General features: G+C 39.2%; 98 protein-coding genes and 1 pseudogene (1 of these 99 only partly in view). 59 read left to right on the top strand and 40 right to left on the bottom strand.

Annotated features, from left to right (window positions below; translation table 11 throughout):
- Together LS74_RS02965 and LS74_RS02970 are read left to right on the top strand one after the other, a co-directional pair.
- A protein-coding gene (locus LS74_RS02965; protein WP_138128790.1) for an NADP-dependent isocitrate dehydrogenase crosses the window boundary here: on the top strand, nucleotides 1-132 show its end. The gene continues 2,073 nt to the left of window position 1, outside the view; the window shows 132 of its 2,205 coding nt (coding positions 2,074-2,205); its start codon lies off the left edge, out of view; it ends in the stop codon at nucleotides 130-132.
- A gap of 12 nt (nucleotides 133-144) precedes the next feature.
- On the top strand, nucleotides 145-870 hold the full coding sequence (locus LS74_RS02970; protein ID WP_034587598.1) for a LysE family translocator: 726 nt from the start codon (nucleotides 145-147) through the stop codon (nucleotides 868-870).
- 24 nt (nucleotides 871-894) lie between these two features.
- Here LS74_RS02970 and LS74_RS02975 read toward each other — a convergent pair whose 3' ends face one another.
- A complete protein-coding gene (locus tag LS74_RS02975; protein WP_034587599.1) occupies nucleotides 895-1,233 on the bottom strand; it encodes a hypothetical protein in 339 nt (112 codons plus the stop codon).
- A 196-nt stretch (nucleotides 1,234-1,429) separates the two neighbouring features.
- Here LS74_RS02975 and LS74_RS02980 point away from each other — a divergent pair, with 196 nt between their 5' ends.
- Nucleotides 1,430-1,639 (top strand): alkylphosphonate utilization protein, encoded by a 210-nt coding sequence (locus tag LS74_RS02980; RefSeq protein ID WP_034587602.1) that lies wholly within the window; start codon nucleotides 1,430-1,432, stop codon nucleotides 1,637-1,639.
- Nucleotides 1,640-1,655: 16 nt separating this feature from the next.
- Nucleotides 1,656-2,183 (top strand): hypothetical protein, encoded by a 528-nt coding sequence (locus LS74_RS02985; protein WP_236096782.1) that lies wholly within the window; start codon nucleotides 1,656-1,658, stop codon nucleotides 2,181-2,183.
- Nucleotides 2,184-2,278: 95 nt separating this feature from the next.
- Here LS74_RS02985 and LS74_RS02990 read toward each other — a convergent pair whose 3' ends face one another.
- Nucleotides 2,279-4,489: a TonB-dependent receptor gene (locus LS74_RS02990; protein WP_034587604.1), complete on the bottom strand. Its 2,211-nt coding sequence runs from the start codon at nucleotides 4,487-4,489 to the stop codon at nucleotides 2,279-2,281.
- Between the two features lie 404 nt (nucleotides 4,490-4,893).
- Here LS74_RS02990 and groES point away from each other — a divergent pair.
- Together groES and groL are read left to right on the top strand one after the other, a co-directional pair.
- Nucleotides 4,894-5,157, top strand: a pseudogene (groES, locus tag LS74_RS02995) (co-chaperone GroES); the annotation flags it as partial.
- Between the two features lie 30 nt (nucleotides 5,158-5,187).
- On the top strand, nucleotides 5,188-6,822 hold the full coding sequence (gene groL, locus LS74_RS03000; protein WP_034587607.1) for a chaperonin GroEL: 1,635 nt from the start codon (nucleotides 5,188-5,190) through the stop codon (nucleotides 6,820-6,822).
- Between the two features lie 112 nt (nucleotides 6,823-6,934).
- On the opposite strand, the gene LS74_RS03005 is transcribed toward groL, so the two are convergent.
- The gene (locus LS74_RS03005) at nucleotides 6,935-9,652 is read right to left on the bottom strand and encodes a phosphoenolpyruvate carboxylase (RefSeq protein ID WP_138128792.1); all 2,718 of its coding nucleotides are present in this window, start codon (nucleotides 9,650-9,652) and stop codon (nucleotides 6,935-6,937) included.
- 121 nt (nucleotides 9,653-9,773) lie between these two features.
- Here LS74_RS03005 and ilvC point away from each other — a divergent pair, with 121 nt between their 5' ends.
- Complete coding sequence (gene ilvC / locus LS74_RS03010) at nucleotides 9,774-10,799, top strand: ketol-acid reductoisomerase (protein WP_034587830.1); 1,026 nt, start codon at nucleotides 9,774-9,776, stop codon at nucleotides 10,797-10,799.
- Between the two features lie 74 nt (nucleotides 10,800-10,873).
- On the opposite strand, the gene LS74_RS03015 is transcribed toward ilvC, so the two are convergent.
- The 7 genes from LS74_RS03015 to LS74_RS03045 form a co-directional block, all read right to left on the bottom strand.
- Nucleotides 10,874-11,893 (bottom strand): LLM class flavin-dependent oxidoreductase, encoded by a 1,020-nt coding sequence (locus LS74_RS03015; protein WP_034587832.1) that lies wholly within the window; start codon nucleotides 11,891-11,893, stop codon nucleotides 10,874-10,876.
- An 11-nt stretch (nucleotides 11,894-11,904) separates the two neighbouring features.
- Nucleotides 11,905-12,969, bottom strand: coding sequence for an ATP-grasp domain-containing protein (locus LS74_RS03020; protein ID WP_034587834.1), 1,065 nt, complete (start codon nucleotides 12,967-12,969; stop codon nucleotides 11,905-11,907).
- Nucleotides 12,959-14,407, bottom strand: a complete 1,449-nt coding sequence (locus LS74_RS03025) for an LLM class flavin-dependent oxidoreductase (RefSeq protein WP_034587836.1) — start codon at nucleotides 14,405-14,407, stop codon at nucleotides 12,959-12,961. The genes LS74_RS03020 and LS74_RS03025 overlap by 11 nt, the downstream gene beginning before the upstream one ends.
- 280 nt (nucleotides 14,408-14,687) lie before the next feature.
- On the bottom strand, nucleotides 14,688-15,005 hold the full coding sequence (cutA, locus tag LS74_RS03030; protein ID WP_034587837.1) for a divalent-cation tolerance protein CutA: 318 nt from the start codon (nucleotides 15,003-15,005) through the stop codon (nucleotides 14,688-14,690).
- 36 nt (nucleotides 15,006-15,041) lie between these two features.
- A complete protein-coding gene (locus LS74_RS03035; protein WP_084584286.1) occupies nucleotides 15,042-16,238 on the bottom strand; it encodes an SLAC1 family transporter in 1,197 nt (398 codons plus the stop codon).
- A gap of 10 nt (nucleotides 16,239-16,248) precedes the next feature.
- Nucleotides 16,249-17,004, bottom strand: coding sequence for a cytochrome b/b6 domain-containing protein (locus LS74_RS03040; protein WP_138128794.1), 756 nt, complete (start codon nucleotides 17,002-17,004; stop codon nucleotides 16,249-16,251).
- Nucleotides 17,005-17,007: 3 nt separating this feature from the next.
- Nucleotides 17,008-18,045, bottom strand: coding sequence for a 4Fe-4S dicluster domain-containing protein (locus tag LS74_RS03045; RefSeq protein ID WP_034587156.1), 1,038 nt, complete (start codon nucleotides 18,043-18,045; stop codon nucleotides 17,008-17,010).
- Between the two features lie 137 nt (nucleotides 18,046-18,182).
- Here LS74_RS03045 and LS74_RS03050 point away from each other — a divergent pair, with 137 nt between their 5' ends.
- From LS74_RS03050 to LS74_RS03065, 4 genes are all read left to right on the top strand, one after another.
- Complete coding sequence (locus tag LS74_RS03050; RefSeq protein WP_236096783.1) at nucleotides 18,183-20,657, top strand: hypothetical protein; 2,475 nt, start codon at nucleotides 18,183-18,185, stop codon at nucleotides 20,655-20,657.
- 271 nt (nucleotides 20,658-20,928) lie between these two features.
- Nucleotides 20,929-21,597, top strand: coding sequence for a Crp/Fnr family transcriptional regulator (locus LS74_RS03055; protein WP_201274698.1), 669 nt, complete (start codon nucleotides 20,929-20,931; stop codon nucleotides 21,595-21,597).
- Between the two features lie 155 nt (nucleotides 21,598-21,752).
- Complete coding sequence (locus LS74_RS03060; protein ID WP_034587161.1) at nucleotides 21,753-23,258, top strand: type I restriction-modification system subunit M; 1,506 nt, start codon at nucleotides 21,753-21,755, stop codon at nucleotides 23,256-23,258.
- Complete coding sequence (locus LS74_RS03065) at nucleotides 23,255-24,460, top strand: restriction endonuclease subunit S (protein WP_034587163.1); 1,206 nt, start codon at nucleotides 23,255-23,257, stop codon at nucleotides 24,458-24,460. The genes LS74_RS03060 and LS74_RS03065 overlap by 4 nt, the downstream gene beginning before the upstream one ends.
- Before the next feature lie 44 nt (nucleotides 24,461-24,504).
- Here LS74_RS03065 and LS74_RS03070 read toward each other — a convergent pair whose 3' ends face one another.
- On the bottom strand, nucleotides 24,505-25,002 hold the full coding sequence (locus LS74_RS03070) for a DUF4411 family protein (RefSeq protein WP_034587165.1): 498 nt from the start codon (nucleotides 25,000-25,002) through the stop codon (nucleotides 24,505-24,507).
- Nucleotides 24,999-26,120 carry an ImmA/IrrE family metallo-endopeptidase gene (locus LS74_RS03075; RefSeq protein ID WP_034587167.1) on the bottom strand — a complete coding sequence of 374 codons (1,122 nt, stop codon included), beginning with the start codon at nucleotides 26,118-26,120 and terminating at the stop codon, nucleotides 24,999-25,001. The genes LS74_RS03070 and LS74_RS03075 overlap by 4 nt, the downstream gene beginning before the upstream one ends.
- Before the next feature lie 165 nt (nucleotides 26,121-26,285).
- Between LS74_RS03075 and LS74_RS03080 the strand changes: the two genes are divergently transcribed.
- Nucleotides 26,286-29,363 (top strand): type I restriction endonuclease subunit R, encoded by a 3,078-nt coding sequence (locus LS74_RS03080; protein WP_138128796.1) that lies wholly within the window; start codon nucleotides 26,286-26,288, stop codon nucleotides 29,361-29,363.
- Between the two features lie 136 nt (nucleotides 29,364-29,499).
- Here LS74_RS03080 and LS74_RS03085 read toward each other — a convergent pair whose 3' ends face one another.
- A complete protein-coding gene (locus LS74_RS03085; RefSeq protein WP_034585079.1) occupies nucleotides 29,500-30,723 on the bottom strand; it encodes a cation diffusion facilitator family transporter in 1,224 nt (407 codons plus the stop codon).
- A 105-nt stretch (nucleotides 30,724-30,828) separates the two neighbouring features.
- Here LS74_RS03085 and LS74_RS03090 point away from each other — a divergent pair, with 105 nt between their 5' ends.
- The 10 genes from LS74_RS03090 (at nucleotide 30,829) to LS74_RS03135 (ending at nucleotide 38,597) form a co-directional block, all read left to right on the top strand.
- Nucleotides 30,829-31,329 (top strand): DMT family transporter, encoded by a 501-nt coding sequence (locus tag LS74_RS03090; RefSeq protein ID WP_034585077.1) that lies wholly within the window; start codon nucleotides 30,829-30,831, stop codon nucleotides 31,327-31,329.
- On the top strand, nucleotides 31,329-31,646 hold the full coding sequence (locus LS74_RS03095) for a DMT family transporter (RefSeq protein WP_034585073.1): 318 nt from the start codon (nucleotides 31,329-31,331) through the stop codon (nucleotides 31,644-31,646). The genes LS74_RS03090 and LS74_RS03095 overlap by 1 nt, the downstream gene beginning before the upstream one ends.
- Nucleotides 31,647-31,722: 76 nt before the next feature.
- A complete protein-coding gene (locus LS74_RS03100; RefSeq protein WP_034585072.1) occupies nucleotides 31,723-32,934 on the top strand; it encodes an argininosuccinate synthase in 1,212 nt (403 codons plus the stop codon).
- Nucleotides 32,935-32,937: 3 nt separating this feature from the next.
- Entirely contained in the window at nucleotides 32,938-34,452 is a 1,515-nt protein-coding gene (locus LS74_RS03105; protein WP_138128798.1) for an SEL1-like repeat protein, read from the top strand.
- A 58-nt stretch (nucleotides 34,453-34,510) separates the two neighbouring features.
- Complete coding sequence (minD, locus tag LS74_RS03110) at nucleotides 34,511-35,326, top strand: septum site-determining protein MinD (protein ID WP_034585066.1); 816 nt, start codon at nucleotides 34,511-34,513, stop codon at nucleotides 35,324-35,326.
- Complete coding sequence (gene minE / locus LS74_RS03115; RefSeq protein WP_034585064.1) at nucleotides 35,323-35,559, top strand: cell division topological specificity factor MinE; 237 nt, start codon at nucleotides 35,323-35,325, stop codon at nucleotides 35,557-35,559. Before minD ends, minE begins: the two co-directional genes overlap by 4 nt.
- Before the next feature lie 16 nt (nucleotides 35,560-35,575).
- A complete protein-coding gene (locus LS74_RS03120; protein WP_236096784.1) occupies nucleotides 35,576-36,610 on the top strand; it encodes a divergent polysaccharide deacetylase family protein in 1,035 nt (344 codons plus the stop codon).
- A gap of 33 nt (nucleotides 36,611-36,643) precedes the next feature.
- Complete coding sequence (gene dprA / locus LS74_RS03125; protein WP_034585059.1) at nucleotides 36,644-37,432, top strand: DNA-processing protein DprA; 789 nt, start codon at nucleotides 36,644-36,646, stop codon at nucleotides 37,430-37,432.
- A 2-nt stretch (nucleotides 37,433-37,434) separates the two neighbouring features.
- Complete coding sequence (gene ruvX / locus LS74_RS03130; protein WP_034585056.1) at nucleotides 37,435-37,869, top strand: Holliday junction resolvase RuvX; 435 nt, start codon at nucleotides 37,435-37,437, stop codon at nucleotides 37,867-37,869.
- Nucleotides 37,870-37,955: 86 nt separating this feature from the next.
- Nucleotides 37,956-38,597, top strand: coding sequence for a TetR/AcrR family transcriptional regulator (locus tag LS74_RS03135; protein WP_034585053.1), 642 nt, complete (start codon nucleotides 37,956-37,958; stop codon nucleotides 38,595-38,597).
- Nucleotides 38,598-38,718: 121 nt separating this feature from the next.
- Here LS74_RS03135 and LS74_RS11620 read toward each other — a convergent pair whose 3' ends face one another.
- Together LS74_RS11620 and ybeY are read right to left on the bottom strand one after the other, a co-directional pair.
- Nucleotides 38,719-38,841, bottom strand: a complete 123-nt coding sequence (locus LS74_RS11620) for a hypothetical protein (protein WP_268903679.1) — start codon at nucleotides 38,839-38,841, stop codon at nucleotides 38,719-38,721.
- A 19-nt stretch (nucleotides 38,842-38,860) separates the two neighbouring features.
- The gene (gene ybeY, locus LS74_RS03140) at nucleotides 38,861-39,403 is read right to left on the bottom strand and encodes an rRNA maturation RNase YbeY (protein ID WP_052086346.1); all 543 of its coding nucleotides are present in this window, start codon (nucleotides 39,401-39,403) and stop codon (nucleotides 38,861-38,863) included.
- Nucleotides 39,404-39,587: 184 nt separating this feature from the next.
- On the opposite strand from ybeY, the gene speA reads away from it, so the two are divergent.
- Nucleotides 39,588-41,438, top strand: a complete 1,851-nt coding sequence (gene speA / locus LS74_RS03145) for a biosynthetic arginine decarboxylase (protein WP_034585051.1) — start codon at nucleotides 39,588-39,590, stop codon at nucleotides 41,436-41,438.
- A 12-nt stretch (nucleotides 41,439-41,450) separates the two neighbouring features.
- Nucleotides 41,451-42,212 carry a serine O-acetyltransferase gene (gene cysE / locus LS74_RS03150; protein WP_034585048.1) on the top strand — a complete coding sequence of 254 codons (762 nt, stop codon included), beginning with the start codon at nucleotides 41,451-41,453 and terminating at the stop codon, nucleotides 42,210-42,212.
- A 115-nt stretch (nucleotides 42,213-42,327) separates the two neighbouring features.
- On the opposite strand, the gene LS74_RS03155 is transcribed toward cysE, so the two are convergent.
- The 5 genes from LS74_RS03155 to LS74_RS03175 are packed head-to-tail and all read right to left on the bottom strand — an operon-like array spanning nucleotide 42,328 to nucleotide 45,780.
- Complete coding sequence (locus tag LS74_RS03155; RefSeq protein WP_034585046.1) at nucleotides 42,328-43,350, bottom strand: hypothetical protein; 1,023 nt, start codon at nucleotides 43,348-43,350, stop codon at nucleotides 42,328-42,330.
- Complete coding sequence (dksA, locus tag LS74_RS03160) at nucleotides 43,351-43,707, bottom strand: RNA polymerase-binding protein DksA (protein WP_034585044.1); 357 nt, start codon at nucleotides 43,705-43,707, stop codon at nucleotides 43,351-43,353.
- Nucleotides 43,708-43,725: 18 nt separating this feature from the next.
- Nucleotides 43,726-44,184, bottom strand: coding sequence for a 23S rRNA (pseudouridine(1915)-N(3))-methyltransferase RlmH (rlmH, locus tag LS74_RS03165; RefSeq protein WP_034585041.1), 459 nt, complete (start codon nucleotides 44,182-44,184; stop codon nucleotides 43,726-43,728).
- The gene (gene accD / locus LS74_RS03170) at nucleotides 44,156-45,031 is read right to left on the bottom strand and encodes an acetyl-CoA carboxylase, carboxyltransferase subunit beta (protein WP_034585039.1); all 876 of its coding nucleotides are present in this window, start codon (nucleotides 45,029-45,031) and stop codon (nucleotides 44,156-44,158) included. Before accD ends, rlmH begins: the two co-directional genes overlap by 29 nt.
- 2 nt (nucleotides 45,032-45,033) lie before the next feature.
- Nucleotides 45,034-45,780: an inositol monophosphatase family protein gene (locus LS74_RS03175; RefSeq protein WP_034585038.1), complete on the bottom strand. Its 747-nt coding sequence runs from the start codon at nucleotides 45,778-45,780 to the stop codon at nucleotides 45,034-45,036.
- A 69-nt stretch (nucleotides 45,781-45,849) separates the two neighbouring features.
- On the opposite strand from LS74_RS03175, the gene recO reads away from it, so the two are divergent.
- The 3 genes from recO (at nucleotide 45,850) to LS74_RS03190 (ending at nucleotide 48,654) form a co-directional block, all read left to right on the top strand.
- Nucleotides 45,850-46,476: a recombination protein RecO gene (gene recO, locus LS74_RS03180; RefSeq protein ID WP_034585037.1), complete on the top strand. Its 627-nt coding sequence runs from the start codon at nucleotides 45,850-45,852 to the stop codon at nucleotides 46,474-46,476.
- Between the two features lie 97 nt (nucleotides 46,477-46,573).
- On the top strand, nucleotides 46,574-47,926 hold the full coding sequence (gdhA, locus tag LS74_RS03185; RefSeq protein WP_034585036.1) for an NADP-specific glutamate dehydrogenase: 1,353 nt from the start codon (nucleotides 46,574-46,576) through the stop codon (nucleotides 47,924-47,926).
- 65 nt (nucleotides 47,927-47,991) lie between these two features.
- Nucleotides 47,992-48,654: a GyrI-like domain-containing protein gene (locus LS74_RS03190; protein ID WP_034585035.1), complete on the top strand. Its 663-nt coding sequence runs from the start codon at nucleotides 47,992-47,994 to the stop codon at nucleotides 48,652-48,654.
- A 30-nt stretch (nucleotides 48,655-48,684) separates the two neighbouring features.
- Here LS74_RS03190 and mutY read toward each other — a convergent pair whose 3' ends face one another.
- A complete protein-coding gene (gene mutY, locus LS74_RS03195) occupies nucleotides 48,685-49,764 on the bottom strand; it encodes an A/G-specific adenine glycosylase (protein WP_034585034.1) in 1,080 nt (359 codons plus the stop codon).
- 196 nt (nucleotides 49,765-49,960) lie between these two features.
- Here mutY and LS74_RS03200 point away from each other — a divergent pair, with 196 nt between their 5' ends.
- Nucleotides 49,961-51,190 carry an NAD(P)/FAD-dependent oxidoreductase gene (locus tag LS74_RS03200; RefSeq protein ID WP_034585032.1) on the top strand — a complete coding sequence of 410 codons (1,230 nt, stop codon included), beginning with the start codon at nucleotides 49,961-49,963 and terminating at the stop codon, nucleotides 51,188-51,190.
- Nucleotides 51,191-51,351: 161 nt separating this feature from the next.
- Here the strand turns inward: LS74_RS03200 and LS74_RS03205 are convergent, their stop codons facing one another.
- Nucleotides 51,352-51,588 carry a hypothetical protein gene (locus LS74_RS03205; protein WP_034585029.1) on the bottom strand — a complete coding sequence of 79 codons (237 nt, stop codon included), beginning with the start codon at nucleotides 51,586-51,588 and terminating at the stop codon, nucleotides 51,352-51,354.
- A 185-nt stretch (nucleotides 51,589-51,773) separates the two neighbouring features.
- Here LS74_RS03205 and purM point away from each other — a divergent pair, with 185 nt between their 5' ends.
- The 5 genes from purM to ung are packed head-to-tail and all read left to right on the top strand — an operon-like array spanning nucleotide 51,774 to nucleotide 55,444.
- Entirely contained in the window at nucleotides 51,774-52,781 is a 1,008-nt protein-coding gene (gene purM / locus LS74_RS03210; RefSeq protein WP_034585026.1) for a phosphoribosylformylglycinamidine cyclo-ligase, read from the top strand.
- Nucleotides 52,782-52,796: 15 nt separating this feature from the next.
- Nucleotides 52,797-53,618 carry an SH3 domain-containing protein gene (locus LS74_RS03215; protein WP_034585024.1) on the top strand — a complete coding sequence of 274 codons (822 nt, stop codon included), beginning with the start codon at nucleotides 52,797-52,799 and terminating at the stop codon, nucleotides 53,616-53,618.
- Complete coding sequence (locus tag LS74_RS03220; protein WP_034585021.1) at nucleotides 53,618-54,409, top strand: shikimate dehydrogenase; 792 nt, start codon at nucleotides 53,618-53,620, stop codon at nucleotides 54,407-54,409. The genes LS74_RS03215 and LS74_RS03220 overlap by 1 nt, the downstream gene beginning before the upstream one ends.
- 49 nt (nucleotides 54,410-54,458) lie before the next feature.
- Complete coding sequence (gene gatC, locus LS74_RS03225) at nucleotides 54,459-54,737, top strand: Asp-tRNA(Asn)/Glu-tRNA(Gln) amidotransferase subunit GatC (RefSeq protein WP_034585019.1); 279 nt, start codon at nucleotides 54,459-54,461, stop codon at nucleotides 54,735-54,737.
- Nucleotides 54,734-55,444 (top strand): uracil-DNA glycosylase, encoded by a 711-nt coding sequence (gene ung, locus LS74_RS03230; RefSeq protein ID WP_034585017.1) that lies wholly within the window; start codon nucleotides 54,734-54,736, stop codon nucleotides 55,442-55,444. Before gatC ends, ung begins: the two co-directional genes overlap by 4 nt.
- A gap of 55 nt (nucleotides 55,445-55,499) precedes the next feature.
- On the opposite strand, the gene LS74_RS03235 is transcribed toward ung, so the two are convergent.
- Nucleotides 55,500-57,206, bottom strand: coding sequence for a cation:proton antiporter (locus LS74_RS03235; RefSeq protein ID WP_138128800.1), 1,707 nt, complete (start codon nucleotides 57,204-57,206; stop codon nucleotides 55,500-55,502).
- A 184-nt stretch (nucleotides 57,207-57,390) separates the two neighbouring features.
- Here LS74_RS03235 and LS74_RS03240 point away from each other — a divergent pair, with 184 nt between their 5' ends.
- The 19 genes from LS74_RS03240 to polA all read left to right on the top strand — a co-directional run bounded on the left by LS74_RS03240 (nucleotide 57,391) and on the right by polA (nucleotide 74,305).
- Nucleotides 57,391-58,623 (top strand): metallophosphoesterase, encoded by a 1,233-nt coding sequence (locus LS74_RS03240; protein ID WP_034585189.1) that lies wholly within the window; start codon nucleotides 57,391-57,393, stop codon nucleotides 58,621-58,623.
- A 35-nt stretch (nucleotides 58,624-58,658) separates the two neighbouring features.
- Nucleotides 58,659-59,441, top strand: coding sequence for a sulfite exporter TauE/SafE family protein (locus LS74_RS03245; protein ID WP_034585188.1), 783 nt, complete (start codon nucleotides 58,659-58,661; stop codon nucleotides 59,439-59,441).
- A 452-nt stretch (nucleotides 59,442-59,893) separates the two neighbouring features.
- Nucleotides 59,894-60,673 carry a HugZ family heme oxygenase gene (locus LS74_RS03250; RefSeq protein WP_034585186.1) on the top strand — a complete coding sequence of 260 codons (780 nt, stop codon included), beginning with the start codon at nucleotides 59,894-59,896 and terminating at the stop codon, nucleotides 60,671-60,673.
- Nucleotides 60,674-60,904: 231 nt separating this feature from the next.
- Nucleotides 60,905-61,162, top strand: a complete 258-nt coding sequence (locus tag LS74_RS03255; RefSeq protein WP_052086357.1) for an NINE protein — start codon at nucleotides 60,905-60,907, stop codon at nucleotides 61,160-61,162.
- A 124-nt stretch (nucleotides 61,163-61,286) separates the two neighbouring features.
- Nucleotides 61,287-61,700 carry a hypothetical protein gene (locus tag LS74_RS03260; RefSeq protein ID WP_034585184.1) on the top strand — a complete coding sequence of 138 codons (414 nt, stop codon included), beginning with the start codon at nucleotides 61,287-61,289 and terminating at the stop codon, nucleotides 61,698-61,700.
- A gap of 8 nt (nucleotides 61,701-61,708) precedes the next feature.
- Nucleotides 61,709-62,938, top strand: coding sequence for a hypothetical protein (locus LS74_RS03265; protein WP_167480465.1), 1,230 nt, complete (start codon nucleotides 61,709-61,711; stop codon nucleotides 62,936-62,938).
- A 51-nt stretch (nucleotides 62,939-62,989) separates the two neighbouring features.
- Complete coding sequence (locus LS74_RS03270; RefSeq protein WP_236096785.1) at nucleotides 62,990-63,517, top strand: HNH endonuclease; 528 nt, start codon at nucleotides 62,990-62,992, stop codon at nucleotides 63,515-63,517.
- Nucleotides 63,518-63,591: 74 nt separating this feature from the next.
- Nucleotides 63,592-64,875, top strand: coding sequence for a tRNA lysidine(34) synthetase TilS (gene tilS, locus LS74_RS03275; protein ID WP_034585180.1), 1,284 nt, complete (start codon nucleotides 63,592-63,594; stop codon nucleotides 64,873-64,875).
- 100 nt (nucleotides 64,876-64,975) lie between these two features.
- A complete protein-coding gene (gene ccoN, locus LS74_RS03280) occupies nucleotides 64,976-66,439 on the top strand; it encodes a cytochrome-c oxidase, cbb3-type subunit I (RefSeq protein WP_034585178.1) in 1,464 nt (487 codons plus the stop codon).
- Nucleotides 66,440-66,450: 11 nt separating this feature from the next.
- Nucleotides 66,451-67,191, top strand: a complete 741-nt coding sequence (gene ccoO, locus LS74_RS03285; protein ID WP_034585176.1) for a cytochrome-c oxidase, cbb3-type subunit II — start codon at nucleotides 66,451-66,453, stop codon at nucleotides 67,189-67,191.
- Entirely contained in the window at nucleotides 67,191-67,421 is a 231-nt protein-coding gene (locus tag LS74_RS03290) for a cytochrome c oxidase, cbb3-type, CcoQ subunit (RefSeq protein ID WP_084584195.1), read from the top strand. Before ccoO ends, LS74_RS03290 begins: the two co-directional genes overlap by 1 nt.
- Before the next feature lie 12 nt (nucleotides 67,422-67,433).
- The gene (gene ccoP / locus LS74_RS03295) at nucleotides 67,434-68,303 is read left to right on the top strand and encodes a cytochrome-c oxidase, cbb3-type subunit III (protein ID WP_034585174.1); all 870 of its coding nucleotides are present in this window, start codon (nucleotides 67,434-67,436) and stop codon (nucleotides 68,301-68,303) included.
- 10 nt (nucleotides 68,304-68,313) lie between these two features.
- Entirely contained in the window at nucleotides 68,314-68,514 is a 201-nt protein-coding gene (locus LS74_RS03300) for a DUF4006 family protein (RefSeq protein ID WP_034585172.1), read from the top strand.
- Nucleotides 68,515-68,633: 119 nt separating this feature from the next.
- Nucleotides 68,634-69,305, top strand: coding sequence for a hypothetical protein (locus tag LS74_RS03305; RefSeq protein ID WP_236096786.1), 672 nt, complete (start codon nucleotides 68,634-68,636; stop codon nucleotides 69,303-69,305).
- Between the two features lie 20 nt (nucleotides 69,306-69,325).
- Entirely contained in the window at nucleotides 69,326-69,943 is a 618-nt protein-coding gene (locus LS74_RS03310) for a hypothetical protein (protein WP_034585170.1), read from the top strand.
- A gap of 8 nt (nucleotides 69,944-69,951) precedes the next feature.
- Nucleotides 69,952-70,239, top strand: a complete 288-nt coding sequence (locus LS74_RS03315; RefSeq protein ID WP_034585168.1) for a hypothetical protein — start codon at nucleotides 69,952-69,954, stop codon at nucleotides 70,237-70,239.
- Nucleotides 70,239-71,003 (top strand): hypothetical protein, encoded by a 765-nt coding sequence (locus LS74_RS03320; protein WP_034585166.1) that lies wholly within the window; start codon nucleotides 70,239-70,241, stop codon nucleotides 71,001-71,003. The genes LS74_RS03315 and LS74_RS03320 overlap by 1 nt, the downstream gene beginning before the upstream one ends.
- Before the next feature lie 10 nt (nucleotides 71,004-71,013).
- On the top strand, nucleotides 71,014-71,391 hold the full coding sequence (locus LS74_RS03325) for a hypothetical protein (protein ID WP_034585164.1): 378 nt from the start codon (nucleotides 71,014-71,016) through the stop codon (nucleotides 71,389-71,391).
- 175 nt (nucleotides 71,392-71,566) lie between these two features.
- Nucleotides 71,567-74,305 (top strand): DNA polymerase I, encoded by a 2,739-nt coding sequence (polA, locus tag LS74_RS03330; RefSeq protein ID WP_034585162.1) that lies wholly within the window; start codon nucleotides 71,567-71,569, stop codon nucleotides 74,303-74,305.
- A 151-nt stretch (nucleotides 74,306-74,456) separates the two neighbouring features.
- Here the strand turns inward: polA and LS74_RS03335 are convergent, their stop codons facing one another.
- The 17 genes from LS74_RS03335 to LS74_RS03415 all read right to left on the bottom strand — a co-directional run bounded on the left by LS74_RS03335 (nucleotide 74,457) and on the right by LS74_RS03415 (nucleotide 91,340).
- Nucleotides 74,457-77,639, bottom strand: a complete 3,183-nt coding sequence (locus LS74_RS03335) for an FAD-binding and (Fe-S)-binding domain-containing protein (protein WP_034585160.1) — start codon at nucleotides 77,637-77,639, stop codon at nucleotides 74,457-74,459.
- A 15-nt stretch (nucleotides 77,640-77,654) separates the two neighbouring features.
- Nucleotides 77,655-79,403, bottom strand: a complete 1,749-nt coding sequence (locus LS74_RS03340; protein ID WP_084584193.1) for a BspA family leucine-rich repeat surface protein — start codon at nucleotides 79,401-79,403, stop codon at nucleotides 77,655-77,657.
- Between the two features lie 24 nt (nucleotides 79,404-79,427).
- Nucleotides 79,428-80,153, bottom strand: coding sequence for a hypothetical protein (locus LS74_RS03345; RefSeq protein ID WP_034585155.1), 726 nt, complete (start codon nucleotides 80,151-80,153; stop codon nucleotides 79,428-79,430).
- Between the two features lie 2 nt (nucleotides 80,154-80,155).
- Nucleotides 80,156-81,385 (bottom strand): bifunctional phosphopantothenoylcysteine decarboxylase/phosphopantothenate--cysteine ligase CoaBC, encoded by a 1,230-nt coding sequence (coaBC, locus tag LS74_RS03350; protein WP_138128802.1) that lies wholly within the window; start codon nucleotides 81,383-81,385, stop codon nucleotides 80,156-80,158.
- Between the two features lie 52 nt (nucleotides 81,386-81,437).
- Nucleotides 81,438-81,929 (bottom strand): non-heme ferritin, encoded by a 492-nt coding sequence (ftnA, locus tag LS74_RS03355; RefSeq protein ID WP_034585152.1) that lies wholly within the window; start codon nucleotides 81,927-81,929, stop codon nucleotides 81,438-81,440.
- A 74-nt stretch (nucleotides 81,930-82,003) separates the two neighbouring features.
- The gene (pseB, locus tag LS74_RS03360; protein ID WP_138128804.1) at nucleotides 82,004-82,993 is read right to left on the bottom strand and encodes a UDP-N-acetylglucosamine 4,6-dehydratase (inverting); all 990 of its coding nucleotides are present in this window, start codon (nucleotides 82,991-82,993) and stop codon (nucleotides 82,004-82,006) included.
- 30 nt (nucleotides 82,994-83,023) lie between these two features.
- Nucleotides 83,024-84,811 carry a penicillin-binding protein 2 gene (gene mrdA / locus LS74_RS03365; RefSeq protein ID WP_034587476.1) on the bottom strand — a complete coding sequence of 596 codons (1,788 nt, stop codon included), beginning with the start codon at nucleotides 84,809-84,811 and terminating at the stop codon, nucleotides 83,024-83,026.
- Complete coding sequence (locus LS74_RS03370; RefSeq protein WP_236096787.1) at nucleotides 84,808-85,278, bottom strand: Ycf66 family protein; 471 nt, start codon at nucleotides 85,276-85,278, stop codon at nucleotides 84,808-84,810. The genes mrdA and LS74_RS03370 overlap by 4 nt, the downstream gene beginning before the upstream one ends.
- Nucleotides 85,224-85,694 (bottom strand): N-acetyltransferase, encoded by a 471-nt coding sequence (locus LS74_RS03375; protein WP_034587472.1) that lies wholly within the window; start codon nucleotides 85,692-85,694, stop codon nucleotides 85,224-85,226. The genes LS74_RS03370 and LS74_RS03375 overlap by 55 nt, the downstream gene beginning before the upstream one ends.
- Complete coding sequence (yihA, locus tag LS74_RS03380; RefSeq protein WP_034587471.1) at nucleotides 85,684-86,388, bottom strand: ribosome biogenesis GTP-binding protein YihA/YsxC; 705 nt, start codon at nucleotides 86,386-86,388, stop codon at nucleotides 85,684-85,686. The genes LS74_RS03375 and yihA overlap by 11 nt, the downstream gene beginning before the upstream one ends.
- Nucleotides 86,388-86,870 (bottom strand): lipopolysaccharide transport periplasmic protein LptA, encoded by a 483-nt coding sequence (lptA, locus tag LS74_RS03385; RefSeq protein ID WP_034587470.1) that lies wholly within the window; start codon nucleotides 86,868-86,870, stop codon nucleotides 86,388-86,390. The genes yihA and lptA overlap by 1 nt, the downstream gene beginning before the upstream one ends.
- Nucleotides 86,867-87,403: a hypothetical protein gene (locus LS74_RS03390; RefSeq protein ID WP_034587467.1), complete on the bottom strand. Its 537-nt coding sequence runs from the start codon at nucleotides 87,401-87,403 to the stop codon at nucleotides 86,867-86,869. The genes lptA and LS74_RS03390 overlap by 4 nt, the downstream gene beginning before the upstream one ends.
- Entirely contained in the window at nucleotides 87,384-87,878 is a 495-nt protein-coding gene (locus LS74_RS03395; protein ID WP_034587465.1) for a KdsC family phosphatase, read from the bottom strand. Before LS74_RS03395 ends, LS74_RS03390 begins: the two co-directional genes overlap by 20 nt.
- Nucleotides 87,875-88,486, bottom strand: a complete 612-nt coding sequence (gene hisB, locus LS74_RS03400) for an imidazoleglycerol-phosphate dehydratase HisB (RefSeq protein WP_034587464.1) — start codon at nucleotides 88,484-88,486, stop codon at nucleotides 87,875-87,877. Before hisB ends, LS74_RS03395 begins: the two co-directional genes overlap by 4 nt.
- 36 nt (nucleotides 88,487-88,522) lie before the next feature.
- Entirely contained in the window at nucleotides 88,523-89,416 is an 894-nt protein-coding gene (locus LS74_RS03405; protein ID WP_034587462.1) for a septal ring lytic transglycosylase RlpA family protein, read from the bottom strand.
- Nucleotides 89,417-89,442: 26 nt separating this feature from the next.
- Nucleotides 89,443-90,549, bottom strand: a complete 1,107-nt coding sequence (locus tag LS74_RS03410; protein ID WP_034587460.1) for a lytic transglycosylase domain-containing protein — start codon at nucleotides 90,547-90,549, stop codon at nucleotides 89,443-89,445.
- Nucleotides 90,537-91,340 (bottom strand): TatD family hydrolase, encoded by an 804-nt coding sequence (locus LS74_RS03415; protein ID WP_034587478.1) that lies wholly within the window; start codon nucleotides 91,338-91,340, stop codon nucleotides 90,537-90,539. Before LS74_RS03415 ends, LS74_RS03410 begins: the two co-directional genes overlap by 13 nt.
- Before the next feature lie 111 nt (nucleotides 91,341-91,451).
- Here LS74_RS03415 and ribE point away from each other — a divergent pair, with 111 nt between their 5' ends.
- From ribE to LS74_RS03450, 7 genes are all read left to right on the top strand, one after another.
- Complete coding sequence (ribE, locus tag LS74_RS03420) at nucleotides 91,452-92,081, top strand: riboflavin synthase (RefSeq protein ID WP_034587459.1); 630 nt, start codon at nucleotides 91,452-91,454, stop codon at nucleotides 92,079-92,081.
- Between the two features lie 10 nt (nucleotides 92,082-92,091).
- Complete coding sequence (locus LS74_RS03425) at nucleotides 92,092-92,367, top strand: EscU/YscU/HrcU family type III secretion system export apparatus switch protein (RefSeq protein WP_034587457.1); 276 nt, start codon at nucleotides 92,092-92,094, stop codon at nucleotides 92,365-92,367.
- Nucleotides 92,367-93,542 carry an ABC transporter permease gene (locus LS74_RS03430; RefSeq protein WP_138128806.1) on the top strand — a complete coding sequence of 392 codons (1,176 nt, stop codon included), beginning with the start codon at nucleotides 92,367-92,369 and terminating at the stop codon, nucleotides 93,540-93,542. The genes LS74_RS03425 and LS74_RS03430 overlap by 1 nt, the downstream gene beginning before the upstream one ends.
- 75 nt (nucleotides 93,543-93,617) lie before the next feature.
- The gene (locus tag LS74_RS03435) at nucleotides 93,618-93,992 is read left to right on the top strand and encodes a fluoride efflux transporter FluC (protein WP_034589081.1); all 375 of its coding nucleotides are present in this window, start codon (nucleotides 93,618-93,620) and stop codon (nucleotides 93,990-93,992) included.
- Nucleotides 93,993-94,206: 214 nt separating this feature from the next.
- Nucleotides 94,207-96,132 carry an HsdM family class I SAM-dependent methyltransferase gene (locus LS74_RS03440; RefSeq protein WP_034589083.1) on the top strand — a complete coding sequence of 642 codons (1,926 nt, stop codon included), beginning with the start codon at nucleotides 94,207-94,209 and terminating at the stop codon, nucleotides 96,130-96,132.
- Nucleotides 96,122-96,778, top strand: a complete 657-nt coding sequence (locus LS74_RS03445; RefSeq protein WP_004086099.1) for a hypothetical protein — start codon at nucleotides 96,122-96,124, stop codon at nucleotides 96,776-96,778. Before LS74_RS03440 ends, LS74_RS03445 begins: the two co-directional genes overlap by 11 nt.
- 9 nt (nucleotides 96,779-96,787) lie before the next feature.
- Nucleotides 96,788-97,312 (top strand): restriction endonuclease subunit S (locus LS74_RS03450; RefSeq protein ID WP_201274700.1); only part of this gene is annotated, 525 nt, incomplete at its 3' end.

Genomic DNA, 97,312 nt, shown 5'->3' on the forward strand with positions numbered 1-97,312 from the left:
GAATTTAACTCCGCTCAAGGCGTGAAAGTAGATCTAGGCGGATATTATAAATTTGATGACAATAAGGCTGAAAGCGTTATGCGACCGAGTAAAAGCTTTAATGCGGTGATTGAACGAATTGCTAAGAAATAGTTTGCAGCTAAAATGCTAGATTTTACTTTGTTTAGTGCGTATTTGGGTGCTGTTATTACGCTTATCATTACACCCGGACCGGTTGTTGCCCTTGTGCTAAAAAATACGCTAAAAGGGCAAGATTCTAAAACCAAAAGCACACAAGCCTTAAAGACAATCTGCGGGACAAATCTAGGCTCACTCCTGCTTATCGCTGTAAGCATTGCGGTGATTTTAGGTGTAGCTAAAGTCTCAGAAACTATGCTTGGGATTATGAGTATTGTAGGCTGTGGCTTTATACTCTATCTTGGCTCTAGCTCACTTTTGGGATTTTTTAAGCAAAGGAAATGTGGAGATTCAGCACAGCCTTGCCATATTGAGCGTAGCGAAATATCTTATAAAGATTCTAAATTTGAAAGCAATCAAAGTGAAGATTCTTTAGAAAAGACAACGCAAAACAAATATAGCCCTTTCTTACAAGGCTTACTTCTAAGCCTATCAAACCCCAAAGACATTTTATTTTTCATCGCCTTTTTTCCGCAGTTTTTAGGTATAACGCACTCTCTGTATCTTAGCATTGCAGTCCTTACGCTATCGTGGATAGCCCTTGATTTTAGTTTGCTTCTTCTTATAAGCTACATTTCCCAAAAGATACAACTAAAGCGATTTGAAACGCTCATAGCCCCACTTAGCGACATTGTGCTTATAATGGTTGGAATCTTTGGCATTGTATATGGAGTAATATCTTTGCAAAACTAGCATAAGCCCTAGTCCATATTTGTTTTACGCCAAAATATCAAGCAAATGCACCTCATCGCCCACACACGCAATATCATCAGCCACATCATCTTCTACCACTGCCAAGCTCTCACTCTCTTTAGCGGATTCAGAATCTTTATGCGATTCTTGCTCGTTTTTTTTCTCCTGTTTATCATCAGGATCAATGGCTTTTGTCTCTTGTGCGGGGGCGACTTCTTGCACGGCTTTAAGTTTATCTACAAACTCTTGCATATTTGCATTGAGTGCAAAATCCACCTTTTGCATCGCATTTGCGTGTTGCATAGAGCCAACTTGGGAGTTTTGATTGATATAAGTAACATTTCCAATGGGACTAAGTGCCATATCCTCCTCCTTTGGTTAAGATATACTCATACAAGTATCGTCCCTATGTTTAAACACATTAGCTCCTATCATACGCCACTATCGTTATTTAAGCAAGGGTTATGCTAAGCATTCTTATTTTTCCTTGCAAATATGCACAAAAACACTTATAATACCACTTCAAATTGAGTGTATTTCAAGATTCTAAGGGGATAAAATGGCAAAAGATTCTAATGGCATAGAACTCAACGCTGGAGATAATGTAAGCGTTATCAAGGATTTAAAAGTCAAAGGGGCTTCAAGCACCATTAAACGCGGCACGACAATCAAAAACATCAGGCTTACAAACAAAGATGATGAGATTGAAGCTAAGGTTGATAAATGCGGTGTGGTCGTGCTAAAAACCTGCTTTCTTAAAAAGATATGATTGAAAATCCCACACTATGACTCCCATCTCTCACCGCACTAAAAAAGCCGTAGTAAAAGCTCTGCGTCTTTTATGTATAGGCTTATTATGTTTTGCTTTTCTTGGCTGTGATTTACACAAATCCCCGCGAGAAAAGGCTCAACAAGAGGCGATAGAAGGCTATATGCAGGGGCTGTTTGGCGGGGATTTAGACAAATATCTCCGCTATTCTAGCTATGGCTTTGCCCTTCAATCTATGGGAAATGCCAACCTTGCCAATCTCTTTGTCGCCGCAGAATCCGCACAAGCAGCAATGCTTAAAGGATATAAGAAAGTAGAGATTCTAAGCATTAAACAAGATGACCTTACACAAGCAGCTCCCCACACACAAAGCACACAAGATTCTAGCCCGACTATGCCTACTGCAACCGCCCTTGTGAGAATCCACTTTGGCACAGCGATTGTGGAGACAGAGCTTCATCTTGTAAATTATGAGCAAGATAATTGGATTATCAACTCCGAGCTTAGTCTCGCAGATACCATAAGATCACAGCTCCAACATTAAGTTTGCTTCCCAACCTCCCACTTTAAACCCCTACTTTCTCATCAATTTGAGATTTTCTAAGAAACTTCGCCTTGCTTGTTAAAATTCAAAATCCCCTAAAATCTCCCAGCAAGCGAGACAAAAAACGCCCTGCCACTCGCACGATAGTAGCTATAATAAGCGTGGTTAAAAAGATTTGTGATATTTGAGCTTATATCAAGATTCTTATTTATCCGCCACCCCAAACGCAAATCCGCAATAATGTAGCTATCTGTCGCTCCATACACACCACTAGGCGTTAGCGTATTCATCGCATTTTTATAGGGCTTACTTGCATATTCCACGCCAAAAGAGCCATAAAACGCCTCCTTATCATAGTTCAATGCCCCATATGCCATATGTGCTGGAATCCCAGCAACCTTATTGCCTTGCGTATTAGATTCTATACTTTTTAGAATCTTAGAATCCATAAAAGTATAAGTGAGATGCACACTCAAGCCATAGCCTAAGGGCAGCATAAGAGAGCTTTCAATCCCTTGTATGCGATTTTTGCCAAGATTATCATACATTCCACGCAAATTGACATCAGCATAATATTGCATAATCGCATTTGTTATTGTGTTGTTAAAATAATACATTTTAAATGCTCCATAATCTTCACCCAAAACAATATCCCATTCAAAGCCCACATCAAAGCTTATAACATTCTCTGGCTTTAAGTGTGGATTCCCCTTTATAAATGTGCCATCGCTCAATGCCCTGTTGCTAAACATTTGAGAGAGCGTAGGGGCTTTAAAGGCTTGTCCAAAAGATGACTTCAAGCGTGTTGTGTCGCTTAAAGCATAATTGAGCGATATTTTAGGACTAAGATTATGCTTGGTATTTTTCGCATAAACATCAGTATCTTTATACACATCATAGCCCTGCCAAAAGTCATACCTTACACCAATATTTGTGCTTAAAGATTCAAAAAAATTCCCCTGCCACTCGCTAAATACTCCCACATTTGCACTTTTTCCGCCTTGAGCGTAGCCTGAAGTCGCCCTGCCTTGAGATGTGGAGTTAAAATCTTTCCAATTTGCTATGTAATCTAATGTCTGTGTGTAGTTGTTATGCCGATACTGCACGCCACTTAAGATTCTATGATTTTCACTCACATTTGCAAGGTAGAGCAAATCAAGGTTATTTGTCTGATATCGGTGATTTGTTTGTGAGCCTACACCGCCATTTATGCTTGTATTCGCATTTTGTGGGTTCGCACCACCATCGGGGTTATTAAACTTATCCCAGCCATCAATGCGTGAAAACTTCACTTCTATATGACTATCATTTGGTAGATAATGCTTATAGCCCACCGCACTGACTAGCTGATGATACATTTCTTTGCCGATATGTCGTCCATAGAGAATGGGGGCTGGTCTGCCATCATTAATATCCACTTCTTGATTATCACCATAGCTTGGATTGCCATTTTGGGTTAGGAATGTGCGTTGATTTTTATGATCATAGCTATACATATTCCACCGCAAATAACCACTCAATGTCCCCACATCGCCAATGTCATACTCTGCTTTCAAAGCACTATCATAGATTTGATATGCCTGATTTCCCATATCGCCAATGTTATACCTTAGCTTCCCGGTGTCAGAATTTAGCGTGGGTTTCCCGCCTTCATAGCCATTTACATCACTGACTACAACAGAATCTGCCGCATAGCCTTGTGAATTTGTCGTGCCAAAAGAGAGTTTCACTCGCAGTTTTTTCTCTAAAAACGCATCACCCACACTCACATATCCACGAAATGTATTCTTTGGGGCAAACTCCGTGCCTAGTGCGCTACCATAGCCAAAACTCGCCCTTGTCTCAAAACTTGTTGGCATAGTTGTGATGAAGTTAATCGCTCCAGCAACCGCACCACTGCCATAAATATTTGAAAACGCCCCTCGCACCACCTCCACCTGCTCTATATCATCAGCACTCATCGCTGTTAGCATTTTTGTATTGTTATTTATGTCATTTAGCATAATGCCATCAATCATAACCGCCGCACCGCTTAGCCCACGAATCTTCACACCATCAAAGGTATCCATACCGCGTGATTTACTCTGCTGCAAACCCTCAAAGCCACGCAATGTGTCGCTAAATTTGTAATTTGGACGGAGATTAATCTCTTTTTGTGTTACCACACTGACATTGCCCGGAGCCTCGTTGATAGGCGTATCCACACGCGAAGCACTCACTATGCTTTTGCCAAGATTCACAGAGATTTCATCGTGAGCTAAAGACATACCTATCACGCTCATTATCATAAACACTTTTAACTTCATCGTAATATTTCTTATGTAAAAACTAATAAAGATATTACTATAATCATACTTTATTTAAAATAATAATACTAAAACAAGCAAGTTTGTTCTTATTTGCCAAAATTTTACTTAATCCATAGTTTGTAAGGCAAAGATTTTGGAAACTAAAAAAATGTAAAAAATAATACAAAATCTATATTTTAGGCTTTTTTGTGTGATTAAAATATTAGGCGTTGAGATGGATAGTTTGCAAGTCAAGCACAGTTTATAGAATTTATTATATATTACTTTAGTTTAATAGACTAAAGTTTTTTTATAAAAATGATATAAAGTATTGACTTGTTTAACAAGTTAATATAAAATTCTCGCACTTCAAAAATTGAGTGCTAAATTTTTGATAATTTTATAATGACAAGGAGTTTGATATGAAGTTTAAACCTCTAGGTGAAAGGGTGCTTGTAGAGCGTCTCGAGGAAGATACAAAGACAAGTTCAGGTATTATCATTCCTGATAATGCTAAGGAAAAGCCGCTTATGGGTATTGTAAAGGCTGTAAGTGCGAAGCTCAAAGATGACAAGGCATTGAAGGAGAATGACACAATCGTGTTTGGCAAGTATAAAGGCACTGAAATCAAGCTAGATTCTAAAGAATATATCGTTTTAGAGCTAGAAGACATTTTGGGCGTTATTGAAAAATAAATCACATATAAGGAGTAGCAAATGGCAAAAGAAATTCACTTTTCAGATTCAGCGAGAAACAAATTGTATGAAGGCATCAAGCAGTTAAGTGATGCGGTTAAGGTAACAATGGGACCAAAGGGACGCAATGTCCTTATTCAAAAAAGTTATGGTGCGCCCACGATTACAAAAGATGGCGTGTCTGTGGCAAAAGAAGTAGAGTTAGCTGATCCTATTGCAAATATGGGCGCACAGCTTGTAAAAGAAGTAGCAAGTAAAACCGCTGATGCGGCAGGTGATGGGACGACTACGGCAACCGTTCTTGCATATAGCATTTACAAAGAGGGCTTAAGAAATATTACAGCTGGGGCTAATCCCATTGCGGTAAAACGCGGTATGGATAAAGCGGTAGCAGCGATTATTGATGAGCTTAAAAAAATTAGCAAAAAAGTTGGCGGGAAAAGCGACATCGCACAAGTAGCGACAATCTCTGCAAACTCTGATGAAAATATCGGCTCACTTATCGCAGAGGCAATGGAAAAAGTCGGCAAAGATGGTGTTATCACTGTTGAAGAGGCTAAGGGGATTAATGATGAGTTAAGTGTTGTTGAGGGTATGCAGTTTGATAGAGGCTATCTCTCGGCATATTTTGTAACAAATACGGATAAGATGACAGCACAGCTTGAAAATGCCTATGTGCTTTTGACAGATAAAAAAATCTCAAATATGAAAGAGATTCTACCTTTGCTTGAAGCGACTATGCAAAGTGGCAAACCACTTCTTATCATTGCTGAAGATATTGAGGGCGAAGCACTTACAACTTTAGTGGTGAATAAACTCCGCGGTGTGCTGAATGTATCAGCAGTTAAGGCTCCGGGCTTTGGCGATAGGAGAAAGGCAATGCTCCAAGATATTGCTATCCTTACAGGTGGGCAAGTCATTAGCGAAGAGCTTGGTAAGACACTAGAAGCGGCGACTATTGCTGATTTAGGAAGTGCGGCAAGAATCGTGATTGATAAAGATAACACAACAATCGTTGATGGCAAAGGCAAGGCAAAAGATGTCAAAGACAGAATCGCACAAATTAAAATGGAGATTGAAAACACAACAAGTGATTATGACAGAGAAAAACTCCAAGAGCGTTTAGCAAAGCTTAGCGGTGGCGTGGCTGTTATCAAGGTAGGTGCGCCAAGCGAAGTAGAGATGAAAGAGAAAAAAGACCGCGTAGATGATGCGCTCTCTGCGACAAAAGCCGCAGTTGATGAAGGCATTGTTATCGGTGGTGGCTCTGCACTTATCCGTGCTTCACAAAAGGTAAAACTAAAGCTTGAAGGCGATGAGGCGATTGGCTATGATATTATTAAACGCGCGATTAAAGCTCCATTGGCACAAATCGCTACAAACGCAGGATATGATGCGGGTGTTGTGGTGAATGAAGTAGAGAAAAACCCAAAAGATGGCTTTGGATTTAATGCTGCAAGTGGTGAGTATGTAGATATGTTTAAAGATGGGATTATTGATCCATTGAAAGTTACTCGCATAGCGTTGCAAAATGCGGTTTCTGTCTCAAGTCTGCTTTTGACAACAGAGGCGACAATCAATGAGATTAAAGAAGATAAACCAGCCCCAGCAATGCCTGATATGGGTGGAATGGGAGGTATGGGCGGAATGATGTAATCCCCCAAGCCTTTGTTTAGCTACAAGATTCTGTTTCCCTTGCGGAGCAGAATCTATTTTTACGCTCCACTTTTTGCTTTTCTAGAATCTTGAGATTAATTATTTTTTTGTTTCACCCCGTGTTGCGTAAGCCTTGGGCTATGCCTACAATGGTGGCGTGAATCTGCTCCATTAATCGCTCTTGTGCTTGTGGATAATGGCAGGTTTGGTATTTTTTAATCAGCTCAATCTGCGTGAGATTAAGCACACTTAAATATGGTTTGCGTAGCAGGATAGATTCCCTAATCTCACTTTCAGAATCAAGCAGGGCATTCTCCCCTCTAAGATAGAGCAAATGCTCTAGTGTCAGCTGATACTGCGTATAGATAAGCTCCCAGATTCTATCCCCTATCGTTTTATCTGGCACAAACTCATTATACAGCTTAGCAATATCCACATCTACTTTCAAAAAAGCTTGAGAGATATTATCAATCGTGGTTTTGAAAAATAGCGAGTTGGCATAGCAGTCTTTGAGTGCGTTTTTATCCCCACTGGCTAATGCACTGCCTAGTCCATACCACGCCGGGAGAATGGAGCGATTTTGCGTCCAAGCAAACACCCAAGGAATAGCACGTAAATCCTCCACGCTCTGCGTATCCTTGCGTTTGCTAGGGCGAGAGCCGAGATTAAGATTCTGTATAAACTCAATAGGCGTGGCGTGTTTAAAATATGTCATAAAGCCCTTGTCCTCATACACAAGCTTACGATACGCCACACAAGAGGCTTGTGAGATAGGCTCAAGGAGCTTCATCATCTGCGGGTCTATCTCACAAGCTCCGCCTATGCAAAATGTATCATTCACATTTTTTTTGAGTAACGCACTTATCGTGCTTGAAAGGTTTTTTGTAGCGATGTTTTTATTTAGATATTTAGCACTTATCATCTCACCCTGCTCCGTTGTTTTAAGCACCCCACACACACTTTGTGGAGCAGCAGAAAGCAAGGCTTCTTCAAGGCTTCCTCCTCCGCGGCTCACACTCCCACCGCGTCCGTGGAAAAAGGCGATAGTAAGTGGCAGCTCATTTTGGAGTTTGATTAAATCCGCAATTGCAAAGTAGAGATTGTAATTACTTGCAAAAATCCCGCCATCTTTACTTGAATCCGAATAGCCCACCATAATTTCTTGTGTATTGTCATTATCAAGTAAATATTGCTGATAATGCGTGTTGGCATAAAGTGTTTTGATAGTGTGTTTAGCGTGTTGTAAATCATCAATCGTTTCAAAAAGCGGAGCAATGGAGATTTTCGCCCTGCCTTTTTTAGATTCCTTTTTCTTACCCGGCTTCCACAAACCACTTTGTTTAGCAAACCACAGCACACAGAGCAAGTCGCTAGGCTCACTACTCATAGAGATAATAAAGCTTTGCAGGATAGATTCCGAAATATGCTTTTTTGCCCACGCGATTCTTAGAAACGCTCCCACAAACCGCCTTGTAGAATCTGAAAGCTCTTCTAATATCGTGTTTAAATCAAGCTTTTTGGCACTCAAAGCAAGGTTTAAAATCTCGCACTTTTTCTGCTCACTCATATCCTTAAAATCGCTATCACATAGCCCAATCAGGCAAAAAATCTCACTCGTAGCACTCAAAATCACATCGCGATGCTCTCTAAAATCAAGCCTTAAAAGATGAAATCCACCTAAAAGCACGAGATTATAAAACTCCACCAAGCCACTTGCTGAAAGAGAATCTAAAGAGCGTATCAGCATATCAATATCACTTAAAAGCTCTTTGGAATTATTGTAGGTAAAGTCAATAGAATCGGTGGTGTTAATGGCGATAAGGCGGTTTTGGAGCTTCTTTTTGATAAGGTAGAGTTTCGCACGGAAAGGCTCCTTGGCATAGAGTGTGGATTCTGTGCTTGGGAGTTGCTCTTTTTCTAATTGCAATGACTGCAAAAGCTCGGCACTAGGCTCTTTCAAATCACTTGAAAGCGATAACTCACGGATAAGTTTTTCACATTTTTTGATATACATCTCTATAATCGCTCTATGCGCGGTTTTCATCACCTTTGTCATAATCTCATTGCTGACATAAGGATTCCCATCTCTATCGCCCCCTACCCAGCTGCCTAGAATAATAGGAGAGTGCTTCAAGCTTGTGCCTATAAGGGCTTGAATATTACTAAGCACTTGCGTGGCAGATTCTACAATGGAGCTTTCAATAATATAAAGTAGGTTATCAAGCTCAAAAAGAATCTCCATTTTTTCGCTTCTTACCAAATGCGTGTGCCACAATAGATTCAGGCGATAGAGAAGCTCAAATCGTGCTTGAGAATCATTAGAGCTAAAAATATCTCTAATGTTTTTACTCATTTTGTGATGGGCTTCAAGGAATGTGCGGCGGCGAGATTCGGTGGGGTGAGCGGTGAAAACTGGGTAAAAGGCGATATTTTGTAAAACTTTTAGAATATCTTGCTTATCATAGCCCTCATTTTTTAAATCTAGCAAAGTTTGGGGCAGGGCATTAAGTGTGGCAGAATCGCTTAAATTTAGCTCTTCAATGATATTTAAAAGCATATGATAAAGCGTAAAAGCCTTGATAATGGAAAGCGTTTTATCTTGGCTAGAAATGTGAGAAAGCGTCTGTGTGAGTGTAGCAGAATCGGCATTTTCAAGGCTGTGCTTGATAGTGATAAATGCGTCTTTTAGCTCTTTATCCACGCTTTCAAGGAGCTGTAAAATCATACTTGATACAAAGTCCATTTGGCTAGATTGCAAGATAGCAGAATCTGTGTGATGAGCTATTATAGAATCTTGTGATCTTATGTGCGATGTGTTAGAGTGTTGCATATTTACCCCCTTGTGAGTTTTGGCTTTGCTTACTTGCTGCGGTATTAATTATAACTAAGTTTGTTTTAATTACAATTGAGCCTTAAACTTTAAAAGTGGTTTGCCACGAAAGGAATATGAAATGGCATTACAAGTATATTACGACAAAGATTGTGATTTAGGGCTTATACAAAAGAAAAAGGTAGCTATCATTGGCTTTGGGAGCCAAGGACACGCACACGCGGAAAACTTGCGAGATTCAGGCGTAGAAGTCATCATCGGGCTGTATAAAGGCGGCTCTAGCTGGGCTAAGGCTGAAGCAAAGGGCTTTAAGGTGCTAGAAGTAGCTGCGGCGACAAAAGAAGCTGATGTGATTATGATCCTAATCCCAGATGAGCTGCAAGCTGATGTATTCACACAGGATATTAAGCCAAATTTGAGTGAGGATAAAATCATCGCTTTTGGACACGGCTTTAATATTCATTTCGGTCAGATTCAAGCTCCAAAAGGTGTAGGCGTGATAATGGTAGCACCCAAAGCTCCGGGACACACCGTTAGAAGTGAGTTTGTAAAAGGTGGTGGAATCCCAGATCTAATCGCTGTGGAGCAAGATACTAGCAGGGGCGATGCAAAGGCTATTGCATTGAGTTATGCAAGTGCGATTGGCGGGGGCAGAAGTGGCATTATAGAGACAACTTTTAAGGACGAGACAGAAACAGATCTCTTTGGCGAACAAGCCGTGCTTTGCGGTGGGGTAACTAGCCTTGTAAAAGCAGGGTTTGAAACGCTCGTAGAAGCGGGATACCCTGAAGAGATGGCGTATTTTGAGTGTTTGCACGAGCTAAAGCTGATTGTGGATTTAATCTATGAAGGCGGCTTAGCAAATATGCGATACTCTATCTCAAATACCGCAGAATATGGCGATATGGTAAGCGGTCCTAGAGTGATAAATGCTGAATCTAAAAAGGCGATGAAAGAGATTCTAGCAGATATACAAGAGGGACGCTTTGCTAAGGACTTTATCTTAGAGCGAAAAGCTGGGTATGCCAGAATGAATGCAGAGAGAAAGAATCTAAACGCTCACAAAATTGAAAAAGTCGGCGGTAGGCTAAGGGCGATGATGCCTTGGATTGGCGCAAATAAACTTGTGGATAAGGATAAGAACTAAGAAATTACAAATTTAGCACATAAGTTTTGACAGAAACTTATGTGCTACCATAACTTAATATGAAAAGAATACTCTCACACTAATGGCATAACCTTTTTAGCGATATATTCTAGCTCCTTTTGCATATTAGCACACTGAATGATAAGCAAATCTAGCCCTGCTTCTTTATACGCCCTAATCTTTTGTGCCACATTTTCTGGTGTGCCAACTAGATTTGGTCGCAGTCCGCGATTAGACACGCTGTATTCCTGCTTACTAATCTCTACATCAAGCTGTGAATTGCCTGTGAAATTCTTATAGGAGTTCTCATAATCAGCGTAATTTTTAATGGTAGTAATCCGCTTTAGCTCTTGTTGTGCTTCTTCTTCACTATCTCGCACAATCATATACACCGCCATACCAAAGCCCTTAAATGGCGGCAATCCTGCCCTTTTCTTTCGCTCTTTCATATCAGTAATTTTTGCTCTCACCTCTTCAAGTGTGCCGCCGTGCAGGAGATAAAAGTCTGCAAATTGTGTGATAGCATTCCTGCCTATCTCGCTCTCTCCCCCGGCATATACAAGCGGAATTTTAGGCGGTTTAGGCTCATTATAGGAATTTTCAAAGCTAAAATACTTACCGCTATGATGAAAAGGACTTTTACTCCAAAATCCCCGCAAAACATCGGTGTATTCGTGTGTGAGTGTATATCTATCATCGTGTGCGTCAAAATTTATGCCATATTGCCTAGCCTCCTCTTCCCACCACGCTGATACCATATTGATAGAAAATCGCCCATTACAAATCTGTGCAATCGTAGCAATCTGCTTTGCCGTGAGTGCTACTTGATGATACTGCGGACGCAAAGCCGCTAGAATCTCAATGCTTTGTGTAACCGCTGCCAAGCCATTAGCAATAGCCCACGCATCAAGGGCAGGGGCTTTTTCACCCTTAATGTCATTTAAATACAGCTCTGGCACAAGAGTGAGCGTATAGCCTAGATTCTCCGCGCTTACCGCTAAATCGCGGATATACTCCCAAGAACACTCCGTGCTATCATCATCTACATTCCTAAGCCAACTGCCAAATACCGGACTCCAATATCCAAACTTCATCTTACGCTCCTTTATTGTTTGTCAAACTGCTCTTTTAAAAAACTTACAAGCCTATCAGCTGCCGCCACGCCGCCACTCTCTCTAATCTTAGATTCTAGTGTGGAGTTATAATTTGTGTTTGTGTTTATATCATAGACCACAATATCCCCACTCACACTCTCAATAAACTCAATCCCTGCCACAGCGATATTATGCGCTGCTAAAAACTGCTCTAAACATCGCACAATAGCACTTTTAGAATCTATCTCTTTCCGCAAACTAAACTTATCCCCAACGCCCACTTCACATGCCGCCCCAGCAAGAGCAGGTCGCTTTGTAGATTCTGCTTTAGAATCTCCGCTAGAATCCACCAACTTAGAATCTAGAGAATCTATTTGACACGCATCAGCAGGGCATAGCTCAAACGCCCCATTACTCGTATCCACTCGCACCGCATAATGAAACTTCCCGCCGATAAACTCACATCGCGTGATAAACGCTTCCCTAGATTCTACATACTCTTGCAAAAGCGTAATGCCATCAATGGGTAGCTCAAATTCGCTAGATTCTACATAGCCCCTAAACTCATCTATATTTTCAAAAAACCGCACACCCAAGCCCTTGCCACCTTGATTATGCTTTGTGATAAAGGGCTTGTTGCCTAGCTTTTTAGTAAAGCTACTCGCTACATCTAGCAAACTTTTTTCCCCAAATACCGCAAGTGTTTTTGGTGTTTTAAAATCCACGCCTTGAGACTTAAAAAAAGATTCTAAAAGCAAAGCCTGTTTAACCTTGCTGACTTCAAGCTCTAGCACAGAGCTGCCATTTATCACGCAACGCCCATAGCTTTCTAGCCACGCTAACAACGCACGACCATATTCCTTAGAAAAGGCATTATCACGCGTATGACTTGAGGCACTAAGCCTACTCCAAAACACCCCATTTGGTGGGATAGAATCTAGATTGATTCCTCCTTGAGTCAAAAAAATCTCACGAAATTCTACCCCAGCCCTATCAAATGCTTCTTTAAAAGGTGGTATCCACTCGGGATTCTCGTGGATTATGTAAATGCCTTGCGGCAGTGAATTATATAACATAGTCTTGCTCCTTATTGTGTTTAAATCGCCCTGTGTTCGCATAATCATTTATCGTGCTTTTTGCCCCACCCACACGATAGCGTGAAGCGATATGACTAGAATCTAGCCTATCGCCCTTGCCAAAAAGTTTATGCCGCAGTGAGCCTTGTGCGTATTCTCTTTTATACACACCGCGATTTTGAAGCTCTGGCACGATAAATCGCACCACATCTTCAAAGCTCCCGGGCGTTGTCGCGTAGGCTAGATTAAAGCCATCAGCATCGCTATATGCGATCACTTCTTGCAAAATATCACAAACTTGCGATGGAGAGCCTACAAACTTTGGTCCTTGACAGCCTAGCCCTGTGAGTTTTAGCAAATCTTTTAGTCGCCACTCTTTGCCAGATTCTGTCGTGGAGTTACTCAAGGCTTCTACTTGTGCGACTATGGCGTTTGATTTAATGTTGCTTAATGGATCTTCTAAGTCATAGCGGCTTAAATCCACGCCCAGCCAACCAGAATTGATAACCAAAGAGCCTTCCCTGCTAGAGTAAGATAACAAATCGTTATATTTAGCCTGTGCTAGATTCTCATTCTCATCAGTGATTATGGTGGCTAGAATGTAGATTTTGGCACTATATGGGTCGCGTCCGGCTTGTATCAAAGCATCTCGCACTTGTTTGACGGCGATTTTAGCGTATTCCTTTGTGGGCGGGGCGATGAAAATAGCCTCTGCGTGAGTAGCGGCAAACTGCCTACCACGCGTAGAATTCCCCGCTTGAAATAGCACCGGTGTGCGTTGGATACTTGGCTCACACAGATGAATGCCCGGGACATCAAAATATTTGCCGTGATGCCCTATGTGATGGATTTTATTTGGATCGGCAAAGTCCCCACTTTTCTCATCTAAAATCACCGCAGAATCTTCCCAGCTGCCTTCTAAGAGCTTATAAATGACTTCCATATACTCATCAGCAAGTGCATATCTTTCATCGTGAGGCAATTCACTCTCGCCCATATTTTTATTGGCACTTGGCAGATAGCCCGTAACGATATTCCAGCCGATTCGCCCCTTTGTAAGATGATCTAGCGTGCTAAGGCGTCTAGCAAAGGGATAGGGATGTTCAAAAGGCACACCAGCGGTTACCCCAAAGCCTATGTGTTTAGTAACCGCCGCACCAATCACGGCAAGTTGAGTAGGATCATTTACCGGCACTTGCAGGGCAGTCTTTAACGCCCCACAATCATTGCCCCCATAAATATCATACACGCCCAAAACATCAGCGATAAACACCGCGTCAAACAGCCCCTTTTCAGCGATTTGTGCGATATTCTGCCAATATTCAATGTCTTTATATTTTAGGGCTTGGTCGTTTGGATACCGCCATAATCCCGGACTTAAATGCGAAATACAATTCATCTCAAAAGCATTAAAGCTAATTTGTTTTGCTAATCCCATATTGTTCTCCGTTTTAGAATTTTGTGTTGCAACAGCCGTTATCATACACACATATTTTTAAAAATACAATATGTAATCACAAAAATATGTAATTTAGAGTTACTTTTTTACTCAAAATTGTAATAATGGAGCAAGATTTAGGTTCAAAGAATGAAAAGAGTGGGAAAAGCGTGTTTGTAAAATAAAAAGCAAGAGACAATATAAAAAGTGGGGGCAAGAAAGACTTTAGAGTGAGATAAGATGAAATGGGCGAGATTGAGTAAGTTGGGCTAGATAAGAGCTAGGCTAGATTCTCAACAAGCCACGCATTATACGCATTTTCAGCCTTTGCTTCAAAAGATAGTATCTCTGGGACTTCATAGCTATGATGAGAGCAGATTAAAGATTGTATTTTTTCATAGCATTCTGGCAAGGTTTTTAAAATCAGCAAATATTCCTTGTCTTTGCATAGATTTCTTTTACCTTTTGAATCTTTCCAAACATAATGACTTTTTATCTTAAAATACTGCCCACAGGCAATAAGGCGAGATTCTAAAAGAATCTTAATAAGATTTTTTGCTTCCTTTTTTGTGGGCGTTGTGGTGTGGATAATGAGCATAAACTTCCTTTACTAAAAATATTAAAGTATTATAACCTACTCTTTAAAAATCGCTCCACTTGCAACAGCCCTTAAAGTCTTGTATGAGATAAGCACCACCGCAAAAAATGCCATCACAAGCCCCAAAATCCCCAAAAGTCCATAAAAGCACTTAAAATCAATCATATATAAATCAAAACTCGCTATCCCAAAGGCACACAGCGGAAAGGTAAAAGCCCACCACGATGGTGTAAAGCTAAGCTTAGTAAAGATATTACCCAGACTTAAAAGCAATAGCACGAAAAACAACGCTACATTAAAACCCACAAAACTCAACGCATTATGGAATCCAAAAAGGCTATGAAAATCCACCACAAAAATGCTAGGTGGAGCGATAAAAATAAAAAGTGTGGGGATAAATTTAGATTCCAAACTCTGCTCAAAGATTAACCGCTGCATAATCATCGCACTGAGTAGAATCCAAAAAAAGCAACCGATAGAAAAGAAAAAGAGTAATAATTCCTTTGGTGCGTTGATTAAACCACCACTCAAAGGCACGATTAGATTCCCTACAATTGGTATAAACCACGCAGGGGATAGCAAAGCACTCTTCATACTCTCTTTAAACCAAAAAGACATTACATATAAACTAAGCAGGAGTTGCAAAGCACTTGCCACATAAAAAAGCCCCAAAATCCCTTGCCATAGCAAATCTACTCCACTACTTAAATCACTCCAAAATGCCACGATGATAAGCATACTGATAGGAATGCTTGATAGGAAGTTAATCTTTACTTGATGCTTTAAATCCGCTTTAAACGCATTGAAATGATAAAGCATTTTTGCACCATAGCACACAAGCAAAAGGGCGAAAATAGCCACTGCCAACACCGCAAAGCCATACGCCCCCCACCATAGAAATGGTGCGACTGCCCCTTGCCAGCTAGAATCTAGGCTAGATTCTAGTGCGTTTGCTCCGCTATGAAGTGTTGTGCTATTAAAGGACGCATTTGCAAGTGCCACGCTACCAAAAACCACACTTGCTTTTTTCAATACAAGGCTAAGTCCGCCTATCCCCATAACTGAAGCAAATAGGGCAATCGGTAAATTTGCAATGGGCGAGATAGCAACAGGAGAGTCGGCAAGTTTAGATTCTGCCGATATGGCGTTGTGTGGCTCTTTCATATTAGATTCTACTTCGTCTTGTGTTTGGCTTGTAGAATCTGGGCTAGATTCTGTATTTACATTTTGCATAGCTTAGTCCTTATTTTTGTGTGGATTCTGTGTTAGATACTTCGCCTAAAGGCTCAGTATGACAAGCGGTTGTTTTAGAATTTATATTGTTTTCTGCTACTTTATCCCTAGCCATTTTCACCCCCTCTTGCCACAAGCTATGTCGCTCCACAATGTAAGCTGAATCTACCCTGCCACTAAACATTGCCCTTAAAAGTGGGCGATTTGCCTTGAAAATGAATGCTGCTAAATGCCCGATGATTCCAAGTATGATGAGAAACATTCCAAGATTATGCAGTTGCGCACTCCATAGATACAAACTATCGCTTATATTCCACCCAGCAAGGTTTTTAAGCGTTTTAATTAAGCCGGTAATGATTAAAAGCAGCAGCACAAGCCCGATGAAAAAATATGCTAGTCTTTGCTCAGGTAGATATTTTTCACTCTTTGGTTCTTGCCCACCAAAAAGCATAGCCTTAATAATCTTTAGGCTTTTTACTCCATCGCCTTTTTTGGGGAAAATATCAAACTCCGCCCTTGCGATATGAAAATACAAGTGAAACGCCACAAAAAATATCAGCCCAAACGCCCCTACATAATGTAGCATTAAGCTTATATGATAGTCCCCACTCCACGCCATTAAAGGCAGCTTATTTATCATATACCGCTTTGACACAGGCATTTGGAAAATCCCGCTTGCAATCAAAATAAATGTGCTAAATGCCACGCCCCAATGCACGATACGATTTTGCAGACTTTGACGCAATATCATAGATTCTGTTTTCATAATTTATCCTTTCTTTATATTCTTTTTAGATTTTGCCACAGCGATTGCCCCAGCGACTACACCAATAAGTGGTGCGGCTAACACACCTTTAATAAGGGCAGAATCTTCACTCACAAAGTTTTTTACCACGACATTCATATGCGGTCGCCCCATCTTTTGACTCTTAGAATCTAGCACACCATCTTCCTTGCCATACTTTCTAGCAATCGCTTCATCAATCTTTGTAAAATCAATTGAAGAGATATAAAAGGTGCTTGTGCCACCATTTTGTGTGTCTCCATAAATGAATTTACTCTCCTTTTTCGCCTCTTCCACAAGGGCTAGAATCTTAGCCTTATCATCAAAAATGATCGCTTCTTTAGGGCATTGTGTCTCACACGCAGGTTTTTTACCCTGTGCGAGTAAATCCGCACACATATCGCATTTAAACATCGCTCCACCACCAGCAAGTTTTGGGGCGATTTTAAGATAGATTCCAACTCCAGCTTGTCTTTGCGGTATCCCCCACGGGCAGACATCACGGCATTTTGCCCCGCCAAAGCAGTAATGCTCATCAATATTTACAGCATTATTATCATCTTTACCGATAATCCCAAAAGGGCAGATTTTTTGACAAGTAGGATCATCGCAGTGCATACAACGGCGTGGGACAAACACCTTTTTAGAATCTATCTCTAGCTCTTCTACAAAAGTCCAGTTATATGGACTTAGGCGTGATATATCATCTCTATTTTTAGAATAATCTTCATAGATTTTACGCGGGAAATATTGCGGAATGTCTTTTATCGGCTCGGGGAATCTAGCGGCATTTTTCTCTTTACACGCATTCACGCATTGTGGCATTTCATAGCCTTTGCAACCATCGCATTTATCAAGGTTTATAATACTTGCCTTCCCTTTAGTCTTGCTAAACTCACTTGAATCTATAAGCGATCTTGTTTCTTCTTTGCCCTCTTTTGTAGAATCGCTAGGTTCAGCATTTGCTCCAGCGACTAGCACAGGGGTGAGTGCTAGGGATTTTAAAAAGTTGCGTCTTTGCATTGAACTAACCTTTTTGAGATATAATTTTCTAGCATTGTATGCAAGTTTGAACGCTTTGTGTGTAACTTTATCACAAAAGGGAAATGGCTTTTACAGGTAGGATTGGCTAAAATGCAAAAAAAGAAAAAGGATTTATAATGGCAAGTGCAAAACAACCACAAGATGAGATTGATTACAAAGTCAAATTTAGCCAAGAGTATTTTAACCCCAAGCTTTGCAAATATGATAATGAGCGAAGAGATATCACACTTTTTGATAAAAAAGGCAGTCCGCTTTTATATATTGAAGCAAAGCTTACCCTAAACCCACAAGAAAGAGCAAAAGCCCTAGCCCAAGTCGTGCTAACAAATAAAAAGCAAAAGCATATCCTAAACCATCTAGCCCTAATTTATAAAGAAAATGGCAATGATGTTTTAGAGTTTATCGAGCTTTTAGATGATTCTGTAATGTTTAATAACGACTTCCATTGGGAGAGTGAGACCCCAAGCACCCCAACACGCGATGCGATAGATAGAATCAACGATAGATTAAGACAAAGTGCAAAAATCATAAAATATGTCAATAATGAGATTAAAGAATTTTATGCCAATCTACTCAAAAGAGGCGATTTAGAAATCTCTATCACGCTTAAAAATATGATAACCATTTTTCACGCGTGGAAAAAAGCCTTAACTTTTAAAAATGAGATAAAAAACGAACAAACCTTAATCAATCTCTTTTTAGTAGATATGCTAAACAACACCAAATACAAAGACAGCCTTATAATCTTAGGCACAGACTTAGGCTCACAAAAGCCCCTAATACGAGAAGGCACAGACCTAAACGCCTTTAGCATAGAAATAAATGAAAATAAACAAGAAGTAAAATTTATAGATGATAAAAATGAAAAATTCTACACTATCCCAAATCTACAAGCCTACAAAGCCTTTTGGGATAAATACAAACGCCCACCTGCAAAAGATGAATTTCTAAAAATCTTAGAAGAATCGCACCTGCTTTATACCGATAAATACAGAAAAGACACAGGCGGAGAATACACGCCCTTTTTCTTTGTGAGTGAGCAAAACAAGATTTTAGAGCAGTATTGCCAAGATTCTAAAACAGACTTAAAAGACTATATCATTTACGACCCTTGCTGTGGCGTGGGGAATTTAGAAAATCAATTCTCAAAAGAGATAAAAAAGCAATGCTACTTAAGCACACTAGATTCTAAAGATGTGGATATTTGCACGATTAAAGAGTTTGAAAATGTGAAGCGATTTGATTATTTAGAAAATGATAAAGAGCCAGAATTTACACACGGAGGCACAGACCTTACCATAAGTGAAATCGTCAAAAGAGAAAACAAAAAGCTAATGATAATTATGAACCCGCCATATCAAAGACAAAAAGGAATAAAGGAAAATAAGGCAATAAGCTTTTTTAACAAAGTCTTAAAGCTAGAGCCTGAAGTGATTGTGTTTTACTATATGACAGAATCTTTTATGCGTGATGAGCTAGAGCATTACATAAATTCTAAGCTTAAAATGTATAGCCATATTTTTAGCACAGCTAAAACCTTTAATCTAAGTGATTGGAGCATCTCTCAAATGATTTTTAGCAAAAACTTAGGCGATAAAGTGAGCGATAAATCCTTTACCGCCAAGCGTTATGAGGACAATAAAGGCTTTAAATTTATCGAAAGCTACACCTATGATTTAGAGCGACCAAGCTTAGTAAAAGAGATAGATACAGCGATAAAGCAGAATCAAAAGGGAATGATTTTGGGGAATTATAGTTATTTAAGAAATATCATTAATCTCACAAATAAACCGAGCAAAAATTATAATCCTATCACAACAGAAAATTTAAAATATTGCTTAATGTGTTATGGTATAAATTTTAATACGCACGATAAATATTTTGAAAGAAGCCCTTATGTTTTAAAAGGTAAAATAAGCGAAATTCCACAAGAATTATTTAGCGATGGTATAGCCTTTGCATTATTTTTTAAGGCTTTAGCTTTCACAAATAAAGCCGTTGCTTCTAGCGGGGGGGGGGGGGTAATTCTTAAAAACTACATTATGCCCTTTTGTGCTGAAGACTTAGGCGGAGCGTGTAGGCATAATGATTTAAATGTGCTTTATCCTGAACACGCTGAAATTATAGGCTATGATATGAGTGTTTTAGACACGCCTGAAGTGCAAGAGAAAAAGCGAAATTTAGAACTTCCACCCTTTGACTTTAGAGAGTTTTTAAAGCAATTTAGTTTTAGCAAAGAAGCCAAAAGCCTTTTTAACGCCGCACTAGAAATCTTTAAATACTATCACGCAAATCCTTACTATCAAAACAAAGATTATAACGACAGCTTTTATGATATAACAAATGCTATAATGGGAAAAGATACAAATACCTTTAAAGATTTAGAGGGCAAAGATAGCAGAATCACACGCACCAAAACCACCAAAGGCACAAAAGGCTTTGCCAAAAACAACCTTAAAGGCGTCATACCAAGCAAAGATTTAGAGCTTTTCTACCACTTTTTTGAAGTGCGAAATAATCTAGCGATAAAAATCAATGAAGAACTACTAGATTCCAACCTTTTACTATGGAAAAGGGAAAATATCTTTTAATACATAGAATCTAAAATTATTAATTACTTTAACATTGTATTGTGCTTTTATATGGCATTCTTATCCGTGTTATATTGAGTGTGTAAGCAAAATATCTTTTTAAATTCCATATTAGATACTTTGTCTAAAGACTTAGCCACCACAAATCCTTTTATTGAAATACAAACACAAAAGCCTTTTTAGTAAAATCACCAAATTCTACATTTATGCGAAACTCTAACACTAACCTTTTTAAGTTATAATTCAAGCGATTTTATCACAAAAGGAAAATATGCAACCACTATCTAAAGATACCTTGATACAAATCAATACCACAATATGTGGCGATGAGAGAAGCCTTGAAGTATTGCAAAATAAGGGCATTGTAAAAGCCTACACAAAGGGATATAGAATCTATCTTGATAGCGATGAGTTGCTAGGCTTTTTGTATGTTTTAAGCGGGAAAGTCCGCTTTTTTAGCGTATCAAGCAATGCTAAGGAAATCACCATTTTTACCATAAGCGATAAGGAAAGCTGTATCATTTCAACAAGCTGTATTTTATCAAACATTAAGGCTGATGTGGTGCTTGAGTTTATGGAAGATTCTAGCGTGTTTATCCTGCCAAATAAGGTGTTTGAGACACTCACGCATAGTAATGAATCTATTATGCGTTTCAATCTCTCTTTAGTTTCTAAACGACTAAAACAAGCCTTTGACACCATTAATGATGTAACTTTTAAAAGTCTTAAAAATCGCGTAGTAAAGTTTCTACTAAGCAATGCCAAAAATAACCGCGTAGAAGCAAGTCAAGAAAGCATAGCAAACAATATCGGCAGTGCCAGAGAGGCAGTTACAAGAGTGATAAAAGAGCTAAAAACACAAGGGCTAATTGAGACAAATCGCAATGAGATTGTGCTTAAAAGCGGACTTTATGAGCTAAGTGAAGATATAGAATCTTAGCTTTCTTAAAGCAGGGCTAAAGAGTAGATTCTATTGCTATATTGAAGCCCGATTCACATTCAAACCCCATTCAAAACAACCTATTCATAGAATCTACAATGATATGCTACTATTCCACTACAAGAACATAAAGGACAAAAACACAAAGGATAATAATGGCAAAGATAAAACAAACCCAAAAGCTAGAAGCCGCCCTTTTTAGTGCCGCTGATAAACTTAGAAAAAACATAGACGCCGCAGAGTATAAACATATCGTGCTTGGACTTGTATTTTTAAAATACATTAGCGATAGTTTTGAATCTTTACACAAAGAGTTGCTTTCACAGAATGAAGATGCAGAAGACAAGGACGAATACATCGCAAAAAATATCTTTTTTGTGCCACAAGATTCTAGATGGAGTGCTCTTTTAAGCAAGGCAAAAAGCCCACAAATAGGCAAAGATTTAGACTATGCCCTAGACTTGATAGAAAAGGATAATCCGCAGTTAAAAGGTGTACTGCCTAAAGTCTATGCTAAAGATAACCTAGATAGTGCGACTTTGGGCGATTTGATAAACCTAATAGATTCTATCTCACTTAATCAAGAGAATACAAGCGATATTTTAGGGCATATTTTTGAATATTTTCTCGGTGAGTTTGCCTTGAGTGAAGGCAAAAAAGGCGGGCAGTTCTACACGCCAAAAAGCGTTGTGGAGCTATTAGTAGCTATGCTAGAGCCCTATAGTGGCAGAGTGTTTGACCCCTGCTGTGGAAGTGGGGGAATGTTTGTCCAAAGTGAGCAGTTTGTAAAAGAGCATCAGGGTAAAATCAGCGATATTTCAATCTATGGGCAAGAGAGTAATCAAACCACTTGGCGACTAGCAAAGATGAATCTTGCCTTGCGAAAAATAGATTCTAGCTCACTCAAATGGAATAGTGAAGGAAGCTTTCTCAATGACGCACACAAGGATTTAAAGGCAGATTTCATCATCGCAAACCCACCTTTTAACGCCACAGATTGGGGCAGCCAAGCACTAGAAAATGATGTGCGTTGGCAGTATGGCACACCCCCTAGCACAAATGCCAATTATGCGTGGATAAGCCACTTTATCCACCACCTAGCTCCAAAAGGTCGGGCGGGATTTGTCCTTGCGAAAGGCTCTCTTACAAGCAACACAAGCACAGAGGGGCAAATCCGCAAAAACTTAATAGAATCTAACTTAATAGAATGTATTGTCAATCTCCCTGCAAAACTCTTTTTAAACACGCAGATTCCAGCGTGTCTGTGGTTTATCAAACGCAATAAATCCCATAACAACACGCTTTTTATTGACGCGCGAAGTCTAGGCGAACTCATCAATCGCAAAAATAGGATTCTAACTCAAAGTGATATTGCTAAAATCACAGAGACTTACCACAAATGGCAAAAGGCACAAGAGCAGCAAAGTGGGGAATATGGCGATATTCTAGGCTTTTGTAAAAGTGTAAGCAAAGAAGAGATAGCAAATCTAGGCTATGTCCTTACACCCGGTCGCTATGTGGGCTTGGCAGAAGATGATGAAGACTTTGACTTTGAGAGAGAATTTACACGCTTAAAAGCCGAGCTAGAATCTCAAATCAAAGAAGAGAGAATCTTAAGTGAAAAGATTCTAAATAATTTAGAGATTATAGGTGGGAAATGATTGTGAATCTAAAAGAACAGCATTGTGAGAATTTTCTACAATCTCTCCATAAAGAGCAATGGCAGGAAGTCCGGCTTGGGGAAGTTGCGGAGATAATTAGTGGCGGAACACCAAAAACATCAATACCAGAATATTGGAATGGAGAAATCCCTTGGCTATCAGTTGCGGATTTTAATAATGGTAAAAAATATGTTGTTGCAAGTGAAAAATTTATTACACAATTAGGATTGCAAGAAAGTAGCACAAAGTTACTGCAACGAGATGATATTATTATTTCCGCTAGAGGCACGGTAGGTGTAATTGCAATGATACCCTATCCTATGGCTTTTAATCAATCCTGCTATGGTTTAAGGATATGCAGTAATGCACACTCTCACTTTATTTATTATTGTCTTAAAGTTTTTACAAAATATTTTATTCATCAATCGTATGGAGCTGTTTTTGACACTATTACTACAAAAATTCTTAGTGATTTTACCTTTTTACTCCCACCACTTACAATACAACAAAAAATAGCAGAGATTCTAAGTAGCTTTGATGATAAGATAGATTTACTCCATAGACAAAACAAAACTTTAGAATCTCTAGCCCTTACCCTTTTTCGCCATTATTTTATAGACAATCCAAAGCGTGATGAATGGGAAGAAAAGCCTTTAAGTGAAGTGTGTCAAATAAAAAATGGATTTGCTTTTAAGAGTGAAGAGTATAAAAAGATTGGGATACCAGTTGTTAGAACAACAAATTTTAAAAATGGTTTTGTAGAAAATCACAATTTAGTTTATCTCGATGAGAATGACAAAAACAAATATTCAAAATACTTATTGCAAGTAAATGATTTTTTGCTTGTAATGGTTGGAGCAAGTTTGGGAAAGTATGCTATTGTAACCAGCGAAATTTTGCCCGCCCTTCAAAATCAAAATATGTGGAATTTTAGAGTATTAGGAAGTGTTTCCCAGTATTATTTAAACTATGCAATGCAAGAAATTATTGCTAACAATATAAATACTGCTTCTGGGAGTGCGAGAGAATTTTTTCAAAAGTCTTATTTTTATAAAATCCCAATTTTAATACCACCAAAAAATATTATGATGAAATTTCATACGCAAATGGATAATTTTTACCATAAAACAACAAACAATCGTAAGCAGATTCAGAATCTCCAAGCAATGCGGGATATGCTATTAAAAGCAATATTTGCTTAGAGAGAAATAAATCTCTCATAATAAGCCACAAGTCTTTATCTTAGTTATTCTAATACAAATTTTGCTTGTTCTTGTCTTAGAAATTCTGCTACATCAATGCAACAAATACCAAGCTTTTCGCAAACATTGGGGATTTTTATCTTATTTTTAGCATTGCTGCCACCTTTAGCTTCGTGAGTTACAATAGTGTAGGAATCCTGATAGGCAAGTGCTATGAGAAAATAATCCGCTCCATTAGAAAAATCTTGTATAGCTTTTTGCGTATATTGCATTGTGAGTAATGTCTGAGAAATCTCTGCATAAGATTTAGAAGTAATGTTTTCTATTGGTAGGAAAAATCCCCTGCTTTTTAATCGCTCTTTAAAATTTTGTAAATCATTGTTGGCAGAAGTGATTTCATCATACACCTTATTAATAGATTTCACAGAATCTAGCCGAGAGCATTTATCCAAAAAATCCCAAAATCCCGGGCAAATATCAAAGGCGTAAAACCTATAAGCAGATTCTATAAAAATATTTGTATCAATCAAATATCGCTTCATTCGATTACCTTTACTTTTTTGGCAAGTTTATCAAATTTATCAAGCTTGATATTGAGTAAATTAAGTGCTTCTTTATAAGTTTCATAGCCATTAAGCGTGTCAATAATAACGCTTTTGGTGAAATTTTCACTATTGGAGACGATGATGTTGGTATAATAATTACCCCACCTTTTTGAAGATTTTGTGTTTGCAAGGCGTTCTAGCTCTGTATTTTTAAAGCCCTGATATGTTTCACCATTTATTAGTTTAAGCAAAAGTGCTTTTGTGGCAAGTGCCAAAGGGCTTGCTAACTTAAAACTACTTTGCAAATTTTGGATATTTGCTTGAATGGAATTTTGCCGATTCCACATTGATTGAAAAATTTTACTTGGCATTAGAATTTCCCCTGCAATATTGTTGCAACGATATTCTTCTTGTGAATCAAAATCATAGGAGCTAACACCGCTGTGTTTAAGCACAATATGTGCTAATTCGTGCAAAAGGGTAAAGATTTTACCGTTTTCACTCGTATCTTTGGAGTTTATGAATACAAGAGGTGCATACTCATCGTAAATAGCATAACCTCTACATTCGTTAAAGCTGATGGCTTTTTTTGTATTATTCTGAGATATTCCACTTTGTTGCACAATAATATTATATTGCTCAACATTATCCCTAAGGAAATTAAATCTCTGTCCTTTTGGTCGGTGCTTTGCACTATCAAATTGTGTAATTTCTTTAATTGTTTGGATAATTTCCCCATCTAAAGTAGGATTTTGATTTACTAAAAATTTGTTGTGTCCATTTCTTATGAGATAATTTCTAAACCATTCTTGCTTTTTTTTGCTTGAAGCAATGCAAGATTCAAGATTTTGACTAAACTCAGTAGCGTTTCTTCTAAAATCTGGTAGTATTTCTTCTGTTCTTGGAAGTTCATTTAAAAAAAGATAGGCAAATGGGATATTGAAATGATTCGCAAATTTTATGAGTTTTTCTGTTTTGATTTCAAAAGTTGTTGAAATATGATTGATAAATTTTTGAAATTCTTGAGCCTTTCTTTTGCCAAAGAATTTGATAATATCATTTTCTTGGTATGGAATGTTTCTCATCATTTCGCTATTCCCACTATGCAAAATCACAACTTTCCTTTTTTCTTTCAAACTTTTAAACAACTTAAACAATCGGTTGGCTATTATACTTAATTTCACATTATTTTTGATTAATGTAAAGAATGCCTATTCTGAATAATGTTTGTTATAATATTTCATACAAATGGATTTTTATACATAAGAAAGGACCAAACAATGTCAAAATTTAACGAAGAGAGCATAGAAGAGCTATTATTAGAGACTTTGGGGAGTTTTGGCTATGAATGCAAAAATGCAAAAGAAGTCGCAAGGAAAAAAGATGAATGGATTGTAAAAGAGATATTTTTAGATTCTATTATGCGTATAAACTTTGAATCTAAAAGCAATTATGACTTTCTAAGCTTGGAGCAAAAAGAGTATTTAGCCCTTGAAGCGTATAAAAAGATTCTAGCTTTGAGTGATGAAGAAGACTTAATGAGTGCTAATGCGAAAATGCACGCATACTTGACTTATGGCATTACACTAGAAGCAATGGTAAATAATGAGCAAAGGGGGATTAACCTAGAGTTACTAGACTTTGAGAATGTAGAAAATAACGCCTTTTTAGCACTCAATCAGTTTGTATTTAGCACAAAAGATTCTGTGCGATGTGATGTTTTGGTATTTGTCAATGGAGTGCCTTTGGTGCTATGTGAGCTAAAACACCCCCTTGATATAAACGCAGATTTACACAAAGCATACTTGCAGATAGAAACCTATAAAGAAAAGGCAAAAGAGCTGTTTATCCCAAATGCGTTGTGTATCATAAGCGATGGGGTAGATTCTAAACTTGGCAGTTTGAATGCGGACTTTACACGCTTTCTAAAATGGCAGGGGCAAGGGGATATGCTAAGTGAAAATACGCGTGTTGTGGATATTTGCGAAGTATTAAAGCCCTGCGTTTTGCTTGATTTCTTACGCTATTTTATCACTTATGAGCAAAGCTACACACAAGATACACAAGGCTATAAAGAATCTAAACTCAATAAAAAGATCGCCGCATATCATCAATACTACGCTGTAAATAAGGCAATAGAGAGTGCCAGAAAGGCTATGCAAAGCAGTGAAACAAACAAAAAGGGCGGTGTAGTATGGCACACTCAAGGTAGCGGCAAAAGTCTATCAATGGTGTTTTTCTGTGCTAAAGCCCTAAAAGAGCTTAATAACCCCACGCTTTTACTACTCACAGATAGGACAGATTTAGATAATCAACTCTTTAATACCTTTGCAAAGTCAAGCGCACTTTTACAAACAACGCCTTTGCGATGTGAAAGCACAAAGGATTTAAAAGAGAAATTCACGCAAAGAAAAGGCGGGATAATCTTTAGCACAATGCAAAAGTTTAGAGATGAAAACGAACGCTTTGAGCTTTTAAGCCAAAGGGGAGATATTATCGTCATTGCCGATGAAGCCCACCGCACACAATATGGCTTTAGTGCAAGACTGCGTAGTGAATCCCTTGCCTATGGTTACGCACAAAATGTCCGCGATGCCCTGCCAAATGCTACTTATATAGGCTTTAGTGGCACACCCATAGAAAAAGATAATGCAAATACGCGAAATGTGTTTGGAGACTATATAGACATTTATGATTTTCAAAAAGCCGTAGATGATGGTGCAACCCTGCCTTTATTTTATGAAAGTCGTTTAGCAAAGCTTCATCTAAGCGAAGAGGGCAAAAAGCTTATAGAATCTTTTGATACAGATAACACGCAAGGTAGTCTCCTAAAGCTACAAGATATTATCGGGGCAAAAGAGCGATTAAAAAACATTGCCAAAGATATTTTAGAGCATTTCAACGCGAGAAAAGAAAAGCTTAAAGGCAGGGCAATGATAGCGTGTTCTAGCAGAGAAATTGCCGTGGATTTGTATAATGAGCTAGTAGAGCTTGAGCCAAGTTTGCATAGTGATGACTACACAACAGGCAGGGCAAAGGTTATCATCACTTCAAGTGCAAGTGATGGTGCAAAGCTTACTAGATTCCATACAAGCAAGGAAGAACAAAGGCATATCGCAAATAGGGCAAATGATATAAATGACTGCCTAGAGTTTATCATCGTTTGTGATATGTGGCTAACAGGCTTTGACGCACCACCCCTGCATACACTCTATATTGACAAACCTATGAAAGGACACACCCTTATGCAAGCAATCGCAAGGGTAAATCGCGTATATAAAGATAAGCCCTCCGGGTTAATTGTAGATTATATAGGCATTATGGCAGAGCTTCAAAAAGCCTTGCAGTTTTACACACAAGGTAAATCGCAAAACTTCCTTGTAGATAAGCAAAAGCTAGTAGAAGTCGTCTATGAAAAGCACGAAGTATTAAAGCAAATGTTACACGGCTTTGAGTATATGGGGTATTTTCAAGCAGACACAAGGGGCAAGCTTGACTTACTCTCACAAATCACAGATAAGATTCTAAGTGATGAAGAGTTAAAAAAGCGATTTTTAGATGAAGTAGTTAAGCTTGTGAAAGCCTATATTATGGTGCTACCAAATGATGAGATACAAAAGCTTTCAAAAGAAATTGCCTTTTTTGAGTTGCTGAAAAATCGCATTAAAAAGAGTGAATACTCCAAAGCCCAAGCTGACAATGCACTCAAACAAAGCCTTATTAAGCAAGTCATTGACAAAGAGCTAGTAAGTGAGGGTATGATAGATATTTTAGATAAAAGTCAAATCAAAACAGAAAATATCTCTATCCTTTCAAATGAGTTTTTAGAGGGTATGAGACATTATAAATATCCACATATCGCACTAGAGACTTTACGCAAACTCTTAAATGATGAGTTACAAGCACGACTCCCAAAAGAGCTAAAAAGCAAAGGTTTGTATGAAAAACTTCATCAGATTCTAATGCAATATCAAAATAAACTCATAGACGCTGCAAAAGTCATTGAAGAGCTAATAGAGCTAAGCCAAGAACTCATAGCAAGTGATAAGAAAAAGCAAGATTCAGGCTTAAGCGATTATGAATACGCCTTTTATGAAGCATTGAGTGAGTTTAAAGAAGTAGAAGAGATTATGGGCGTAGAAAAACTGCGTGAGCTAAGCAAAGCGGTATTTTTTACGATTAAAGAGAATGCTACGCTTGATTGGACTTTGCGTGAGAGTGTGAGAGCAGAGCTTAGACTTGCGGTGAAAAAGGTGCTAAAGAAATACGGCTATCCGCCAAATAGCATACAGCTAGGTGTAGATAATGCCATCAAACAAGCCGAGCTTATCGCACAAGAGCTTATGGGGGAGAAATAATCACATATAAGCAAAGGTTGGCTAACGAATATAGAGCAAGTAGAGCTAAGGGGCAGATTCTATTGCTTGATTTAGATTGTATTCCAAAGCTTTGCATTTAGAATCTTTGCTATCAAATAAGCTAAATTTTTGCACCCTACAACCACTTAGCATTCCCTGTAAAACTTACAGATAGCCAAATCTTATAGCTTGGAATATCAAGGGATTTTTCAATCCTATCTCGCACACAATCAAACTCCGCTACCGAACTAATCTTGCAATTTTTATCTATTAAGATATTCACTTCCACCATATAGAATCGCCCCGATTTCGCTACGTGCGTATCATAATCGCTAAAGCCAAAATCTTTACTCAAAGATTCCATAATTTGCGTGATTTTAGAATCAATCTCACTTGGGGCAACCATAATCAAATCTTTAAAATTCGCAATGGCTATGCGGATAGGCGAGACACACAGCATTAACGATAGCACCGCTAAAAGCAAGGGATCAACATACATCGCTAAAGCACTCTTAGGACTAAGCACAAAATAAATCACACCAAAAGCCCCCAATGCCCCCAAATACAGCACGCAGTCAATCTTCCACTCCGTATTATCCACTTTAATCAAATCAGATTCTAAAAGTCGCGTATAAAACAGCGTATAAATAAACAAAATCGCACAAAACACAAACGCACACAGACTATACGCCACCGCCCCGCCAAGCTCCACTGCATAGCCGCCGTGAATGATACTTTGCAGGGCATTGATAAAAGCATACACGCACACAAAGACTAGCACAAGGGATTTAAAGAGATTTACCATCGGCTCAAAGCGGACATAGCCGTATTGAAAAATGTCATCATCTTCCTTGTAAATGTAGCGAGAAGTAATCACGCTTAAAGCCCCAAGCCCCACGCTAATTAACGCTACAAAACCATCAAAAATCACCGCCATAGATTTTACAAAGATTCCAAAGCTAATGCCAAAAATCGCTAGGATTAATGCACTATACATTGAGACTTTAAGGACAAACTGCTCTTTTTGTGCCGCTTTTTTAGAATCTGTCTTAAGGACGTGTTTTAAGGCTAGAATCTGTGCTTTATGCTTGTCTTGATTCTGTGTTGCGGGGTGATTAGATTCTGTGTGGTTAGAATCCATAAGGGTAGAATCTACGCTAGATTCTATGGGGTTTGTGGGGTTAGGTTGTGCTGTGTTAGATTCTAAAGGTTGCTTTTCTAAAGGTTGTTTAGATTCTAAATCTTGTTTGGAAACTGAATCTTGTTTAGATTCTAAATCTCGCTTAGAATCTTGTTTGCTTTTCCGCACACTTGTGCCATAAGAGCGGCGGTTGTATGTCGTATCTTGCTGTGTAGTCATTATGCAGCCTTGTAGATTGGTATTCCTACAAATGATTATGATTAAAAATGATTAATACGCAAAGGCTATAATTGCGGGTGTATTTTGGGAGTTGAAAGGGTAAAAATGATTCAAAAAATCAACACAAAAATCACTATGAGTAAAAATCTAGCGTGGCTTTTAATCCTAATTGGCGGGATTTGTGAAGTGGCGTGGGTGAGTGGGCTAAAGTATGCCGACACACTGCCGCTAAAGGCTTTGACCGGTGTTGGCATTGCCTTTTCTTTCACTTGTGCGGTTCTAGCGATGAAAAGGCTAGAGGTTAGCATTGTGTATAGCGTGTTTGTTGGCATTGGCACGGGCGGTGTGGTGGTGGCTGAGATTGTGCTATTTGGCGAGGAGGCATCACTCATAAAAATCGCTCTTATCTCAACGCTTATGCTTGGAGTGTTGGGGCTAAAATGTAGCGTCAAAGAGAGTAAAACCGCACAAGACATACACGATTATTTGCCACAAGAGCTAGAATCTTTGTTTATAGAATCTAGCGATACGCAACAGGATTCTACAATGGCTTCAAAAAAAGCTGAATCTAGGACTTCCAATACAGATTCTACAAAGGATAAATAATGCTACATTGGATTTTACTTTTTATTGCTGGGGTGTTTGAAATCGCTGGTGTATGGACGATGAAAAAGCTCATTGATACCAAAAATAAAATCTATATTTTGTGTCTTGCGCTGATTTTTGCAGGGAACTTTACCTGCCTATCTATTGCTATGCAAGAGATTTCTATGGGCGTGGCGTATGCGATATGGACGGGCATTGGTGCGGCTGGTGGGGTGCTTGTTGGGATTGTGTTTTTTAAAGAGGATAAGTCATTTTTGAAGCTTTTTTGCGTATGTGTGATTATCGCTTCTAGCGTGGGATTAAAGGCGTTAGGTTAGATTTTTCACACAAAAGGCAAAATTTTCATTATAATGCGTGGTTTAGATTCTGCATATCAAATGAAGGGAGAGAATTATGGCAATTAAAAAAGTCGTTTTGGCATACAGCGGTGGGCTTGATACAAGCGTGATTTTAAAGTGGCTTGGGGATAACTACAACTGCGAGGTGGTAACTTTCACCGCAGACATTGGACAGGGCGAGGAAGTAGAACCCGCAAGGGCTAAGGCGTTGAAGCTTGGCATTAAGAGTGAGAATATTTTCATTGAGGACTTGAGAGAAGAGTTTATCAAGGATTTTGTATTCCCTATGTTTCGCACGAACACCATTTATGAGGGCGAGTATCTGCTAGGCACAAGTATCGCGCGACCTTTGATTGCAAAAAGGCTTGTAGAGATAGCAAAAGCCGTTGGAGCGGACGCAATAGCACACGGCGCAACGGGCAAGGGCAATGATCAAGTGCGATTTGAGCTTGGAGCGTATGCGTTAAATCCTGATATAAAAGTCATCGCCCCTTGGCGTGAGTGGGACTTAAACAGCCGTGAAAAGCTTTTAGCCTATGCAGAATCTGCTGGTATTAGCATTGAGAAAAAGCCTAATAAATCGCCATACTCAATGGACGCAAACCTGCTTCATATCAGCTATGAAGGGCAGATTCTAGAAGATCCAAATGCTGAGCCTGAAGAGGATATGTGGCGTTGGAGTGTCTCACCGATGAACGCACCAAATGAGCCTGAATCTATCAAGCTTGAGTTTGAAAAGGGCGATGGCGTGGCGATTAATGGAGAGAGATTAAGCCCGGCAAGATTCTGGGCGAAACTCAATGAGCTAGGGGGCAAACACGGCATAGGGCGGCTTGATTTAGTAGAAAATCGCTATGTGGGTATGAAGTCTCGTGGCTGCTATGAAACGCCCGGTGGCACGATATATCTAAAAGCTCATCGTGCGATAGAATCTTTGTGTCTTGATAGGGAAGAGGCACATTTAAAAGATTCTATAATGCCAAAGTATGCAGAGCTCATTTATAATGGCTATTGGTTTAGCCCAGAGCGCGAGGCATTACAAGCACTTATTGATAAGACACAGCAAAAAGTAAGTGGAGTAGTGCGCCTTAAACTCTATAAAGGGAATGTCATTGTTATAGGGCGAGAATCTAAAAATTCTTTATTTAATGCAGCATATAGCACTTTTGAGGAAGATTCTGTATATAATCAAAAAGATGCCGCAGGGTTTATTAAGCTTAATGCTTTACGCCTTATCATCGCAGGAAAGGCAAATAGGGATAAATAAGTGATGAGGGGGTTAAGATTTTGTATCTTAGTATTTTTATTTTGCACATATATTTATGCCGAGCCTAATAAAAATAGTCCATTTGTGCTCAACTTTGATGATATTTCTCAAATCACCTCTCTAGCAGGAGCGGATTTATTAGAATCTTCATTTATAAAAGATTCTAAAACAAAAAAAGTTCTAATGATTTCAGATTTTAATAATTTGAGTGATTTTGATATTGACATTGGGCTTTTGGCGCGGAAGATTATCACGGACACGGTAAGCTCACAAAAAATCACACTTACTGCAGCGATTGCTGGAAATGCTTTTAATGCTGACCCGAGCCTTGATAAGATTCGTGCAATGCGTAACAATGAGGAGTTTGCCGACATTATCCCTAAAGGCACATTGATTGCTCCTAAATATTCCTTAAGTGCGCGGATTACAAATGATACAACAAAGCAAGGCAGTTTGCATATTGTGTCTTATCATTTTATTTTTAGCATTGTGAATCTAGAGAGCGGTTTGGTGGAGTGGGACTATATTGAGCATATTAAAAAGGCAAGTAAAGAGCCGCTTCCTCTTGAACGAGAATCTCTTTATGGCAAAAAATGTCTTGCTGCTTCTTTACCTTTAAAAGAGCAAAAAGCAGCGTGTGAAGTCGCAATAAGTGAGGTTTGGCTCGGTATTTTTGAGAGCATTCCGCAAAACAAAAAGCCACTCTTGCATTCTTACGCACTTAAGGCGTGTGAGCTAGATTCTCCTTTTGGCTGTCGGGCGTTAGGTGCGAGTTATAAATTTGAAAAAAAAGATTTGAGTAATGCAAAAAAATATTATGAAAAAGCCTGTGATAATAAAGATGGTGGAGGTTGCTATAATCTTTCCATTATATATGAACACGCGCAGGGTGTGGCACAAAATATCCCCCTTGCTAAAAAATACGCCACTTTGTCGTGTAACTATGGATTTAAGGCAGGTTGTGAGAATCTAAAGGCTTTAGAGCAATATAGTGAAAATGAGAATCTTGATAGGTATGGCTTAATGTATAAGAGTGATTGTGAAGATGGTTTAGGCACTGCTTGTGAGAGGCTTTCATCTTACTATTATCACGGCTTTGGTGGAGCAAATAAGAATCACACACAGGCAAGAATCCTTTTAGAAAAAGGCTGTGAGCTAAAAGATGCAAATAGTTGTTATCAATTAGGATTATGGGAAATGCAGGGCTTAGGTGGAACGACTAAAGATGCAAATAAAGCCTTAGAGCATACATTATTTGCTTGTGAAAGTGATGTGAAAAGAAATTGCAAAGCCGTGAGTGCTTTGAGCGAAGAAAAGGCAAATATTTACAGATGTGAGGAGCATACAAAAATCATTATTAATGTAGCGTGTTCAGGTGCTGCTAGCATATATGAGCACGGCTTTGGAAGTGTGAGTAGTAATAATGAATTAGCATTGAAATATTATCAAAAAGCTTGTAAGGGTGGATTAGATAATGCTTGTTCAATGTTTAATAGCTTGCAACAAAAGCTCAAATAAGCGCATACTAAACTTTAGCATTATATAATGATATTTTAATTGATAAATGGGAGCAGATATGGCACAAGTTATTACGATTACTTCAGGTAAAGGCGGTGTGGGCAAATCTACCGCAACAGCAAATCTCGCTGTGGGTTTAGCTATGGAGCTAGAATCTAGCGGGAAGAAAGTTGTAGCGATAGATTTTGATATTGGTTTGCGTAACCTTGATATGCTCCTTGGGCTAGAAAATCGCATTGTATATGATGTCATTGATGTAATGGAAGGTAAATGTAATCTCTCACAAGCCCTCATCAATCATAAAAAAACAAAAAATCTTTACTTTCTTCCCGCTTCGCAAACAAAGGATAAGACGATACTTGATAAGGATAAGGTTGGCGCGTTGATTGATGAGCTAAGGCAGAAGTTTGATTTCGTGCTGATAGATTCTCCAGCTGGGATTGAAGGGGGATTTGAACACGCTATTTTATGGGCGGATAGGGCGTTAATCGTGGTAACGCCAGAGGTTAGCTCCGTGCGGGATAGCGATAGGGTAATAGGCATAATTGATGCAAAAAGTCATAAGGCACAAAATAATGAAGAGGTGCAAAAGCATATCATCATTAATCGCATTAAGCCAGAGCTTGTGAAAAAGGGCGAGATGCTTTCAACCGATGATGTGTTAGGCATACTTGCCTTGCCTCTTATTGGGCTTATCCCAGAGGATAGTAAAATTGTGAGTGCGACAAATAATGGTGAGCCGGTTATCTATACACAAGCCCCAAGTGCCAAATCGTATGCAAATATTGCAAAGCGGATTCTAGGAGTAGATGTGCCTTTTGAGAGCTTAGAGAGTGAGGGAATGCTAGGGGCGTTAAAAAGGATATTTAAATGAGTTTGTTTGGTGTGTTTGGTAGCTCCAAAAAAAGTGCGACAAACGCAAGGGAGCGGCTTAAACTTGTGCTGTCCCACGAACGCACCGCAAATATCCCCTACCTTGAGGATATGCAAAAAGAGATTCTGCAAGTGGTGCAGAAATACACAAAAGCAACCGACATACATTTCAGCACAAATAGCAATAGCCACATATCCACCCTTGAAGTGCAAATCACGCTAGGTAACGCATAGTGAAAGGGAATGTGTGGTGAATATCCGCTTTTTGCTTTGTGGGATTTTTACGCTTTTTACATCTGCTGCATTATGCAGGGCAGATTCTATTTCAAACCTTGCAGAATCTAATTCTAAGGTTATCGCCCACCCTTTGATTCAGGGCTTTAGCCAAATGTTTTTTGGACTGCATACGGATAATTTTATAGAGCTTGATGAGATGAAACAAAATAAGCTTACACAAGAAAATAACATAGAATCTGCAGATTCTAAGGACTTTAATCAAAACGATACGCAAAGCCCCAAGATTAAAAATAAGACATCACAAAATCCACAAAATCCGCAGAATCTGCCCCTTGCTTCAAAGCCAAAAGTTTTGCTGATAATGGACGATCTTTCAAAGCTCTCTCAAATTAAGGCTTTAGAATCTTTACCCCTTAATATCACGCCCTCCATTTTTCCCAAAACCCGCCATAACGCCATAACGCCAAGCCTAGCAGAGCGTGTTATAAACAATGGCAAAAGCTTTATGATTCACTTGCCCCTAGAGGCACAAAACTTTATACAAAAAGAGCTTGAGCCTTTAAAAGTTGGCATTGACAAGCAGAGTTTAAAAGAGCAGATTCTGCAAATTAAGCGGGATTTCCCACATCTTGTGTATCTCAATAATCACACCGGATCAAAATTCACCCAAAGCAAAACGGATATGAAAAACCTGCTAGAAGTCTTTGATGAGCTTAATTTAAAGTTTATTGATAGTGTTACAATCCCTAATCCGGCAAGTGAGCTTCTCGCTAAAGAGCAAAAGCGACTGATAATGCAACGAGATATATTTTTAGATAATCAAACAAATGTCGCTTATACCAAAAAGCAACTTCAATCACTTATCCAAAAAGCAAAGAAAAAGGGCTATGCCATAGCCATTTGCCATCCGCACCCTAGCACTTTTAAGGCATTAACACAAATGCAAAAAGAGCTTAATGCTAACTTAGAGCTTGTTTCACCCAGTGAGTTAGAAAACTTTTTGCGTGAAAACAATACTTTATCTTATGTGCGTTCGCCATTTTTCTAGATTCTAAATATGTAAGGTTTTAGGGGATTTGAAATGAAACAAGCGGATATACAATCTTTAGAATCTATCCCTTTAAATCTCAAAGCGTTAAAAAATCCCCCAAAAAAGCTTTTTTATAAGGGCGTAGCGTTAGATTCTCTGCTTCAAGCACAGCCCAAAATCGCCATTGTCGGCACAAGAAAGCCTAATCCTTACACAAAGTCCTTTGTTGCTAAACTCGCTTCAAATATCGCAAAGCTTCAAGGTGTGGTGGTGAGCGGAGGGGCGATAGGTGTAGATATTATCGCACATACTCACGCTTTCCCACGCACGATAATGTTCTCCCCCTCAAGCCTAGATATTTACTATCCGCGTTCAAATAAGGCTATGATTGAAAAAATGATGCAAGAATCTGTGGTAATAAGCGAGTATGAAAGCCCATATATGCCCCATAGATTTAGCTTTTTGGAGCGAAATCGGCTTGTGATTGCCCTAAGTGATGTGGTGATTATCCCTCAAGCTGATAGGCAAAGTGGCTCAATGCAGAGTGCGAGAATCGCCTGTGAGCTTAAAAAAGAGCTTTTTGTCCTGCCCCATCGTTTGGGGGAGAGTGAGGGGACACAAGAGCTTTTAGCTCAAGGCAAGGCACAATGTATTTATGATATAAATGCGTTTTTGGAGAAGATTTTTGGCGTGAAATTGCAAGAAAATGATGAGATTTTAGAGTTTTGTATGAAGAATCCTAGCTTTGAAGAGGCGTATTTAAAATTTGGTGAAAAGATTTATGAATACGAGCTTGAAGGTAAAATCGTGCGGGAATCAGGAAGCATACGAGTGGTGTAGCAATGCAAAGCAAAAAGATTCTCGCCTGTGATGTGGGGCTAAAAAGGATAGGTTTAGCGGTTACACAACTTGGCATTATCCTGCCAATAGAGCCTATTTTGCGTAAAAATCGCAATCAAGCCTCTAAAGAACTAAGCGAGATTTTGCAAACGCGTGAGATTGAGATTCTAGTTGTTGGACTGCCAAGCGGTGGGGTGGCAGAGCATAGTGATACGCGTAAAAGAATCTTGCATTTTGTGGGGCTTGTTGCATTTAGCGGGGAGATAGTGTATATTGATGAAGATTATACAAGCCTAGAAGCCTTGCAATCAAGTGTGTATATGGGGGTAAAAAATCGGCTTAGGATTCAAAAAGATGGGCGGCTAGATTCTCTTAGTGCGACTTTGATTTTAGAAAGATTTGTAGAATCTCAACATACTTACAATACGAATATATAGCATTATAAACATACTTTTGTTTGTAAAAAGTATGTTAGAATCTTGGCGTGATTTTGCACTCTATATTGAGATATTAAAGGCAGGTTATGGCTCTAAAAACGCCCATCAAAACGACAAATAAGATTCTAGATATTTCACTCAAACTCTTTAGCACTTATGGCTTTGAAAATGTCAAAATGCAGGATATTATTGATAAGTTAGCATTGAGTGGATACACAAAGGGGGCGATTTATCATCATTTCAAAAACAAAGAGGATATTTTGTATGCGATTTTGGGGCGGTATGATGAGCAGAATGAAAAGATTTGGGAGATTGAACGCTCTCAAATCAATGGACGCGATAAGCTAAAAGCCCTTATTCTGCTTCATCTTCAGCATATTTTGACACACAAGGAGATTATTAAAAGCTCCTTATCACTTTTGCGTTCTATGCAGACATTAGCCTATAAACAACAGCACACACAAACACATCTTACGCCCATTGTAGAATCTATGATAGAAGAGGGTAATAGCGATGGCTCACTGAATGTAGCCTATCCAAAGGCAGCGAGTGAAATGTTCGTGTGGGGCGTGTATATATGGCTTGATAATGCGTTGTATCCTTTGAATCAAATGGAATATACCTATAAAGTGCGGCATTTGCGGATAATGTGCGAGGGTGTGGGCTTAAGCGTGATTGATGAAGAGATAAGTGCGGAGTTTCTTGCCCTATGGCGAGAGATAAGATGATGGAGATAAGATAGCAAAGTGTGTGAAGTATTTTTTAGAATCTAGCATTGTTTGAATAGCTTTGATATAAAAATAGAATCTTAAAAAAAAGGAAGCATAATGTTTGGCGAAGTGTTGTTATCTATATTTTTCTATATTCTCGTATATCATAAGCTTTATTCATATAAGAATCCGCGTTTATATCAATGGCTTTTGTGCTAGGCAATAGCATAGCTTTACTTGTTTTTGGAGCGTGATGTATCATTGGGGAATTTTGCGTTCTCTTAACTCTCCTGCACTCTCACAATCAAGCTTTGTTTTAGCCCGATAGATTCTACAATGCACTGCTCTAAGGCTCTTTGCTCCCCATTATCCACTTCGTGATCAAAGCCTAGAATATGCAAAAAGCCGTGGATAAAAAGCAAACTTATCTCATCTATAAGGGTATGATTGTAACTTTCACTCATTGTTTTGGCAAGCTCGGTGTTTATCACGATGCTTCCCAAAAGGCGTTCAAATGGGGTGGTGCCATCTAAGGGGCTAAAGTCAAAATCGCTATCCATAAAATCACACGCCATAAAATCACATTCTAAAGGGAAGCTTAGCACATCTGTGGTGCTATCCCTGCCCCGATGAGTGCGGTTAATCTCTCTCATCGTTTTAGAATCTACAAAAACCACTTCAAGGCTGCAATGTGAAAAATCTCCCTTGATTAGCTCAAGCTTACCCAGCTCAAGTAAAAGCTTTTCTAGCTCGTTTTTATAAGGACTATTCTCATCTATATCAAGCCGTGGCATAGGGCTAGATTCAGTGTATCGTGTTTGCAAAGTTATCTCCATTGTATTGTGATTGTATTTCGCGTGGCGTTTTGGCGTGGATTATACATTTTTATGAGATTTATCTCAAGTTTAAAATCCCTTTTTAAAATCCCCTAATTTAAAATCTTTTAGCTTGATAAAAACTCACAAATTGCTATAATGCAGACTCATTTTTTATAAGCAAGGAATCGCTATGGTGGATTATGGGATTAACTTTTGGGGCAATAATGACTTTATTATTTCTGAAGGCAGAGTTAAGGTGAATTACAAGCATAGACCAGCTCTCATTGACATCGTTCAAGACGCAAGGGAGAAAGGCTATAAAGGACCTTTGCTTTTGCGTTTTCCACATTTAATCAAAAATCAAGTGGATAAGGTGTTTAAGGCATTTGAGGGGGCGATTAAGGAGTATTCCTACAAGGGCAAGTTTAAGGCGGTTTTTCCTTTGAAGGTTAATCAAATGCCAAATTTTGTCCTGCCCCTTGTGGAGCAAAGCCAAGATAAATGCTATGGGCTAGAAGCAGGGAGTAAATCCGAGCTTATCCTAGCTATGGCTTATACGAATAAGAACTCACCCATCACGGTCAATGGATTTAAAGATAAGGAGATGGTTTCTCTAGGTTTTTCAGCGGCGAATATGGGACACGACATTACACTAACGATTGAGGGGCTAAATGAGCTAGAGACGATTATTGAAGTGGCACACGAACTAGGAGAGCCTTATCCAAATATAGGGCTTAGAATCCGCCTTCACAGCACAGGTGTGGGAATCTGGGCAAAAAGCGGGGGTATAAATTCAAAGTTTGGGCTAACAAGCACAGAATTGCTAGAAGCCATTAAAATGCTTGAAAAAGAGCAATTGCTGCATAAATTTACGATGATTCACTTCCACATCGGCAGTCAAATCAGCGACATTTCACCGCTTAAAAAAGCCATACGAGAGGCAGGAAACATCTATGCCGAGCTAAGAAAAAAAGGGGCAAAAAACCTGCAATGTGTGAATATCGGCGGAGGCTTAGCGGTGGAATACACCCAGCACGAGGGCAAGAATAATCGCAACTACACGCTAAGTGAGTTTAGCGGTGATGTGGTCTTTTCACTGCGAGAGATTGCCAAAAATAAAAAAGAGCCAGAGCCGGATATTTTTATAGAATCTGGTCGTTTTATTGCCGCAAGCCACGCTGTGCTTGTAGCACCGGTGCTAGAGCTTTTCTCACAAGAATACGATGAAAAAGCCCTGCGTCTTAAAAAGAGCAACCCACCGCTTATAGAGGAGCTTTTTGACTTGTATAATAGCGTGGTTGAGAAAAATGCTATTGAATATTTGCACGATAGCCTTGATCATATGGAATCTTTGCTGACACTTTTTGACTTGGGCTATATTGATTTGCAAGATAGGAGCAATACCGAAGTGTTGGTGCATTTGATTATCAAAAAAGTTATAAAGCTTTTGAAGCATAAAAACTATAATGAGATTTTACAGATTCAAGAGCAGGTGCAAGAGCGGTATTTGCTTAATTGTAGCTTTTTTCAAAGTTTGCCTGATTATTGGGGCTTGGCACAAAACTTCCCTGTTATGCCGCTTGATAGGCTTAATCGCCGCCCAAACCGCTCTGCTAGTTTATGGGATATTACTTGTGATAGCGATGGTGAGATTGCCTTTAATGCGAGTTCGCCCCTGTTTTTACACGATGTAGATGTAACAAAGGAGGAGTATTTTTTGGGATTCTTCCTTGTGGGGGCGTATCAAGAGGTGCTAGGAATGCGACATAATCTTTTTACGCACCCAACGGAGTTTAGCGTTGTCTTTGATGATGATTTAAATAAGGGCTATGAGCTAGAAAATCTCATTGAGGCACAGACGATTTTAGATGTGCTAGATGATTTAGATTATGATACGAAAGATATTGAGCGACGACTAAAGCAACATATTGAAGAAAATCAAAATCTTGATAGTGAGGGCAAAAAGGAAATGCTCGGGCGATTATATGTAATGCTTAGTGAGAATGGCTATCTCCGCACCCTTACGACTAAAAAACAATAGGCTAGTTGAGATATGGAAACACAAAAAGCAGAAGAACAAAAAGTGAGCTTGTGGTGTGTGATAAAAGAGGATTTTTGCATAGTGCGGCAAAAAGACCCTGCGATTAATAGCAGTATAGAGCTATTTTTTAATTATCCCGGGCTTATTGCTTTGGTGCATTATCGTATCGCACATCGTTTGCATAGGGCTGGATTCAAGGTTGTGGCTAGAATCATTATGGGGCTTACAGGTTTTATTACAAATGTAGATATTCACCCAGCAGCACAGATTGGTCGGCGTGTGTTTATTGACCACGCCATTGGTGTGGTGATAGGCGAGACGGCAGAGGTAGGCAATGATGTGATGATTTATCAAGGGGTAACGCTAGGCGGAACAAGCCTTGATAAAGTCAAAAGACACCCTACCATTGAAGATGGCGTGGTGATTGGAGCGGGGGCTAAGATTCTAGGGAATATACGCGTTGGGGAGAATGCAAAGATTGGGGCGAATTCTGTGGTGATAAAAGATGTGCCTAAAGACTGCACGGCAGTTGGGATTCCCGCACGGGTAATAGTCAAAGGCAGGGCAAAAGAAGCAAGTGCGATAAACAAGCTGCCTGATATTGATAGGGCATTGTTTGAGTATCTTTTAAAACGCATACAGATTCTAGAATCTAGCCTAGATTCTGTGGATTCTACAAGCGGAGATTCTAGAAACTTAAATGAAAAGCACCAAAAAGAAAAAGAAGAGCTAGATAGAATCTACGCAGCTTTCTTGCGTAGTTTGAGGGGGTAGATCTTGCAGTAGATGAAAGTCAAGCCTTTTATGTAGGGTTGGGGAGATAAAGCCCAAAGTTACGCCAAATAATAAAGGCTTAGCAAAAAACACATATAATTCTAAAACCCATAGCCTAAGATAAAACAAAAATATCAAATGGATAGTTTTTGCCACTTGCTTTTAGGTCTAAATACGCATCAATAGCTGTATATTCACCTTTAGCGTGGGATTTATGCCGCTCTTTTGCCTTGTCAATCATCTCTAGTTCAAACAGCACATAGAAAAACGCCATTTCCGCATTTTCATCATTATCTGCACATTCTTCAAAGAATCTAATCCATTCATCAGGGTTTAATATACCTTTGCTTTCCTTGGCGTATTGGATATATTCAAACGCACCACACCCCGCACTTTTGAAGCTTTCACTCAAATGCTTAGTTTCAATCGTGTTTGGATATTTCAAATACACCTGCAATAATTCCTGCACCAAAGCTTTATCAAGGGTAAGGTTTGGGAGCTGGGCTACAAGCTTGTCTAAATCTTTTGAATCACCATTTTTTAGAATCTCAAGTGTTGCGTAGCTTTTCAGCTCATCTGGATATTCTTTATCTAAAAGTGAAAAGCCATTTTTATAATTGGCTTTAATCTTGTTTTTGAGATTTTGGAGATTAAACTTATTGTCCTTGCTTAAATGATATTTTTTCAAATCCACAACTTTGCCACTCATCACATCTTTGTAGGTTTCAAATAGGCTATCAATTTTTCGGTTAAAACTCTCCATAGAATCAAGTCTAGGCTTAAGATAGAATCTTTGCAAGATTTTTGATAAATCCCCAAAGGCTTTGCGTTTATATACGCGGTCTTTAATGGGTTGATTGAGCGCTTGTTCGTTGATTTGCGTAAGGAGCTTGTCATAGTCATTTTTACGATGATAATCTTCTAGCATTTCTTTCGCCCACGCTGAAGCAAAGAAAATCAAAGTCATTATAAAAAACACAAGCACAATCACTAGAATCCAAACCGCCACAGGCAATGTTAGCTGTGTTGTGCTAAAGGGCAAATCATAAGTATAAGTGCTAGATTCCAAACTATACACATATAGCCCCATAATAAACATAAAGACAAATGAGAAAATAACATAATATTTGAGTTTCATCTATCGCTCCTTTTTTTGAGATTTTTCATAAAGCTCACGGCAATTAATGCAATACTTTGCGTGAGGCTTGACTTTGAGACGCTCCACACCAATTTCATCATCGCACATTTCACAGATTCCAAAGATACCATCTTTAATTTTTTGCAAGGAGTTGCGAATATCACGCATTTCATTATGATACAAATCAATCATACCCATTTCTAAATTCCCCTGCAGTCCAGCCCGGACAATATCGCCCTCATCTTTATGATGTGTATCTTGGATATTTTTTATCTGCGTATTTTTGTGGCTAATACTCTCACTTAGCTTGTGAAGTCGTTCATTAAGAAGTGTTTCAAAAAATTGATAATCAATCATTGTGTCCTCCTTGTATCTCTATTTATGGTAAGGGTGAGAGTGCAAAATACTCAATGCCCGATAGATTTGCTCACATAGCACGAGTTTAGCGATTTTATGGCTAAGGGTTAGGGTGCTAAGACTAATGCTTTGACATAGATTCAAAAATTCTTTTTCAAAGCCATACGCCCCACCGATAAAAAATTGAATGATATTTTGGGAATCTAAAAGGCGTGAAAAGCCCTGTGAATCATAGCTTTTTCCTTGTGGGTGCAGGGCGAGATTAAGGGCATTTGGCTTAATATGTGGCAAAAAAGCCTGTGTGTAAGCATTTTTAGCGTGAGTGGCTGAAATCTTTTGGGCTTTAAGCACACTTTGGGGCATAAGCTCAAAGCTTTCTATATAAGCACCAAACTGCCTACACTGCATACATAGCTCCTCCTGCACCGCTTGATATTTTATGTCTTTTTTAGCTATAGAATAGATGTTGATTTGCATAGCTTGGGTTAAGCATTTTGCTTAAATCACTTAAAGTTTTTTTCAAATCTTTGCGATCTACGACCATATCAATAAGCCCGTGCTCTAACAAAAACTCCGCGGTTTGGAATCCTTCTGGTAAATCCGCACCGATAGTTTGCTTAATCACTCTAGGACCAGCAAAGCCTATAATCGCACCGGGTTCAGCGATGATAATATCACCTAAAAACGCAAAACTCGCACTCACCCCACCAAAAGTAGGATCAAGTAGCACGGAGATGAAAGGGAGCTTTGCATCGGCGAGTTTATTCAACGCAGCGGAAGTTTTTGCCATTTGCATAAGTGAAAAGGTGGATTCTTGCATTCTCGCCCCGCCACTTGTGGATAGAATGACTAAAGTTTGCTTTTTAGCCACCGCTCTATCAATAGCACGGACAATCTTTTCCCCCTCCACAGAGCCGAGAGAGCCACCCATAAAGGCAAAGTCAAACAGCACAATTTGCATTTCAATACCATTTAAAAGTGCTTCCCCTGCGATGACTGAACTTGCCCTGCCCGTTTTTTCTTCCCCCTCAGCAATCCGCTTTTTGTAGCTTTTTTTATCCACAAATTCTAAAGGGTCAATGGGGCGTAAATCTTTATCAATTTCAATAAAAGTGTCTTTGTCGCATAGCATTTCTAGGCGTTCTTTTGTCGAGATTCTAAAGTGATAGTTGCATTTAGGGCAGATGTGAGATTGTGAAAAAACCTCTTTATAATACATCAAAGCATTGCAACCGGGGCATTTTAGCCAATGATTAGGTGCATCATTTTTTTGCTTTTCTTTTTGCTCCTCTTTTTTCCCTTTGAAAAAATCGCCAAGACCCATAATTATCCTTTTGAGTTATCTAAAAAGTTGAGAATAATATCAAAAATATGCTTATCTTTGCTTATAAGTGTCCAATTCTTTGAAGAAATGTGGTGCAAATTCTCACACAAAAATAATCCTGCTTTGCTATCAAACTTCCTTATTTCCCCCATAAAAAGCATAAAATTGACTTCATACGCCTTTGCCATAGATAACGCACTTGCCCCCAAAGAGCGGAATTTTAAGCCATTGTCATACAAGAGTTTGGCAATATGTGGGTTGCTATATGCTTTTTCAAAGATTCCACATTTGCTTATAGGTGTAGAATCTAATGGCATAAATGCCTTGTCTTGCTTAGATTCATACTCATAGAGATAGAATCTAAAACATTGAGAATCTTGTCTTATCACGCATTCTTTGGAGCAAAAATTAATAATAAGGGCTTCCTTGCATTTGCCATTTTTATCACATAGGGCTAGACTCGCTCCGTAATAAGGGATATGTGAGAGAAAATTATCACTCCCATCAAGTGGGTCAAGCACAATGTAATCACTCCCTGCACCTTGTATAAACCCGCTCTCTTCGGATTCTATACTTGCTAATGTGAGTAAATGCTCTTTGTAGATTCTCTCACTATATAAATCCGCACCAATGCTAATATCGCCCCCTGCACCCATTGTATGCTTTTCATACAGCGATGAATCTTGCCGCTGTAATGCAGTGATAATCACCGATGAAGCCTTTAAGGCTTGATGTAAAAATGCACTCATATTCGCCCTTATTTTTTAGAAACTTTAAGCTAGAATTATGCGTTAGAACTTCTTAAATTAAGGAATCAAGTGCAAGGCTATATTCTCCAAATGCAAAAAACACGCACAGAAGATATGATTGTCAAGATTCTAACCCAAAGAGATATAAAGACATTGTATAGATTCTATGGGGCAAGGCATAGCATTATTAATATTGGGCGAAAGATTGACTTTGAGGAGCAAACACAGCTAGGCTTTTTGCCCAAACTCAAACATATCGTGCATCTTGGGTATAGGTGGGAATCCCAGCACGATAGGTATTATATTTGGCAGCATTTTATTAAGCTTTTATATAAGCATTTAGCCGATGTGTATGAGATTGATAGCTTTTATTTTGAACTATTAGATTCTGGGGCGGATAAGCTTATGTTGCAAAATCCCAAACGCGTAGTGCTAGAGATGTATGCGGCTTTGCTTAATCACGAGGGCAGAGCGTTTATTGATATGAATAATCAAATGCAGTGCTTTGTGTGTCAGCAACGCTTAGCAGATTCTGTGGCATTAGGCAGAGCGTTTTTACTTGCTCACAAGGAATGTATCGGTGGCAGAGCATTTATACTAGAAAAAATGAGTTCATTTTTACAAACTCAAAGCACGATTTTGCTTGAAGATGATGAAGTGGATCATTTGTGGGAAATTTTGGGACTAGGACTATAAAATTTAGCTTTAATTAAACTTAATTAAGAATATACAAGAATAATTGACTTATAATTGCAGAGCGTTTAACGCATATACTATCTATAAGGAGTTACTTATGTCATACGCAAGTAATGTTCTCAACAAATTAAAAGAGCAATATCCTTCACAGACACTTTTTCATCAAGCTGTGGAGGAAGTTTTTGAGTCCCTTGAGCCGGCACTTCAAAAGGATAAGAGATATGAATCTTATGCCATACTTGAGCGTCTTACGATTCCTGATAGAGAGATTCATTTTCGCGTAAGCTGGGTTGATGATAAGGGCAAGATTCAAACAAATCGTGCCTATCGCATTGAGTTTAACTCCGCTATTGGACCATACAAAGGTGGGTTAAGATTCCACCCAAGCGTGAATGATGGCGTGATTAAATTTTTGGGCTTTGAGCAGATTCTAAAAAACTCTCTTACAACACTTGCTATGGGTGGTGGTAAGGGCGGAAGCGACTTTGATCCAAAGGGTAAAAGCGAAGGTGAAATTATGCGGTTTTGTCAAAGCTTTATGAATGAGCTTTATCGCCATATCGGTGCGACTACCGATGTCCCAGCGGGTGATATTGGCGTAGGTGGGCGAGAGATAGGCTATCTCTTTGGGCAATATAGAAAGCTCACAAACTGCTTTGAGGGTGTGCTTACCGGCAAGGCTATCCCGTGGGGCGGAAGCCTTGTAAGGACAGAAGCCACAGGCTATGGTTGTGTGTATTTTGCACAAGAAATGCTAAAAGCACGAGGCGAGAGCTTAGAGGGTAAAATTTGTAGCGTATCTGGTGCTGGAAATGTAGCAATTTATACGATTGAAAAGCTCTATCAGCTTGGGGCAAAGCCCGTAACGGCAAGCGATTCTCAAGGTATGATTTATGATAAAGATGGCATTGATTTGGCATTGCTAAAAGAGATTAAGGAAGTAAGAAGAGCAACTCTAAGTGAATATGCCAAAGAGCGACCACAAGCGGTTTATACGCCGATTAGCGAGTATCCAAAAGATAGCAATCCGGTGTGGGCTGTGCCTTGCTTTGCGGCATTCCCAAGTGCGACACAAAATGAGCTTAATGGCAATGACGCTAAGATTCTCCTTGCTAATGGTTGCAAATGCGTGAGTGAAGGGGCAAATATGCCTTCAACTATTGAGGCGGTGCATCAATTTATCAATGCGAAAATCTGCTACGGACCGGGCAAGGCTGCAAATGCTGGTGGTGTGGCAGTGAGTGGGCTAGAAATGGCACAAAATGCAAGTATGAATCCGTGGAGTTTTGAAGTGGTGGATTCTCATTTGCATAAAATTATGGAAAGCATTTTTACAAATGCGAGTGAGACAGCAAAAGAGTTTGGCGATCCTACAAACCTTGTGCTTGGTGCAAATATCGCAGGATTTAGAAAGGTTGCTGGAGCGATGATTGATCAAGGCGTGATTTAACCCCTGCTTGTAGATTCTAGATTCTTTAGGTTTAGAATCTACACAATACAAATATGAGGTAAGTAATGCCAACAAAGAAAGCTACACAGGAAAAATTTGATTTTAAAAAGGTTTTTAAAGATTGTTACGCACCTAAACCGACTCCACAGCTTGTTTCCGTGCCTAGATTTTCTTTCATAAGTGTGCAGGGCTGTGGAAATCCCAACGAAGCAGATGGTGCATATCAGTCGGCATTGCAGTGTTTATATGCTCTCTCCTATACGATTAAGATGAGCAAAAAGATAAAGGCTTTAAAAAACTATGTGGAATATGTCGTGCCACCGCTTGAAGGCTTGTGGTGGGGCAGAGAGAATGGCGAAAGCAAAGAACATTTCAAATGGCAAGCAATGATAGCTCAACCAGATTTTGTAAGCCAAGAGATTTTTGAATACGCCACACAAGAAGTTGCAGCGAAAAAAGGTATAGATTCCACAAAGGCAAGTCTTATCCATTTCGAAGAAGGCTTGTGTGTGCAAATGCTTCACATAGGTTCATATGATGATGAGCCGCAAAGTCTTGCGAAAATAAAAGATTTTATGATGTGTAATGCCTTGCAAAATGACATTGGTAGCGTGCAGGGTGATTTTACACGCCTACACCACGAGATATATCTCAATAATCCAAATAAGACACCACCCCATAAGTTAAAGACAATTTTGCGTATTCCTGTAAGAAAAATACAAGTTTAATAACAATTGATACTAAAGATTCTACTAATACTATTTGAAATCCACAAACCCTAATGCCTTTTTGCAGGGTGATGAAAGTGGTTTAGATTCTAGCTCTTTTTGTGAAAAGAAATATAGCTTTGTGTGTGGCAGGGATTGCGTTAATAAGTCTAGGTATTTAGAATCTAGTTTATATACATTTGCGGTGATAGCGTATTTTGTGTAGTGGTGCTTGAAACTGCCGCATTTATAGAATCCCTTTTTGTAGAATCTGTGCTTATTTGCAAGTGCTTCTAGCTTAAGTTGTGGGAGATTGTATAAGCCTTGATATAAACCGCCTTTTTTATCTTTTTTATCCCCTTTTTCATACACAAAAGCAATCCTGCCTTGAGAATCTGCATAAATGATAAGATGAAGTGTGAGTGGGGTTAAAGAAGAAGTTTTTGGTGTGGGATAGATGGCTGGATTTACCTTGCCATTGCAGAGATTTTGCATAGGGCAGATAAGGCAGCTAGGCGATTTTGGTGTGCAAATCATCGCACCTAAATCAAGCAAGGCTTGATTATAATCAAAACTATGTTTTGTGTCTAAAAGCAAAAATGCAAGCTCGTCTAAAAGCTTTTGGTTAGGCTCGCGTAATGCAAAGATTCTACACAAAACTCGTCTAATATTCCCATCTACAAAACTCACACTCTGCCTGAAACCAAAGCATAAAATAGCCCCTGAAGTATATGCACCAATTCCGGGCAATGTAAGCAAATCTTGGCGTGTATTAGGCAAAGTAGCATTATGCTTTTCACAGCAAATAATCGCCGCTTTTTGCATATTCCTTGCACGGGAGTAGTAGCCTAAGCCCTCCCATTGCTTGAGTATAGAATCTAGCGGGGCTTTTGCTAAGGATTCTAGTGTGGGAAAGGCGTTTAAAAATGGGGTAAAGTAGTGTTCTTGCACTCTTTTTACTTGCGTTTGTTGCAACATTATCTCACTTACATACACGCCATAAGGGGCATTTTCACCTTTTAGGATTCGCCAAGGAAGAGAAATTCTGCCCTGTATCGCATACCACTCTAAGAGTTGAATCTGATATTGTTTAGCAATGCGTTTTGCTTTGTGTGCGGAGTTTGTATTCATAAAGGCAAGTATAGCCAAAAAGCATAAAATGAGTAAAAACGCAAAAATAAATTATTTTTTTACTTTTTGCTGTTGAAAGTGTGGAGATTTTAGGACAAAAGCGATAGTATTGCAGTTTTAGTTTGTGCTTTTAGCTTTGGATTCTAGGATTTAGCGGATTGTAGATTCTAAAAACAACTTCAAGCGGAGGTGAAAAATGGGAGAGCATAAGACTTCTATGAAAGCTCCAAAGATTCTTATTCTTGGTGGTGGATATGGGGGACTGCGTGCGGCTATCACGCTTCAAGAGCGGCTTAAAGCCCAAGCAGAGATTACACTCATTAGCAAACACGATTATCACTATCAAACCACACTCCTGCATAAAGTCGCCATCGGCACATTGAGTGCGAGAAAAGCTAGAATCTACTTCCGCAAGATTTTAGACTTAGACAAAGTGCGTTTTATAAAAGATAAGATTCTCTCTTTTGACCCAGAAAATAAACGCGTCTTTGGCAATGGTGGAGCGTATGAGTATGATTATTTGATTATCGCGCTTGGCTTTAAGCCTGATGATTTTGGTATTAAAGGTGTGGCGGAACACGCCCATAAACTCTCATCGCTCAATGCTGCCCTAAAGCTTGATAAGCTTATAGAGTATAGATTCAAAGAATATTGCCATACAAAAAATGATGATGATTTAAGTGTGATTGTCTGTGGCACGGGATTTACAGGCATTGAGTTTGCTGCGGAGCTTGGCTCTAGGCTAGATGAGCTGTGCTTGATTGGTGGGATTCCACGGGAAGTGCCAAAGGTTACTTGCATTGGGCGGAGTGAGAGAATCCTGCCGATGTTTAGTAAAAAAGCAAGTGCGTTAGCAAAGAAAAAGCTTGAAGCCTTTGGTGTTGATGTGATTTGCGATGGCGAGGTGATAGAGTGCAAGGAGAATGGCGTTGTGATTAAGCAAAATGGGGAAGAACGACACATAAAAGGCAATACGATTTTATGGAGTGCTGGGGTGAAAGGCAATGATAGCCTTGAGAAATCAAGCTTTGAGACGACAAAAGGGCGGATTAAGGTTGATGAGTATTTGCGATGTCCGCAATATAAGAATATTTATGTGGTGGGGGATTGTGCTTTGTATGCTTCAAGGGACGCTATCCACGCACCAACCGCACAGCTTGCCGCACAGATGGGGGATTATGTGGGGAAAAGTTTGATTAAGATTCTAAATGGCACAACGCAAAAGAAGCCTTTTAAGTTTCAGCATAGAGGCACGGTGTGTTCTATCGGGCATACCGATGGTGTAGGGATTATTTATAAAAAAAGTATTGGTGGGGAGTTTGCGGCGTTTTTGAAAAACTTTATTGAAAATAAATGGCTGTATGGCATAGGCGGAGCGAAGCTTGTGTTTAAAAATGGGCAGTTCCGCTACCGCACGAGTAATTAGCCGAATAGATTTTAGAATCAACTACACAATTCCCCTTAAAAACACATTGTGAGCGAGTTAGCTTAAAACACGAGTTGAAGCGTGTAAAATAAATTGCGTAAAACGCTACCTTAGCTAAAGTATTAAAAGGGATATTGCAGAATCTAGACTCCTAAAGAGAATCATCTCGCAGAGGTGCATTGAGTGATAGAGCCTTCTTGAGCGGTGCAGGAAAAAGTTTGTCCATTGCAAAGGGCGGTATAATGTTGCCCTCCCATAAAATCAAGATTGCTATTTTTGATAGTTATGTTTTGTGGTTGGCAGCCTATGACACTTGCGGTGCGTTTTTTAAGCGTGTTTTGCGTCATACAGCCACCAAAGAGCATTGCGGTTGATATTGCGATAATGTAAAACTTCATTGTATGCCTCCTTGATTCTATGTTGTGGCTCACATTCTATCAAAAAAAAAAAAAAACAATAAACACGATTTGCAAGTGCGAGTGTCAAAACACATCAAAACACGAGAACGGACAAAATATTATTTTGAATATGTTACAATCCGCCACTTCACAAACCTAATAAGCACTAAACAAAAGGAAACCTAATGATAAGCTACAAAGATTCTGGCGTTGATATTGATGAAGGCAATGCACTTGTAGAGGGGCTAAAGCCTTTAGTTAAATCAACTTTTGATAGCAATGTGATTGGTGGGATTGGCTCGTTTGCTGGAGCGTATGCTCTGCCGAGCGGCTATAAGAATCCTGTGATTTTAGGAGCAACTGATGGCGTTGGCACAAAGCTCCGCCTTGCTATTGATGCTAAAAAACTTCAAGGCGTAGGGATTGATCTTGTGGCGATGTGTGTAAATGATTTGATTTGTAACTTTGCTACGCCTATGTTTTTTTTGGACTATTATGCTACGGGCAAACTTGATAAGACAAATGCGTTAGAAGTGATTGGTGGCATTGCTAAGGGCTGTAAAATCGCACAATGTGCTTTAATCGGTGGGGAAAGTGCGGAAATGCCCGGAATGTATAGCAAAGATGACTTTGATTTGGCGGGGTTTGCTGTGGGGATAGCTGAGCGTGAAGAGGTGGAATCTCAAAAGGTGCAAAAGGGCGATGTGCTGATTGCCCTGCCAAGTAGCGGGATTCATAGCAATGGCTATTCTCTAGTAAGGAAAGTGCTTTTTGATAAATTAGGTATGTCTTTTGATGAAGAGTTTGAAGGTAGAGCGTTGATTGATACACTTTTAGAGCCTACAAGGATTTATGTCCCGCTTTTTAAAGAGATATATGCTTCATCTCTGTGTCCTTCTTTGCACGGCTTAGCTCATATTACAGGTGGCGGGATTGTGGAAAATATTCCTAGAATCTTTTCACATAACTTAGGAGCAAAAATCTCACTCAATGCCATAAAAACGCCCCCTATATTTGATTTACTCAGTCGGTATGTGGAGAAAGAGGAGATGTATCGCACATTCAATATGGGAGTTGGAATGATTCTTGCTGTGGATAAAAACAAAGCAGATGATGTCCTGCACCTTGCGAAGTCTTTGAATGCTTATGTTATCGGTGAAGTTTGCGAGGGTAGCGGGGTTAAGCTTATTTGAAAATAAAGGCTAAGATTGGATACATGGAAATTTTTTAAACTTTACTCGCTCCCTTTTTTGATTGTTGCGTTAGGGATAGGGGTGTATGTGGCTGTGATTATGTTAATGGATCAAAAAAATTTGATTATCAGCAAACGCAGTCCAAGTGGTTCGCATATTGTTAAAAATGATCCTTTAAACACACCACGAGAGCCTGTGCAAATAGCCCAAAATGAACCTAGCAAAGAAGTAGATTCTACTATGGAGCCACTGATTGAAGATCCAGCCCCTGCTTTGCCTACCACAGAGATAGAATCTACCCCACAGGTTGTAGAGCCACAAGAGACAAATCCCCAAGCTGTTGTTGTAGATAATACTCAAGCTACCACACCACTGGAGCAAGAGCTACCAAGTCAAGTGCTGCCAAGCCAACTTCCACCAAGTCAAGCTTCAAGTCAAAAGTATGGCTATGCAAAATATCGTATTAATATCCGTCAAACCCCAAGCTCTGAATCTGCTATTATCTCTCGTGCAGCGGTGGGTGAGGCGTTGGAGATTCTAAGTGATGAGCAAGATGGTTGGAGCAAGGTAAAAAGTCGCTTTGGAGTTGAAGGCTATGTCGCCTCTAGGCTTTTGGCACAGAATCTAGATTCGCAAAATGGTGAGTCTTATGTTGTGGTGGCTAATGCGCTTAATGTGCGTGCAAAGGCGGATTCTCAAGGGGCGGTTATAGGCAGACTAAGCCATAATATGCGAGTTTATGTGCTTGAGACACAAGGGGATTGGGCAAAGATTCAGCTCCCTAATAAGCAGTATGGCTATATTTCGCTTAATCACATCAACAAAAGCGTGCAGTAATGTTGCGGTTTTTTGCTGTTTATGGCAATCCTATCGCACATTCTAAATCCCCACTTTTGCATAATCATACTTTTTCACGCTGTGCTATAAACGCTTTTTATGGGCGTTTGCTTTTGGAAAATGGCAAAGATTTGCGTGAAAGTTTTAAGGCTCATCATTTAAGTGGGGCAAATATTACTATTCCTTTTAAGGAAGAGGCGTATAGGCAGTGCGATGAAGTATGCGGTATTGCTAAAGAGATTGGGGCGTGTAACACTTGGGTGCGTGAAAATGGAAAAATCATCGGCTACAATACGGACGCACAGGGTTTTTATGAATCTGTGAAAGATTTTAAGATGTCAAATGCGTTGATTTTAGGTGCTGGTGGCTCGGCTAGGGCAGTGGCGATGATTCTAAAAACGCATAATATTCCCACAACAATCATCAATCGCTCACAAGAAAAGCTAGAATTTTTTGCTAACAAGGGCTTTGAATGCTTTGTGAGTGATGAATTTAAAGCGGACAGGGCATATAGCATTGTGATTAACACTACAAGTGCGGGGCTAAATGATGAATCTTTGCCCCTTGTAAAGCAGAAGCTACAAGAGATTTTTACGCATTCTTGTTATGCCTTTGATTTGATTTATGGGAAGCAAACGCCATTTTTAGCCCTAGCTAGAGAATCTGGCCTAGAATGCAAGGACGGCAGGGAAATGCTTATCTATCAAGCAGCCCTAGCCTTAGCCCTTTTTGTCAAGGAATGCCCCCTTGCTCCAAGTGAGATTGCAAAGATAATGAGTGAAGTTTTATAACGACTATATTTATGCTATAATCGCCGAGTTTTTTGACAAAGGATTGAAAATGACTATTGATGATACACTTTTAAATAAGCTTGAGCGATTGAGTATGCTAAAGCTAGATGAGAATAAGCGTGAATCTACCAAAGAGCAGCTGAGCGAGATTCTAGGATTTGTTGAAAATATTGCTTCTGTTGAGGTGGCAGAAGATTGTTTTACAGAAACTCTTAAAACACCACTAAGGGCTGATGAGCCAAAAGATTCTAACATTGCCCAAGATGTGCTAAATCACGCACCACAAGCACAAGATAACTTTTTTATCGTCCCAAAAATTATTGAATGAGTATTGAGCTAGATAAAGTAAAGATTCCACAAGATTGGAAAAATCTCCTTAAAGATGAGCTTTTAAGTCCATATTTTGCCAAGATTAAATCTCATTATATGGACGCCCTTGCTAGAGGTGAGCTTGTCTATCCACTGCCAAAAGATATTTTTGCTGCCTTTTGCCTTACCTCACTTGAAAATCTCAAAGTCATTATACTTGGGCAAGATCCCTATCACGGCTATGCTATGGTGAATGGAGAGTGTGTCCCACAAGCTATGGGCTTAAGCTTTAGTGTGCCGCGTGGAGTGCCTATCCCACCTTCGCTTAAAAATATTTATAAAGAACTCGCACAGACTTTGCATATCACGCCACCTTTGCACGGGGATTTAAGTGCTTGGGCAAGGCAAGGTGTTTTATTGCTTAATAGCATTTTGAGTGTCAAGGCACATTCTCCGGCTTCGCATAAGCATTTTGGTTGGGAAGATTTTACCGATGGTGTGATTAGGGCATTATCGCAAAATAAGCAGAATCTTGTCTTTATGCTGTGGGGGAACTATGCTAAGAAAAAGGCGGTTTTGATAGATTCTACTAAACATAAGATTATCACCGCTCCGCACCCTAGCCCACTGGCACAAGGCTTTGTGGGGAGCAATGTATTTGTGAATGCCAATGCGTATTTGCAAGAATGCTCTAAAAGCCCCATTGACTGGGGCAGATTTGATTGAATATGCTTGATTGGTTTGACTAGAGTTTAACTCTACACCATAGCATAAGCAGATTCTACTCCTGCTTATGCTGCATATCTTCTTCCACTGCTTGGAGAGCCAAATCACTTAGAATCTTAGCCACTTCCCTGCGTTCCTGCACCACAGCATACGCCCCTTGCGATTGAATTTGCAAAGCAAAAGCGGAACTTTTAGTTTTAAGAATAATCTTACACAAAGGTGAGAGAGAGTGAATATCTTGGTATGCCCTCTGTGCGGTTTCAATAGAATCTATGGCAATAATCACCGCCGCACATTGACTGATGGAGAGCTCTTCTAAAATCCTTCTGCGTGTAATGTCCCCATAGATAACAGGCTCACCTTTTTTGATTCCTTCTTCTACTTTTTTGTAGTTTTTATCCACAGCTACATAACGCACATTGCAGCCCTTGAAATATTCCAAAATCGCCTTGCCAAGCTCCCCATAGCCACATACAACAATATGCCCTTGAATATCTGCTTTCCCCCCTTCCCCTTCTTCTTGTGAATCTTGCTCGTTTTCTACCATTTTTTTCTGTAAAAAGCTAAAAGGTCGCATATATCGTAAGAAAATATCTGTAACCTTATCAAGCCTATCAAGGATAAAAGGTGTGGCTATCATTGAGAAAATCACCATAAGCGTTAGGAATTGATAAATCTCTTGTGGCGTGATACCTGCAAAGAACGCATCGCCAAAAATAGCACCTAAAATCCCACCATCAAGGGTAAGATTAAGAATCTTGTGCTGACTTGCAAGGAGAAAAATTGCAAAGCTAAACTCCCCGATTTGTGCGAGTGATAACGCCACACGCATACCCACACGCTCACCCCTAAAGAAGCACAAAAAGAGATACATAAGTAGCGTTTTTGCTCCCATCATCAATGCTACTAAAATAATAATCACAATAAAATATTCAAGTAAAAAGAGAATATCCACCTGCATTCCCACCGTGATAAAAAACACGCCCAAAAGTATGTCGCGGAAATGCACCAGCACAGATGAGACTTGATACTTATAAGGTGTATTTGAGATAATCATACCTGCCAAAAACGCCCCAAGTGTGAGTGAAAAGCCAAAAGCCTTGCTGATATACGCAGCCCCTAGCACGATTAAAAACACCGCCCCTACAAAGATTTCATCGGTTTTCATATTTGCTGAAAAACGCAAAAACACTTTAGCTAAAATCCTACCGGGCAAAACAAGCACTACAAGCAAGATGATAGCCGAAAAAAGCGTAGTAAGTAGCAAGGCTACAACTTCTGAATCTTTATCGCTTAAAAGCTTAATCATCAGCAAAATAGGAATAACAGCAATATCTTGAAAGATAAGAATCCCCACAGAAGACATTCCATAGGGCGTCTTCGTCTGTCCGCTCTCATTAAGGAATTTCAGCACAATCGCCGTAGATGATAGGCTCACCGCACTTGCTACAATGATAGAAGTAGAGAAGTTAAAGCCTAAAAAGTAATAGCATACAACAAAGAAAAAGGCAATGGAGATTCCAATCTGCATACCGCCAAACACAAGCACTTCTTGCTTCATTGCTGTGATACTCTTAAAACTAAAATCAAGCCCAATCATAAACATCAAAAATACGATACCAAATTCAGCAATATTATTGAGACTTTCAGCATCTTCAAGTCTAAAGTCAAAAATATACGCTGTAAGCACACCTGTAATAATATAGCCGATGATTGTTGGGATTTTGAGCCAACTTAGCACAATGCCCGAGACAACTGCCATTGCCAAAACGCAAAGTATAACAAAATAGGGATCTATAACACACCTCTCCACGATGAAAGTCAATTATTTTCAATTATATATAATGAAAGTAGTTGAAGTGTAATAATGGCGTTAATTATTTGCAATATATAATAAATTTTGTATTTTGCGTTGCGTTAGGTATAGATTTAGCGATAGGGATAGAATGATTTTAGTTTTTGTGGGCGTTGTGTTTGTTGTTCTCAATGCGATGAAAGTGTATGTGTATATGCGATTTTTTTGCCATAGTGTGCTTTTGCCAAAATGGGCGGGGATTGGGATTTTAGTGGCTTTGGCTTTGGGCGAGATAGCCTTGCTTGTGCTAAAAGATGTGCATTTTAGTCATTTTCAATATCTTGCGATTAGCTCGTGCTTGGTTTTGACGCTCACACTTTTTATGGCGTGTGTGAGCGTGGATATACTAAGATTTGGGGTAAATCTAAGCCTTAAATTTTCTAGCAAGATTCAACATAGAGAATCTAAAAATCTAAGCCCCTTAGCTACACAGCGAGATTCAAAGCACAATGACATAAACACAAGCAGACGCACATTTTTGAGTAAATGTAAAGACTATGCGATGGCTGGATTATTTTTGCTATTCACTTTTAAGGGCTTTTCTGCTGCCCTTACTTTGCCGCCTATCAAGGAAGTTCGCATAAAAATTCCGCATTTAAAGGCTAAAAAAAGCATTGCGATGATAAGCGATGTGCATATCGGCAAGAATCTAGGCAGGGCGTTTTTGGAGGGGATTGTAGAAAAGATAAATGCGTTGGAAGCGGATATTGTCGTGATTGTGGGGGATTTAGCAGATGATAAGATTGAAAATATTAAAGATGATTTAGAACCTTTGAAGAGTTTAAAAAGCAAAGAGGGTGTGTATTATGTCTGTGGGAATCACGAGCATTACCACGGGCTAGATTCTATTTTAGAATATTTACGCACATTAAATCTTACTATTTTGCATAATACCAACATTGAGCTTGAAGGCTTTAATCTCGCGGGAGTGAGTGATTTAGCAGGAGTTAGATTTAAGAATCTAGAGCCAGATTTAGAATCTGCTAAAAAGGGCTTAAATCCGCAAAAGCCTAGCATTCTACTTTCTCATCAGCCAAAGTTTGTGTATGAAAATGATGTGAGTGATTTTGACTTAGTCTTATGTGGGCATACTCACGCTGGGCAGGTGTTCCCACTCTCTTTGTTTGTGTGGCTAGATCAGCATTATGTCTATGGGTTATATGACATTACGCATAAAAATATGGAATCTAAGCGACTTACTCAGGATTCTATGCGTGCAGATTCAGGCAAAACGCAATTATATGTCAGTAGCGGTGTGGGCTTTTGGGGACCAGCTATCCGTTTTCTAGCCCCTAGTGAGATTGTGCTATTTAGGCTAGAGTAAGGCTTTATATGCAAATTTTAAATAAGGATTCATAAATGGAAGTGGCATTAAGTGTATGGTTTTTGGTGATTTTGGGCGTTGTGAGTGGAGCGGCGGCCGGGTTTTTTGGCATAGGGGGCGGGGTTATTATCGTGCCTGTGCTTTTGCTTTGCGGTGTGGATATGGAATCTGCCATTGGCATATCCATTATGCAGATGATATTCTCTTCAAGTGTAGGCTCAATGATTAATATCTATCACAAAAAGCTAGATGTGCGAGATGGCGTATTTGTGGGATTAGGTGGGCTTATGGGGGCGGCATTTAGCGGGGTAATCGTGGCTTCTCTCTCTTCTTTTACCTTGCTTTTAGCCTTTTTGCTGCTTTCTTTAGTGAGTTTTTACAAATATGTCTTTGATGTCAAAACAAATGCAAATCCCACGCCGCCTATCACAAATCCTACTAAACAAAAGGCTGTGTTGATTCTAGCTGGGCTTGTTACGGGGATTTTCGCGGTGAGCTTGGGCGTGGGCGGTGGGCTGATACTCGCACCCATTTTGGCGTATTACTTGGGGTTTAACTCTAAAAAAGTCGTGCCTATCTCGCTTTTTTTCATTATCTTTGCTTCAATTTCAGGGAGTATCTCGCTTGGCTCACACGGGCTGATTGACTTTCACTCGGGGCTTATCGTGGGGCTTAGCTCATCTGTTGGCGTGGGGATTGGAATCTACCTTATAAGCAAGGTTACTTTGAGTAATCATCGCTATGCGCTGATTGGAATCTATGCGTTTTCTATTGCGCTGACACTATGGAAAGTGTTTGAGAATCTAGAGCTTTTGTAGGGGCTTTGTGGCAAATACTTTAAAAATGTTTCAATGTGTTTGTTGAGTGCGGGGCGGTAAGATTCTAGAATCTATATTGAATCTACTAAAATAATAATGGTTATTAATTTGTCTTTAAGCTTTTATATATTAAAATGAGACTTGTTTTTAAAATTGCTAACGAAATCATACGAGATTTTGGAGTCTTAGAATGTGTGAGCGGTTTTACGCTTAAGGCACACCCCATTTGAAGGGGATAGGGAATCTTAAAAGACGCCGACAGGACTGATAAGAACACTGCAAAAAAGACAATGCAAAATCTAGAATCTAAAGTATGATTTGGTAGGGCTGGGCGGGTTAGCAAAGCATCTTTTCCTTCCTTATTTGTTGTTTGATTGCATAATTGGGCTATCTTATCTCCTTAAGGTAGCCTCTGTGCAACCCTTTCATTTTAAATTACCAAAGGAGTTTTTATGAGTTTTGAAAGTATTTTAGCCCATATGAATGAGCATCATCAAGGCGAACTTATTGCGCTATGTAAAAAATATGGCAATTCACAGGTTGAAGTGCAAAATGCCAAGCTTGTGGGTGTGGATTTTGTGGGGTTAGATATTGTGTATAACGAGAATCTGTCCTTGCGTGTGGAGTTTCCACAAAAGGCAGATGAAAAGAGCATTAAAGATTCTATTATCGCCTTGTGTCAGGCGGCTAAAGCCCCCGATGTCAGCGGTATAGCCGATGAGATAGAATCTTTTAAAAAAGAGTTTGGCTCAATTATCATCGCAAGTATTGACAAGCAGGGCAATGCCATATCTTCATATTCTCCGCTTATACAGGTTGATGGGGCGTTGTATATCTACATTAGCGAAGTGGCAGAGCATTTTGAAAGCATATCGGCAAATCCTAGCAAAGTAGAGGTGATGTTTTTAGAAGATGAGAGCAAGGCAAAGTCTGTGATTTTGCGTAAGCGGCTTAAATATCGTGTCAATGCAGTGTTTATTGAGCGAGATTCTAGCGAGTTTGAAAAGGCACTGGATAGTTTAGAATCTGCTATGGGCGGAGCTGGGGGCATAAAGACCATACGCAAAATGAGTGATTTTCATCTTATCAGGCTAGAGCTTGGGCTTGGGCGGTTTGTCAAGGGCTTTGGTGCGGCGTATGATATTCTGCCAAATGGTGAGATTAAGCAAGTTGGCGGTAGTGGGAATCCACACGGAAATCCCCATAGCCCACACAATCCCCACAAAGCCTAAGCATTTTTAGCTAAATATAGAATCTAGTCTTCCGCATAGATTCTATATTTGCTTTACATCACAATTTATCGCTTCATAACTTTATACTTAGAATCTAAAGCTTTTATAATTTTTCCCTTTATCCTTGTATCTCGCCATATAAGCTAAAAATCCCCTTGCGTTTATTAGTAGTTTGTTTTTTTGTAGGGTTGCATTCTGCATTGAGTGCAGAATATTTCACAAGGAGTTGTTATGGCAGATGCAAAAGGTATCGCAGCAAATGAGGTTATCTACAAAGTAGGGAAAAAGAAATCACCTATACTTGGATTTTGGGGTATAGATAGATTCTATAAAGGCGAGCTAGGACTAGGTTTGCTTAAGCTTTTCACGCTTGGTGGGCTTGGGATTTGGTATGTTATTGATTGGTTTGCTGTGCCTATGGGGATTAGCTCAAATAATAAGCATATAGAATCACTTGAGCTTATGGCTGTGGCTACGGCTAATTCTTAATCTACTCTTAGATGTCCCACTAGAAGCTCCCAGCTTCCTAGTGGGCGAAAAGCGGTGCTTGTGTAGCGATATTTGGCTTTATAAAAAGCCTTGAGATATAAAAGAATGGGGGAATACAATCAATATGAAAAGATTAGTGTTTTTACTAGGGCTGTGCGTATGTATGGTGTATGGCGATGAGTATTCTAAGCAAAAAGCGGAATTTATGAGTAAAAATTTTGAGAGTAAGCTTAAAGAGCTAGTAAAAGAGAGTGGGCTAAAAAGCGAGAGTGCAAAGCTTTTATATCAAGTGGCAATGGTTCCTGCCTTGTATGAGAGTGGGCTAAAGGGGAATGACGCAAATGGTGGCTGGGAAATATACACTATATCCTTAAATTATAAAGGTAGCAATGGCAGATATTACTTTTGGAATCAGTACAAGAGATTAGCCCAAAGGGTAAATGAAGTATGTGGAGCAAATATAGGCAGTGAAGCAAATGGTATTAATGAAAGCTACACTCCCGCCCAGCAAAAATGTATAAAGTCCCTGCTACCTTAGAGCTAGAGATGAATAAAGACATTTTCAAATGGAACTTAGAGCAGATGAAAAATAAGGAAATTGAAGAGAATAATGAGCGGAAGGAAGGGTGCGATGTGGATTATACACCTATATACCAGCTTGCTGATACTTTGTGGAGTAAGCTTCAAAAAGAAGCAAAGCTCGGTGTATTTAAGGACTTTAATAAGCCCGGAATGGAGCATTTCTACAAAGGATTATCTTATCTATTGGTGGTAAAGGATTCTGAGTGTTATTGGAACGCTACATTTAATCGTTGTGATGAGCTTAAATCTATAAGCGATTTTTTTGAATCGCGTGATAAGAAGCTAGAGCGTAACTTTTCATTCCTATATGATTCTGTGGAAGTCAATCAACAAAAGCTCCAAGCAAGGCTTGATTTGGCTTTTAAAGAACGCGACGATATGCGACAAGCCAATGAATGCTATAAAGTCTTTCTTAGCACAAAGGAATACCAAGAGGCAAGAGCCATAGTCATACAAAAAAATGCAAGAGCCAAAGAGCTAGAGCATAGAATAAGTAGAGCAAAAGCATTAGAAGAATATATGTCTGAGAAGTTGGCTAATTATCTTAATAGAGCGTATGGCAGTATCTTTTGGAACAGATATGATGGAAAAAACGATCTTGCCTTTGATAAATGTATAGGGCTAAGTGATAAAACAAAAGATGATGAGAATGATGAGACACAAGATTCTAAAGAATCTCTGCTTAGTGGGCGATATGCTGAACTTTTTGATGAGAAATATTATGAAAACAAGTCAAATGATTGGTATAGCCCAAAAGTAAAGCCTGAGATATATGAAAACGCCTTGTATAAAGAGCTTACTTGGTGTGCTATAAAAGATAGATACAATGATGTGAGTAAAGAAATATATGAATACAAAAGCGGATTATATAAGGCTGTGGGTATTGGTCGGTATAATGGAGTTCCTAATCTTTATGTTAAAGATACTGGAATAGATGCTACCGCAGGAAAGATTGAAACTGTTGCTGAGGAACTTTATGATAGAAAATGGAAAGCAATGGCTGAAAAATATCCCTATGTGGATTATGAAAGTGCTATTGAAAATCCTTGGTATAAAGATAAAGCAAAAAGAAAGTCTTTTGATGTGATGTTAAGAAAAACATCACATCAATACTTGAAAATCACAAAAAGGAGTATGAGCAATGTAAGAACAAAATGTTTGAAAGCGGTCAGCGAAAATGTAAGGAAAAGTTGAATGAGAAAACGCTCAAACAACTTCAAGCAAAACTTAAATAAGGAGTGAAAAATGGATATGCAAAAGTTGGTTAAACAATATGTCAAAATAGTGAGTGATACGCACTTTGAAAGTGGTGTTAATATCATTAAGGAGCGGTTAAACATCAGCGAGGATGAGGCTACAAACTTTTCTAAAAGCTATGAGTTGGCTGAAATAAAAGCGATTAGAGATAGATTCAATAATAAAAAGAATGACGCAAAAGAAAGCTTTAAATTCAAAGATTTTGAAGAGTTTTATTATTGGTTTAAAGCTCAAAATGACAAATGCTACTATTGCGGAAGCGCACAAGATATGCTAAATGGCGTGTTTGATAGCAAAAAAATAGAATCTAAAAAACCTTCCTTCACAGCCACGCTTCAAATTGACAAAAAAGACCCAGATAATGGCTATAAGGCTGATAATTGCGTGTTGGCGTGTGTGCTGTGCAACAATGCCAAGAGTGATATGATAAATGCGGAGAACTTTAAAAAATATTTTGGTGAGGCGATAGGGAAGTTTGTCGCTGATTTATATAAGGGTGTCATCACAAATAAATAAGATTCTAGAATCTCTACAAAAAGTAGATTCTGCTATAATTCTGGGCTTTTAGTAATTTACCTTAAGGTTTGTCTATGCCCCCATTTTTATCGCCTTTATCACTTCGCTTGAGAGAAAAGATTTTGCCTTTGGCAGATTCTAAGAATCTGCTTGGTTTTTCTGGTGGGGTGGATTCTACGGCGTTATTTTTTTTGCTTGTGGAATATGAAATTCCCTTTGATATGGCTATTGTGCATTATCACACACGCAAACAAGCCGATGATGAGCTATCTCACGCACAGCATTTAGCTAAACTCTATAATAAACACTGCTTTATCTCTCACGCACCGCAATTTTCACAAAACTTTGAATCTCAAGCAAGGGCGTTTAGATTTTCCTTTTTTGATGAGATTATGCAATCGTATGGCTATGGGGCGTTGATTTTAGCTCATCAGCTTAATGATCGCTTTGAATGGTTGCTTATGCAGCTTACGCGTGGGGCTGGGCTGGAAAATCTGCTGGGTTTTGAATCCACTCGCAAGGGCTATGCTATCGCACGACCTTTAGAATCTATAAGCAAAGATGAGATTTATGCCTACTGCAAGGAGAAAGGACTAAAGTATTTTGAAGATTCTAGCAATATGGATTTAGGTTTTAAACGCAATGCTTTTCGTGCGAGATTTGCTAATGAGCTGACAAGGGAGTATGGCAGGGGGATTGCTAAAAGTCTAGAATATCTTAAGCAGGACAAACAACGCCTAAATACGCCAAGTGTAAAAAGGCTAAGGCTAGAGTGTTTAGCAAGGCTTACGCAAGATTCTAAGGATTGCATATGTAGTCAGGGCGGAGTGATTTTTAAACTAGAATCTACTTTGTGGCGGAAAAAAGAGTGTGAAGGGGAGTGTGAAAATGTGGGGGAAAAAATGTGGGGGAATGATGTTGAAAATGGCGGGGAAAATGACACGACAAGCAAGGAGATAGAGCAAAATAGGCTTTTGCAAGGCTGCGATAAGATAGCAAAGCTTTGCGGCTATGTGCTAAGTTTTGCTCAACGCAAAGAGATTGTGAAGAGTGGATTTTGCTGCAAGATTCATTATTTGATGGTTACACATAGTGAATCTGCTCTCTTTGTGGCAGTGGATATATTTGATATGTATCAAAATGTAACGATTCCACCGATGACAAGGGATTTTAAAACTTTTTGTCAAAAATCAAAAATTCCACCAAGGCTTAGAAAACTGCTCTTTGCGGAGCTTTGCCTATTAGAATCTCATCAAAAAGCAGATGATGAAAAAAATCTTAATCTATCAAAAAACAAAGAAAAACAAGCCGATTTTAAGCAATTTATGAAAAAAATCAGCCACTTTTTTGCCATTTGAAAGCGTTTTGTTATTTTTGTATTAACTTTTTAAGGTAGCTATAACTTCAAAGGCATTAGAATAAACCTCGTATTTTTCAAAACACGAACAAGGAGATTGTATGCAGACAAATACGCTCGAGTATGATTACTCAATTGCTAAGTTATTTGTTTTTTCTGCGATGGCATTTGGCTTTGTGGGACTACTCATTGGGGTAGTTATCGCATTTCAAATGGCATTCCCAGATTTAAACTATCTAGCTTCGGAATACGGGACTTTTGGGCGACTTAGACCGCTTCATACTAATGGTATTATCTTTGGTTTTACTCTTAGTGGGATTTGGGCTTCGTGGTATTATTTAGGACAAAGAGTGTTAAAGATTACTTACAAAGAGCATCCGTTTTTGCGTGCGGTTGGTTTAGCACATTTTTGGATTTATATCGTGCTTATGGCACTTGCTGTTATCTCGCTTTTTGCTGGTTTAACACAATCAAAAGAATACTCCGAGCTTATTTGGCCTCTTGATATTGCCGTGGTTGTTGTGTGGGTATTGTGGGGAGTTAGCCTTTTTGGAAGTATGGGCGTAAGGCGTGAGCAGACAATTTATATCTCATTGTGGTATTTTATCGCTACATTTGTGGGAATCTCTGCGCTTTATATTTTCAACAATCTTGCTGTTCCTACTTATTTTGTCGCAGGTGTAGGAAGTGTCTTGCATTCAATTTCATTCTATGCAGGGACAAATGATGCGATGGTGCAATGGTGGTGGGGGCATAATGCCGTTGCATTCGTCTTTACTTCAGGTATCATCGGGTTAATCTATTACTTCCTTCCTAAAGAATCTGGACAGCCTATTTTTTCTTATAAGCTTACGCTCTTCTCATTCTGGGGACTTATGTTTATTTATATTTGGGCGGGTGGGCATCACCTTATTTACTCAACTACGCCTGATTGGATTCAGACTTTAGGGTCTGTTTTCTCTGTTATTCTTATTTTACCTTCTTGGGGGACGGCGATTAATATGCTTCTTACAATGCGAGGACAATGGCATCAAATCAAAGAATCACCAATGATTAAATTCTTAATCCTTGCTTCTACTTGGTATATGCTCACCACACTAGAAGGACCGATTCAGTCTATCCGCTCGGTAAATGGCTTGGCACACTTCACAGATTGGATTATTGGGCACGTTCACGATGCGGCTCTTGGCTGGGTTGGCTTTATGGTGATTGCTGCGTGCTTCCATATGGTGCCTAGAATCTTTAAGCGTGAGATTTACTCTAAAAAGCTTATGGACGTGCAATTCTGGATTATGACAACAGGAATTATCTTGTATTTCTCAAGTATGTGGATTGCAGGTATCACACAAGGTATGATGTGGAGAGATGTAGATGAGAATGGAAGTCTTGTGTATAGCTTTATTGACACGGTTACTGCACTATTCCCTTACTATCTTATCCGTGCGATTGGTGGCTTGATGTATTTGGCAGGATTCATTATGTTTATTTACAACATTATGATGACAATCTCATCAGGTAGAGTGCTTGACAAAGAGCCACAAAATGCCACACCAATGGCAGCATAAAGGAGTGAAAGATGTTTAGTTTTTTAGAAAAAAATCCATTCTTTTTCACGGTTGCGTTTTTATTAGTGTTTTCTATTGCTGGGCTTGTTGAGATTCTGCCCGGCTTTGCTAAAAAGGCTCAACCTATTGAGGGGTTAAAGCCTTATTCATTGCTTGAAACAGCGGGACGACAAGTGTATATTGCTGAAGGTTGCTATAACTGCCACTCGCAGCTTATCCGCCCATTCAAAGCAGAGACAGACAGATATGGTGCATATAGCTTAAGTGGGGAGTATGCTTATGATAGACCTTTCTTGTGGGGTTCAAAACGCACGGGACCAGATTTGCATAGGGTTGGTGATAGCCGTAATGCGGCGGATTGGCACGATGGGCATATGAGAGATCCAAAATCGCGTGTGCCCGGCTCCATTATGCCAGCGTATGAACATCTTTTTACAAAAAATGCTGATTTTGAAACCGCATTTGCTGAAGCCTATACACAAAAGGTTGTATTTGGTGTGCCTTATGATGTTGAAGGTGGCGTGCAAATCGGTACTGAAGGCTATCAAAAAGGCAATGCAGAATCTTTGGCAAAGGCAAAAGAAATCTTTATGCAAGAGGCAAAAGCAGTTGTTGATGATATGATAAGCCAAGATGTGAAAGATGCATTTGAAAAGGGCGAAGTCAAGCAGATTGTAGCGCTTATTGCTTATATGAATAGTCTTGGGCAGTCTCGCCGAGCAGCGACACAGGTATCACAGGCAGGGCAATAATGATACCAGAGGCTCTTATGCATTTCATCATTATGTATCAAAAGGAGATTTATCTCATCGTTACACTTTTGCTTGTGGCGTTTTTGTATGGATATGTGTATCACCTATATTCTTCACAACGCAAGGGTATAAAAGACTATGAGAAGTATGCCAATCTCGCATTGAAAGATAACCTTGATGATGAGCTTGTTGAGCCAAGGGAAGTTATCCATAAACAACAAAATCAATAAAGGGGAAAGCAAATGAATTGGTCAGATAATATAACGACACTTGGGCTATTAGGTGCTTTTGTTATCTTGATACTCACTATTTTTGTAATGGGTGTGTATCTCAAAAAAATCAAAGATAGCAAAGCTGATGGCGAACTCACACACGAGAGCTGGGACGGCATAGGGGAGCAGACAAATAACCTTCCTATTGGTTGGGCGGCTTGCTTTTTGGGTGTGATTATTTGGGGCTTTTGGTATTTATTCTTAGGATATCCACTCAATGCATATTCACAAATTGGCGAATATAACCAAGAAGTGCAAAGCTACAATCAAAAGTATGCAGCCACTTGGGATAAGCTTGATGAAGATGGACTTACAAAAATGGGACAAGGCATATTCTTGGTGCAATGCTCTCAATGCCACGGCGTTACCGCTGAAGGTATGAATGGTAAGGCAAAAGATCTTACAAAATGGGGCAAGGAAGAGGGCATTATTGAAGTGATTAAAGATGGAAGCAAGGGCTTAGAGTATATGGCGGGTGAAATGGTGCCTGTTGAGCTAAGTGATGAAGAAGCAAAAGCGGTAGCAGCTTACATTATGCAAGATATATCAAGCGTGAAAAGCACAAAATATCCGCTTGAAGTGGCTAAGGGTAAGGAAGTCTTTGCAATGCAATGTGCGGCTTGCCACGGCGATGAGGGCAAAGGCAATGGCGGTGGCGTTGATGGCTTTGCTCCAGATTTAAGCAAATATGGCACGACAGAGTTTTTAACAGAAGTGTTGCAAAAAGGCAAAAAAGGAATGATTGGTGTAATGCCTTCATTTAATTATGCAAACTTTGCGACAAGCCAAAAAGAAGCATTGAATGTGTTTATCCGTTCTTTGGAATCTCAAGCAGACTAAGGAGTAGCGTATGAATGGTTTATTTGGTATTAATGGTTTGACAGGATATTTTGTTGCCGTTGTGCTTTTGCTAAGTGTAGTTGGTGTGCTTGGCACTTGTGCTATCCTTACACAAAAAGAAGTAGCGACAAGTTATTATAAGATTGAAGATGCAAGTGCGATTAAGCAAATCAGCACGGATAATGCTAGACACCACACAACCGCACAATAAGGAGAATCTAATGAAACTCACACCGATTGAAAAGCTCCTTGGAGCATTGCTTATAATCACCATTGTTATGACAATCGTCATTCCTTTTATCCCTAATTTATTCCTGCATTTGGTTTAAAATGCCTTTTTCTCTAAAGGGGCTAGTGTATTCTAGCTTCCTATGGGCGGTGATGCTTTATGCGGATATGCCATTAGCACAAGCTCATTCTGCTTATGTTGTTGATAACACACATAAGCTTTTGATACCAAAAAGTGTAGATTTTGTTGAAACCCTTTCAACTGAATTACAAGCAAAAACCGGCTATCATCTTTATATGGCGGTTGTAGATTCTGTGCCTATGGAAGATTTATTTTTAGAATCCCCACAAGATTCCACTTTAAAGCTTACCCCAAAACAAAAGCGTCTAGCCTATAAAAATATGCTTTTAGAAAAACTCCAAAAGCCCTACACCCTTATTGTGTTTATGAAAGAAGATGAAAAGATTGATATTATCAGTTCAGAGCCTAAAAAATATTTTGATGAAGAAAAAGTGTATTATGAATATATGGTGCCGCTTCTGCCAAAGCAAAAAGATGAGATTCTAACCCCACAGCTTATTTCTGCTATTGTGCTAAATGGCTATGCTCAATCTGCGGATATGATAGCTCATCATTTTGATGTAAAATTAGAGAATAATATGCCCGTTGATGAAAGCGGTGGGCGTGAGTTTGTGCGGTTTAGTATGTATGTAATGTTGCTTGTGATGTTTGGCATTATCGGCGTGATTTATCTCACACGCAAAAAGACATAAGGTAAAAATAAGGAGAATATATGCAGGAGAAAAACTATTGGCCTCTAGGCATTGTCGGCGTTTTGTTGTTTGGTGTGTTTATGGTGAGCGTGTCAATTACCATTGCGTTAAAAAACCCCATTCAAGATGAAAGCACCTATTTTGACACAAAACGCAATGTTGATGAACGCATTAATGAGATTATTGCAAATCAAAATCTTTTTAATAGTCTCTTTTCTTACACCATAAGTCTAAATGCCAACACAGCTAAAAAGCTTGATTTTGTCTTTCCTTATTACGCACCATCTCATCGCCCAGATATTAAGGGGGGCGAGATTGTTAAAATCCCAGCAGATAATGTCCGCCTAACTTTTAAGCTAGATAAGCCCACGACACAATTAAAAAGTATTACTCTCTTTTTGGATTCCCCTATCCAAGCTGGGGAGCTAGTGAATCTAGGTGAGTTTAGCACAAATGATTCTCACACATTTACGAGTCAAACGCTTGATAATCTCCCAAATGGGCGGTGGAAGTTTATCCTTGAGCTAAGCTTTACCGCAGATTCGCAAGATTCTACAACCAAAAAAGCCTATTTAGAATCCGAAGTGTTTATCGGCGAGATTCACGCTAAAGATTCCGCTCCTACACCCAAGACATAAGAATCTATATGAAAAATCCCAGAATACACACCACTCATCGTGCCTTTGTGCTACTTGATGCGGTAATGGGGATTTTTATCTGTGCGTTAGGCTTTAGCCTTGCTTTTAGTTTTTTATCCCTACAAAATCCCCAGCAGATAAGCAGTTATACGCATTACAAACAGCTACTTTTAAGCCCACAGCTCACACAAACACAGCTTAGCACCCACTCCACGCCCATACTTACTTATCAAGGCAATATTCACCGCAGCACAGAATCTAATCTCTCATTTTTTGCTCCCACACATATTCGCTAATGTTTTTAGATTCTAAACGCTCCGCTTTTTCGCTTTTTGAAGTGAGCGTGGGGATTGTGATTCTAGGATTGATTGGGCTAGTTTGCAGCTCTATGCTTTTAGATATAAGTAAGCACATCGCCTACACACAGGCTAAAAACGACAGCACAGCACTCACTGCATTGCTAAAGATTGAAAATCTTTTAGAATCTGTCATCATAGAATCTTTGCAAGATTCAAATGGCAAGGCACTCTCCGCCCCAAGCTCACATATTTCCTTTTACACCATTCAGCAGGATTTGCTTTTTGGCGGTGGGGATAAAAATGTTCAGTCCCTTATGCAGGGCAACACGCTTTTGCCTAAATTTTCCATAGAGATTTTACATTCTTACCAAAACACGCTAACGCTCCACCCACTCACAAACAATCATAACAGCACCGGTTGGTCTAATGGAATGACTGCTTATCTTATCTCAAGGCCACAGGGCGATTTTACCTCATTTCGCATTACTGCTACAACAAGCAATACGCTCACGCTTGATAAGCCTCTAACTCACACGCCTTTAGCCATTTTGCCTATCACTCATCATACTTTAAGTGTGTATGATAATGCCTTGTGGCTAGATTCTGTGCCTCTTATTTATGATGTGGAATCTTTTGAAATCACACCTTTAAGCTTTTCACAGGGAATCTTGCTAGAGCTTCATCTATGTGTCAAAACGCCAAATAAGCCTTTCTGCCAGACTCGTGGCATTTGGCTAGATTCTATCGTGGAATTTTTGTAAGAGCAAAGCAATGAAACATAGCGGATATAGCAGACATAGCGGATTTTATATGCTTTATGCGGTGCTATTTATTGTCTCTATCGGCTTATCTTGTGCGTTTTATCTCCAGCAGCATTATCATAGCTCCTTTGCACTCTCTCAAGTCTATGCTAAAACCCAGCTCCAGCTCCACGCAAGAAGTGTGAAGCAAATGGCTCTAATGTGCCTAAGACAAAAGGACATAGCTCAATGTGATAGGCAGGAGTTTATCTTTTCACATTATCATTTTTATGTCCATCTCACGCCTCTTAATAGTGGCACTATTTTGCTTGATATTCACGGCAAGGTTACCCACCCAGCAAGTAATAATCTTGTGCGTATCACAAGACGCTATGTCCTTGTGCCTTAAGATTCTAAACCCATCTCACAAGCTAGAGTATCAAATAAATCTCCAAAGTTTCAAAAGCATTTAAGGAAAAAAGATATAGTTAAGCACAGCAAGGAAGTTAGCAAGTTTGAAAAGTGAAAATTACAAACTTTTCTTAGCAACCTTTGACTTCCCATTATCTCACAAAAGGCATTGTATGAATACTCTTAGCGTTATTGATACTTTTGGATTTTTCTTTCGTAGTTTTTATGCTCTCCCTCCGCTTAAAAATTCACAAGGATTCCCCACAGGATTGCTTGTGGGTTTTTGCAACCTTTTGCAGTCTTTATATAAAGATCCCTCTTGCACCTATATCGCCTTTGCTTTAGAAGGTGGGGGGAGAAATAAAAGACGAGATATTTATAGTGAGTATAAAGCCAATCGCCAAGCCGCCCCAGAAGAGCTGCGTTTGCAACTCCCCATTGCGATTGAGTGGATTGCTAAAATGGGCTTTTTAAATATCAGTGTTGAAGGCTATGAGGCTGATGATGTTATCGCTTCAATTAACAAAGTCGCTAACGCACAAAATATCGCGGTAAGAATCATAAGCCACGACAAAGACTTATACCAGCTCATTGATGAGAATACTTATATCTACGATCCTATCGGCAAAAAGGACATTAAAGAAGCACAATGTTTGCAAAAATACGGCGTATATCCCAAGAATTTTATTGATTATCAAAGCCTTGTAGGCGATAGCAGCGATAATGTAATGGGAGTAAAGGGCATAGGCGCAAAGTCCGCTCAAAAGCTTATCCAACGCTTTGGGAGTATAGAATCTTTATATGCTCGTATTGATGAGGTAGAATCTGCCACTACACCAAGAATTGCCAAGCTTATTAAAGAGGGCAAGGACAATGCCTTTTTAAGCAAAAAGCTTGTTACACTCTATGATAATCTGCTTGAAAATATTGATCTCAATAAATGTCTAATGCCTGAATCCAACCCTATGCTTAAGATTTTTGATGAGTTAGAAAAATATGAGCTAAAAAATATCATCTCTAAGATTCAATCTCCTTATGAGCGATACACGCAGAAAAAGTCCGCCCAAAGGGGCATTGGCTCACTGCAAAGCACACAATCGCCCCAAAATGTAGAGAGTAAAAAAGATGAAGCCTTTAGCTTTACCCCCCATTTGCTTGATACTTTAGAATCCGTAGAATCCGTGCTAGATTCTATTCCACAAGGGGTGAGAGTGGGCTTTGACTGCGAGAGTGATAGCCTTGATTTACAGGAAGCCCAGCTTGTGGGTTTCTCATTTTGCTTTGATGGGAGCAATGCCTATTATGTGCCTGTGGGGCATAGGTATCTAGGTGTGGGTAATCAGCTTAACCTGCAAGAAGCCAAAAATGCTATAAGCAGAATCTTCACTCACCCGCTTATCGGACATAATCTTAAATTTGACCTAAGCCTTATTTACCGCACACTTGGGCTAGAACACAATGGTAAGATTTATGATAGTATGATTCTAAGTTGGCTTTATGATAGTATCGCACCTGTGGGACTTGATAAGCAAATGCTAAAGTGGTTTAATCACACAATGATAAGTTTTGATAGTGTCGTGCCAAAGGGGGAAAATTTCTCACAAGTAAATATCACTACGGCTACGCAATACGCCGCTGAAGATGCGGTGGCGACTTTTAGGCTCTATCATCGTTTGGAAGATGAGTTTCATAAAAGAGAATGGGGCGGGATTTTAGAGTTGGCTGAAAATCTTGAATACCCCTTTATCAAAGTGCTTATGGATATGGAGCTAGAAGGGATTCAGGTAGATATAGGGCTTTTAGAGATTCTAAAAGATAAATCAAGCGAACACATCGCCGAGCTTAGTCAAAAAATCTATGATTTATGCGGAGAGACTTTTAACCTTAACTCCCCCCAGCAACTCGCCCATATCTTATTTGAGAATCTTAAGTTAAAGCCGGGACGAAGTGTAAAGGGTGGTTTAAGCACTGATGAAAAGACACTTCTAGCCATTATTGATAGCCACCCTGTGATTGAGCTGATTTTAGATTATAGAGAGAGCAATAAACTAAAAAGCACCTATATTGAGCCACTTTTGCGACTTGGCAAGGCGAATGCACATAGAATCCACACTTCATTTTTGCAAAATGGCACTGCCACAGGACGCCTTAGCTCTAAATCGCCAAATCTCCAAAATATCCCTGTCCGCCGTGAAGAAGGGCGTAAAATCCGCCAAGCATTTATTAGTAAAGAAAACCATAGCCTTATTAGCATTGATTATTCACAGATTGAGTTGCGGCTTTTAGCGCACTTTTGCAAAGACCCTTCTCTTGTAGAATCTTTTATGCAGGATAAGGATATTCACTTTGAAACGGCTGCTAGGCTTTTTGGGGAGCAGGAAGCTACGCAAAAACGCTTTATTGCCAAAAGCATTAACTTTGGGCTTATCTATGGTATGGGGAGCAAGAAACTCTCTCAAACCCTGCAAATTCCACTTAAACAAGCTAAAGAGTATATTGAAAGCTATTTTGCACTTTTTCCCACGATTAAGGACTTTTTGAACGCACAGGAGGAATTTTTGCTTGAAAATGGCTATTCCCAAACGCTTTTGGGGCATAGGCGGTATTTTGACTTTAAAAGGGCTACTGATTTTATGAAAGCAAACTTCTTGCGTGAGGGGATAAACTCTATCTTTCAAGGCAGTGCGGCGGATTTAATCAAGCTTTCAATGTGTGAGATTCATAAACGCTATGCAAAAAGCGATTTAAAAATGCTGTTGCAGGTGCACGATGAGCTGATTTTTGAAGCCCCAAGTGAAAGGGCGGAAAACTATGCTAAGGAAGTAGCGGATATTATGAATAGTATTTATAAGCTTGAAGTGCCACTCAAATGCGGTATCGCCATTGGCACAAACTGGGCGGAGCTAAAGTAGGGACTTTGTATATATGGGATATGTATCAAGCTTTAAGCAAATAGCAAAATGTCTATGAATTTGCAATCCACATAATCCAAAAGCTAGACCCCACATTAAAGGCAGGATTTAAGCCTAAAGCCTTTTATTCTCATTGACATATTCGCCTTGCTTACATATTTTTGCTTTTACTCACCCTATCCACAAGATAGAGCAGATTCTGCCAAATGATATTTGTTTTATCATTCAGTCCTATTTCACAGGTGCTAGAGCTTGAAAATCCAAGGCGTAGTTTTTTATGCTTTTGCCCTTTGCTACTTTGCGTGGCGGATTGTTTTGTAGATTCTAAGTTAGAATCTATTTTTTCACTTTCCATTGTTTGCTTATCTGCGTAAAACTCGCTTAACTCCCGCAAAGCTGAAGCATTTAGCTCACTGCAAATAAAGCCCTTATTCCCTGCAAAGCCACAACACTGCGTTTTAGAATGCACTATAACTTCGCCACTCGTGCAGGTTTTGGCAATAGATTCTAGAGACTTATCCCATTTGCCCTTTCTTGTAGCACACATCGCATAAAGTGCAATATCCTCATCTAAAGGCATAATGTGTAATCGTGGTAAAAGAGTAGATTCTATAAATTCAGGCATATCTAAAATGGTGAGAGTAGAATCTAGCTCTTTTAACCCACTTTTTAGCTCATAGCTACACGCACTATGATCGCACACGATGTGGATTTGCTTCACACCTTTGCTTTGCAAGTCTCTCATAGTAGAATCTAATGCCTTATACACTTCCTTGCGTTTGGCTTGCGCACTTTGTGGATAGTCTTTATACGCCTTGCCACAGCAAAGATTGCTAAGATTTTGCGGATATACCACACTCACATTAGCTTTCTTACACAAAGATTCAAAGACTTCTTGCAAGGCTCTTGTATCTTTCAAGCTTGATTGTGGGGCGAAGGAGCGATTGATACAAGTGCTAAAGTATATGATTGCTACTTGAGATTGTGCGTTAGAATCTTTAGATTCTAGTTTGTAAGCATTTGCCCTAGGCAGTGAGCTTGGGATATAGGGCAGGAACTTTATCTTTTTGCTTAAATTACTAAGTGTATTTTTACCCAACATATTAGAGCTAAAGTTTGCTATGCGTAAGCCCCCTTTAGCAAGGCTAAGAGTGGTGCTAAAGTGCTTGGCACTCTGTGTAGCAACAAAGCGTGAAAATGTGCCTTTTACGGCAGGGCTAAGTTTGGAGGCGATTTTACCGCTATCAATTTCTAGGGGGCAGGAGAGGGAGCACATAGAGCAGGTGGCACAGGTGTCGATGCCAAAGTATTGATAGCTTTGTTTTAACTCTTTTAGTTTTTGTGCGTTGTCTTTTTGGCTAAAATCAGCGATTGCTTCGTCTTGTGCTTCGGCACTACCCTTAAGGTAGCTTCTCGCACTCATCTCGCAAAGCCCCGATTTTAACTCAAAGATACTTCCGCACTCCGCTCTATATTCCCCATTTTTCTCTGTGTTTGCCACTTCTGCATAGGCGGATTCTTTTGATTCTATTCTCTCACCAGAATCTTGCGTTGTGTTAGAATCCTGCTTGGCACTAGATTCTGCTAACAAAGCCTCTAGCCTTGCGATTTCTTTTCGCACCGCTATTCTCTGCCTTGGTGTGAGTGTTAGCTCTCTGCTAGGGCAGACTTTCTCGCAAAATCCACATTCCATACATTGATTGATAAAGTCCTCTACTTCGCTGCTTTGCTTGAGATTTTGCGTGTGGATTTGGGGATTATCGCTGATGATAACATCAGGATTGATAAGGCTATGCGGATCAAAAATCTCTTTTATCCTGCGATTTATGGCATACGCTTTCGCTCCCCACTCTTTTTCCACAAAGGGGGCAATCATTCGCCCTGTGCCGTGCTCTGCCTTTGTGCTACCCTGCAAGGCAATGACAGAATCTACCATCGCTTCCATAAACTCCCCAAAGGCTTGGCTCTCTTTCTCATCATTAAGATTAGGCGTGATAATAAAATGCACATTCCCACTCAAAGCGTGTCCAAAGATAATGCCTTGAAAATTAAATTGATTAAAAAGCTTGGTTATAGAATCTATGCCTTGTGCGAAAGTTTTGATAGGGAAGCAAATATCTTCAGTGATGACAATGCTCCCACTTGGGCGACTCCCAGCGGCTAAGGGCAAAAGAGCTTTGCGGATTTTCCACCAAGACGCCATAAGCTTTTCATCACTGCTAAAATGCACGCCAAAAAGGCTTGGCACAGATTCTAGCTCTTTACTTATATGAGCGATTTTAGAATCTAGCTCCTTTTGTGTGCTAGATTCTAACTGTACCAAAATCGCACAAGCCTCACTCTTTATTCTCTCTAACTCACTAGGGGCAGAATCCAAGCCCCTAGCAGAATCTAAACACGCATAGTCCATAATCTCCGCCGCACTCACAAGGCTTTCATTCCCCGCTAGAATCTCCACCGCCTTTGCCCCAAGAGCTAAATCCTTATAAAAAAGCAAGGCACACGCTTTGTAAGCATAATCTTCCACGCATTCATACTCCACAGAAGACACAAAGCCCAAAGTCCCCTCCGCACCGATGAAAAGATGATTGATAATGTCTTTAATTTCACTAAAATCTAGCAGGGCGTTGATACTATAACCGGTTGTATTTTTGATGGCAAATTTTCTTTTGATAAGCTCACAAAGCTCTGTATCTTGCAGAATCTCTTTACGCAAGGCTAGAAGTGAATCTGCCTTATCTTTATGTTTTTGCAAAAAGGATTCTATGCTTTCATTTGGCTTGGCATTCTCACTTGTATCAAGTATAGTGCCATCAAATAGGATAAATCGTGCGGATTTTATGGTGTTGTAGCTATTTTGCTTCACGCCACAGCACATACCACTAGAGTTGTTTGAAAAGATTCCGCCAATCATTGCGTTATTGATAGTCGCTGGGTCTGGTCCTATCTTTTTGCCATAGGGCTTTAAGGCTTCATTTGCCTCTACCCCAATCACCCCACAGCCGCATTTTATACTCTCCGCATTGCCTATAATCTCAATATCCTGCCAAAACGCATTGGCTAATACAAGCACAGAGTCACTACACGCCTGTCCGCTTAGGCTAGTCCCAGCGGCTCTAAATGTGAGTGGGGTATTGTATTTTTGACTAAGTGTAAAAAGATTGATGATTTCATTTTCATTCACCGCTCTTACCACCACACGCGGCACATACGCATAGCAAGAGGCATCAATCCCATAAGCAAAGCGGCGGAGATAATCTGTGTAGATTCTATCTTTAAATATCTCCTTTGCTTCTGCTATAAAGCCTTCAAAGTCTCTATATCGCGTTGTCATTTTTACTCCTTTGGCTTAATGGTTGGGTTCATCTATGACGACTTGTTGGTAGTCTATCACCCCATTTTTGTCCCATTTCTCTGCATTTTGTTCCATAATCTTTTCTAGCTCTTTGGCTTTATAAGCCATACCTGCATTATATTTTAAGCTACTTGTATCCCATAGATTGATATTTTGACTAAAGCTTGTCGCTCCGCTAAACATTCCTGCCATATTCTCTACCTTGCTTGTATCCCAAGATTCTATACCTGCTAGATTTTTTCTTTTACCGCCATTTTCTTTGTAGCATTGAAACATTATAATATCCCATTGCTTAAAATTGTTACGCCGAATCTCATTTATTTTCCCTTCATAATATTGCCAATCCGTAAGAAAAACTTCCCGATGATCTTGATACCCTCCACACAACTCGCCGGGTAGCCAGTCTTTCCCCCAGCTACCCCTACCTTCAGGATCATCAAATACAGGATAGTATTGATTTCTCAAGTGATTTGCAAATAAAAAGCTCATATCTGTAATGGCGCTGGTATCAATCTTTGCGAGATCCACGCGTTTATCATTGATAAGCTCCACAAGCTCATCTCTATTTTGCGGAAAGTAGGGTAGTCCCTTTTTTGATTTTGGCTTTTTAGATTTGCCTACATCTGCTTGACTACATTGATAGGCAGTAGTGTAATAACAGGCATTTGCACTTTGTAGCAAACAACCATTCTGCAAAAACTCACAGACTTTTTTCTGTGAGGCTTTTTTCTGTGAATTATCATAGTAGTTGTTAATCCCCATTATCGCAAACTTAAACCAAGTCCTTGCTCCGTAAAACTCATCTGCAAACATCGCACAATATAGCCCAAATCCCTGCAAACAAGCACTTTGAAAAAGTTGTGCCGTCATCGTATCTATGCGTTGCTCAAAAATCGCCGCCAACACATCGTTATTATCTGCAATAACTTTATGCTCACTCTTTTTCAAATCCATAAAGCTATAATACAATCTCACACAGCCCGTAGGCTCACCTAGCTCACAAGCCCTAGTATTAAGATGTGTCCGCACACTAAATTGCGGCAAACTAGAGGGCTGAAGTTTTTCAACCTCTTTGACTAAATCTTTATATGTATCATTAAATCGCTCAAAGTCCTCTTCTCTAAAAAACTTATTTAAAGCCACACAAGAAAAGCCGCTATCTATATGTGCTTTTTTAGCCATACAACGAGCCTGTAACTTGTTGAGATGTTTTATATATTCCTTATCTTCAAATACCCTTGGAGCTGAATCCTCTCTTGCCGTCTTTGCATAGATTCTTGCATATTCAATAAACTTATATTGTGTCTTAATTTTCTCAAGGCAAGCTACCTCTAAGCCCTTTTCACACGCTAAATCAAGTGCGTTTAAGCCCTTTTTGACATCATTTTTTTCTACCTCAAATCTCCCCTCATCAAGCAGATGCAAAACTTCCTTATACCATTGCTTTTGCTCTTGGCTAAAATCTTTGGCAAAGATATAATATTCTGGCTGGGAGTGCAAAAATCTTGGGATAAGAGCCTTTGTTTTTTGTAAAAGCATAGCTTCTGTGCTTTCATCTGGAAAAAAAGCATATTGTTCTTTGTGTAAGCTTCTTTGCGTAGAATCTGCTGCATTCCCTACACAGACCCATAGCATCACACAGAGCAAGATTTTTATAGCGATAGAGTAAAGATTGATACAAATTCTATCCTTAAAATATTCCTTTGCCTCAAGCATAAAGCGTTCAATTTCTCGTGTCATCATTACGCTCCTTTCTTTTTGATGTATCTAGCTACGCACATCAAGCAGACTTTCTTTAAACTCATACAGGGGCTTAAGGCTAGAATCTAGCGTGATTTTACTTAATTTAAAGCCTTTAAGAAGTGAAAGATTTTTTTCCAGCAAAGCCTTTGTGCTTTCATACATCACTTTTAGGCTTAAAGCATTTCCGCCCTTTGTTATGCTTATCTCGCCTTCAATAATGCCAAGGGAAGGCATTATCGCACTAAATCGCATCGTATTTGTCCCTATTTTTTTCATTTGTAAAATCTCATTTTTTTCAGTGATAGTAAGACTTAACACCCCACTTTTTAGCCCAAGCAGGAGATTGCTTAAAAATAAAAACTCCTCTTTGCTTTGAGCAGTAGCTAATTTTTGACTTAAAAAGTCTTTGAATCCTTCAAATATATCCTTTTGCTCCCCTAATTCCTGCAAATCCTGCAAACTAAACTGCAATGGGGCTTTACTAAAAGATTCTAAAATGTTTGGTTGCGGAATAAGATTCCGCAAGGTGATATGCCCTAGTGAGCTTTTCCCCATTTCACCCCAATATTTCTGCCCGATAAAAAGCTCTTTGTGGCTTTTACTTTGAATCTGCTTTGAACCTACTTGTAAGAGATAGGTATCCCCCTTTGTTTGTGCTAAGACTTTAATCAGCATAGGCAAGGCGGCATTGTAGGTCGTGGGGCTAGAAACTTTAAGATTTTGAGCTAACTTAGCGATTTTTTGAATCATTGCTAGGCTTTTAAGTTTTTAAGGCTTTCACAGGCTTTAGCTATACTAAAGGCGACTTCAAGTTTTGAGCCACTTACACTTTGAGTAAAGTCGTGTGTGAGAATATTTATCGTGTTGCTATCCGCACCAAAGGGGTTTTGCTTAGTTATGACATTGAGACACACCATATTGCATTGCTTAGAATCTAGCATAGTTTTCGCATAATGCGGGGCATTTGCCCTATCCATCTCGGCTTTAAAGCCTATTTTATACGCAGATTCTGGCGGAATGGAGGCTAACACATCTTGCGTTTGAAAGCATTGCAATGTGAGTGTATCGCCCACCTGCTCTTTTTTGAGTTTGCTTTTTTGTGGTTTAGGGGCATAATCAGCCAAGGCTGCTGCCATAAAGACAAAGGGTTTAGATTCTGCTTTTTTAATGAGTTTGTGAATCTCCGTGTAAAAATCAGCAACACTTTGGGCTGTAATCTGTGCAATCTGCTTTGGCAAAGCAATAGAAAAAATGCTTGAGACAAAACTCACCTTTGCCCCGAGTGTATAAAGTGCGATAGCCAAAGCACTTGCTTGTTTGCCACTGCTATGATTTGAGATAAATCGCACCTCATCAATGCTCTCTTTTGAGCCACCGCCGCTAATAATGACATCTCTGCCCTGCCAAAATACATTTGTATGTAGCCCACGAGCAAGTCTAAAAATAATCTCATCAATCTCCGCTAACGCCCCATCTCCCATCTCCCCACAGGCTAAAAGGCTTGAGCGAGATTCTATACATTCAAAGCCTAGATTTTTAAGTGTAGTGAGATTGGCTTGAGTTTGCGGAGATTCTAGCATAGCCGTATTCATCGCAGGGGCGATAAGCTTTTTTGCTCTTGTAGCTAGGAGTGTGGTAAGCAAGACATTATCGGCTATGCCACAAGCAATTTTAGCAATACTATTGGCACTGGCTGGTGCTATAAGGACAATATCCGCCCACTTTGCGTAAGCAATGTGATTTGCCCCATTTGTAGCACCTGATTGAGCAATCCACGATTGATTATGTTCAGTTAGGACAAGATTCCCACTCATTGCCTCAAAGCTTAAGGGGCTAACAAATTTACAAGCTTCTTCACTCATTACAACCTTGATGTGAGCATTATATTTTTTCAGCTGCGAGATACAATCAAGCATTTTATACGCGGCGATTGAACCACTTATGAGAATAAGGATATTTTTATTGTGGAAAATATGTTGCATTCACTCTCCTTTATGTGCTAGGGAATCTAGCACAGAAGAGCTTATTTTTTAGTTATTTTGAGAGTTCTTTAATGAATCTATCTGCAAGGTAAGGACCATCGCCATTTGAGCCAATAAGCTTAATCTTATCCACAATGCCCCTAAAGAGTGCTTCCTCCTCGTGTTGTTCGCTCACATACCATTGCAAGAAGTTGAAAGTCGCATAGTCCTTGCTCTGTAATGTAAAATCCACAAGCTCGTTAATGGATTGCGTGATTTTTTGTTCGTGTGCGTAAGTTTTTTCAAATACATCAAGCAACCCGCTAAAGCTAGATTCAGGAGCGGCGACTTGAGCAATACTCACTTTAGAATCTGTCTCATTAAGATAAGTAATAAGACGCTTTGCGTGTCCGCTTTCTTCATCAGCGTGTTGGAATAGGAATAATCCCGCACCATCAAAGCTGTTTTCATAGCACCAAGAACTCATACTCAAATAGAGATTTGCCGCATACATTTCTTTTGCAATTTGCTCATTCAGCATTTTTACAATTTCTGTCTTAATCATTTTGACTCCTTTAATGAGAATTTAAAAACGCGAAATTGTATTTTTTGTTTTCTAATAAATGGCTTAAAATTTTATCATTTTTCAATCATTTTGAGAATTTCATCATTGTGAAGCCACCAAGAATTGCTTTCACTGCTATACTCAAAGCCAGATTCCACAGCCCTGCCAATCTCACCCTTGCGTGTTGTGTGATAATCAACAGGCGTTTGAAAATTAATCGTTGGTGCGATGATAAAGAACTTATCAAACTCAATACATAAATGAGAATCATCTTTTGGCACCATTACTTCGTGGAGCTTTTCGCCCGGGCGTATGCCGATGATTTTATGTTTGAGATTTGGTGCTAAGGCTTGAGCTAACTGCGTAATCTTCACACTTGGAATCTTAGGGATAAAAATCTCACCCCCGTGCATTCGCTCTAAACTTTGCAACACAAACTCCACGCCAGATTCTAGCGTGATAAAAAATCTAGTCATACGCTCATCAGTGATAGGTAGCTCCTTTGCCCCTTGACACACGAGCTTTTGAAAAAACGGCACAACAGATCCACGAGAGCCGATAACATTACCATAACGCACAACGCTAAATTTAGAATCCTTGCTCCCCTTGATATTATTTGCGGTTACAAAAAGCTTATCCGAACACAGCTTTGTCGCACCATAAAGATTAATAGGATTTGCCGCCTTATCGGTGCTTAAAGCAATGATATGTTTGACATTATTGCTAAGACAAGCACTGATAACATTACTTGCCCCATCAATATTTGTTTTAATACACTCCATAGGGTTGTATTCGGCAATTGGCACGTGCTTTAAGGCAGCCGCGTGGATACAAATATCCACACCATTTAACGCCACTTCAAGGCGACTTTTATCCCGCACATCGCCGATAAAATACCGCATTCTTTTGTCATTAAAGACTTGTGCCATTTCATATTGCTTTAACTCATCGCGACTATACACGATAATCTTTTTGGGATTATGCGTTTTTAAGACTTTTTCAACAAATTTTTTCCCAAAGCTCCCCGTGCCTCCGGTGATTAAAATGACTTTATTCTCTAGCATAGATTCTCCCCTTGCATAATTTTGTCTGCCTTATTTGACATAGCCAAGCTCTTTAAGTTTATTGGCGATTTTTACAAGCAATGGTCCGCCATTCCCCCCGCTTCCGCCGTGTTCTATAAGAATTGTTACCGCATATTGTGGATTCTCATAGGGTAAAAATGCAGTAATCCACGAATGAGAGCGATGAAAATACTCCATATCTGCTTCTCTTACGCGTCTTTGAATATCTTGTGGAATCCCAACAACTTGAGCAGTCCCTGTCTTACACGCAAGGCTTACTTTTGTCCCTTGTGTGCGAAAATATGCCGTCCCACCCGGGACTGAACACACTTGATACATTCCCTTTCTTAGCACATCAAGCTTTGATTTTTGAAACTCACTCAAAACATCTTTAGATTCAAAGCTTGCAGGTTCATTATTAAAATCTTTTGCAAAATGTGGCGTTACAAGTTTGCCCGAAGCAATAAGGGCTGTATATCTTGCAATCTGCATAGGGGTTGAGAGAAAATAACCCTGCCCGATGGAAGTGGTAATCGTATCACCACCATACCATTGCTCCCCATATCGGCGGAGCTTCCACTCCGGACTTGGCAGAATGCCTTTAACTTCATTTGGAATGTCAATGCCGGTGAGTTCGCCTATACCCATTTGACTAAGCACACTTGCCATATTTTCAATACCCGCTCTTTGTGAGAGTGTATAAAAATACACATCAACAGATTCTCTAATTGCCTTTATCGCATCAGAGCTGCCGTGTCCAGAAGCCTTCCAATCGCGGAATTTACGATTGCCAAACTCAATATAGGGTGGTGTTTGAATGACACTATGCTCAGTTATCCCAGCAAATTCTAAAAATGCCAAAACCATACCCATTTTAATAACCGAGCCGGGCGGATAGCGTCCATACACAAGCTTATTAATCAAAGGTTTATGAATATTTTCTGTAAGCTCTTGCCAATTTTTATGGCTAATGCCATCAACAAAAAGATTAATATTATACTCCGGGTAGCTTCCAGCAGCTAGAATCTCGCCATTATGCACATTCATTACAATAACCGCTCCAGAGTGAAACTCAAAGTCCCTATCAATGCTTTCTTGCAATTTTAAATCAAGCGAGAGACGCAAATCATTGCGTTTTAGCACATCATCTTCTTGTAAAAGCTGCACTTGTTTATACAAGGAATTGATTTGAGATTTTCTATACCCTGCTTCACCTTGCAAATATGTATTATAGGTTTTTTCAATGCCATCTTTGCCTATAACTTTGCTGTATTGTGAAAGGGGATTTTTCTGTATATCATTATCATTTGCCTTTGCCACATAGCCAATCACATGTGAAGCCGCACTCTCATTGGGATAAAGTCGTTTGCTATTAGCGGCAATAATGATATTTGAAGAGCGTTTCAAATACGCATAGATATTAAGCATTTGTGCGTAAGGCACAAAGCCTACTAGCTCCACAGGGGCGTGATTATAAGCGTGGTTGTTTTTGTTATATGTATCTATAAGCTCATCTTTATCTAAATGTGGAAGAAAAGAGACAATTTTATCTACTTCAGATTCTATAACTTGCTTATTGCGAATCTTAGGAATAAGCGAGATGGAAAAGCCTATCTCATTGATGGCTAAAGGCTCATTATTCCTATCAAGGATAAGCCCTCGCATAGGTAGTAACACTTCTGTGCGAATGGCATTTTTCTCGGCAAATTTTTCATAATACTCGTGATTGATGACATTAATCACAAATAAACGCATACAAATAATAAGCCACACAATAACAAAAAAGATGATAAGAAATTTATAACGCAAATTCATCATAGAAACATCACTATCACAATTTCAATCACTAAATAATACAGCACGATAAAAAAAGGTGGTGTAACATTGCTGCCTGTGGCTATATCAATCATCACAGCCACAATATATAATCCCAAATACGCTAGGGCAACATAGCTTGCTTTGGCAAGTTTAGGAGTATTAAGGAGTGTTTGAATGCTTGGCACAACTAAAAGGGCTAAAAATAAAAACAGCCCTAAAAGCATACCTAAAGGAAGATTATTTTCAGATTCTATAAGGGCTACACCAAAAAGCAAGGCTATAAAAGAATAGAATCTATCCTCTTTATCAAACTTCATAAATAACACCAAGCACACACCAATAAGTGGGGGCAGCCATATCGTCATACTTGCTAAACTCTCATACGCATAGAGCGTGGCAAAAAGAGTAATGCCTAAGAGAGTTTGTTTATAAGAGCCACTTCGTCGCATATTGGAAAATGTTTGCATTTAATACAATCCGCCCATATTTTGTGATTTGGTAAAAGAGATTTTTCTATTATAGCAAAACCTAGCCTTTGGAACAACTTTGCCTTATAGGTCAAAACAAGCACTTCTTTAATCCCAAGCTCTCTCCCCTCTTGCAATGCCCTTGTTACCAGCTCACTGCCTAGCCCAGAGCCACGATAAGAATCTTTCACTACTAAAGATCGCACTTCAGCCAAATCCACAGAATACACATACAACGCACAGAATCCTGCAATCTCCCCACTGCCCTTATCTCTAGCCACGATATAAGAGCGAATGGTATTTGCCATTTCATCTTCGCTTCTATCTAGTATCACGCCATTTTTTACTTCCACGCTGACAAGATTCCGCATTTCCTTAATATCAGCCAATGTGGGCTTTATAAACTCAAATGCCATTTTCTATCCCCAAAGTAAAATCTAAGATTTTTTCACGCAACGCAGGAATTGAAGTGATTTTGTGATTTTTGGCAGTGATACTACACAAATAGCTTTGCGTTTGTGAATCTAGTATATTTTGTTGAGTAAGCTTATGCTGTAAAGAGCTAAGGGCGTTTTGCTTGAGCTTATCGGCTTTTGTGTAGATTCTCAAAATCCTTTGATCGCCCTTGCAAATCTCTTGCAAAAACGCCTCCACACTTTTATCAATCTCTAAATCCGTATGACGAGAATCCACTAAATGTAAAAACAGCTTAATGCTTTGGCGTGAAAGCAAAAATGAAAGCAGATTCTTCTCCCATTCTTTTTTGATACTCTTACTCACTTTTGCATAGCCAAATCCGGGCAAATCCACAAAACAAAGCGGTATTTTTTGATTCTCCTTAAGCCATAATGATGAGAAAAAATTAATGAGCTGTGTTTTTCCGGGTGTTGCAGAGCTTTTGGCTAATGGAGCGTTAAGCAAGGCATTAATAAGTGAGCTTTTGCCGACATTACTGCGTCCTAAAAAGACTATTTCGGTAATGCTAGGAGCAGGGGCATTTTTGGGATTTGTTGCACTTGTGATAAAGGCAGATTCTAAAATCTTTACTCCATTTTGCGTAAGATTTTTTGGTGAATCTTGCCCTCTTGTCTCTTTTAGATTCTGTGTCATCATTCTTGCTTTTTATCTTCAATGATGAAGGTAATCACACCGGGCTTTTGATTTGAACCTTTGATTGAGGCTTCTTGTGTTTGTGGATTTAGCACAATCACATTGCCCTTTATGGTATTTTGCTTCCCTATCTCTTCAATCATCGCTTCATCAATGAGCTGATATTCATCTTTAGCTACATCATAAATTGCCTTTTTTGCCTTACCTTTCATCTCTTTATCGGGCATTTTAGTGTGGAATCTCACATTGCCTATGGCGGTGTATTTTTGTGGGCGGTTTTTTTTATCTGTCTCTATGATGACTTTATCCGCCCATAGCGTATCCCCGCCCTTTGTTACGACAACTTCACCTTGAAGCTCTGTAATGCCCTTTTTCATATCACTTTGGAAGTTTTTTGCACTCACTTGCAAAATTTCTTCTTTTCCCCACGCAAAAGCACATAAAAGCAGTATAGGCATAAGTTTTAGCAAGGTATGTGTCATAATTTTTCCCCTAGCAGAATATCTGCCTTAAATGTATCTGCCTTCACTTCACCCAACACAGAATCATAAAAAATATTCTGCCCTGTGGCTTGTGTGGTGTTATTCCGCAGGATAAACTCCTCTTTGCCTTGAAAAATGCGTTTATTGTAATCATACGCACCCCATTTGCTCCAAAAGCTTAGTCCATCTAGCCGCAGATAATCTGCCCCTTGAGAAAAAGTGTAGATTCTATTTTTGCTTAGCACATAAGGAGCGTAGAGATATTCATTAAGCTTATTATTCACTTGATGGATAAAAAGCTCATATAACTCCTCTCTATTTTCAAATCGCATTGCTAAAGTCCCTTCCGATATGGCTTGGCAATATTGTGGTGTCAGCATATAGAGTGTGAAATTTGTCATCTCTATATTTGGCACTTCCTTACCAATAGCTTTGTGTAAGTCATTATCCTGCGTGAAAAACACCATACTGCTTAAGCTAAAGCATAAAAGCGCGAAAAAAAAGCCATAGATTCTATAAGAAATATTTTTCAAGCTTTTTGTCTCCATTAAGTTTTAGCACATCTTCTATCATCTCACGCACCGCCCCATTGCCACCATTAGATTTTAAAACTTTGTAGGCATATTTTTTTAACGCCTTAGCCCCATTTTTTGGCATATAGGCTTTTTGGCAGATTCTAAACATACTTAAATCATTGAGATCATCACCTATACACGCCACTTCACTCGCTTTGAGATTTAGCTTTGTTATAAGATCTGTAAGCACTTCCCCCTTATTTTCTATCCCCATAAAAATATGCTCAATGCCTAGCTCCTCTGTGCGTTTTCTCACCATTTGAGATTCTCTTCCCGTGATAATGGCACTTTGATAGTTTAAGCGTCTATTCCATACATTAATGGCTAATCCATCGCGTATATCAAAGCTTTTTATCTCCTCACCCGATTGAGAGTAATACACCTTACCATCGCTTAATGTTCCATCTACATCAAATACAAGTAGCTTTATCATAATATCCCCTTTGTTGAAGGTGTTAAGATTCTAGGATTTTGACTTATAGCGCGTCTAAAACTCACCGCAAAAGCTTTAAACATCGCCTCTACAATATGATGTAGATTTTTCCCGCGTTTTAGCACGATATGCACACTTAATCCAGCATTCAAACACAACGCCCTAAAAAACTCCTCTGCTAACTCCACATCAAAGCCCCCAACCATTCCTTTAAAAGGCAATTTATACGCGTGAGTATCAAAAAGTAAGAATCCGCGATTGCTTACATCAATATCACATTCCACGCAAGATTCGTCCATTACCACACTCGCATTGCCAAATCGCTCAATCCCACTTGCTGGATAAATTGCCTGATATAACGCTTTGCCTAAGAGTATGCCACAATCCTCTATACTATGATGTCCATCGACATCTATATCGCCCTTGCAATGAAGCCTTATATCCATAAGACTATGTTTGGTCAGCGATTCAAGCATATGATTAAAAAATCCTATGCCTGTTTCTATCTCCGCATTCCCACTGCCATAGAGATTTAAAGAGAGAGCAATATCTGTCTCTTTTGTCTTTCGTGCTAATTCTATACATTGTGTTTTAAGCTGTGTTTCCATACGCCTTTGCTCCTTTTCATATCAATACGCTAGATTCTAATCGCGGATAAAAAAGCCCCCTTGAATCTGTGTGTTTTTCTTTAAAAAATCCCTAGCTTCTTGCTCACTTTGGAATCCTCGCAAAAATACACGATAAATAGGTGCATTATCTAGCTCAAATTCCTGAATCACGCTTTGATAAGGGGGTATATGTGAAAATCGCTCTTGGGTAACTTGCGCGCCTTCTTTGCGTCTAAATGCCCCCACTTGGATAGCAAATGCCCCACCACTCACAGATTTTGGCGTGCTATCTACTTTAAATTCATTGCTTAGCACATCATCGCTTTGCACATTTTGGGCTTCTTGCTTATTGTCTTTGTTAATCACACCACCAAAGCCGACAATCTCTAACCGCACCTTTGCTGTGCCAACTTTGACCATATCAATATCTTCTGCTGCGGCATTGCTTAAATCAATAATCCGCCCTTCCACAAAAGGACCTCTATCATTAATCCGCACAATCGTGCTTTTGCCGTTTTCAACATTCAGCACTTTTACAACGGTATTCATAGGGAAAGTCTTGTGCGCGGCAGTGTGAGCATGCATATTGTAAGTTTCACCATTAGAAGTTTTTTTAGCGTGAAAGTCAGCCCCATACCAGCTCGCATACCCATCAAATTTATCCCCAAGGCTCACTTTTTCGGGGTAATACCACTTCCCAGCGACTTGATAAGGACGCATTGTTGCTTCTTGAATAGCTGGTGATTCTCGCATAGAGTTACCACCAATATTTGGCGTTATGCCTTGATTAAAGGCATCTAAGTCATCAAAACTATCATTAAAACCCTTTGCTTTTGTGCCGCTTTCACTCCATTCTGCACTTTTCTCCACACAGCCTAAAAAGCTCAATCCAGCAAAGATACAAATCCATACAGCATAAGAAAATTTCATACTACTCCTTTTGTTTATCATCAGTCTTACCGCCCATCAGCAATTGTGGCTGTTTTGCCCTTAAGCTTTGGGATAGTGAGCTTTTGGTTAATGTTGATATGTGAGCCTTTGATATTATTGACTGCCTTAAGCTCACTTAGTGGAATCTTGTAATTACTAGCAATAGTGCTAAGGCTCTCACCCTTTTGCACAATATGTGTAACAAACACAGATTCAGCGTGCTTTTTTTCATCAAAATTTTGCTTAAATGTGCGGAGCTTATCATAGGGGAGATAGACATTGTAGCGTTTATTGCCCGGCGGGAGAAAAGAGCGTGTAAAGTGGCGATTATACTTTTGCAATTCACTTAATGGAATTTTAGCACTTTTAGCAATGGCACTAAGCGATATACCGCCCTTTACATCAACACTTGCAATGCTATCTGTCGCACCGCGATTAAGCAAATAATCCGCATTTTGAGCTTTCAAAAAATCCACATCATTAAAAAGTAGGCTCATTGCTAGAATCGTGCGGATATAGTTACGCGTTTCCGCAGGGATATATTGAGCTTCATCATCAAGCAGCGTTTCAATGCGAGAATCTCCCCCAGCTTCTTCAATCCCCCTTTTTAACCGCCCCAAACCGCAATTATACGCCATTGCCGCAAGATACCACTCCCCTGTGGATTCATAAAGATATTTAAGGTATTTTGTCGCTGCTTGCGTGCTTTTAATGGGATCTTTACGCTCATCAATATATTCATTTATCTCTAGCCCCAAGCCCCTTGCGGTTGCTGGCATAATCTGCCAAATCCCTATGGCTTTTTTTGAGCTTTTGGCATTGAGTGTAAATTCCGATTCAGCCATAGCAAGAAACAAAAATTCCTGTGGAATCTGCTCTTTAGCTATCATATTTCTAAGCGTTGGGATAAACTCATAGCTTTGGGCAAATCGCTGCACAAAATACTGCCACCTATCTCTAATCCTTTGAGCTTTTTCATCATCGGCAATAGTTGTCATAAAGCTTGTATGCACACCAAATGAGTTTAAAATATTTGTGTTTTTATTATAAGTCATTGTGTAGAAGTCATCTTCTGTGGCAAAGGCTAGGCAAGGGAGCATTACATAAAGAATAAGAATCTTTACAAATCGCATTTATACTCCTTTAGTTCTCTAAAGAGATTTTCAGCATTGTTCGTGCTTGTGGCAATCACTTCATCTTCGCTCATATTAAGCACATTTGCGAGTTTTGCCATAATCAATGGAATGAAATAAGGCTCATTGCGTTCCCCACGATGTGGGTGCGGGGTAAGGTAGGGTGCGTCAGTTTCAAGCACAATGCGTTCCTTTGGGATAAGCGACAGGGCTTCAATCAATCGCCTTGCATTTTTAAAGGTGCAAACCCCACCAATGCCATAGTAGAATCTTTGACTAAGTCCTAGCAAGATTCTATCCGCATTATAGCAGTGCAGCACCCCCCTAGCATTTTCATAGCCTTGTAAAATCTCAAAGCTATCATTACTTGCCTCTCGTATATGCACAATAAGGGGCTTATCTAAGCTTAGGGCAAACTCTATTTGAGCGATAAAGACTTCTTTTTGCCTTAGCTTTATCTCTTCAAGATTCTGCCCCACTTCACCAGATTCAATAGATTCAGCCAAGCGGTAGTAATCTAGCCCACATTCCCCGATGGCAATACACTTTTCATCTTTGGCATATTCTTGTAATGTTTGCAAATTAAAATCAGTTATGTCATTTGGATGCACCCCAGCGGCAAAATACACGCCTTCATATTTATGAGCTATTGCTCTAGCCTTTGGCAAGGTGTGAATATCCGCTCCGGGAATGATGATTTTTTTGACATTATGTGAAAACGCCCTTTGTATGACAGAATCTAAATCTTCATCAAACCGCGTAGAATCTAAATGACAATGCGTGTCTATCATATATGGAATACTCATTCTGCAACCCTGTAATTTGTTTATTTGTGCTAGATTTATGTTAGAATAAAAGGCGAGATTTTAGCATAAATATCTTTACAAACAATAAGGAGATTAATGTTTAGCGGACTTGTGCGTGAAATCGCAAGGGTAAAAAGCTTTACTAACAACACACTTGAGATTTATACAGATTATCAAGCAAAACTTGGAGATTCTATTGCGATTAATGGGGCGTGTCTAACGGCTATTGCGTTTTTTCAAGGGGGGGTTACAATGGAGCTAAGTAATCACACCAAACAACATATCGCTATTGAAAATTTCACCCCCAATGCAAAGGTGCATTTGGAGCCAGCTCTAAGCCTTGGAGATAGATTTGATGGGCATATCGTGCAGGGGCATATTGATGGCATAGGCACAATTAGCTACATTACACATAATGCGGATTCAAGTGATTTTTTTATCCAAACAAATGAAGCGATGCTTGAGCTTATGATACCCAAAGGCTCGGTGTGTGTTGATGGTATAAGCCTAACGATTGTAGATTCAAATGACAAAGGCTTTAAGCTTACCATTATCCCGCACACGCTTAAAAACACGCTTTTTGGTGAATATCAAATCGGCAGAAAAGTCAATATAGAATCTGATGTCATCACGCGTAGCGTGGTAAGCACCCTGCGGAATATGAGTAGAAATAGCAAAAATGCTCTGTCTTGGCGTGATATTGATATGATGAATCTAAACTATTAAGGAATATGAGTTGAAGGACAAAAAAGCTGTGGCTCTAGCCTATAATGCGGAGTTTGATAATGCCCCGCGTGTGGTGGCAAAGGGGCAAAATGATATTGCTTTAAAGATTATTGCTAAAGCAAAGGAATTTGATGTGCCATTATTTTCTAACCCTCTGCTTGTGCAGTCCCTGCTACAAATCCCGCTAGATTCACATATCCCACCTGAAATGTATAATGCCGTGGTGGAAGTGTTTGTATGGCTTTTGCAATGTGAGAAAAACGCTCAATTAAGCAAGGATATGTAATGAGAGAGCATTTTAAGCCGATTTTAGGCTTTTTTAAGCGGGAATTTTATGGCTTTTTAAATGATAAATTTTCACTCTTTCTTTGCACGCTCACCCCCTTACTTTTGGGACTTTTTATATGGGCGGTATTTTCTCAAAGCTTTGTGCGTTCCGCTCCCATTGGCGTAGTGGATTTAGACAAAACACCTTTAAGCCAAGAGCTTACACGCAATCTCTCCGCCATTCCTGCTATTAGCGTTACACGGAGCTACTCTAGCCTAAGTGAAGCTAAAGATGATATGGGTAGCACGCAGATTTATGCGATTGTTGTGTTTCCAAAAGGTTTAGAATCTCATAGCAAAAAGGGTATTCTAACAGAGATCCCAATCTATTATAACGCCCAGCTTATGCTTGTAGCAAAGTCTATTGAAGGAGCGTTTAAGCAGCTTATTTTAACAAGTAATGTCAAAGCAAAGCTTGGCAAAAACCTTATCCAAACGCATAATATTGATGCGGCTTTAGCAAAAAGCTCTCCTATCCTTATGCAAATCACCCCACTTTATAATATCAATAATAGCTATGCGCAATTTTTGCTAACGGGGATTCTGCCTTGCTCTCTTATTATGCTTGTGATTTTATGCGTGATTAACTCTCTAGCTAGAGATGAAGCTGATGTGGGCTTTGTCAAAGGCAAAAAATCCCAAATGCCAGATGGAATCCACGCACGATTATATATCCTTACCAAAGTCTTTGCCTATGCGGGAATCTTCTCATTATGGTGGGGTGTGATGATGCTATTTTTTCACTTCCTTGGTTTTAGCTTTCGGGGGAGTTATATCACACTCTACATCGGGGCTTTGCTTACGATTTTAGCCTATTCTAGTGTGGGCGTGTTTGCCTATGCGATTTTAAAAGACCACACAAGAGCTTTAGCCGTAGCAGCGATTTATTGTGCGCCTAGCTTTGCTTTTGCTGGGCTTACTTTCCCGGTAAATTCTATGGGGAATTTTGCGAGTTTTTGGCATATCATTCTGCCTATTAGCCATTATTTAAAACTCTATGTGCAGGTAGCAAACTACGGCATAGACTTTCTTAGTGCGTTAAAAACAATGTGTGAATTGCTGCCTTTTTTGCTTTTTTTGAGCTTTGGAATCTTAATCTATCGCAAAAGAGAGGCGAAAATAGAAGATGAGTGAATTACAAATCTAAAAGCCCCTTCAGTTCATCGTGCCACTCTAAATATACTAAACAATTCACACAAAAGGACACAAATGCTAACCAAACTCGCGCTTATCAGCTTAGGTGGTGGTATAGGGTCGGCGTTACGCTTTTATGTAGGCTATGGTGTTGTATCTATTTTGCCAAGTCAATATCTGCATTATAGCTTCATAGCGACATTTTGCATCAATATGTTAGCGTGTTTTGGTATAGGGCTATGTGTGGCGATGATAAAAGGGCAAGATTCACTCTTATTTGTGTTTCTTACTATCGGTTTGCTTGGGGGCTTTAGCACATTTTCTACCTTTAGCCTAGAAGTGCTAAAACTCCTGCAAAATCATTGTGTCCTTACCGCAATGTTTTATGTGCTACTCTCCAATATATGTGGAATCTTATGCGTGTATTTAGGCTATGTGTTTAAGGGCTAGATTCTACAAAGCTTTAAGATTCTAGCCTTTCACATACTTTTGTAAATGTGTTTATATTCGCTTATGTATCGTTCTATTTGCGGATTTTTCACCACATAAGCCTAACATCTAGTGTAGCTCAAGGGGAAATGTGAGATTCTTATTACCAACTAGATATGATAAGTAGCTGAAAAATTTGTTATACTTCTGCTTTTTGTAATCACAAAGGAATGCAATGGCAAGAAATGAGGTAAAAACAGATTCTTGGGTGAGGGATTTATTAAAGGTTGCAAACATACCTTTTGCAGAGCAGGGAGGAGGAACTAAAGAGCTAGATGAAGCGTTTAAAACTGCTTCCAAAGCCCTTAGCGGTAAAGCAGGCTATCCAGACTTTTGTGCGGTGGTAAAAGACTTTGTATTTGTGTTTGAAAACAAAGCAAATATAGACAAGCATTGCAAACTAGATTCAAAAAATTGCATTGATTTAGAAAATGCAGATTCTGTAAAAAATTATGCCGTTAATGGTGCGATTCATTATGGCAAACACTTAGCCAAACACACAAATTATAAAAAGATTATTGCCATAGCTGTAAGTGGTAATGAAAAACGCCATAAAATTACGCCTTATTTTATCAATGAAAATGGCTTTGTAACTAAGGATTTAAAAGATTTAGAAGACTTTATTGTTTTCAGTGAAGATAATATTGAAGAATACTATACAAAGGAGATTTTAAAAGAGCCAACAGACCAAGAGAAAACAACAGAGCAACTTCTAAAAGATGCGAAAGAATTACACGAAGATTTACGCAACTATGGCAATTTACGCGATACTGAAAAGCCTATTGTGGTTTCTGGTATTTTACTTGCCCTAGAAGAGATAAAGTATAAAAACTTTGATTTAGAACGCTTAAATGGAGATGACAAAACAAGCGATGGGAGAAAAATCTATGAAGCCATAGCAGGTAATTTAAACCGCGCAAAAGTCAGCCCTGAAGTGAAAAAAGATAAATTATTAAGTCAATTCTCTATCATAAAAGATACACCAAAAATTAATGAAACTAACAGCACCTTAGGCAAAACACCGCTAAAACATTACACAGAATTTCTCTATAAACGCATTTATCAAAATATTAAATACACGCAAACAAGCGAGGATATTTTAGGATTATTTTATAGCACATTTATGAAATATGGCGGTGGCGATGGACAGACTTTAGGCATTATACTAACCCCTAAGCATATTTGTGAGCTTTTTTGTGATTTAGTGGAGTTAAAACCTAATGATGTTGTATTTGATCCTTGTTGTGGAACGGCTGGATTTTTGATCGCTGCTATGCATAATATGCTTTCACAAGTTACAGATGAGACACAAAGGCAACATATCAAAGAAAATCAACTTTTTGGCATAGAAGAAAAGCCTGATATGTTTTGCATTGCCACGACTAATATGATTGTGCGTGGTGATGGTAAAAGTAATTTAGAAAATAAAGACTTTTTAAAGCAAAATCCCTTTGAGCTTCAAAAAGATATAGCCGCAAGCATTGGTATGATGAATCCGCCCTATTCTCAAGGCAGCAAGGCAAATCCAAATCTTTATGAAATCGCCTTTAGCGAACAGCTTTTAGATTCTCTCACTAAAGGAGCAAAAGCGATTGTGATAATCCCGCAAAGTGCCGTTACAGGAAAAAGCAAAGAAGAAAAGGCGATTAAAGCAAATATTTTAAAAAAGCATACCCTAGAAGGTGTCATCACTTGTAATAAAAATACCTTCTATGGTGTAGGCACAAACCCTTGTATAGCCATATTTACTGCGTGGATTCCACACCATAAAGACAAGATTTGCAAATTTATAAATTACGAAGATGATGGCTTTGAAGTACAAAAGCATAAAGGCTTAGTAGAAACCATACACGCTAAAGATAAAAAAGCACATTTGCTAAAAGTCTGGCGTGATGAAATGGAAGCAGAATCTAAATTTTGCGTGAAAACTACCATAGAAGCAGAAGATGAATGGCTACACAGCTTTTATTATTTTAATGATGAGATTCCAAAATACGAAGATTTTGATAAAACAATGGCGGATTATCTCACATTTGAATTTAATATGATAACGCACGGACGTGGATATTTATTTGGTTTAGAGGGAGATGATGATAGATAAAGAAATATATCAACGACTTTTTTCACAAAAAAGACTAGATAGCTATGCGGATTTGAAAGAACATTTAGATAATTTTAAGTTAATAAACTCTATCGCAGCAAAAATGGGGCTTATAGAAATTGTGCTAAGAAATAGCATTGATTATGTGGTAAGCATAAATGATAATGAGTGGATTTTAAAATCTCTTTTAAATACCAAGTTAGCCCATCATCAAGCATTATCGCAACAGAGTTTGGGCTTTTGGCTAAGAGTGGTGGATTTTTACAAGATTCACAATCAGCTTTTTACAAATAAGTTTTTAAAAAGCTTAGATTTTAAGCGGTATTTTATGGGGAATAAGAATAAGGGCTTAAGAGATTATCAAAAAGTAAGTTTGTTGTTGCTACTTTTTAAAAATTTACGCAATAGGGCATTTCATTTTGAGAATCTCTACAAGCTAAATAATGATAACAAGCCACGATTAAGTGCGTCTATACAAAATAAAAACAAACAAAAAATGATTATAAATCTAGCAACAGAAAATATTGAAATCTTTTTAGATGATATATTGATGGGTTTAGTAGAAAAATCTTTAGAAAGAATAGGGGAAAAGGATCCCCTCGAAACAAAAAGAATTATAGCAGAATTAAATCAAGGAATCAAGTAAGGAGACAATATGAATGTAGATTCTATGAAATGGGGCGAGTTTAAAATTTGTGATTTGTTTGAGATTGTAGGCACTTATACTACGCACCCAAGAGAGCTTATGCCAAATGGTAGAACACCTAGAATAACTTGTGCAGCAACCAACAATGGATTAGACAACACTTATCAAAATGTAGCCACAGAAAAAGGTGGAGTTTTAAGTGTGGATAGTGCAACTATAGGCTATATAGCTTACCAAGAAAACGACTTTATAGCGACCGACCATATAGAAAAGATAATGCTTAAAAATGGTAAGACTATGAATCGTTATGTTGGATTATTTATTAAGCAGTGTATTGATAATGCTGTTTTGCAAAAATATGGATATGGATATAAATTTTCACAAACTAGAATTAAAAAACAAATTATTAAACTCCCCATAGATTCTAAAGGCAACCCAAACTACGCTTTTATGGAATCTTTTATGAAAAACTTAGAGCAAAAGCACTTAAGAAAAATCATAAAATACTATGAAAATAAACTTTTAGATTCTAAT

Source organism: Helicobacter magdeburgensis (genome assembly GCF_000765825.2).
GTDB lineage: Bacteria > Campylobacterota > Campylobacteria > Campylobacterales > Helicobacteraceae > Helicobacter_C > Helicobacter_C magdeburgensis.

What these genes read in the sequence shown, in the direction of transcription:
- LS74_RS02970 (WP_034587598.1), top strand. Translation starts at nt 145, where the DNA reads ATGCTAGATTTTACTTTGTTTAGTGCGTATTTGGGTGCTGTTATTACG.
- LS74_RS02975 (WP_034587599.1), bottom strand. Translation starts at nt 1,233, where the DNA reads ATGGCACTTAGTCCCATTGGAAATGTTACTTATATCAATCAAAACTCC.
- LS74_RS02980 (WP_034587602.1), top strand. Translation starts at nt 1,430, where the DNA reads ATGGCAAAAGATTCTAATGGCATAGAACTCAACGCTGGAGATAATGTA.
- LS74_RS02985 (WP_236096782.1), top strand. Translation starts at nt 1,656, where the DNA reads ATGACTCCCATCTCTCACCGCACTAAAAAAGCCGTAGTAAAAGCTCTG.
- LS74_RS02990 (WP_034587604.1), bottom strand. Translation starts at nt 4,489, where the DNA reads ATGAAGTTAAAAGTGTTTATGATAATGAGCGTGATAGGTATGTCTTTA.
- groL (WP_034587607.1), top strand. Translation starts at nt 5,188, where the DNA reads ATGGCAAAAGAAATTCACTTTTCAGATTCAGCGAGAAACAAATTGTAT.
- LS74_RS03005 (WP_138128792.1), bottom strand. Translation starts at nt 9,652, where the DNA reads ATGCAACACTCTAACACATCGCACATAAGATCACAAGATTCTATAATA.
- ilvC (WP_034587830.1), top strand. Translation starts at nt 9,774, where the DNA reads ATGGCATTACAAGTATATTACGACAAAGATTGTGATTTAGGGCTTATA.
- LS74_RS03015 (WP_034587832.1), bottom strand. Translation starts at nt 11,893, where the DNA reads ATGAAGTTTGGATATTGGAGTCCGGTATTTGGCAGTTGGCTTAGGAAT.
- LS74_RS03020 (WP_034587834.1), bottom strand. Translation starts at nt 12,969, where the DNA reads ATGTTATATAATTCACTGCCGCAAGGCATTTACATAATCCACGAGAAT.
- LS74_RS03025 (WP_034587836.1), bottom strand. Translation starts at nt 14,407, where the DNA reads ATGGGATTAGCAAAACAAATTAGCTTTAATGCTTTTGAGATGAATTGT.
- cutA (WP_034587837.1), bottom strand. Translation starts at nt 15,005, where the DNA reads ATGCTCATTATCCACACCACAACGCCCACAAAAAAGGAAGCAAAAAAT.
- LS74_RS03035 (WP_084584286.1), bottom strand. Translation starts at nt 16,238, where the DNA reads ATGCAAAATGTAAATACAGAATCTAGCCCAGATTCTACAAGCCAAACA.
- LS74_RS03040 (WP_138128794.1), bottom strand. Translation starts at nt 17,004, where the DNA reads ATGAAAACAGAATCTATGATATTGCGTCAAAGTCTGCAAAATCGTATC.
- LS74_RS03045 (WP_034587156.1), bottom strand. Translation starts at nt 18,045, where the DNA reads ATGCAAAGACGCAACTTTTTAAAATCCCTAGCACTCACCCCTGTGCTA.
- LS74_RS03050 (WP_236096783.1), top strand. Translation starts at nt 18,183, where the DNA reads ATGGCAAGTGCAAAACAACCACAAGATGAGATTGATTACAAAGTCAAA.
- LS74_RS03055 (WP_201274698.1), top strand. Translation starts at nt 20,929, where the DNA reads ATGCAACCACTATCTAAAGATACCTTGATACAAATCAATACCACAATA.
- LS74_RS03060 (WP_034587161.1), top strand. Translation starts at nt 21,753, where the DNA reads ATGGCAAAGATAAAACAAACCCAAAAGCTAGAAGCCGCCCTTTTTAGT.
- LS74_RS03065 (WP_034587163.1), top strand. Translation starts at nt 23,255, where the DNA reads ATGATTGTGAATCTAAAAGAACAGCATTGTGAGAATTTTCTACAATCT.
- LS74_RS03070 (WP_034587165.1), bottom strand. Translation starts at nt 25,002, where the DNA reads ATGAAGCGATATTTGATTGATACAAATATTTTTATAGAATCTGCTTAT.
- LS74_RS03080 (WP_138128796.1), top strand. Translation starts at nt 26,286, where the DNA reads ATGTCAAAATTTAACGAAGAGAGCATAGAAGAGCTATTATTAGAGACT.
- LS74_RS03085 (WP_034585079.1), bottom strand. Translation starts at nt 30,723, where the DNA reads ATGACTACACAGCAAGATACGACATACAACCGCCGCTCTTATGGCACA.
- LS74_RS03090 (WP_034585077.1), top strand. Translation starts at nt 30,829, where the DNA reads ATGATTCAAAAAATCAACACAAAAATCACTATGAGTAAAAATCTAGCG.
- LS74_RS03095 (WP_034585073.1), top strand. Translation starts at nt 31,329, where the DNA reads ATGCTACATTGGATTTTACTTTTTATTGCTGGGGTGTTTGAAATCGCT.
- LS74_RS03100 (WP_034585072.1), top strand. Translation starts at nt 31,723, where the DNA reads ATGGCAATTAAAAAAGTCGTTTTGGCATACAGCGGTGGGCTTGATACA.
- LS74_RS03105 (WP_138128798.1), top strand. Translation starts at nt 32,938, where the DNA reads ATGAGGGGGTTAAGATTTTGTATCTTAGTATTTTTATTTTGCACATAT.
- minD (WP_034585066.1), top strand. Translation starts at nt 34,511, where the DNA reads ATGGCACAAGTTATTACGATTACTTCAGGTAAAGGCGGTGTGGGCAAA.
- minE (WP_034585064.1), top strand. Translation starts at nt 35,323, where the DNA reads ATGAGTTTGTTTGGTGTGTTTGGTAGCTCCAAAAAAAGTGCGACAAAC.
- dprA (WP_034585059.1), top strand. Translation starts at nt 36,644, where the DNA reads ATGAAACAAGCGGATATACAATCTTTAGAATCTATCCCTTTAAATCTC.
- ruvX (WP_034585056.1), top strand. Translation starts at nt 37,435, where the DNA reads ATGCAAAGCAAAAAGATTCTCGCCTGTGATGTGGGGCTAAAAAGGATA.
- LS74_RS03135 (WP_034585053.1), top strand. Translation starts at nt 37,956, where the DNA reads ATGGCTCTAAAAACGCCCATCAAAACGACAAATAAGATTCTAGATATT.
- LS74_RS11620 (WP_268903679.1), bottom strand. Translation starts at nt 38,841, where the DNA reads ATGATACATCACGCTCCAAAAACAAGTAAAGCTATGCTATTGCCTAGC.
- speA (WP_034585051.1), top strand. Translation starts at nt 39,588, where the DNA reads ATGGTGGATTATGGGATTAACTTTTGGGGCAATAATGACTTTATTATT.
- cysE (WP_034585048.1), top strand. Translation starts at nt 41,451, where the DNA reads ATGGAAACACAAAAAGCAGAAGAACAAAAAGTGAGCTTGTGGTGTGTG.
- LS74_RS03155 (WP_034585046.1), bottom strand. Translation starts at nt 43,350, where the DNA reads ATGAAACTCAAATATTATGTTATTTTCTCATTTGTCTTTATGTTTATT.
- dksA (WP_034585044.1), bottom strand. Translation starts at nt 43,707, where the DNA reads ATGATTGATTATCAATTTTTTGAAACACTTCTTAATGAACGACTTCAC.
- rlmH (WP_034585041.1), bottom strand. Translation starts at nt 44,184, where the DNA reads ATGCAAATCAACATCTATTCTATAGCTAAAAAAGACATAAAATATCAA.
- accD (WP_034585039.1), bottom strand. Translation starts at nt 45,031, where the DNA reads ATGGGTCTTGGCGATTTTTTCAAAGGGAAAAAAGAGGAGCAAAAAGAA.
- LS74_RS03175 (WP_034585038.1), bottom strand. Translation starts at nt 45,780, where the DNA reads ATGAGTGCATTTTTACATCAAGCCTTAAAGGCTTCATCGGTGATTATC.
- gdhA (WP_034585036.1), top strand. Translation starts at nt 46,574, where the DNA reads ATGTCATACGCAAGTAATGTTCTCAACAAATTAAAAGAGCAATATCCT.
- LS74_RS03190 (WP_034585035.1), top strand. Translation starts at nt 47,992, where the DNA reads ATGCCAACAAAGAAAGCTACACAGGAAAAATTTGATTTTAAAAAGGTT.
- mutY (WP_034585034.1), bottom strand. Translation starts at nt 49,764, where the DNA reads ATGAATACAAACTCCGCACACAAAGCAAAACGCATTGCTAAACAATAT.
- LS74_RS03200 (WP_034585032.1), top strand. Translation starts at nt 49,961, where the DNA reads ATGGGAGAGCATAAGACTTCTATGAAAGCTCCAAAGATTCTTATTCTT.
- LS74_RS03205 (WP_034585029.1), bottom strand. Translation starts at nt 51,588, where the DNA reads ATGAAGTTTTACATTATCGCAATATCAACCGCAATGCTCTTTGGTGGC.
- purM (WP_034585026.1), top strand. Translation starts at nt 51,774, where the DNA reads ATGATAAGCTACAAAGATTCTGGCGTTGATATTGATGAAGGCAATGCA.
- LS74_RS03220 (WP_034585021.1), top strand. Translation starts at nt 53,618, where the DNA reads ATGTTGCGGTTTTTTGCTGTTTATGGCAATCCTATCGCACATTCTAAA.
- gatC (WP_034585019.1), top strand. Translation starts at nt 54,459, where the DNA reads ATGACTATTGATGATACACTTTTAAATAAGCTTGAGCGATTGAGTATG.
- ung (WP_034585017.1), top strand. Translation starts at nt 54,734, where the DNA reads ATGAGTATTGAGCTAGATAAAGTAAAGATTCCACAAGATTGGAAAAAT.
- LS74_RS03235 (WP_138128800.1), bottom strand. Translation starts at nt 57,206, where the DNA reads ATGGCAGTTGTCTCGGGCATTGTGCTAAGTTGGCTCAAAATCCCAACA.
- LS74_RS03240 (WP_034585189.1), top strand. Translation starts at nt 57,391, where the DNA reads ATGATTTTAGTTTTTGTGGGCGTTGTGTTTGTTGTTCTCAATGCGATG.
- LS74_RS03245 (WP_034585188.1), top strand. Translation starts at nt 58,659, where the DNA reads ATGGAAGTGGCATTAAGTGTATGGTTTTTGGTGATTTTGGGCGTTGTG.
- LS74_RS03250 (WP_034585186.1), top strand. Translation starts at nt 59,894, where the DNA reads ATGAGTTTTGAAAGTATTTTAGCCCATATGAATGAGCATCATCAAGGC.
- LS74_RS03255 (WP_052086357.1), top strand. Translation starts at nt 60,905, where the DNA reads ATGGCAGATGCAAAAGGTATCGCAGCAAATGAGGTTATCTACAAAGTA.
- LS74_RS03260 (WP_034585184.1), top strand. Translation starts at nt 61,287, where the DNA reads ATGAAAAGATTAGTGTTTTTACTAGGGCTGTGCGTATGTATGGTGTAT.
- LS74_RS03265 (WP_167480465.1), top strand. Translation starts at nt 61,709, where the DNA reads ATGAATAAAGACATTTTCAAATGGAACTTAGAGCAGATGAAAAATAAG.
- LS74_RS03270 (WP_236096785.1), top strand. Translation starts at nt 62,990, where the DNA reads ATGGATATGCAAAAGTTGGTTAAACAATATGTCAAAATAGTGAGTGAT.
- tilS (WP_034585180.1), top strand. Translation starts at nt 63,592, where the DNA reads ATGCCCCCATTTTTATCGCCTTTATCACTTCGCTTGAGAGAAAAGATT.
- ccoN (WP_034585178.1), top strand. Translation starts at nt 64,976, where the DNA reads ATGCAGACAAATACGCTCGAGTATGATTACTCAATTGCTAAGTTATTT.
- ccoO (WP_034585176.1), top strand. Translation starts at nt 66,451, where the DNA reads ATGTTTAGTTTTTTAGAAAAAAATCCATTCTTTTTCACGGTTGCGTTT.
- LS74_RS03290 (WP_084584195.1), top strand. Translation starts at nt 67,191, where the DNA reads ATGATACCAGAGGCTCTTATGCATTTCATCATTATGTATCAAAAGGAG.
- ccoP (WP_034585174.1), top strand. Translation starts at nt 67,434, where the DNA reads ATGAATTGGTCAGATAATATAACGACACTTGGGCTATTAGGTGCTTTT.
- LS74_RS03300 (WP_034585172.1), top strand. Translation starts at nt 68,314, where the DNA reads ATGAATGGTTTATTTGGTATTAATGGTTTGACAGGATATTTTGTTGCC.
- LS74_RS03305 (WP_236096786.1), top strand. Translation starts at nt 68,634, where the DNA reads ATGCCTTTTTCTCTAAAGGGGCTAGTGTATTCTAGCTTCCTATGGGCG.
- LS74_RS03310 (WP_034585170.1), top strand. Translation starts at nt 69,326, where the DNA reads ATGCAGGAGAAAAACTATTGGCCTCTAGGCATTGTCGGCGTTTTGTTG.
- LS74_RS03315 (WP_034585168.1), top strand. Translation starts at nt 69,952, where the DNA reads ATGAAAAATCCCAGAATACACACCACTCATCGTGCCTTTGTGCTACTT.
- LS74_RS03320 (WP_034585166.1), top strand. Translation starts at nt 70,239, where the DNA reads ATGTTTTTAGATTCTAAACGCTCCGCTTTTTCGCTTTTTGAAGTGAGC.
- LS74_RS03325 (WP_034585164.1), top strand. Translation starts at nt 71,014, where the DNA reads ATGAAACATAGCGGATATAGCAGACATAGCGGATTTTATATGCTTTAT.
- polA (WP_034585162.1), top strand. Translation starts at nt 71,567, where the DNA reads ATGAATACTCTTAGCGTTATTGATACTTTTGGATTTTTCTTTCGTAGT.
- LS74_RS03335 (WP_034585160.1), bottom strand. Translation starts at nt 77,639, where the DNA reads ATGACAACGCGATATAGAGACTTTGAAGGCTTTATAGCAGAAGCAAAG.
- LS74_RS03340 (WP_084584193.1), bottom strand. Translation starts at nt 79,403, where the DNA reads ATGATGACACGAGAAATTGAACGCTTTATGCTTGAGGCAAAGGAATAT.
- LS74_RS03345 (WP_034585155.1), bottom strand. Translation starts at nt 80,153, where the DNA reads ATGATTCAAAAAATCGCTAAGTTAGCTCAAAATCTTAAAGTTTCTAGC.
- coaBC (WP_138128802.1), bottom strand. Translation starts at nt 81,385, where the DNA reads ATGCAACATATTTTCCACAATAAAAATATCCTTATTCTCATAAGTGGT.
- ftnA (WP_034585152.1), bottom strand. Translation starts at nt 81,929, where the DNA reads ATGATTAAGACAGAAATTGTAAAAATGCTGAATGAGCAAATTGCAAAA.
- pseB (WP_138128804.1), bottom strand. Translation starts at nt 82,993, where the DNA reads ATGCTAGAGAATAAAGTCATTTTAATCACCGGAGGCACGGGGAGCTTT.
- mrdA (WP_034587476.1), bottom strand. Translation starts at nt 84,811, where the DNA reads ATGATGAATTTGCGTTATAAATTTCTTATCATCTTTTTTGTTATTGTG.
- LS74_RS03370 (WP_236096787.1), bottom strand. Translation starts at nt 85,278, where the DNA reads ATGCAAACATTTTCCAATATGCGACGAAGTGGCTCTTATAAACAAACT.
- LS74_RS03375 (WP_034587472.1), bottom strand. Translation starts at nt 85,694, where the DNA reads ATGGCATTTGAGTTTATAAAGCCCACATTGGCTGATATTAAGGAAATG.
- yihA (WP_034587471.1), bottom strand. Translation starts at nt 86,388, where the DNA reads ATGACACAGAATCTAAAAGAGACAAGAGGGCAAGATTCACCAAAAAAT.
- lptA (WP_034587470.1), bottom strand. Translation starts at nt 86,870, where the DNA reads ATGACACATACCTTGCTAAAACTTATGCCTATACTGCTTTTATGTGCT.
- LS74_RS03395 (WP_034587465.1), bottom strand. Translation starts at nt 87,878, where the DNA reads ATGATAAAGCTACTTGTATTTGATGTAGATGGAACATTAAGCGATGGT.
- hisB (WP_034587464.1), bottom strand. Translation starts at nt 88,486, where the DNA reads ATGGAAACACAGCTTAAAACACAATGTATAGAATTAGCACGAAAGACA.
- LS74_RS03405 (WP_034587462.1), bottom strand. Translation starts at nt 89,416, where the DNA reads ATGAAATTTTCTTATGCTGTATGGATTTGTATCTTTGCTGGATTGAGC.
- LS74_RS03410 (WP_034587460.1), bottom strand. Translation starts at nt 90,549, where the DNA reads ATGCGATTTGTAAAGATTCTTATTCTTTATGTAATGCTCCCTTGCCTA.
- LS74_RS03415 (WP_034587478.1), bottom strand. Translation starts at nt 91,340, where the DNA reads ATGATAGACACGCATTGTCATTTAGATTCTACGCGGTTTGATGAAGAT.
- ribE (WP_034587459.1), top strand. Translation starts at nt 91,452, where the DNA reads ATGTTTAGCGGACTTGTGCGTGAAATCGCAAGGGTAAAAAGCTTTACT.
- LS74_RS03430 (WP_138128806.1), top strand. Translation starts at nt 92,367, where the DNA reads ATGAGAGAGCATTTTAAGCCGATTTTAGGCTTTTTTAAGCGGGAATTT.
- LS74_RS03435 (WP_034589081.1), top strand. Translation starts at nt 93,618, where the DNA reads ATGCTAACCAAACTCGCGCTTATCAGCTTAGGTGGTGGTATAGGGTCG.
- LS74_RS03440 (WP_034589083.1), top strand. Translation starts at nt 94,207, where the DNA reads ATGGCAAGAAATGAGGTAAAAACAGATTCTTGGGTGAGGGATTTATTA.
- LS74_RS03445 (WP_004086099.1), top strand. Translation starts at nt 96,122, where the DNA reads ATGATAGATAAAGAAATATATCAACGACTTTTTTCACAAAAAAGACTA.